Consider the following 90,174-nt stretch of genomic DNA (forward strand, 5'->3'; position numbering starts at 1 on the left):
GATAATGCGGCAATCGGTCCGCTTACGGCGTCGTATGACGGCAAAACGTGGAAATACACTGATGCCAACGGAAAAGTGGTTTTGAGCGCGCAGAACACCACGACCGGCGTATACCAGACCGAAAACGGGTTTATTTCTTATAGTATGAGTGGGGGTTATATCCTTGTTAGTAATGACAAGATCGGAGATCCTTCCCAGGTACGGTGGTCGAACCAGAATGGCGCAGTTCCTGGAACAATGCCGTTTCCATCTTTCGGCGGAGGCAGCACATCGCTTCGGCTGGAGAATCTTGCTGGGAATGAGAGCGCTTCCTACGAGCGTATTGCGGGTGGTGTGACGTCGCCTGGGCCATATGACCCGAACGCACACGCTAATATGCCCTGCTTCTTGGCTGGAGCAATGATACTGACGGAAAAGGGGTATCATGCTGTAGAGACGCTGTGCGTTGAGGACAGAATAGGCGTTCTTAATGGGAGCACGTTAGAGTGGCGTGCAATCAAAGCCCTTTCTGTCGGGTTTTGTCGGGTGTCCAGTAATGAATTTCCTGATATGGCGGGATATCCCGTAGTGATCAGAAAGGATGCGTTAGGTGACAACAAGCCTTTTGCGGATCTTTGGGTGACAGGTGATCATGCGATCCAACTTGACGGCAAAATAGTGATGGCCAGAAGTCTTGTGGACGGCAAGAAGATATTATTTGATATGTCGATCAAATCCTATGAGTATTATCATATAGATTTACACGATCATCACGTGATTGATGCCAATGGACTGCCGGTAGAAAGCTTGGTCAGTAAATCCGCTCACAGCGTTTTCAAGAATATGATCGACACGCATAACGAGTATTTTCCGGATATGGCTCCGGCGCGACAAATGACTCTCTGTACCGATCCGAAAGAGATCATGTGGATACGCAATAAATATGAGTTGGACACGAAATCGACTACGCACACCGAATTTGGGCCCCTCGCGTTCGAGGTTTTCACCTCAGATGGTCAGGAGCTTATGAAACGCAGTACAAATGGCCGCACGACATCTTTCAGGGTCCCATCTAATATCGACACTCTGAAGCTTGTTTCACGCGTAGCACGGCCATACGACATGATTGGTGTTCATATCGAAGATCGCCGTAAGCTCGGCTTATTGATTGGTAATATTACTATGTATGAGGCTTCTTCCTCATCGAGTCAGACAAGCCATCTTGAAAATAAATATGTACACGGGTGGTCACCGTATGAGACCGATATGTGTCGATGGACGGTGGGTGAAGCTTATCTCAAGCTCCACCGCACCGAGCCAATGAGAGAGGCAGTGATTGCAATCGAGGTGTTGGATGACTGCGAACGCCTCGTGGAACTCAGACGCGAACACTCTCTACATTGAATTGCGCGCGTCTTATCTGACCCAGGCGCGCTCATCTAATCCGACGTGACAACCAGGCGGCGTAGATCTCGGTGGTTTTGACCGAGCTGTGACCGAGTTGCTGGGACACATCATAGATCGAGGCGCCTTGTTGCAGGGCGCGGATGGCGTAGGTGTGTCTCAGGTCGTGGCAGCGGAAGTGGCGGGCTTTGTCCGGTATGGCGCTGGCTAGTAGCACGCGGAAGCGGCCTGGGACGTTGGTGTAGCGCTGTCCTGACGGGTTGCGGAAGACGTAGCCGCTCGCGTTTTCCGGGCGGCTGCGTTGCAGCTCTCTGGCCTGCCTGGTCGAGAGCCTGACCACGCGGGGCGATCTTGTCTTCGTTCTGGCAAAGGTCACGGTGGGGCAGGGGGCTTTAAGGTCCAGTTGCTCCCAGGAGAGCGAGGCGGCCTCTTCCTGCCGGCAGCCGGTTCGCGCCAGAAAGCGGATCATGTCGCGCATGCCGGGTGGGGCGCGGCGGGTCAGGTGTGCGAGGTCGCGCAAAGCCACGGGCCGAATGGGTTCGCGGCGCTCCTTGATCTCCTCCATCTCGTCCGGCACCGGATTGGCGGTAATCCAGCCAGCGCGACGTGCCACACGCATGATGCGGCCCATCACCATCAGGTCGCGGCGTATGGTGGCACCGGAGGTCTTGGTGCGTCGTCTGGCCGCCACAAACTCATGCACATCGCGGGAGGTAATCAGGCTGATATTCCGCCCCGCGAAATAGGGGTGGAGCTGCCGCAGGCTCGTGCGGTATCGCGTCTGGGTGCTGGGGCGCAGATCGGCAAATTGCAGCTCCTCCCACCGCACCACGGCGTCTTCCCAGTTCCTGACCTCAGGAGGTTTTATGCCGGCGCGCTGGTCTTCCGCCTTTTCGAGCAGCTCTTTGAGGCGCTGCCGGGCTGTACGCCGATCAGTCGTGCGTAGCGATCGGCGGATGTCGCGCCCCCTGATCTGGATCCGAGCGTAATAGGTGCCGTTTGCGGCCTGGTAGAGATTGCTGGACACGACGGCCTGCTGGCCTCCTGATCGAGATAATCGTCAATCGCTGACGTCGTTATGCGCCAGACAGAACCGATCTTGGCGGCGCGCAGGGCGCCCGTGGCGCAAAGCTTCTGGATGAGGCGCGGCGATACGCGCAGCTCGGTCGCTACCTCTGCCGCCGTCTTGCGTATGTGGGTCATGAGTCCTCCTCAAAGTCGGGAGTCTTCAGGGCATCGAGCGTCCTAAGTTGCGTCTCCAGATCGCGGCAGCGCAGCCAGATGCCGGCAGAACTTACGATTTGGTGCAGAAGATACAGGATCAGGCATGCCGCGATCGGATTTCGCGCGATCGCGCTCCAGAGCATTTTGATCATGACCGTCCCAGACGCCCGTGACGGGCCAGTAGGGCTAGAACAGGATTGGCATTAGGGGCGTCAGGAATGATGCTGCGCCCTTGGGCGGCTCGTTCCATCTGCTCGGCCTCGTGGCGCTTATTGGCTGCTGCGTTCTGCCACAGGTGCTCTGCCTCGGTGCGCCCGGCAAAGCCTGCCTGTTCGGCCAGGCTATCCATATAGGATGCCATGGCCTGCTTGGCCTTGATGGTATCACGCCCGGTGAGCGGTGGTGTGGTTGGTCTGTCGGGGAGAAAAACGGTCTGAACCGGCGATGCTGACATCGACTTGCGCTCCATCGTGGACGAACGATGGTCTCTTAGCATCACTAAGAATAATACTGCTAGATGAAAATTAGCATTGCTAAGATTTTTATTAAATCATTCTGACTTCGGCGAGATTTTTTGGCCGAGAGCTCTTATTAAGTTGATCGCCATCTCCTGACGCTCGTAAGACAGCTCACGAATTGCAGCGAGAGTCTCCAATTCAAGCCGCGTCTGCGCACGAGCCAACTCATCAGGCTCATGTCCTGTGAGTAACCAAGTGGTTGATGTGCCTAGAGCCAAAGCAATCGCCTCAAATCGTTGAGGTTTTGGGGCGGCTCTTCCAGTCTCGTACTGCGTCACCGCATTCCCGGTTACGCCAATCATCGCGCCTAATTCTTCGGTTGTGAAGCCCAAAAGTTCTCTTTTTGTTCTTATACGCGAGCCAATGGCGACCCGCTTGGGATCAATTAGTCGCTTGGTGGTTTGCTGTGGTCTGCTCATACCTGATCGTCGACCAGCTTCCTTAGGGGCGCACTCTTAATCTTATTGTGATGGTTAATTAGCAATGCTAACAGAACAATATGAAAGACGAGGTCCTTATCGAGATGATGCGATACCGCGGCATGAACGCCCGGATCGCGCGCGCATGTGGTCTGAGCACGGCTGCTGTCTCCCAATGGAAGCGTATCCCGCGAAAGCACCTTGAGAAGGTCTCAGATCTCTCGGGCGTTCCCCCCGAGACACTCCGGCCTGATCTCTTCAATTCTGTCGCACAAAGGAATGCAGCATGAGAATCCATCATGCTTTGCAGGCTATCGGCTGCATGTCGCGCCGTCATCCGAAGGGTGTCCGGGCAAGGTCGCCTTACTCCTCGCCGGGTTCCGTCGGATCGAGGGCCCTGCCATGACCACGCATGCTATCAAGACGGCCACGCAGGCTGTCATTCGCGCTGTGGGCGGTGTCGATGCAGCGGCGAGTTTCGTCCGCGTCGGGCGGTCGCAGCTTTCAGACTACCAAAACCGCCATTCGCAATCGGTCGTGCCGGTCGATGTCGCGCTCGAGATGGATCGCTGTGCGCAGGAGCCGATCGTTCTGGCCGCCATGGCGCTGGCTGAGGGGTATATCCTCACGCCGCTCAAGGTGGGCGAGGGCGATCTTGCTACCGATATCGAGAAGGTATCGCACAGCTTCAATGAGACGATTGCCACGACGCTTCGCGTGCTGGCGGATGGTGTTGTCGAGACGCATGAAGTCACGGCCATGCGGGCCACGCTTTCAAGCCTGCACCGTGCCGTAGGGCATGCCCTGCATAACCTGCGTGCTACGGAAAAGGCGATGGAAGAACCCGTTGCAGCACTGCGGGGTGTGTCATGAGCGCCGCTCTTGTCTCCGCCCGTAGCATCGGCTTGCGCGGCAAATCGGCCAGTTCGAGCGAGCAGGCTCACGCCAATGCCGTGTTCAACAGGCTTTGCCGAACCCGTATTGCACGGATTGCCCTCGCCGGGCTGATCGGTCGCCAGCCTGGTACGGTGGTCAAATGGCATCATGTGCCGTCGAACCATGTGCGTTCTTTCCTGCGAGCCTATGAAAGCGGCAGGCTGGAGCGTGCAATTCGGGCGATGTCACCTGTCGTGACACCCGCCGAATGCCGCCAGGCGCGCGATATCGTGCGCAAGATACGCGCCCGGCGTGGCGGCAAGAGAGTCTTGGGTGAGACGCTCAAGGTCGCGCCTGACAGCGTGAAGTCCTGGAATGAAATCCCGTTGCGTCATGTGCGTGCCGTACTCGCTTGTTTCGGGGCCGATCGTGGCTTGGCTGAGAGCGATGCGCCGCCTGTCCCGACTTCAGCCAGCACCGCGCATGTCACAGGCGTCTGGCATCGTAAGTGCCTTTATTGCGGCGCGGCCTTCTCGGTGAACTCGCCATTCATCCGCCGCTGTGAAACGCATAGGGGGCAAGGCTGATGGCTCGTCCTGCACTCGATCGCACCCGCCTCGCGCCTGCCGTGCAGGGCTATCACCGCAGGGGCTTCCCGGCGCGGTTGATTGCTACGCGCCTCGGCATTTCCGAACGCAGTACGCGCGGCCTGCTCAAGGCGCTGGGCCTGACCGCGCCACGCCCCCAAAGCCGACAGATCCTGGAGATACGTCATGGGTGACGTTCAACCGCTCGGGTATCTGACTTCGGTCAATGAGCCTGAAAACATGCAGGCGGAGGCAGCGCTACTGGGCGCCATCCTGACCAACGGTCGCCGCGCGCTGCCCATGGTCGAGGAATATCTGCGTCCCGAGCATTTCTACGAGCCGCTCAATGGCGTGATTTACGCTGCCGCGCTCCGCATGCACATGGCAGGTGTCGATCCGAACGTGATCCTGATCCGTAACCAGATCGGTGATTCCGAAGTGCTCATGGGGCGCGACGTAGCGGGATATCTCGGTCAGATCATGATGGCGACGGTCGGCATTCTCAATGCCGGCGATTACGGGCGCGCCATCTTCGACGCTTGGACGCGCCGCCAGCTGCGTAGCCATTGCATCGATGTCGCCCGGCTTTGCCTGACCCCTGGTGGCCAGACGGGCGAGGATCTCGTCGAGCAGATGGAAGCCGGGCTGCTCGAGATCGCCCAGAACATGCGCGAGAGCCTGCCGAACGTGACGATCTCCGAAGCGATCCGCGAGGCGATTGCCTGCGGGCAGGAGAACCTGCTGCGCGGCTCGGCACTGGCCGGGCTGTCATGGGGCTATCCTGCCATGGACCGGATGACGGGTGGCCTGCTGGGCGAAGGGCTGTATGTGATCGGCGCCCGCCCGGCCATGGGCAAGACCGCTTTCGCTCTGGGTGTGGCCATGCGTGTTGGCGCAAGCGGTGAGCGCGTGTTGTTCTGGTCGGGCGAGATGGCGGCGCGTCAGATCGGCGCGCGTGCCGGGGCCGCCTATGCCGGGCTTTCCACGCTCTCCGTCTTTGCAGGGCGTCGTTACGATATCCCCGAAGATATCGAGACGGGGCTGCGTGTCCCGCTCGAGGGGTGGCAGTGGCAGGATCTACAGGCGGGAGAAAAAGCCGCCGAGGCCGTGCCGCTCGAGCTGGATGTGCGCTCCGGCCTGACCGTGGCCGGGCTGCGTTCGCGTGCGCGCCGCATGAAGCGCAGCAAGCGCGGGCTTGGCCTTATCGTGCTCGATTATGTCGGGCTGATGCACGGCAGCGATGCCGCGCGGCGGCGCGGACGGTATGAGGAAATGACCGAAATCAGCGCCGGGCTCAAATCCCTCGCCAAGGAACTCGGCATTCCCATCATCGCGCTCGCCCAGCTCAACCGCGAGGTTGAGAAGCGCGAGGACAAGCGCCCGACCGAGGCCGATCTGCGCGATAGCGGCGGGCTGGAGCAGGACGCCGATCTCGTCGCGTTCCTGTATCGCGATCACTATTATCTCAGGAAAGAAGCCAGCGGCGACGGGCTACAGAAGCGCGATAAGGAAACCAACGAGCAGTTCGCTAATCGCTGCTCGGAATTCCAGTTCCGCCTGCAAGAGTCGGTCGGTAAGGCGCAGATCCTGATCCGCAAGAACCGCCATGGCGGGACCGGGTCGGTGCGTATGCGCTTCGATGATGACAGCACATGGTTTCGCGATGAGTGCGAAGATCCGCGCAGCCCCGCCTGGGTTTGTCGGGACGGTGCAGCATGACGCGCCCCGCTTCGCCTCGCCCTGCCTCGCGCCGACGCTACGGCATCCACGCCCGCGCCATCATGGCCGACCCGCGCTGGTCCGTGCTGCCGCTCGCCGCACGCGGCATGTGGCTGCATCTGGCCGATATCGCCGATGTCGTCACCGAATTGCGTGCGCCTGTACGCGGCCAGGCGCTGACCGTGCCTGACCTTGCCCGCCTGCTGGCGGCCGACCCGGATGAAGTGATCGGCGCTGTGTCGCATCTGGTCAATCGAGACATTATCGAGCCCGTCGCGGACGGGTATCGTCTGAAAGCCTATTGAGATGTCGAAATCTTCGATCGAGAGACGGGCGCTCGCCATGGTCGCCAGTGACCTGCGCCTGTTCACGCTGGCCGCCGAGGCGGTGGTGGTGTGGGTGCGCCTGATCGCGGCCATTCTGGAATACGGCACGGATGGCATTCTGCATGCGGGCAAGGACGGCGCGCCCGATCTCGCGACACTCGCGCGCTTCCGGTTTCATGTGACGGAAACCCAGCTCGAAACCTACATGGAAACCTACGCGAAAACCCGGCTGATAACCTATGACGAGGCAAGCGGGCTGGTCGGATTGCCTGAAACGCTGCAGCCGACGCGACGCGCCATTGCCTCGCGACTGAACGGCAAAAAGGGCGGAAGACCGGCGAAAAACGTCAATCCATCGCCGCAGCACGATCCGCGCCAACGTACCGCCATGATGCCGATCTCAGGAGGAAAAACCGTGTCTTGCGAAACCCAGCACAAAACCCAAGGCTCCTACGTGCGCGATAAGCTTAGCTTAGCTTGTAATATAAGCTCTGAAGATAAAGCTAAGCTTGGGGCGCAGGTGAGTGACGCGCAGATTGACACGGCCTATCAGCGCATCGGCCCCATGGCGTTCGAAGCGGCCGGGTTCGACCCGGCGCGCGACATGGGTAATTACCGCATCGTGCGCCAATGGTTGGCCGATGCCCTGCATGACGGGTTGAGCATCGAGGAAACCGAACGGCTGATCCTTGGCGTGGTGAAAACCGTGGCGGAACGTCAGCGCAGCAAGGGCGCTTCGATCAGCCATCTGGGCTATTTCGGTAAAGCGATCGGCACCGCCATTGCAAATCGCGACGTGCCCGAAGCGCCACTGAGCGAAGCCGAGATCGAAGCCGATCGCGCCTGGAAACGGGACATGGATGCATGGCGCGAGCGTGTGGCGTCCGGCATTGCGGGTGCAGTCAATGAGCCGATTCCGAACCGTGCCGACTACCTCGAACGCGCGAGGCTGGCGGCATGAGCAAGATGTCCGTTGGTTTCGACCTTGAGCGCAGCCTGCCGGAGCAGGTAGGCGAATGGCTGGACGAGGCGGCCCTTACGTTGGCAGCTCTTCCCTCAACCGGGCTTCGCCCTGCCGGTGCCGGTAGCACATGGCCGGACTATCTGCGCGATCTGGAAGATCTCGGCTGGGATCGTGAGAGCGATGAATTCCTGCCGAGGCCGACTGCCGATCAGATCGAGCGACTGGATATCGTGCTGACGTGGATACCGCTGGTCGAGGATCGCAAGCTTCGAACAGTGGTCAATATGCGCCTGATCGTTCACCGGATCTCGGGGCGGCATAAGTGGGAATGGCGGAAGATCGGGCCTAAACTCGGCATTGACCACAAGACTGCACAAGCCTGGCACCAGCGCGCCTGTGTAGTCATCGCAAAAAAAATCAAGCCGTCTGCATTTTTTACTACCCACATTCCCCAATTTGCAGATATTTGAGACCCAAGATCGCGAGACGATTACCCATTCGGGCAGGCGTCTTTTTTTGTGCCTGATTTCTGGAGTGACGATCCATGGCGGTCCGCGGATTGCAGTGCGTCCTGCCAGCAGTTCGTAGCATCAAAACCGGTATTGCAACGGCGCTGCCGAAGCAGGCAAAAACCATCTATCTCTCGCCCGAATGGCGTGGCCTGATGTCCCGCCTTCTGGCCCAACGTGGCCGCCGCTGCGAGGCCTGCGGCCATACCGGCTGCCGGATCTTTGGCGATCATATCCATGAACTGAAAGACGGCGGCGCGCTGCTCGATCCGGGCAATGTCCGGCTGCTCTGCGGCTCCTGCCACAGCACCAAGACCGCCCGCGTTCGGGCCGCGCGCACCCGTGAGACGGTTTAAGAAACGGGTCGGGCAGCCTGTTTCGAGTTCTTCGGGCCCCGGCGCGATCCGTCGAGTTCGCACCACAGCATGTGAGCTGCAGCCACAATGGCTGGCCCAATGAAGAGGCCTACCAGGCCAAGCATGTGCAGGCCCCCCAGGATAGCGACCATCGTGTGCAGGAACGGCAGGCGGGTCTCATCGGAGATGAACTTCGGACGGGCAAAATGCTCACCGCAGAACAGAACGAAGAGCCCCCACCCAGCAACGGCAATGCCCATATTCATCGACCCTGATGCCGCGACGATACCGCCGATGAGGATAGCCGCCGGATAGCCGCAGAAGGGAATCGATGCGGCAATCGCCAGGAGGATCGTCAGGATGACGGCATGGCTGGCATCGGCAACGAAGATCAGAGGCGAGCAGACAAGAGCCTCACCGATACCGACGAGAACCAGCCCGTTGACGGCGCCGCGTACGCTTCGAACGATGTGCAGAAGGATGTCGTCACGCTGGGTGAGTTCCATGCTGACCCTGCGCAGAGATGATGTAATCCGCCCGTAGGAAAGAAGGCAGCATGCTGCGGTCAGCATGGCAATGAAGAAGGCTTCCAGGAGATGCGGGATGCTTTTGAGGATCTTGAAAGCCGCGAGCCCAGCGATCTTGGAGACCGACTTAGCCTGGGCCTTGGCCATCTTCATGATCTGCTGCGGATCGATCTTGTTCGCAATGCTCGCTGGAAGAACGCTTTTGACCTTGTCGATCCGGGTTGAGACGGCAGGCGGCAGGGCTGGCGTTGAACTGTCACCTGAGCTTGAGCCTGCTTCTTCCCCATTATGATCTGTTGGGTCAGGCTTTCCCGCACTTCCGTCGTTCTGCGGCGGTGCGGCATGATCTTGCGTGGCTGCGTCAGGACCGTTCGCCGGGGCCGATGTCTGGTGAGGAGCGATGAGATGTTGGGCTTTTTCCGACAGCGATCCGATTTCGGTCACTGCGCCATAACCCGCTATGCCAGCCATGATCGTGAAGAGCACGCAGGTCAGCCCGATAAGGCTGATGGCCGCCATCTTCGCACCGATAAACTGTCCGAGTTTGCGCTGTATCGGCCGCACAGCAATGGCGATGACTGCTCCCCATGCCAAAGCGACGATAAGTGGGAACGAAATCCAGATCGCCCCTGCGTAGATCGCTACCCCCATACCGATGAGAGCGACGTATCTGACCCAGGGATGGCGTTCGGAGATCAGTGGAGAGGCCATATGTTTGTTCGTTCCGTTCACTGTGAGATCGGTGGAAGTCGCTCGGAGCTGGTCATGCTGCGATTTGATTCCACCATGGTACCGACAGAACGGAACAGACGCGAAATCGATTGCAGTAAAGAAGCAGATTCGGGCCCAGGTATCTCGCTCAAAGGTCGATCTACCTTTCTCGCCCCCCCCAAACCCCGACCCATGACCCTCGAGGGGGCGGGTCGAAAGTCCGGCTGGATCCTACCCCCGCAACCGCACAGGGCCCAGCGGCAGATTTTCGGGTCTATCAAGGAAATCAAGTTATCAAGGAAAGGGAGCAGAAATGGCCCACGGTGGCGCACGTCCTGGCGCCGGACGCAAAAAGGGCAGCCGGAACAGGAAGCAGGTGGACTGGAACGGCCCGCTCGTGGTCGACCCTTCGGCGCTTGCGCCCGGCCTCGATGCCCTGAGCGGCATGAGCCCGCAGGATCTGGCATCCTGCTCGCCGCTGGCCTTCCTCACGCATATTTACCGCAATCGCGGTCTGGCTGCCGCCATACGCGCTGACGCCGCCAAGGCCGCGCTCCCCTACGCCCATGCCCGCCTCGCGGCCCCGCGCGAGGATCAGCCCGCCCTGCCCGGCCTCGATAGCGGCTGGGGCGACGATCTGCCCCCGATGAACAGAAGGAACTGACATGCTGGATCTGAGCCGGAAGGACTGGGAGGCGCGTTTGCGCGCCGGCCGGTCCCTCCTGCCGGATCTGAATCCCGTCAATCCCGAACTGGCTGCGCGGGCCGTGCGCTGCTTCGACCGGCTGCGCATTCCTGACGTGCCCGGCACGCCTGCCATGGCGCAAGCCTGCGGCGACTGGTTCCGCGAAATCGTCTCGGCCCTGTTCGGCGCGCTCGATCCCGAAACGGGCGTGCGCGCCATCCAGGAGCTTTTCCTCCTGGTGCCGAAGAAGAACAGCAAGACCACGAACGGCGCGGGCCTGATGCTGACGGCCGTGATCGTCAATGAACGCCCGAATGCCGAGTTCCTGATCGTCGCGCCCACCAAGGAAATCGCTGATCTCGCCTTCAGCCAGGCGCTGGGCATGGTGCAGAACGACCGCACGCTGATGCGCTGCTTTCAGGTGCAGCAGCATCTCAAGCGCCTCAGATTTCATGCGACAGGCGCAACCCTGCAGGTCAAGGCGTTCAGCCCGGACGTCATGACCGGCGTGAAGCCCGCAGGCGTGCTGGTGGACGAGCAGCACGTCATTGCCATGCGCAACGATGCGGGCAGCGTCATGCGCCAGATACGCGGTGGCATGATCTCCCAGCCCGAGGCGTTCCTGGCCATCATCACCACACAGAGCGACGGCCCGCCCCGGGGTGTGTTCGCGCAGGATCTGATCCGTGCCCGCGAGATCCGCGACGGCAAACGCTTCCAGCCGGTTCTGCCGGTCCTGTACGAATTGCCGCCCGATATCCAGCAGCCCTCGAAACTGCCCGGCGAAGCCGCGCCCTGGGAAGATCCCGCCTACTGGCCGATGGTCCTCCCCAATCTCGGCCGGTCGATCACGCTGGACCGCCTCAAGCGCGAATATGACGACGCCCGCGAGAAAGGCGTGGGCGAACTGGCCAGCTGGGCCTCGCAGCATCTCAATGTCGAGATCGGCCTCGCCCTGCGCTCCGATCGCTGGGTGGGAGCCGATTACTGGCAGGGCGCAGGCGACGACACGCTGACCCTCGATGCCCTGATCGAACGCTGCGAAGTGATCGTGGCGGGCATCGACGGCGGCGGCCTCGACGATCTGCTGTCGCTCGCAGTTCTCGGCCGAGACACCATCACGGGCCAGTGGCTGCACTGGCAGAAAAGCTGGGTGTTCGAGGGCGTGCTGGCGCTTCGTAAGCGCGAGGCCAGCCAGCTGCGTGACTTCGAGACACAGGGCGATCTGGTCATCACGGCCGAGCCCGGCACCGATATCGACCAGCTGGTGGCCGTACTCGGCACGATCGACCAGAGCAACAAGCTCGCGATCGTGGGGCTCGACCCAATGGGCGTCGGGGCCATTGTCGATGCACTGGCCCAGATCGGAATCGCCCATGAGCGCGTGGTGGGTATCTCGCAGGGCTGGACGCTCTCGGGTGCCATCAAGACCGCCGAACGCAAGCTGGCAGATGGCACGCTCTGCCACGGGGCACGGCCGATCATGGGCTGGGCCGTCTCGAACGCGAAGGTGGAGCCCAGAGGCAATGCCATCATCATCACCAAACAGGCGGCGGGTTATCTCAAGATCGACCCGCTGATGGCGCTGCTCAATGCGGTGACGCTGATGAGCCGTAACCCCGAGCCGCCCGGTGGCGGCCGGATGGATGATTTTCTCTCGACCGGGATCATTGCCGTATGAGTATCGCCACAAGACTGCGCGGCATGGCCTGGAAGGCCGCAAGTGCGGTTTTCCAGTCCGTCACGGGCGTGTCGCTGACCGATCTGCGCCTTGGCGCTTTCATGGCAGGCGGGCCGAGCATTGCGGGCCAGAGCGTCTCGGTCGATACCGCGCTTCAGCTCGATACCGTCTGGGCCTGTATCCGGCTCCTGTCAGAAACCATAGGCTCCATGCCGCTCAAGCTGCATGAGCGCCAGGGCGACGGGCAATCCTCCCTGGCACGCGATCACCCGCTTTATCGCGTGCTCGCCCGCGCGCCGAATGCCGATATGACGCCCATCGAGTTCTGGTCCTGCATGGCGGCGTGCTGCCTCGCCTGGGGCAATGGCTTCGCGCAGATCATGCGGCGCGGTGACGGGCAGATCCTGGCGCTCAATCCGCTGCGCCCCGACCGCATGACCGTGCAGCGCGATCCCAATTCCGGGGCGTTGGTCTATCGCTACAGCTACCAGGGCAAGACGCTGGCGCTCGATGAAGGCGATATCTTCCACATCAAGGGTTTCTGTTTCGACGGGCTCATGGGCATTTCGCCCATCACGGCGGGGCGGCAATCCATCGGGGCCGCGCTGGCCGCCGAGGAAACGGCGGGGCGCATGTTCCGCAACGGTTTGCTCTCACAGACCTATATCTCGGCCCCGACCTATCTGAGCGCACCGCAGAAGGAACAGGCCAAGGCGATCCTCGGCGAGTATTCGGGGGCGATCAACGCGGGCAAGACGCCCCTGCTCGAGGGCGGGTGGAAGGTCGAGAGCATCGGGCTCAGGGCCGAGGATCTGCAGCTGCTGCAAACCCGTCAGCTGGGCGTCGCCACGCTTTGCCGGTGGTTCGGCGTACAGCCGGTCATGATCGGGGCCATGGAGAAATCCACGGCCTGGGGCACAGGGCTGGAACAGATGAATCTCTGGTTCCTGCAATACGGCCTCATGCCCTGGCTGCAGCGCATCGAGCAGGCCGTTGCGCGCTGCCTGCTCTCGCCTGTGGAGCGGGACCGGTATTTCGCCCGGTTCAATGTCGATGCGCTGTTGCGCGGCGATAGCACGGCGCGGGCGGGCTACATGCAAACCGCGTTGCGCTCGGGCTGGATGACCGTCAACGAGGCCCGAGCGAATGACAACCTCGCCCCCATGCCGGGCGGCGATGTGCTCATGGTGCAGGCCCAGATGATCCCGCTCACCGATATCGGCAAGCCCCGCACCCTGACCGGGCTTGGCTCGGGTGGCCAGGGGCCGCCCGGCAACGATCCAGCGCCAGGCACCCGCAAAGACCTGACAGGAGACGACAATGAGTGAGTATCTGGCCGCCGCTTTCGAGTGGAAGTTTGCGCCCGACGCGAAAGAGGGCAGCTTCGAGGGCTATGGCAGCGTGTTCGGCCATCAGGACGCGCACGGCGATATCGTCCTGCCCGGTGCCTTTGCCGAGACGCTGGCCGAGCGCAAGGCGCAGGGCCGCAACATTCCGATGCACGTCATGCACGGCATCCTTGGGGGTGACGGTCTGCCCGTAGGCGTCTGGGAGGATGCCAGCGAAGACGCGCACGGCCTGCATCTGCGCGGGCGTCTGTCCGGCATGGATACCGATTACGGGCGCAGGCTCTACGGCCTTGTGAAAGACGGGGCCCTTGGCGGCCTCTCGATCGGGTTTTCCGTGCGCAAGAACGGTGCAACCTTCGGCACCGATCCAGGCGGACCGCGCCGCCAGATCAAGGCCGTGAACCTGCACGAGGTCAGCCTTGTCGATGACCCGTCAAACGCCCTCGCCCGCGTGATCGAAATGCGCAAGCGGTCTTATCCGGTGGCTTCACTGCTTCCGGTTCAGGTGCCCGAATTGCGCGGGGCCGATCGGGAACTGGTCGAGGCCCTCCGCTCGGGCTTCAGCCTGCCCGACCCGCGCGGGGCTAGCCGATCGGGCTGATCGCCTCCCGCCCGTTTTCACCCATCCAGAACACAGAACAGGGCGCTTTGAGCGCCCTTTTTCATGAGGAAAATCCCATGTCAGATTACGAACAGGCCGCCCGCGATCTCAAGGCCGCGACCGATGAGGTCAAGCGTTTTGCTGAAGCCTCGACAACGGAACTGCGCAACCTCGGCAAGGTCACGGAAGAAACCAAGGCCAGCGCAGACAAGGCCCTGGCCGAGATGAACGGGCTTTCTACCCGCCTCGCCGATATCGAGCAGAAGGCCGCCCGTGCAGGCCAGGCAGGCGCACGCGAGACGCGCTCGCTCGGTCAGCGTTTCATCGAGACTGACGAGGTCAAAGCCGCGATCGGAGCAGGCGAGCGTTTCAAGGGGCATATCTCAGTCGAAATGCGTGCCATTACCTCATCCAGTTCGACCGGCAATTCCGGGACGACCGGGCTTGTCGTGGCCGACCGCCGGCCGGGCATCGTTCAGGTTACGCCGGATCGCCGCATGACCATCCGCAACCTGCTCATGCCCGGCACCACGCAATCGGGCGCAATCGACTATGTGCGCGAAACGCTGTTCATCAACAGCGCCGCCCCGGTGGCCGAGAACCCGAGCGCCAACAAGCCGCAATCCGAGATCAAATTCGATCTTCAGACCATGACCGTCAAAACCATTGCGCATTTCGTGATGGCCTCAAAGCAGATCCTGGCCGATGCGCCCATGCTGGCCAGTTATGTGGATGGCCGGCTGCGCTACGGTCTGGCCTTCAAGGAGGAAGATCAGCTTCTCAACGGTGACGGCAAAGATCAGAACCTCAATGGGCTGATGAATCAGGCCACGGCTTATACCCAGCCTGCAGGCGTGACCGTTAAGAGTGAGACCATGATCGACCGTCTGCGTCTCGCCATGCTGCAGGCGACGCTGGCCGAGTTCCCCACAACGGGCCATGTGCTGAACCCGACCGACTGGACATCCATTGAGATGACCAAGGACACCCAGGGCCGTTATGTGTTCGCCAACCCGACCGGGCTTGCCGGGCCGGTGCTCTGGGGGCTGCCGGTAGCGGAGAGCCTGAGCATGAAGGCGGGCAATTTCCTGACCGGCGCTTTTGCCTATGCGGCGCAGATTTTTGATCGTGAGGATGCGACGGTCACAATCTCGACCGAGGACCGCGACAACCTCGTCAAGAACATGGTCACGATCCTGGCTGAGGAACGCATGGCGCTCGCCGTCTATCGCCCGCAGGCACTGATCAAGGGCACGTTCGGCACGCCTGCCACCGGCAGCTGATCGGGGGGCACCATGACGCTCACCCTCCTCGAAAGCCCCGCCGAAGGGCTCGCCCTGGTCGCGCTCGATGCCCTGCGCGATCAGCTGGCGGGCGAGCTTGGCGGGCAGAACAATGACCCGGCCCTGAGCGAGTATCTGGCCCAGGCCACGGCGCTCGTTCAGGCCACGCTGGGCCGCCCAGTTCTGGCGGGTTTGTATCGCCAGACCCTGCGCGTCGGGGATGGCGAGCGCAGGCTTTCGCTCGCTCTCACCGCCTCGCCCGTGGTCGAGATCGTGACCGTCAGCCAGGACGGTTTCACCTTCGATCCCGGCCCCGAGGGCTGGGAGACAGGCGACTGGTCCGGTCTGCTCTACCCCTCCCGGCTGCAAGGCGCGTGGTGGTGGCCGGGGCGCTACCGCGTGACCTATCGGGGCGGCTGGATCCTGCCGGGCATGAAAGACGACCGAGGCGAGCCTCTGGCCCCGACCGTGCCCGCCGATATCCGCGCCGCCACGCTTTCGACCGCCCGGGCCCTGTTCTTTACCGCCCAGCGCGGCGACCCGCTCTTGCGGTCCGAAAGCGAGCAAGGCGTGGGGGCGAGCAGCTGGGCCACGCCCGATGCCAGCCTCGGCGGCCTGCCGCCCGATGCGGCGGCCATCCTTGCCCGCTATGCGCAGGCGGGTCTGTCATGAGTGTGGGTGTCAACCGGCGCAGGCGTCAGATCCAGCGCGCCGGCCGACTTATGGTGCTCTCGCGCCCGCGTCTTGAAGGTAGCCTGAGCGTGACCGGCTACGCCCCGCCCCCGCAGGCCTCGCAGCTGGCGGAGGGCGTCGGCAAGGCGGCCCTCATTGTGCAGATCACCGCCGATGAAACAAACCGGACAGGCTATGTGCCGCGCAAAGGCGACATCCTGCGCGACGGGCCGAAAGATTACACCCTGACTGACGCCATGCCGGTTTACGAACGAGCCGTTCTCTCCGGCTGGACCCTTATCGCCTCGGGAGGCTCCTGATGTTGTCCGATACCGTCTGGAATGACGCCTATCACCGTGCAAAAAAAGTGGCGGAAGAACAGGGCATTACCCTGGTCGATGTCCTTCTGCAGCCCGAAGCGGAACGCCCGGCGCTTCACTGGCGCATGGAAGCCCTTGCCAGCCACTCCGACCGGCTCGGCATGGGCGAAGACGCCAATGAGGAAGAAGGCGAGATCGCTTTCCGGTTATGCGCGCGGGTCGGCGAAGTCTCGACCCCTGAAGCTCTTGAGCTTTGCAAGGCGATGAGCATCGCCTTCCGCGCCAATCTTGAAGGTGCGCAGCCTTATCCCGAGGGGCTCTATTATGACGGGCAGAGCCTCTATCCGCCTGAGCCGGACACAACCGGCAACTGGATCAGCATGGCCCTGATCGTCCGTTATCGCTTCCAGGACAGGATCGAGCCCCCTTCATGAGCGACGCGCGCGTGACCTCCGGCTGGGCAGCCGGGCTGCTCTGGGATGAGTCGACCTTCGGCATCGCCCGTGAAAGCCGGTACGGCGAGCGCGCATCCGACGACTTCCAGCTGATCCGCCTCTCCGGTGGCAATTTCAAACTGACGCAGAGCCGGACCTATCTCGATGAGGCGCATCCGCTGCTCGAGCGGGCGGCAGGCGTTGCCTCGAGTTATGCCGGCAGCGGCAGCCTCGAGGCTCTGCTTTCATTTGGCAATCATGATGCCCTGATGGCTGCCGCCCTTTGCGGTGTCTGGCGCGATGGTGCGGTATCCAATGGGGCCGAGCGATCAAGCTGGACGCTGCGCCAGCGCCTGGGCGGTGGCTGGCTCTATCGTCAGGGCGTTTTCGTGCGCGCCATGGAATTGACGGTCGCCCAGGGGGATTTCATCCGCTGCGCGTTCGATACAATCCATGCGCGCGAGGCGATCGTGACTGGCGACGATGCTGCGCTCGACCATCCTTTTTCGTCCCGCGAGGCTTTGCATCCCTGCAAGGCGCAGCTGGCGGCCACTCTGCCGGGGCAGATCGATCCCGGCATCCTGCGACGCATTTCCCTGAAATGCGGCCGGGAAGACGCGGCGCTCGATTACGGCGCCCGATCGCCCTGCGCGCAGGATGTGCGGCTCGGCTCCTTTGCTGCGTCGGGAAGCCTCGATCTGGTGCTGCGCGGCCATGACGCTTTCGAGGCCCTGGTCGAGGCGCAGCCGGGTCCGCTGTCGTTCACGATCATCGGCTCGGATGGCTACGGCTATGCGTTCCGGATGCCCAGAACGCGACTTTATGACGCGAAAATCGACGCCTGCTCGCGCCGGCAACTCATCATGGCAACGGTCGAGTTCGAGGCCGCTCCGTCGAGCGGGGATCTCTCATCCCTGAACATCCACCGGCTCGCGCCTTCGGATGCTGATCTGATCACCGTCGATCACTGGCCCGTGCTGAACAATTCCAACACAATTTCTCCCTGAGGTAGCATGTCGCAGGAAATCAGCGCATCCCCGCGCGTCGGTCTGGCCCGCCAGGGAGACGCGATCGCGCTCTCCCGTAATATCGGGGGCAAGCCGACGCTCATCCATGTCGATGCCGCCGATTATGAGGCCCAGGTCGCCGGCAAGGCCGCCGCTCGAACGGAAGGCGCAGCCCTCTCCGCGCAGCTTGCGGTCGGCGGGGTCGCCTCGGATGTCGCGGCCGCCAAGGTTCTGATCACGGCGGGGCTGGCCGGATCGGCGCCGCTCAATTTCCGCGGCTATTGGGACGCCTCGACCAATACGCCCGACCTCACCGCTTCCGACCCGATCGACGGCGATCTCTGGGTGGCTTCCAAGGCCGGGACGATCGAAATCGGCGGGCAGAAGCTCTGGCAGATCGGCGACGCCGCATGGTTTCACGAAGGAGGTTGGGTTTATTACGCCCGCGCCGGCTGGGCGGCCGTGGCCAAGACGATCCACGCGATCGAGGCCATCAATGCCGGCAGCGTACAGATCCAGGAAGGCGGCGAGATCGGCGCGCTCGAGATCACCGATGCTGTGGGCAATGTGATCGCGCTGATCCGCCCCGATGGAACCTATGCCAGCGGCCTCGAGGACGATCCGCGCTATGGCCTCACCGAGCAAGGCGTTCGGGCGGGGTCGGTGCAACTGCTCGGCGAGCAGGGAGCGGACGGGCTGAGCATCACCGACGCGCTCGGCTTCGTACTCGCTCATCTTGGCCAGGATGGGCTGATCGCAGGCGGTGCAGAGGGCGGCGCAAAGTATTCGCTCTCTGCCGAGGGCATTCGCAGCGGCGCGATCGGCCTGACAGATAAGGGGCACGATGACGCTCTGATCATCCAGGACGCCGAGGGCTTCGTTTTCTGTTCGGTCGGGGCGGATGGCTCATTCCGCTCTGGCGGCCAGGCGCAACCGCGTTTCGGCATCACCGAAGACGGGGTGAACGCGGGCGATCTGAAGCTGCTCGGCACTAGCGGCGGAGAGGGGTTTACCCTGACCGATGCTTTCGGCTTTCTGATCGCGCAGATCGGGGCGGATGGCTCATTCCGCAGTGCCGCTGGCGCCGCGCCTTCCTTCGCGCTTGCCGAGGACGGGATGCGCGCCGGCGCGGTGCAGCTGACGGATGGCGCGCAGGATGACGGTCTGAGCATTCTCGATGCTCACGGCTTCATGATGTGCCATATCGCCACGGACGGCGCGGTGCGATCCGATCTGTCGAAAACCCCCCGCTTCGGGTTGCTCGATGGGGCCATCAGGGCGGGCAGCCTCTCGGTGGTCGATGACGGCGAGCCCGATCTCTGGGTGACGGATGGCTACGGCTTCCTGCTGCAGGCGCCGGGCAGTACCGGCGCCGTGCCGGACACGAATCAGCCAGCGCAGCGGCCTGACCCGACCCAGCGCGGGCCGGAGGCCAGCGACGACGCATCGCAGGGCTATGCGCCGGGCGCGCTCTGGCGATACGCGCAGACGGCATGGAGAATGCTCCATGCCGATCGCGATCGGGCCGTCTGGCAGCGTCTGACCGCATTGCCGGCGCTTGCGGCGGATCGTTATGCGTCGAGCCTTGTGGCGGCCTGGGGCACGCGGCGTCTTGTCTGCGACTATGCGGGGCCGCTGGTGGATGTGGCGGTCAATACCGGATCGGGCGTGCGTGTCGTGTCCGTGGGGCAGGATGAAGGCGGATGCCTCTCGCGCATCGATCTCCTGCGCGCCGCATCCGCTCGGGGCGAGCCGCTTTGTATCGTGCGCTTTTACGATCAGAGCGGCAAAGAGCAACATGCAACGGCGCCGGGCTATGACGCCGGTGCAGGGACGTTACAGGCCGATCGCTGCCCCCATATCGGGGTGCGGTGGCATGACGGGAATGCGCTCGCCTCTTGGGCGTGCGAACCGAATCCCCTGCAGCCGGTCGATCTGCCGGCGACGCTAAAACTGAGCGGGGGCAACGCAACAGCCCTTTTCTACGGTGCATTTTCCGGCTCGAATTGCCCGCTTTACAGCACATATCAGGCGTTCACCCTTGGTAGGGCCGAGGCCGATTGCCTCGGGCTGACAACAGGCACGGGCAATGAAAGCGGCCGTCTCACCCTGACCGGGGGTGATCCTTTCGCGGTGATCAATCGCTCTACTCTCACGCCAGGCATCAGGCATGGCGCCCTGTGCCTGCGCCTCCAGCCGGGCGACCAGGCAACCCTCGACATACAGGGGGCAGAGCGTATGCGCTCGACGGTCGCGCTCGCGGGCGGCTTCTCAGGGCGAACGCTGAGCGGCGGGGCGATTGGCGCATCGCCCAGGCGTGTAGGCAACAGCGCCGCAATCCAGATGAGCGGCCTCGTCTTGCTCGACCGATCGCTGACCGATGCCGAGATCGATCGGACGCTCGATGACGCAACCGTGCTCGAGGCCGTGACCCCGCAACTGCGCGAGCGTCTCGACTGTATCGGCTCGAGCACGACGCAGGGGTTCGGCATCAAGGATGGCTGGTGCTGGCCGCAACTGCTGGGGGATCACCTGTCGAGGCCGCTCGCCCTGCGCAGCTGGGCGGTGCCGGGCTCAACGGCGAAAGACTTCATCACCTACACGATCGAGAACGTGCTGGCGGATCTCGGCCAGATGCGCGCGGCTTATGCCGTCACATGGCTCGGCAATAACGATATCGGCCAGGGCTTCGCGCTCGATGAGATCGTGAGGCTCAACGCCCTTATCCACGCCCGGTTAAGGGCTGCCGGGTATCGGCGCCTGTTTATCCTCGGCCAGTTCAATGCGGCGCTGAATGCGAAAATCTACAGCGCCGTTTCATCCGGGGTGATCGATGCCGATGCGTTCATCGATCCATGGTCTGCCGGTCCAATGGCCAATCATGGCGATCGCTCGCTCTATGGCGACGGGGTGCATCCGACTGAATCGGGCGCGCGCTATGCCGCCTCATTCATCGCCGACCACATCAACAAATATCTATAGGGAGCAAAGGCCATGGCCAGGCTTGTTTTAGGCAATACCGACGCAAGCGGAACCGGGCGCGGCTGGATCGCACCGACCGCCATCCAGCCCCGTTTCGCCTCATTCTTTCTCGGCGGTACGCTGGGCGCAAATATGGCTCTCGGCGGCGCTGATGCGGCATCGATCGGGGCGCCTACCCTCGAGGCGGGTGTGATCGGCAAGGAATTGCCGCACCTTGTGACCAAGGGAGGCGCGAATTTCCTGCGCACGGCAATCGCCGAGCCGCGCGAAGGCACATTCTTTTCGATCGCGCGTATGCCGGCCCCTCCTGGGGCAGCGCCGCTTGGTACGACTGATGGCCCTTTGATGGGGCTCTACAATAGCGGCAACTTGATGATGCTGCTGACAAATGCCGGAATAGGCGGGGCTTTCAGGACGCGAATGCCCGAGCAACAGCCCGAGGGATGGAACACGGTCCCGCCCGTGCTGGCCGACATGACGCGGTGGGGGCTCTACGCCCTGCGTTATCAGAATAACGGGGCCTCTGTGACGGGTGTGGCGAAGGCTTACACGGCCAATCGTACTGCCTCGCGGACGGGCTCGGTGGCAGGTGCCGTGAGCCCCGCCGGCATCGAGATCGGCTCGCAGCCTTTCTCAGATAGCTCGGACATGCAGAAAGGCATCGCGCATCAAGCCGCGGTCATGATCTGGGATGTCGCCTTGTCCGATGCCGAGATGGAAAACGTCGCATCCCTCCTGCGCCGCTGGTCGGCTCGTTATGGCGTGACCGTCTGAGCAAGGCTTGATCGTTTCTGCAGCAATACTGGCCGCCACAGGGCGGCTTTTTTTTATGGGAGATCGTTCTCATGTCGTTTGCCGGCGCTACCAAAAACTACGCGGCCGCCTATCAAACCAATGATACGCGGATCGCTTTCGCGCTCGAGGATCAATTCGGGGTGTCGCCGGGCGGCGCCTATCAGAGCACGCGATTCACTGGGGAGAGTTTCCGCCAGCAATTCCAGCGCAACCGCCCGGAGGAAATCAACGATATCCCCGAGGCGTCGCAGGCCGTCACTACTCAGATGAGCGTCGCAGGCAGCCTCTCCGCCGCGCTGTCTTTCGGCACCTATGACGATCTGCTGGCGGGCGTGCTGGGCGCTGACTGGACGGATGACGCGATCGTCAATGGCGGCATGGTCAAATGCTGGACGGTCATCGAGCGCCTCGGCGATTCCTGGTTCGTCCGCAATGGCGGCTTTATCCGCCAGGCGCAGTTGAGTTTCAGCCAGGGCGGTTTTGCCCAGGCGTCATTCGATATGGCGTTCAAGGGCGAAAAGCGTCAGGGCGCGTCGCCTGCGGCCAGCCTGATCGCGGCCCCGACCGGCGATGTCATCGACACGGTCAAGGGCTTTGGCGGTTTGCTGATCGGCGGCGTCAAGCCGGATGGCTGCGTGAACGACTTCAAGGTGTCGCTGCAGCGCAACGGCGCAGATATCGATTACGGCATGGGGCACGCAGATGGGTGCGGCATCAGGCCGGGCGAATTGCTTGCGACTGGCAGCCTCGAGATTTTCTTCCGCAATTACGAATTATACGACCGTTTCGTGAACGGTCAGCAAGGGCCCATCACGGCGAGCGTCCGGGATGGGCTTGGTGAGGGATATGACCTGACCTTCCTCAATGCCTCGCTGCAAAATCCGCAGATCAGTGTCGGAGGCAAGAACCGCTCCGTCATGGCGGCATTCGACATCGAGGGTAATCCGCAGCCCGGCGGTGGCACCTTCAGCATCAAGCGTTTCAGGCGCGGCAGCTAAGCGGCTTACGCCTCGCGCCACTCATCCAGATTTCAGGGAAAAACAACCATGGCAAAACTCTCCAGTTTCTCGCGCAATGCCGACCGTATGCGCGAAGGCGAAACCATTGAGGTCGGGCCGATCGGCAACACGTTTCACATCACGACGCGCGGTTTCACGCCGCGTTATCGCGATGCGCTCTATGATCTGAAGATGGCGGCCGCCCGCACGCTCAACCGCTCGCAAAAGCCCGGCGCGTCCAGCTACGGATCGGAAAGCCTGCCGCCGACCGATGATGACCGATGCCAGGGGCAGGCTATCGCCGATCATTGCGTCATCGGGGTGAGCGGGCTCGAGCACGATGACGGGCGTGAGGTCACACTCGATGAGTTCCGGGCCATGCTCGCAAGCGGTGAGCAGCCGATGCTGATTGCGCTCGCCATCTCGGCCGCCGCTCGGGTGGGTGATGACCGCGCGCGCGAGCATGAGGAAGCCGTGGGAAACTGATCGAGGCATTGATCTGGGAACTGGAGTTCTTGCGATTCATCGGGCCGGATCAGGGGGCGGAGATCAGGGAGGCGATCCTTGCCGAGAAACCGCTGCTCCCGCCCGCTCTCGAACGCCCCTGGCGGTGCTGGCACGATCTGGAAAACGATCGTGCCTGGACGAGCGATCTGATCGGGGGCGCCATGGGCAAGATCCGTGGCGTTTCACGTCCTTGCGGGATCGCCTGGAGCGCGCTCGCGCTCTGGTGCCAGGTCAATGCCGTGACGCAGGAAGATGCGCCCTGGCTCATCGCCCAGGTTCGCGCCCTTGATGCCGTTTTTCTTCAGCACAAAAACGAGCGGATTACCGCGAGCATCGCGCAATTCATGAAGGGATAAGTCATGGCACAAGCCGCAACCTTCAGCCGGTCCCTGCGCCTTTTTGTCGATCGCAACCTTTCCCGCGATGCCTTGCGGGCTGAAATGGCAAGACGGGCGATCGCAGCGCGAGATGATCTCATCGCACGCGGCCAGGCGCCGCCGAGCTGGCGGCGCTATGTGGACGGTAAAGCCGATGCGCCAGAAACAAGCGTGCGGCTGGATGGGGCCATTCTCTATCGCTTCAATCTCACGGGCGAGGCGGCAGAGGCGGCGCTCGCTCTGTGCCGGTCAACATCGCCCGTGCGCAGCGGACGCTTTCGCGATGCCTGGGTGCTGATCTGTGACGGCAAGCCCTGGAAACAGCCGCTCAAGGATCTGGCAGCTGACAGCACGATCCTGATCGTCAATCCGCTGCCTTATGCTCGCAAGATCGAGACCGGGGCGCTTGAGCCCCGCATACGGCGCAATCAGATCGAGCGCGTGCGCCAAACGCTCATGCGGCGTTTTCCGAGGCTTACTTTCGGCAAGATTTTCGTCCGCCTGGGTAGCGGCATCGCACCCTCTGCCCCCTACATCCTGCGCGGCGCCTCGGGCGAGCGCAGGACACGGGCTGGCACGGTCATGACCTATCCGGCGCTGCAGATCACCCTGCGGTCATGAAAACTGGACCGGCAACAATCAGCCCTTGATTTCGTGGCAGGTGAGCATGGCACTGGCATCCATTTCGCTTGAGAACATGGCATCGTCGCCCTTGCTCCACCAGACGTATTCAGCCGCCGCGTATTTGGCGCCGCTCGCGGCAATCACGTCGGTAAATATCTGCGTTTTTCCGTCGACCGGAAGCACAGCGAGGCTGATATCGCCCGCGTTGATATAGCTTACCTTGACGATTTTCTCGGGCAGGACAGCACGCAGCTTAGCTGAACTCGCGCCCTTTTTTGCCTTACAGTTGTAGGACACAGTCTGACGCTGGATATCGGTCGACGACGACAGTGGAATCGAGAGTGAATCGCCAGTCTCTGCGTGCGCGGATGCAACGGCAGTTATGGCTGTCAAAGCAATCGCGGCTCCCGTCAATCTACGAATCATAGTCCTGCTCCACTTCCTGTTGCGCTTGCCTGCCCGTTTCGCGGCATGCGCGCACCTTCCTATCAGATGACGGCAATATTTCGGCTCATTCGCATCTCACAAATGCGCGGTCCGATGCTGCGCGCATGGAGCGTAACGATGCCCACCACGATTTCCGAGCTTTACATCGCTTTTGCGAGCAATCTGGCCAAGGCGCAGGAAGATGCGCAGTCCCTGACCAGGCTTGGTGATGCGGCAGAGGTGGCCGACACGAAAGTGACCAGGCTGGGACGCTCCGGGGTATCGGTCGCGCGGCAATTCGATGAAACGACGCGGGCCGAGGCCAAGCTGAGCAGCGAGATCCGCCAGCGCACGGCCAATATCGAGGCTCTGCAGAAGTCGCTCGCTGCCGGTGAAATCACCCAGGAGCAATATGCGGGGTCGCTGGCTGGCATCGCCAAATCAGCCGCAACGCAGAAAGAGAAATTCGACGCGGCGACGGGCGCCAGCAAGCAACACGCTGTCGCCCTGGCCGAGGGCGCAGAAGCCGCCAAACTGTCGAGCTACCAGATCGGCATCCTGGCGGGCGAAGCGCATAAATTCGCCGACCAGGTGCTGGCCGGTGGCGGGGCCATGAAAGCGGCCTTCTATCAGGTGCCGAACATGGTGACGGTCATGGGCGGCTTTGGAAAGGCCACGCAGATCGTGACCAGCCTGCTGATGGGGCCAGCTGGGCTTGTGCTGGCAACCGTGGCGGCGGGTGCGGCCATCTACAAGCTGGGCAGCGCCGCCAATACCGAGGAAGGCCGTCTCGCGGCCCTGGGCCAGACCCTGCGCGCTACGCGCGGCGATTATGCGGCCATGGCGGGGGCTGCCGAAGATGCCGCGCGCCGCATCGCAGGCAAGAGCAGCCTCTCGCTCACCGATAGCCGCGCCGTCACGACCACCTTTGCTGCCATGCCCTCGATCAGCGGAAGCAGCCTCGATGCGCTGGCCACAACGGCGCGCAATCTCGCAACCGTGCTCGGCAAGGACGTGCCGGAGGCTGCAAGGGACATGGCCGCCGCGTTCGATGATCCGGCCAAGGCGGCCGAGGATTTCGCGCAGAAGGGCCTGCTCGGCGTCCATGAGGGGCTGGTGCAGCACATGCGCGACCTTCAGGCGAGCGGCGATCGTATCGGGGCCTGGACCCTGCTCATGGGGCAGGTCAGCAAGGCCACGGCCAACGCGGCCGATCTGGGCGTGACCCCGTTGCATCGCGCCCTGCACGACATGAACACGTCCATCCATGAGGGGCTCGCCCCGCTCGGGCAGTTCGTGGACGGCATCGGCAATGGAATCTCGGCCGGTGCGCTCAAGGGCGTGCAGGGCATCCAGTATCTGCTCGACAGGGCCAAGGAGATCCGCGCGTGGCAGTGGGAACAGCTGGACAAGATCCCGGCCGTTCATGACTATTTCCAGCGGCGCGAGGTCGCGGCGTCCGATGTCGCAGGGGTGGGCAAGACGATCGACCGCGTGGGGGCGAGCATGGGCGCAGGCTCGGACGTGCTCGCGCTTGCCCATCGTATCCAGCCCATGGAAAGCGCAACGGGCCAGTATGACGCGCAGGGGCGCGTCGTGCAGTCATCGGCCGGAGCGCTGGGCGCGATGCAGATCATGCCGAACAGCGCCAACGGCAACGATCTGCGCACGACCGAAGGCAATGTGACGGCGGGCGTGCAACTGCTCATGCGGCTTTACGCCAAGTATGACGGCAATCAGGCGCTGGTCGCCATGGCCTATAACTGGGGTGAAGGAAACGTCGACAAATACCTCTCGGGCAAGATCGCAAGCCCGCCTGCCAGCGTTGCAGACTACGCCCAGAAGGCCACGGGCGGCGAGGTCTATGGCGCGCAGGCGGTGGCCGCGCGTCAGGGCCGGGTCGATGACCAGCTGCGCGGCAGTGATGGCAGCACGGCGGCGCAGATCCGCGAGCATGAGCAGGCCATCACAGCCCTGACCACGGCACAGAAGGCACTGAATGACCTGCACACCGCAGGCAAGGTGTCGGATGCCGATTACACCGCGCAAACCGGCGTGCTGACGGACAAGATCAACGTACAGCGCGGCGCGCTCAATGAATTGCGCGACCCGATCGAGACGATCGCGCATCAACAAAAGCTGGCAGCGCAGAGCGCCGAAACCTACTCGGCCGCCGAGACTGCCATGGTGCAGGTGCATCAACAGGTCGAGGAAGCGGCGCGCCGTATGGGCCAGGCGCACGCTACGGCCGCCCAGCTGGCGGAAGCCGAAGCCAGGCAACAGGCCATCCTGACAGGGCAGTTCAATCAGTCCGTGGCGACCATCAACGAGCGGACCCAGGCCGAGCAGGATCTGCTCGCGGGGTATGACGCCTCGAAAGGCTCGCTGACCCAGTATCAGCAAGCCATGGAAGCCGCCGAGAAGGTGCGCGCGACATCAACCGCGGGCTCGGTCGAGCAGGCAAGACAGCTGGATATCCTGACCGGCGCGATGAAATCGGCCACAGCCTCTCAGGTCGATATGGCCAATGCGGGCAAGCTGTACGGGCAATCTCTGGATCTGGAAGTCATCAAGGCCCAGACGGCGGCGATCGGCCAGAACAGCGACGCCGTATCGGTGCAGATAGCGGTCATGAAAGAGCGCAACCGCATTCTCGAGGCGGGCGGCGATATCAACTCCAAAACAAGCCAGGCCTATCTCGACAATGTGGCGGCCATACAGATGGCGACCAACGCCTATCAGCATCAGAAATCGGCGCTCGATGATCTGACAGGGAGCCTGAGCAGCATGTTCGACACGCTGACGAACAGCGTCACGCAGGCATTCGTGCAGAGCGGCAAGGGGGCAGTCGATTTCGGCTCGATCCTGGCCGGGCTGCAAACGCAGATCGTGGGGCTGGTGGCCAAGATGGCTTTGGTCAATCCGGCCCTGAACGCGCTCGACGGCGGCTCACGCAAAACCATCATGAGCCTGTCCGACTCGCTCGCCTCGGGGGGCGCGGTCGGCAACAAGGCGGCGAGTGTGTCTATCGCCGGGGCCGGTTCGACGGCCTCCGGCGTGACCAGTTCGACCGGTTGGCTTTCCAAGGCATCGAACACGAAACTCTTCGGCTCTGCCACGGTGGGCAATCTGATCGGCGGAATCGGGGGTGGTTTCGGGCTTGGCTCTGCGCTGGGCAATATCGGCGGCGGCACCTATGGCACGATCGGGGCCGGTGCCGGTGCGGCAATCGGTGCTGGGATCGGCTCATTCTTCCCCGGTGGAACCGCAATAGGCGGTCTGATCGGCGGCGGGCTGGGCGGCCTCCTGGGCGGCCTCTTCGGGCACAAGAAAAACCCCTACACCATCGACCAGGTTGTGATGGAGGGCGACCAGTTCAGCATGGGGCAAAGCTGGAACCAGAAGCAGGACGACACCATCACCGCGCAACTCAAGGCGGATATGGCAAGCCTCAATGCCACCATGGCCAGCCTTGGGCTCAAGGCCGAGAATCTCTATCTCGGCACGGTGCGCGACGATCCGAACAACAAGGATCCCTCGCAACGTTCCGTCAGCCTGGCCGATCTGCTCGGCAAGGTGAAGCTGCGCAGCGATGACAGCGCCACATTCAGCCAGGCGCTTTCGCAGGGGATGCCCGAGACGTTCGACAGCGTGGCCGCATTCCAGAGCGCGGTGACGCAGCTGAAAGCCATGGCCGAGATGGTGGATGCGCTGGGTGTGGCGGTATCGAAATTCAACAGCGACGGCACCGTGACCGTCTCGGGCTTCACCGAGGCCACGGGCGATCTGCGCACAGCGCTCGATACCATGCTCAACGGCAAGACCGTGGCCACAAGCGATCTGCAATCGCAGGTGGCCACCATCACCGAGTTCGTCACCAACACCATGCCGAACCTCATGAAGGCCACGGTGAACGGGCAGCAAAGCTGGGTCGAGCAGATGGAGGCGCTGAAGAAAACCTATGAGGCCGCCGCAACACAAGCGAGCGGCTACGGGCTCGACGGCAACGCGCTGAATGACAAATTCAGCACGCTCTATGAACAGGGCTATGCGCAGAACATGCAAAGCTTGGCCGAGAGTGCCCAAGCCTTCCGGGTGCGGTATCTGACCGCAACCGGCGACGACCAGGGCGCGGCGCTCATGAGTTTCGATCTGTCTGCCAGGCAACAGAAACGCCAACTTGCGGAGAGTTGGCGCGATTTCCTGGGCGAGGCCTATGCAGGGAACGCCACATACCTGCAACAGGCTTCGGATCTCGAAAAGACGCTGGGGGCCGAACGTCTGGCCATCCAGAAGCAATATGCGGACAAGGCAGCGGAGGCAGCCAAACAGGCCGCAGACGCTGCCAGGCAGGAAGCAGAGCGGGCGGCAGAACAGGCCAAGCAACAGCGCGACCAGGCGGAAGGGTCGGCGGCATCCGTCATCAGCGGGCTGCTCGATTTCGCCAAGGGACTTGATCTGTCGAGTTACTCGCCACTCTCGGCCGAGGCGCAATATCGGGCTGCAAACGACAATTTTACTGCGCTCGCTGCCCAGGCGCAGAGCGGGGATTACGAGGCGCTGCAATCCATGCGCGGGGCGGCCGAAAGCCTGCTGGCCCAGAGTCATAGTTACAACGGGTCGGGCCGCGATTTCGTGAGCGATTACACGCGCATTCAGGAAATGCTGCGGTCGATCGGCAGCATCAAGCCGGATACGATCACGGAATCGGCGCTCAAGGCGATGCTGGCCAGCAATAATCAGACCCTCGCTGAGCTGCTGCAGCGTCTGCTCGATACGGCGAACAAGCAACTGACTGAGCAGCGCCATCAGGCGCAAAGCAGGGCGGCATGAGCGGCGCCCTGTTTCATGTGGTCGAGATCGAGACGGAGCGGCCGCTCGATGTCGTCTTTTCGCGGGGGTGGGGCACGAAGCCTGCGGGCTGCATGACCCTGCTCCCCTTCAGGCGTAGCGAGATAGACACGCTGCGCCTGTCGGATCTCGGTTACGCGAGCGAGGCGGGTCATGTCTTCCCGCCTTTGCTGAGTGAGGCATTCGCGATCGATCGCCGGATCGACCTCTCGCCGGCCTCGCCCTCATCCCCTGAAAGCTGGGGGGCAATCACGATCGCCAATCCTGGCGGGCGTTTCGATGCGCTTATCCGCGATCGCGTTGTGGATAGAATGCCAATCCGCATTCGCGCAGGGCGCAAGCGGCACGATCTGGCGCGCCAGATTGATATCGATCCGCCAGATGCCGCCCTGAAACCCATGTTTAGCGGTCTGGGCAGTCCTTGGCAGCCTGATCGCCTGAGCGTGCAGATTGCCCTGCGCGAGGTGTCCGGATGGCTGGACGCCACGCTTATGCCGGTCGGTTCTTATGCCGGCTCGGGGCGTTTCGGGGGTGACAGCAATGTCCGGGGGCGATCGCTTCCTCGCCTGCGAGGGAGCGCGCTCAACCTGACCCCGGTGCTGATCGATGCCGTCAATCTGGTGTATCAGATCAGTGACGGCCCCGGTCATGTTTCCGCGCTTTATGAAGGCGGCTTCGCCGGCGGAATCGTTGCAGGTGGCGCCGTCGCGGATCTCTATGCCGACCCGCCAGCGCCTGGAAGCTGGAAGCTGCAGAGCAGCTCGGCCGGGCTTTTCATCCGGCTCGGGACCAAACCCGTCTATGCGATCACGGTGGATGCCTCGGGCGATTTCCCCTCCGGGGCAGCGCCCCGCACGCCCCTAACGCTGCTGCGCCAGATGCTGATCGAGGATCTGACCATGCCCGCCGAGTGGCTTTCGGGGGCCTGGGACGATGATCGCGAGGCGGGCTGGTATTGGGATGGAAGCGACGCCGTAACAGGGCGTCAGATCGTCAATACCTGGTTGGCCGGGCTTGGCGTGCGTCTCGTGCCCAGCCATGAGGGCACGCTTGCGCCGGTGCTCCTGCAGATGCCCGATGCCATACCGGACAGGGTTCTTACCGCCGATCATGTGATCGAATTGTCAGGGCTTGCGCTGGATGACGGGCTTTCGCCGCCGCCTTACCGCTGGCGGGTAGGATATGCCCGCAATCATACCCTGCAACAGGGCGGGAGCGCCCTGCACCCGCGCATTACGGCGGAGCGGCAGAGTTTCGCGCAACAGCAGGACCGCGTTGCAACCTGGTATCTGCCATCGATCAAGCTGCGTTACCGGCAGCCCGGCGATCTGCCAGTGATTCCGACTGCGCTCCTGAACGAGCGGGACGCGCAGAACACGGCCAACGCCCATGGCACGCTATGGGGGCCGGAACGCCATCTGTGGAGCGTGACCCTTCCGCGCAGCATCGCTGCCGGCATCGATCTGGGGCACGCCCTGCGGCTGGATCTCCCCGCGCCTGGTTTGCGCGGCGGCGCGACCGGGATTGTGATCGGCGAGCAGATCCGCTCGACCGAGGCGAGCGTGACGCTGACGGTCCTGGTCTAAGGCACGCCCCGGCCGGTCTCGCACGACACATCAGAGTTAAAGACTGAAAGGAGCGGCCATGGCCGAGGCTTGGACCTGCGCATTCGGCGCAGAGAACGCGCTGATGAGCGCGGCCCTGCAGGGAAATGACGAGGCAGCGGGCCTGCCTGTCACGAATCTGCAGAACGACCAGGGGGCAGCCTCGACGGCGTGGCGCGTGCCGGGAAAGGACGCCTATCTCATCGCAAGGCTGCCGCGCCCCACGCGCTGCAGGGGCTTCTCGTTCCACCGCTCGAATCTGACGGTGGGCGCCCGTTATTCCCTGGTCGCCCGCATCGGCGAGACGCCCGTGGTCATTACGGGCGGTCAGACCTCGAACACGGTCGCAGGGCAATTTCTGGTTGTATTCCCAGCCGAGTTCACGATCGACCGGCTCGATATCTCGATCAGCGATCCGGGCAACCCTGACAGCTATCTCTCTTTCCCTCTGGCCTATCTCGGCCCGCTCTGGCAGCCCGAACGCAATATGAGCTGGCAGGGGAACGAAAGCCGCCAGACGGTCATCGATGAGGCGACAAGCCTCTCGGGGGTCGAATATCCCTCCCTGCGCTACCGCCAGCGCGCGCTCTCGATCGAGCATCAATCTCTGGGAGTCGATGAACTGGCGACGATCCGCTCGATCGAGAGCACGGCCGCGATCGGGCGGAACGTCCTTTTCATTCCTAGCCTTTCAGCGCCCGACCGCGACGCGGCCATGATTTTCGGCCGGCTGACGCTGGGAGAAATTTCCTGTTCTGCCGGGGCGGCCGACCGGCGCGGAACGTCTATGACCATCAAGGAACGCCTCTGATGTCCCGCTTTGCTTCATTCATTCTCGAGACTGCGAACAACCCCGGAACCGGCCCTTTCGCCCTAAGCGGCGCCCCTCCGGGGCGGCGCGGATGGAGTGACGTTTTCACTGACGGGGAGGTGTATTACTTCGCCGATGACGGCACGAAGGCGGAATGGGGCGTCGGGCGCCTCTCGCTCGGCCGTCCTGCGACCATTTCGCGCGATCGGGTGATCGCCACGACGCAGAACCGGACCGATCACCTGAACTTCATGGGGCTTGTCTATGTCTATTCCGATCGGCCGGCCGAAGTCGTGCCGCCGCCCGCCTCGCAGGGAATCTCTGTCGTTCCCGACAAGGTCTTTATCAATCAGACCGGGGCTCTTTTCACAAAAGACGTGACGGCAAGCGGCGCAACCCTGAGAGCCGATTTTGCAGCGACGCTGCAGGTTCATCCGGGCTATAACCCGGCTGCAGCCTGGCAGGCGGTCCGCCTGGTGATCAATATCTGGACGGTCGACGCCCAGGGTAACAGCCCCGCGCAACCTATCGCGGCAGCCGGCGCGAATGCACGCATTCTGCAGCCGAACGGTCAAACGGTAATGGCCCGTACCGTGGCGCTCGACGTGACGCCCGGATCTCGCCTGCGCCTGGGCGCGACCCTCGAATTTCTCGCGAGTAGCAGCGGCACGACGCCTCTGAGCATGACGATGCGTGATGCTGCCACATCCTGGATCTCGATCTGACTTCCTGAAGGAAACACCCCGTGAGAATGCAGGAATTATGCCTCGGGATCGGGCTCGCGCTTTGGGCGTGCCTGCTCCTGGCGCTGCCGGTTGCGGATCAGTCATGGCCGGGGCTTGGCCAGCTATTGTCTATCCTTCCCCGCGTCGATGACCCGGCGCTGGTCTATGCGGCTCTCGCCTGGCTGACAGGCGGGGCGCAGATCGTCGGGGCTTTGTTCGGCCGCTCGGCAGTAAGGCGGGCTGCCGCCATCGCTGCCTTTACGGCCTGGGCGTTTATCGCCTGCGGCTTGATTGGCCATACCGCGCTCGTGCCGGCGATCGCCGCTTACGCGGCTCTTGCGCTGCTGAACATCCGGGCCGCATTGGGAAAGACGGACGATGCCTGAGAACCTTACTCCGCAGCCCTGGTGGGTGGCCGCCATTGGCGGGCTGCTCTTCACTATCCGATGGCTGATTGGCTTTGGGGCATCGAGCGCGAAAGCCACCATCGAATCACAGAAAGAAGACCTGAACCGGCTGAATGCCCGTGTGGACAAGCTGGAGGAACGCGAGGAAGAATACCTGGCATTGATCGAGGAGTTACGGGCGCAGAATGCGATGCTGCGAGCAGCGCTCTCTGATAATCGAAAATTTACGAACCAAGAGAGCCCCAACTCATCGAGCCAGTAAGGCCTGAAGCGCAGAGAGGCAGCAATCGAGGTCTAAGGAATTATTACCAACATTGATTAACATCTATCTGAGGAAGTCTAATAGTAGATACACCCAGAACAGTATCCATTATAGTTATCTGATCTGCCTGTTTACGGCTTCGCTTTCCAAACCACTTGTCAGCAACACTGAAGAAATCGATAGCAAGCGGCGTATCTGAGAGTTTTGATACGATATCATTGGTAAGACGGTGGTTCTCAAACACGGCGAAGTCGCCGCGGCTCACACAGTCACTCACGTTTTGCTTCTCCTCCATCAACGGCTTTTGAAGCATTCTACGCGCAATTGAGGAGTAACGGGTGGTATTTGCAAATGACTCTTGCAATAAGGGTGACATGAAATCGATCAAATGTGTCTCGGTTTCAACCCACATATGAAAGTTTTGATTATCACTAACGAGATTTCCATTATCTAGTTTTCCGTACATCAGCAAATCGTTTGAATCGACACACAGGACGAAAGCGCCAGCGACAGGTCGAGCCTTAATTTTGTAATGTCTTTGGAGTAGGAAAGCTCCCACAGACGCGAACAATGTACAGCCCGTTTCGGGCTTTTTATTCCCTTCTTTAAGTAGAAGTGCATGTATTATTTTATGGATTTTCATGTAGTCTGACAATCCAATAACAAATTTTGCCATTTTCTCTCCAAAGACAGGAATATGATTTTGCCGATGCGGAGGTCTAATATGTTGACCTAGCTTGTCCCAACTAGGTTTGAGCCAATGTCTCTCTGCCCACGCCAAGATCTATAGGATCATCCATCGACACCCCCGGAGCAACGGCAAGGCTTTTGATAGCCTCGACGCTGCTCGGCTTTTCTCCCTTCTCGATTTCGCTGAGGTAAGGCTTGCTCATGCGCGCCGCCTCCGCAAGCGCGGCCTGTGTCATGCCCTGACGCTCGCGCAGGATACGCACCGGCGACACGTCATCGAGCACCATGCGCCGGTTTTCCTCGGCGGTGTAGGTGACGCCGGTTTTCGGTCGCGCCTCAGACTGGGCGATGCGCGCCCGATCGCGCTGGTCATCCAGCCGGTCGAGAATGGCCTCCCAATCCGACCGGCTGACTGTCACCGTGTCCGCCGTCTCGCTGATGATCCTGACTTCGCCCATCGGTAAATCTCCCCGCTCAATCGCTATTAGCGAATAATTGCGAGAATCCCATGACTGATTCCATCAAGATTGCCCTGGCGTTCCTGCGCCGGGACGATATCGAGGGGCTGCGCCTTGCGCCCTATCTCTGCCCTGCCGGGTACTGGACCATCGGTATCGGCAATCGTGCGTTGCCTGACGGCTCGCCCGTCACCGCCCGCACGAAACCTATCACCGAGGCCGAGGCGGTGGCGCTGGCAAGCCAGACCCTTGCGGGGCTGCGCGTGTCGCTTCGCGCAGCGGTGCATGTGCCGCTTACGACCTGGCAAGAAGGCGCGCTCCTGTCCTGGCAGTTCAACATCGGCAGCGCCGCCATGCGCAATTCCACGCTGATCAGCCTGTTGAACCGCAAGCTCTACACGGCGGCGGGGCAGCAGCTTCTACGCTGGGACAAGGCGACGGTGAATGGCCGCCTTGTCGTGCTGCCGGGGCTGCAAAAGCGCAGGCGGCTGGAACTGGCGATCTATTCCGGGCGGCCCGTCGAGGGCGTCACCCTCGGGGCCTGAGCGGCCCTCACATTTCAGCATCGAGGCAGATCCACCATGCAAAACGACTGGCAACAGCTTTACGAATCAATCCTGCCCCTCATTCCCGCCGAAATCGCCAGTGACCTGACCTTGTTCGGGACGTTCCTTGTGGCGGCCTGCGCTATCGCGGCGCGTTTCTGGCCGCGGCCCGCCAGCGGGTCGAAATGGCTCGCGCTTTATGCGCTGGTCAATCGTATCGCCATGAACAGCAAGCACGCGGCCAATGCCGATGATGCGCCCAAATCAAACGGGTGAGGGCGCTCCTCGAGACCGGACTATTCCTCCGAGATCGGCTCGTCCATTAGGTATTCACGCTCTCTTTTCCTGACCAAAGGTAAGTGCCACATTACCACATAGGGGCCTGATCGCCCGTCATCTGACAACGTGACCTCTTCAAACGGCTTGGTGCATTTTTTGCACCGCAAACGGGCAGCGATGTCCTTGACCCTACAATGTGCGATATCGGGGCGCATTTCGAGCAAGAGTTTCACACCCGATACCGAAGAGGATCCGCAGGTACAGCGGGAATGCACCCATAGACCCCAGTCTGCTGCCAGTCGCGCGGGCATCATGGCTAGTTTTTCGTCAAGTGCAGGGTGGCGAGGGATCATGGATGACATAATTCGAACGAAACAGGAACATTCGAGCAGAGTCAATGAAACTCGTCCAAAGTCTGCAAGTGTCAGATCGTTGGACGCTGAAGTCTGATTGAAGGGGTGATCACATCGTCACAGATAGCTTGCGGACTCCCATGGTAGCGCCGTGTTGCGCTCCATACTGATGAGCAAAAACTGAGATGTGCTGATGTCAGTTTGGGAAGATATGGGAAGGAAACATGCCACCAAAGTCTGGCGGCGTTTATTTCCAGATGAGACCCCGGATCAAAAGCCGGACAGTATTTGGAGAAAGGTCTGAAAAATCATTATAAAACAATATGTTAATCAGACACTTCACAGGTTTTGTAAACCGAAGGTCGGGGGTTCAAATCCCTCACCCGGCACCATCGTAGCTCAGTGAAGCATGGGCAGTTTAGCCATCGCGGGCTTGGCATAGATATATCCCTGCTGCAGAGAGATCCCCATATCGGCCAAGATGCCTGCTTCTCCTGCGGTTTCGACACCTTCGCAGATTGGCTTGACGCCTAGTCCCTCAAGCATGGCGACTGTGTGGCGCATCATCACCTGTTTGACCGGTGTGGTGTCGATCGCGCGTGAGAGCTCCATGTCCAGTTTCACGAAGTCCGGCTGGAACCGCGCAAGAACATTGAGCCCCGCATAGCCAGCGCCGAAATCATCGATCGCGGTCTTGAAGCCGAGGCGGTCATAGGTCTGCAGGATATGCAGCAGATGCTCGGTATCCAGGGCCTCATTCTCGCAGAACTCGAACAGGATGTTCTCCGCCGGAAAGTTGGCGTTCGCCGCGGCCTCAAGCGTGGTGCCAATGCAGGCATTGGGTTCATAGACCGCATTCGGCAGGAAATTGATCGACAGCAGGGCCCCTTGTTCCGCAATGCCCAACTCGGCGGCAAGGTTGATCGCAGTCACGCGGCATTTCTGGTCGAAGGCGTAGCGGTTTTCGGGGTTCACGCGCGAAAGAACCTGCTGCGCACCTGCACCATCCACCCCGCGCACCAGAGCCTCATAGGCGAAGATGCGCTTCGTTGAGAGGTCGACAATCGGCTGAAAAGCCATAGTGATCGGAATGTCGAATCCGGCGCCATCGCGACAGCCCGAGCAGAGCTTGCGTTTTCCACGGGACCAGAACGGAGCAATCATCGAGCCAACCCCCCATGCATCGAATTTGCGCCTTGCGGAACGCTGCCGAAGCTCACGAGTTGGTGAAAATTCGCGAAAAGAAACGAAAAAAATTTTCGTTCGGACAGGAAACGTGAATCTCTCCCTCGTAATCTGCCGGAAGAAAGGATCAAATGCCCATCGGAAATCTCAATTCGAAGCCTGTCTATTGCTTTGCCGCTTGGAAACGGAAGAAAGTGATAATATCGCAAGATCTGTATTCATGACCGAAAATCAGCCTATAATCTATTATGTTTATCGATTCTCGTTGTCCCGATTCCGGATTGAAAATATTCGATAGCGGTCCTGAAACAAGAATTCTGCATCAATGTCTCTATATTCCGCGCAGGGCGGAACATTATGACGAGAAATACGGCATCTATGATCGGTATGGGCGTCTTGTTCAGGAGGCAGGCCCCCGACGTGGATGGCCTACCCGACCTCTGGGTCAATCCCAGCATTGTTGTGTGACGCCCTCCAGCGCCTATCCGCTGGCTCCCGAGAAGAGCTATTTCTATGGCGGCAATATCACGAGCCATTTCGGTCATTTTTTGACCGAGACGCTACCGCGCTACTGGTGTTACCGTGAACGCTATGACGGCATGAAAATCCTCGTTCATGCCGAAAAGACTCTCGAAATGCTTTTCGGTCTGGGGTGGTTGTCCGGATTTTTCGCCCTTCTGGACCTCACACGCGATGATTTCGTGGTGTTCGAACGACCTACCCTTCTGCATCAGTTGATCATCGCAGGCACGTCGTTCGAGGAAAACCATTTCGCCCATCATGCTTTTGCACGGTTCTGCAATGAGCTGGGTGAGAAGAGGGGAATCCGGATCGCCGGGGGCAGGCCTGTCTTTCTTTCCCGCGCGGCATATCCCAGCCAGATGCGCTCGATACGCGGTGAAAGAGCGATGATTCCTCTGCTCGAGCAGGAAGGTATTGCCATTGTTGAACCTGAAACCCTGAGCATTCCCGAGCAGATCGGTCTTTTCTCCGGTCAGCGTCCAACGCTCGGGTTTGTCGGCTCAGCATTTCATAACAGCATCTTCTGCGCCCGCCCGATCGGCGTTGCCCTGACCTGCGACGGTCTGGTCTCATCGAATTTCGTCCTCATGGACAGAGCCAACCATGCTCGGATCCGGTACCTGACCACGCCAGGTATTGTCAGTGAGCCCTCCGCTCCGGGGCAGCCTGCGCGCTACAGGATCGAAAACCCGCATCATGTGGTGCGTCATCTGCTTGAGGCTGTCCAGTCCCGGATCTGGACGCAGCAAGCACCCCCGGCTCCGCCTGCGTCGGTCGATGGGGCGAGCTTCCTGCTCAGGACCTTTCATGGAACCTGGATGATGATTGATCGGCAATGGGGGGTCGTTGCGCATGGTGCCGGAGAGGGAGATCGTGCCATGAGACTGATCCTGCGTCTGGATCAGGAGGGCTGGGCGATCCTCACAACCCCAACCGGAGATTGCCTGACAATGGAGCCCCAGCAGCAGCAGGGCCCCATCCTGTCATATCGATATCGCCGCTTTCCGGACGGGACGATTGCACTTCACAGCCACGATACGGAACGTTTTGTCTGTGCCACGCCCGATGGCGGGGTTCTGTGCGACCGGTCGACACCGTCGGACTGGGAGAAGCTGACCCTCATCCCCCTCCCATGATGTCAGCCGCCTCTGGATGGCTCAGTTCAGGACGTAAAACGCGCAGGCCGCCACAGTGATCGTGACAGGCAGGGTCAGAAGCCAGGCAAGCGCGATTTTGGCCAGCATGCGCATATTGATGCCTGACCCAGCCGCCACCATCGTACCGGCCACGCCCGAGGTGATGATATGCGTGGTCGAAACCGGCAGGCCCGTATAGCCAGCCGAGGCAATCAGTCCTGCGCCGACGAGTTCGGATGCCGCGCCCTGCGCCGGCGTGAGATGCTGCTTGCCAATGCCCTCACCCAGCGTTTTCACGATCCGCCGATACCCGACCATGGTTCCGATACCAAGGCACAATGCACTCAGGACACGCACCCAATAGGGAGCATATTCCACAGTCGGCCGAAGCGCCTTTGCCAGAGTGCCGCTCGTCTTCTTGTCCTGCCCCGAGGAAGCCGGATTGGCGCTGACATCGCGCAGCCCGGAGAGGATCTCATACACATCGCCGCGTATCTGCGCCGGTGTTGCCGGATTGGCGGGGGTGGCAAGCCTGTCTATGGAGGCGAGCGCATCGGGCTTGAAGCTGTAGCGGTCATATTGTGCGATGAGCGGTTTCGCCTGCTGGGCGATCTGTGCCAGTGCCGCCCGGTCGGTCGGGTGATCCGGGTTCATCGCATAGCTTGCAGGCATCAGCCCGATAATCGTGAGCATGATCAGCCCGATGCTTTTCTGACCGTCATTGCTGCCATGAGAAAAGCTGACCGACGTGCAGGTCAGGATCAACAAGGCTCGTACAATCGGGTTCGGTGCTTCATCCGGCTTGGGAGGCGTGAACAAGGCAGGCATGCGCACCGCGAAGCGGATGATCAGATAGAGCAGACCCGCCAGGAAAAAGCCCAGAAGTGGCGAGAATGCCAGCGCGCGCAGGACTTTCCAGATCTGTCCCCAATCCACGCTGTGGCCCAGATCGCGTGCATGGAGGAAGGAATCCCCGATCGCGATTCCGATCAGCGCCCCGATCGTGCAATGCGACGAGGAGTTGGGAATGCCGAACCACCATGTGCACAGGTTCCACGCCAGCGCCGTGCCAAATAATGCGACCAGCATCGGTACAGCGGGGTTGCCGTTGGGTGGGGTCAGCACATCGGGCGGAAGCAGTTCTACCAGGGCATAGGCCACAGCAATACCCCCAAGCAGCACACCAAGCAGGTTCATCAGCCCTGACCAGATGACCGCCACGCGGGGTTTGAGGGAGTTCGTGTAGATCACCGTGGCAACCGCGTTCGCCGTGTCGTGAAAGCCATTGGCGAATTCGAACACGCAGACGAGCAGAAAACAGATCGCCAGCATGATCAGCGACCCGGTGGATGAGGGAGCGAAATGGAGCATCGGTCTGGCAGCCTTCGCAGCAGGGAGCCCCTAATCTCTGTCAGCCTTCATGTTTCGGAAAGAGTTTGACGCAGAGTTTCTCTGAAACTTCACGATTGCGGAAAGAAGCCTGCGCGGGTCGTCGCCCCGCATTGGCTGGCGTTGCGAGGATCCGGCGAGGGCCTCGCCAACCCCCAATCGCAGAAGAGTCGCCCCCGGAGACCCATGAGTCGGGATGAAAGGGGCGCGCCCCTTTCCGGGGGGCGGGGGAGCGCCCCGCATTGGCTGGCGTTGCGAGGATCTGGCGAGGACCTCGCCAGATCCCCATCGGAGGGGAGTCGCTTATCCGGGCCCATGAACGGGGATGAAAGGGGCGCCCCTTGCCTTGGGGCAGCGCCCTGCGTGAGGCCTAGCGCCCGAGTTTACGCAGCTTTTCACCCTTCATCAGGCGCTTTTCGATCACTTCGAGGGACATGCCCTTGGTTTCTGGCACGAAAGCGAAGGTGAGAACGATGAAGGAAGCGTTCAGCCCGGCGAAAAGCCAGAACGTGCCCGAGGTGCCGAAGGTATTCATGAGCGTCAGGAAGCTCGCACCCACCACCATGTTGGTAATCCAGTTGGTCAGGGTCGAGAGCGAGATTCCGAGATTACGGCCCTGCATGGGCTGGATTTCGGAGCAAAGAACCCACATGAGCGGCCCTGCGGACATAGCGAAGCCTGTGCAGAACAGCAGCAGAAGGAAGATGGCGATGAATTTCGACGTCTCGTTCGACATGTCGGTGTTCAGCAGGATGGCGAGAGCGCCCATGCCGAGTGCCATGACCGAAAAGCCGATATACAGGATGGGCTTGCGGCCCCATTTATCGACGAGCCCGACCGCGATGAAGGTGGCGAGCATGTTCACGAGGCCGATAATGGCGGTGCACCACATCTGCGAGGTGGAGTCGAACCCGGCGCGCGAGAGAATCTTCGGCGCGTAATACATGATGATGTTGATACCCGCGAGTTGCTGCATGGCCTGAAGCATGATGCCAAGCGCAATAGAGCGGCGGAAATTCGAGTTCGTCTTGAACAGTTCGAAACCGTGCTGCTTGATCTCGAGCTGCTCGCGAATGGCCTTGATTTCCTTCGCAGCTTCGAGCGGGTCCTCACGCAGCGAAAGCAGCACTTCGCGGGCTTCCTTGTGGCGACCCTGCATGATCAGCCAACGCGGGCTGTAGGGCAGGAAGAGCACGCCGATCAGGAACAGACCGGCTGGAATGGCGGCGACACCGAACATCCAGCGCCAGTTGCCGCTATAAGAGAAATAGGTGTTGGACAAAAAGGCGAGGAAAATGCCGACCGTCACCATGAGCTGATAGGTCGAGACCATGGCGCCGCGCGTGGCTTCGCTGGCGATTTCGGACAGATAGAGCGGTGCGGTAAAGGCCGAAATTCCCACGGCCAGTCCCATGACCACGCGAAATCCGATCATGGAGGGAATGGACCAGCTCAGCGCACAGCCGATAGAGCCGATGACGAAGATCGACGCGCCTGCAATGAGCGAGCGCTTGCGGCCGAGCGCATGAGACATCCAGCCCGCGGCAAGGGCGCCGACAGCGGCCCCTGCCATCATGGAGCTGACCACCCATTCCTGGGCGAAGGTCGAGGCATGGAATTGCTTGGCGAAGAAATCGAGCGCACCTGCAACGACGCCGATATCCAGACCGGACATCAGCCCCGCGAGGGCTGCCAGAACGCCGATGACCAGAATCTTGAATTTTGTTGCATCGAAAACGGATGCCAGGCCGCTTTCTGAATTTCCGGCATCTGTGTCTATCGCCATGGGTTCTTGTTATCCTTTTCCGGCGGCACGAAGGGTGCCGACTTCACGTCCATTCCAGTTTTTCATCACCTGATGCGCCAATCCGGCCAGAACCTCTCGGTCCGTGTCATTCCAGAGCAACGCACCCAAATCGAGCAGAAGCGCGGCCAGGGCCACCTCTGCTGCACGGTTTGCGCCGTCATCGGTCTTGATCGCCACGCCCAGCCCGAGATCGGGCAAGGACGCGACCATCACGCCTTCTGCACCCATCTTGCAGAAGATCCGGTTACCGAAATGCGCCATCAATGTCGTATCGAAACGTCCGCTCCCAGCCACCATGAAGGGGTCGGACGCGACTGCTGAACGCAGCCGGGCGGCTGCCGACGCATGGCCGGAAGAAAAATTTCTGCCGGTCCCGAAACGGGCAAATCCTGTTGCCAGAGCCGCGAGCGGGATGGCGTAGGTGGGCATCGAACAGCCATCGAGGCCGCGATTGGTCTCATTATGTGGGACGGAGGTTGCCATGACAAGCGCTTCGGTCACCTGACGCTGCGCCTCGTGGCCGGGGTCGATATAGCCTGCGGGGTCGAGAGACTGGTCGATGGAGAGGCAGATCAGGCCAGCATGCTTACCCGAGCAGTTATTATGCAGGGCGGTGGGCTGCGCGCCTGTTGCAGCCAATGCATGAGCCGCCGCGTCATAGGTCGGCCAGTGCGCGCCGCATTCCAGACAGGTCAGTCCCTGCCCCGCCTTGGCCAGCATGGAGGCAGCCGTTTCGGCATGGCGTATCTCCCCACCGTGCGACGCGCAGGCGAGGGCGAGCTCGGCATCGGCGAGGCCGAGGCGATCGGCGGCGCCCGTCTCCACCAGAGGCAGAGCCAGAAGCGCCTTGACCGTGGAGCGGGGGAAGATGGGCTTGTCTATCGCGCCAAGCGCGCGCACCACGCGCCCCGTATCGTCCATGACAGCAATGCGTCCATGATGCAGGGACTCGACACGTCCGCCGCGTGTGACTTCGGCGAGGGCGATATCATCCATGACTGGGTCCTTCGTTGGTGAGGGGGATTATTGAGTGCGCAGGAAGAAGCGCACGCGCGAAAAAGCGGAGCTCGATGAGAGTACGGGCCTGAAAGCCCCTGTCTCAACCGGATGGCGTCTGGCGGGAGAGGAGATAGCAGGCCACGCCGAGCCGCGCACTCATATCGGGATCGGCCTCGATCCAGGGGGCGAGATCCGATTTGCGCGCCCGGAGTAACAGCGCGGGCGTTTCATGCGTGTCATCCGCCATGTCCTGCGACTGTGCTTCGAGAAGGGCGAAAACGCCCGAGCGCTCGGTCAGAAGGAGCGGCGCACGGGCATCCAGTCTCAATCCCTCCCGCATGAGTTCTTCTCCTTCATCATGGCCCACCAACAGATAGAGCCATGCATCGGTCGTGTCGGCTTCCGTGAAGGCGCGGTTCGACACGAGCAGAAGCGGTGCCTCCTCCGGATTCAGATGGGTGCGACGCTCGGGCGGGACATAGGTGAAGAGATCGGCCTCCGGGCGATCTGGGCCGGAAGGCCCGGAGCGGGACACGGGCCGAGGGTTTTCCGACGCCCCCTGTCGCGCGCGCGGCTGGCGTGGCGGCTTGCCGGGTGGGGTGTGTACCGCACCGCCTTCAAGGGGGAGTTTATCCATCGGAGCCTTGGCGCGAGACACCCACCACCCGGCTCAGCCCTGCTGGCAGGCGGCGCAGAGCCCTTCGATCTCGACCGTGGATTGATGCGGCTTGAAGCCGATCTTGCGGGCGGCATCGGCAATGGCGTGGGTGATCTCGCTGTCCTCCACCTCACTCACCGCTCCGCAGCCGCTACAGATCAGGAACTGCGCGCGATGGCCACAGCCATGCCCATGATGGCACTCCAGGCGATGCGCGCAGCCGATGAAGGCGCTCATGCGCTCGATGCGGTGAATAAGCCCCTGTGAAAGCAGGAAATCAATGGCACGATACACAGTGGGCGGCGCTGCATTGCGCTGATACTGGCGCAGATGGTCGAGAATGTCGTAGGCACCAACCGGCTTGCTGCTCTGGAGGATCAGACCGAGAACCAGACGGCGCGTTTCGGTCAGGCGGCTCGTGCGTGCTGTACAGAAAGCGGCAGCACGATCCAGAAGCGCCAGCGTATCGGGTGAGAACGGGTCCTGAACTGCCGTCGCCGTCGAAGTGAGCATGGAGAAATTCCTTTTCCGGCTTGTCCTGACCAGAGTTCCACCTCTATATCGCGTATCTCAGTCGTTATAATATAACTAAAGGCGACTTTTTTGCGCCAGTTCCTGCCGATCCTGATCTGCTTCCTGACCCTGCTTGGCTCTGCAAAGGCCGCGCCGGTGAGGGTTTTCTGTGCCGAGGCGCTGTGGTGCGATCTGGCCTCGGGGTTGGGTGGTCAATCGGTTCATACCGCGAGTGTGCTGACCTCGCCGCGTATCGACCCGCATGACTTCCAGGTCTCTCCCGATATGGCGCGTGAACTCGCGGAGTCCAGTATCGTCGTGCTGACAGGCGGGCATTATGATGACTGGATCGACCCGCTGCTTTCGGCGCAGCCGAGCCCGTCCCGTCGCGTGATTTCTGCTGCCGCGCTGTCCGGGCTGCCACAGGGCGCAAACCCCCACCTCTTCGACGATCCGGCGGCTATCGATCGTGTGATTGCGGCATTGGGAGACGCGCTCGCGCATTCCCTGCCGGATCAGGCAGCTGCGATCAGGGAGCAGCAAGCCCATTACCGAGCCATGACAGCCCGGTTTTCAGCCCGGATGGCGGCGCTCCGCCCCGTCACCAAAGGCATGAAGATTGCCGTGCTCGAGCCGGTGGGCGGACCCGTTTTCGACGCGCTCGGCCTCGATGTCGTCGATCCCGATTTCGCGCTTGCCATGATGAACCATGTCGATCCTGCGCCCAGGGATGTCGCCTTCCTCGAGGAGGCGATCCAGCACAGGACGATCAAGGCTCTGGTGATCAACCCGGCCATGAGTGGCCCCATGCCTGAGCGGCTTCAGACGCTGGCCAGACATGCGGGCATTGCTGTGGTGGCTTTCGACGAGTTTCCTGCGCCTTCCGTACTCTGGCAGGACTGGATGACGTCGAGACTCGACCGGCTCGTTGCGGCTCTGGGTGTCCGTGGCTGACATGGCACCGGTTCTGGCTCTGAAAGCCGTTACCCTGGCGCATGGGCGTCGTGTTCTGATCGACCGGGCCGATCTCACGCTTGGGCGAGGTACGCTGACCCTGCTCGCGGGGGGCAATGGTCAGGGCAAGACCACACTCCTGCGCGCCCTGATGGGACTGCACCCTCTACAGGGCGGAGAGATCCAGATATCCGGCAAGACGCCCCGCCGGGCGCGGTGCCTCACGGGATATATGCCCCAGGATCGTCGTCTTCCGGCCCCGCAAATGACAGGGCGCGCCTTTCTCGCCGCTTCATGGCATGGCACACGTTTCGGGCTTCCCGGCTGGGGGCAGAATCTGAAGTCGGCCCTGCAGGCGTGCCTTGCCTTGACCGGAAGCGAAAAACTGGTCGATCAGCCCCTGAGCCAGCTCTCCGGCGGTGAAAGACAACGCGTGTTTCTGTCAGGCGCGCTGCTCGATTCTCCGTGCTTTCTGGTTCTGGATGAGCCGCTGAGCGGCATGGATACGCAATGGCAGAGTGAGATCCTGGCAATGCTGCAGGCGCGCTGCCGTGAGACGGGCATGGCTGTGCTCATGTCATGTCATGGCATCGAGGCGGCTCTTTCCTATGCCGATCATGTGCTCTCTATCGACAGCCAGAAGCTGGAGCTGCGCGATGCTGCATTATGAATTCATGCAGAACGCCTTCATGGCGACAGGCGTGGTCTCGATCCTGAGCGGATTGGTGGGCTGGTTTCTCGTGCTGCGCGGCCAGAGTTTTGCCGGGCATGCCCTGTCTCATATCGGCTATGCAGGGGCGACCGGCGCTGTGCTGATCGGATTGACGCCATTCTGGGGTATGGTGCTTTCGGCTCTGGTGGCCGCTCTGGTGCTTGGGTGGGAGCCGCAGGGCGATCAGCGCAGCAACGCTGTCGCGGCCAGTCAGCGCGACAGCGTGATTGGTGTCGTGCTTGCTGCCAGCCTCGGTCTTGGGCTGCTTTTTCTCAAGATCCAGAATGTGCCGGTCAGCAGTACCACGGCCCTGCTTTTCGGTAATGTCCTCGGCGTTGATCGGGGCACCCTGCGCTTGCTGTTTCTTCTGGGCGGTGTCTGTCTGGTTGGGCTGTGTGTGCTGGGCCGACCGCTCCTCTTTGCCAGCCTCGACCCGGATCTGGCCGCAGCGAAAGGTGTCGGGCTCAAGCTGATCGCGTGCGGCTTCATGGCGCTTGTGGCGCTCGCGACAGCCATCTGCTCGCAAACCATCGGAATCCTGCTGGTGTTCAGCCTGCTTGTTGGGCCGGCTGCCTGTGCACTGAGACTTGGCCTTTCGCCCTGGCCGGGGCTGCTCTGCTCGGCTGGGCTCGCCCTTGTGCTGTCATGGGGCGGCTTGACCCTTGCATGGTACACCGGCGCACCGGCTTCTTTCTGCATCAGCGCCGGAGCCGCTCTCAGCTATATTCTCGTCCGTTTTGTCGCCCCTCGGGCGTCCTGAAGATAGAGGGTCGCGCTATCACGGTAATCCGGATTGCGTGGCTCCCTGGGGGCTGGAAATCGCCCCGTGTCACTCAGTTCAGATGCCAGTCGAGCAACATGATACCGATGATGAAAATGGCAAGGACGATATGCATGATGATCAACTCACGCAGATTGATCGTCGGAACGTCCTGCTTGATCTTCTTGGGCTTGGCCATAGGGTGATCCTTTCCGGTTTTTGCGGGGCAGCTTAAACCAATTCGTGGGTCTCCAGTTATATCGTCATGATAAATAATGCAGAGCCACAGGGCCATGGTGCGACCCCTCATGAGGATCATCCCATCGAGGTGTCCCCCTATGCGAAATATATCCTGATACTCGCTGCCGTTGTAGCTGCCATATGCGGCGGCCTTTACGGCTATGATACGGGCATCATTTCCGGTGCGCTGCTATTGATCTCGGATGACTTTCATCTGAGCAGCACCATGCAGGAGATGGTGGCTTCTGCCATTCTGGCTGGCGCTATTCTGGGCGCTCTGGCGGCTGGATCTTTTTCGGAAAAATACGGTCGGCGCGCCTGTGTGACTCTGGTCAGCGGGGTGTTTGTCCTCGGTGCCCTCGCCTGTGCCTTTTCTCCCGATGTCTGGCTGCTGATCGTCTCACGCGTGTTTCTCGGCTTTGCGGTCGGTGGGTCCACGCAGGTCGTGCCGATGTACATTTCCGAGCTGGCCCCGGCGGAGAAGCGCGGTACGCTGGTCACGATGTTCAATGTGGCCATCGGACTGGGCATTCTGCTCGCCAACATCATTGGTTACACCGAGCGTGAGGCATGGGGCTGGCGGCCGATGGTAGGTCTGGCGGCTGTTCCTGCGGCCATTGTCTTCGTCTCGATGTTCTTCATGCCCAAAAGCCCGCGCTGGACGGCTGAGAATGAGGGCATGAAGCGGGCCATCATCGAGCTTGGCCGTATCCGGACCTCCAAGAAGGTGATCCGCAAGGAAGTGCGCGAAATGCGCGAGAATGCGGAATCGGCTGATCCGCGCAATCGTGGCTGGAAGGGGCTGTTCCGTCCCTGGGTGCGTCCGGCTCTGGTCGCAGCACTCGGTGTGGCGTTCTTCACCCAGTGCGGCGGGCTGGAGATGATGATCTATTACGCCCCGACCTTCCTGCGCGATGCCGGGTTCGGTGCGTCCTCGGCGCTCATGGCCTCTCTGGGTGTCGCCATAACCTACTGCATCATGACCTTCATCGGCTGTCTGATTGTCGATCGGGTCGGGCGTCGTCGTCTGATGCTGATCATGGGACCGGGCTCCATTGTGAGCCTGATCGGTCTGGGCGTCGTGTTTGCCCTGCATCCTGCGGCAGGCAGTTTCGGCTCCTATCTGGTGATCGTGTTCCTGCTGCTTTTCATGGCCTTCAACTCGGGCGGTATCCAGGTCTGTGGATGGCTGCTTGGCGCCGAGATGTTCCCGCTCTCGATGCGCGGTCAGGCTACCAGCCTTCATGCTGCAACGCTCTGGGGCTCCGATCTCCTGGTCACGGGTACGGCGCTGACACTGGTGCAGCTCATTACCCTGGGTGGAACCATGTGGTTCTACGCAGCCGTCAATCTGGCCTCCGTCGCATTCATCTTCTTCTTCGTACCCGAGACCGCCGGCGCCACACTGGAGGATATCGAGCTGGCGCTCCATGAGAAGCGCTTCCGCCCGAGCAAGGGGCAGACGCGTATCGTCTCGGAGGACGCACAGGAAGAGGCCGCAGCCTGAACCCTGCCTTCGTCCATACGGGTCCATGTCGATCGACGCGGGGCGGCCTTCCGGGGGAGGGCCGCCTCTTTTTGTGAAACTGGCGTTACGCGTGAGAAATCGCTAAAAGCGGCCTCGGAATGACTGTTGCCCATCCGACCGCAGCGCCTTCGTGCTAGGGGAAACCATGCGGAACAGGCGAGAAGTAGGATCAATATGAGCTGGCTGACCGAATACGTTCGACCGAAAATCCGTGGCCTTCTGCAGCGCGAAGTGCCGGAAAATCTCTGGACCAGCTGTGAGTCGTGCTCGCAGATGATCCTGATCAAGGATCTCGAGAAGGCCCAGCGCGTCTGCCCCCATTGCGGTCACCACGGCAAGGCGAAGGCGACCGAACGCCTCGAATGGACCTTTGACGGCGGCAAATATACCAAGATCGAACTGCCCAAGGTCCCCAGCGATCCGCTCGGATTCCGCGACCAGAAGAAATATGCCGACCGTCTGAAGGACGCCAAGACCAAGACCCATCTCGATGAGTCCCTGGCCGTCGCCCATGGCAAGATCGGCGGTCACGACGCCGTTGTTGCAGTCATGGCCTATGAGTTCATGGCGGGCACCATGGGCACCGCACTGGGTGAGGCATTCATTGCCGCATGCCGCCTGGCCGTGCTGCAGAAGGCTGCGCTGGTGATCTACACCGCCTCGGGCGGCGCGCGTATGCAGGAAGGCGTTCTTTCGCTCATGCAGATGCCGCGCACCACGATTGGCGTCGAGATGCTCAAGGATGCGGGCCTGCCCTACATCGTTGTGCTGACCAACCCGACCACGGGCGGTGTCTCGGCTTCCTTCGCGATGCTGGGCGATGTGCAGATTGCCGAGCCCGAGGCGTTGATCGCCTTTACCGGTCCGCGCGTGATTCAGGACACGGTACGCGAGAAGCTGCCCGAGGGCTTCCAGCGCTCCGAATATCTGCGTGACCACGGGATGGTGGACATGGTGGTGGCACGCCCTGAACTGCAGACCATGCTGGGCCGTCTCATCGGCATGATGATGAACAAGCCGGTTGCGGTCGAAACCGAAGCCGCCTGAAACCAGGTCTGCCCGGAAGGACCGGGCAGCTTCCTCATCCAGTACTCCCGGACAGATCATGACGACGCAGGCAGCCCCGGCCAAACTCAGCGATGAATATGAGGGCCGGACCGGCGCCATTCTGGCCCGGGTGCAGGCGCTTTATCCCAAGCTGATCGATCTTTCGCTCGCGCGTCTCGAGGCCCTTCTGGGCAAGCTCGGTCATCCAGAGCGCCATCTGCCTCCCGTGATTCATGTGGCCGGAACGAATGGCAAGGGCAGCACCTGCGCCACGCTGCGGGCGATTGCCGAAGAGGCCGGACTGGCAGTTCATGTCATGACCAGCCCTCATCTGGTCGATGTGACAGAGCGATTCCGCTTGGCTGGCAAACTGGTCAGTGAGGAAACCCTGATCGCAACCCTCGAGGAAATCGAGCGGATCAATGACGGCGCGCCAATCACGGTCTTCGAAGTCCTGACGGCTGCCGGCCTTCTGCTTTTCGCCCGCGTCCCGGCCGATCTGGCCATTCTGGAGGTGGGGCTTGGCGGGCGTCTGGATGCGACCAATGTGGTGGCGCGCCCTGCCTGCTGCGTGATCACCCCGGTCGATCTCGATCATCAGGCCTTTCTGGGTGAAACGCTTGCTCTGATTGCCGCCGAGAAGGCGGGGATCATCAAGCAGGGTGTGCCGGTTGTCACAGCCAGACAGCAGCCCGAAGCACGCGATGTCATTGCGGAGAGAGCGGCAGCGCTGGACGCACCGCTTTGGCAGGTAGGGGGCGAAATCGGCTTCACCCGGCATCCGGAGGGGACCATCGCCTATCATGACCCGCTCGGAGCGCTAGCCCTTCCAGCCCCCGGTCTCGAGGGGATGCACCAGGCAGATAACGCGGTTCTGGCCGTAGCTGCCCTGCGCGCCTCCGGGCTGGAAATTCCCGAGCGCGCCTGGGCAGGCATCGCGCACACGCAATGGCCCGCCCGCATGCAGCGTCTCGAGGGTCGGCTTGCCGCCCAGTTGCCGGAGGGCTGGGAGTTGTGGCTCGATGGTGGGCATAACCCCAATGCAGGCGAGGCCCTCTCGGCAACGCTCGCTTCCTGGCACGACAAGCCGCTCCATGTGATCGTGGGCATGAAACAGAGCAAGGATGCGTCAGGCTTCCTGCGCCCGGTGCAGGGTCATGCCACGACCCTTCATGCCGTCAGCGAAGAAGGACAGCATCTGGCCTTGCCGGTCGAGGAAATCATTCGGGCTTCGGGCGGTGTGGCGTTGTCGGGTCCTACCATCGCCTCGATCCTGCCCCGGCTGGAAGGCCCTCCTGCCCGCGTGTTGATCTGTGGAAGCCTGTATCTTGCTGGCGTGGTCCTCAGGCAGGATGGCACCCTGCCGCAATAGAGCTCCTCGATTGGGTGACGCGGCCTCCATGCATGATGAAAGCGATCGGCGGGGGTCGGCAGAGGTCTTCGAGATGTGCCCCGCGCGGTATCGGCCGCGATCTCCGCACCTTGGCCTTCGATGATAACTTCGTCAGCTAGCCGAAATTGCCTTGATCGGGCACGAATTCTCTGTATCCCGGGCTCATGGAGGACCGGGTCGAGCCTATCACGCTCCCCGTGCCGCGTAGAGTCAGGGCGCCGGGGAACAGAGCGGAACAGGGAATGCGTTATCTCGTCACCGGTGGGGCCGGATTTGTAGGCAGTCATGCCGTGCTTGGCCTGCTCGATGACGGCCATGAAGTCGTCGTGCTCGATAATTTCAGTACTGGCCATCGCGGGGCCATTCCGGCCGGAATTGACGTTCACCACGTCGATCTCATGGACGCTGCGGCAACGAATGCGGTGCTTGGCGAAGGCAGATTCGACGCTGTTCTTCACTTTGCGGCGATTTCCCTTGTCGGCGAAAGCATGGCCGATCCTCTTCGATACTTCGAACAGAACTACATTTCCTCGCTCAATCTGATACGCGCCTGCATCACGCATGACGTGCGCAAGCTTGTGTTTTCCTCCACGGCCGCCTTGTTTGGCGGCCCGGAGCGCGACGACCCCATCCCGCATGATGCGCCGATCGATCCTGGCTCGCCTTACGGCGAAAGCAAATTCATGATCGAGCGTGTGTTGCACTGGGCGGATCGCATTCACGGTCTTCGCAGCGCGTGCCTGCGTTATTTCAATGCAGCAGGGGCCGATGTGGCCGGGCGCGCCGGTGAGGACCATCGACCCGAGACGCATCTGATTCCTATCGTCATCGACGCTGCTCTGGGCCGGCGCCCGGCACTGCAGGTCTTCGGCACGGATTATCCGACCCATGATGGCTCATGTGTGCGCGATTATCTGCATGTCGGCGATCTGGCGACGGCCTATCTCAGTGCTCTGACGCAGATCGACGAGCGGAGCGTTGTCTATAATATTGGAAGTGGCCGGGGATACTCGAATATCGACGTGATCCGCTCCGTCGAGCGTGTCAGCGGCCGGAAGATCCCGTGGGAGGCCGCTCCCCGCCGCGGTGGCGATCCCGCCACGCTGATCGCCGATTCCGATGCCTTCCGGCGAGATACCGGCTGGACCCCCCGCCTGTCCGAACTCGACCATATCGTCGAAACAGCGTTTCGCTGGCGTGAAGCGCATCCAGAGGGCTACGGACTCTAAGGGCCCTCAGACGGATGAGGCGCCTCCGGGAGCGAAAGCCGGGCGTCTGATATAACGTCCCTTGCCGCGCTCGGCGCGCAGGAGCCCGTCATCCCAGGTCACGACACCCTGGCTGATCGTCTTGCGCGCAAGGCCGGTCAGGGTCATGCCCTCGTAAAGGGTATAATCGACATTCTGATGCAGGGCGTCGACCGTGACGGTACGGGTGGCCTGTGCATCCCACAGAACGAGATCGGCATCGGACCCGACAGCAATGCATCCCTTGCGGGGATAGAGGTTGAAGATGCGAGCCGTGTTGGTGGAGGTGAGGGCCACGAACTGCTCGGGTGTGAGGCGTCCGGTCGCTACTCCATGATGCCAGAGCACGCTCATGCGCTCTTCGATACCGGGAACCCCATTGGGAATTCTGGTGAAATCGTCGCGTCCGCGTTCCTTTTGCTCACGGCAGAAACAGCAATGATCGGTGGCGGTCGTCTGTAACTGGCCTGACATCAGTCCGCCCCACAGTGCCTGCTGATGGGACTTCTCCCTGAAGGGCGGGCTCATGACATGACGCGCCGCAATCAGCCAGTCCGGGTCATGATACACGGTCTCGTCGAAGACCAGATGCTGGGGCAGCACCTCCCCATAGACTTTCAGGCCTTTGAGCCGGGCCGCAGCAATGGCCTCGGTCGCTTCGCGGGTCGACACATGAACGACATAGAGTGGCGTATCCCTGAGCGCTGCCAGGGTGATCGCCCTCTGGGCGGCTTCTCCCTCGACACCGGGCGGTCGGGAAAGCGCATGAGCGTGAGGACCGGTTTCGCCCTGGGCCAGAAGCTGGGCCTGCAGAAAGGATACGGCATCGCCATTCTCGGCATGAACCGTACAGAGTGCACCGAGCTCGGCGGCGCGCTGCATGGAGCGCAGGAAGATCGCATCGTCGATCATCAACGCGTTCTTGTAAGCCATGAAATGCTTGAAGGAATTGACCCCGGCTTCGGTCACGAGCCGCCCCATATCGGCATGAACCCGATCGTCCCAATGGGTCACAGCCACATGAAATCCGTAATCTGAAGCGGCCTTTTCGGCCTTCATGCGCCATTCCTGCCAGGCTTCGTACAGAGACTGGCCCTGGCCCGGAATGACGAAATCGATCAGGCTCGTCGTACCGCCCGCCAGACCCGCCGCCGTGCCGGTATAGAAGTCATCACTCGCTGTGGTGCCCATGAAAGGCATTTCCATATGAGTGTGCGGGTCGATCCCGCCGGGCATGACCAGAAGACCGGCGGCATCCACGATTTCGCACCCTGTCGGGCATTCCAGATCGGGCCCGATCTGGGCGATCAGCCCTGCGTCATTGCACAGGATATCGGATCGATACTGGCGTTCGGCGGTGACGATGATGCCGCCCTTGATCAGGATCATGACGGTGGTCCTCTCGGGCATGGGGCCCTTGCATAGGCGTGATCGAGAATGTCGTTGTATAATCGAAATCATAGGACTAACCTGACCATATGGTCAATCTATTGCATGATGTGATGCGTGTTCTACCGGTCCTGAAAGAGTGTCGATGAACCAGGGGCAAGTAACCGGCCTGACAGGCCCCCTTACCAATGTCGATCTTGCTCCCGTCCGCGAGCGTCACTGGGCCTGGAAGGATTTCCTGTTTCTGTGGATGTCCAATGTTCACAGTGTGGCAGGCTACATGACGCTGGGCAGCTTTTTCATGATGGGCCTGCCTGTGGGGGCGGTTCTGGCCGGGTTGCTTATCGCCATTCTGTGCGTGCATCTGTTGTGCAATCTTGTGGCGGTTCCGAGCCTGAAGGCGGGCGTGCCTTTTCCGGTCGTGATACGCGGCGCGTTCGGTGTTTATGGCGCGATCATTCCGGCACTTGTGCGCGGTGTGATTGCAGTGGGCTGGTATGGCATCCAGACCTGGCTGGCTTCCAATGCCATCGTGCTCTTCATCCTGCATCTCGACCCTGCAATCATGGACTATGCCGATCTGCACCGGCATGGAGCGCTGGGACTCTCCATGCTGGGATGGGGGGCGTTCCTCTTTGTCTGGGCATTACAGATGGTGGTGTTCTGGCGCGGCATGGAGGCCATACGCCATTTTATCGACTGGGCAGGCCCTGCCATTTATGGCGTGATCCTGCTGCTCGATGGCGCATTGCTGATCAAGACGCAGGGTCAGGTCCATCTTTCAGTGCTGCCCAGGGCCGCTTTCTCCTGGAGAGAGACGCTTGCGGGGTTGCTGGCCGTGGCCTCTCTCACCCTGGCCTATTTCTCGCCAATTATTCTCAATTTCGGGGATTTTGCGCGCTACGGCCTAAGCCTGGCAGATGTGAAACGCGGGAATCTCTGGGGACTGCCGGTGAACTTCATGGCCTTCGTGGTGCTGGTGCTCACCACTCTGGTGCTCACGCAACCGGCTCTGGGCAGGTTGATCCTCGATCCTGCCGAGACGATCATACGCTTCGACAACCAGACCATCATGCTTGTGGGAACGATTACCCTCGTTGCTGCGACGATCGGAATCAACATATCGGCCAATTTCGTGTCAGCGGCGTTCGATTTCTCCAATATTGCCCCCTCAGCCATTTCATGGCGTCAGGGAGGTGTGATCGCCTCTTTCGGCGCCGTGCTGCTGACACCGTGGAACCTCTATGCCCATCCAGAACTCATTCATCTGACGCTGGATATTCTCGGCCTGTTCATTGCACCCGTAACCGGCATTCTGCTGGTCGATTATTACGGTGTTCAGAAGCAGACTCTCGATCTGCCGAGTCTATATAATCCCCGGGCGGACGGGCGCTACTGGTATCGCAGCGGGGTCAATCCTCGCGCGGTTCTTGCCCTGGCCCTTGCAGTCGCGCTGGGCCTTCTGGTGGTGTTTCTGCCCGCGCTCCATGGAGTACAGAATTTTTCCTGGGTCATCGGTTTTGTGACAGGGGGCGTATTCCACGCCCTGCTGAGCGCTCTCAGACCTGCCGCGGAAAAAGCGGCCTGAGGAGGGTCATGAAGGTTTCGAGGCCTGTCTCGAAATCGGTATCGGTCAGAGGCGCATGACCCAGGAGCGCCTCGAACTGGACCTGCATATCGGCATAGGCCTGCGTGCCCGACCAGAGCAGGGACAGGAAATGCGTCGTGTCGATGGGCGTCATCAGACCACGTGCCTGCCAGTCGCGAAAAATCAGATCATGGCGGTCAACATGGGCGCGCAGCGTCTCCTTCAGGAAGTCCTGCACCATCAACCCGCCCGAAAGCAGTTCCTGCGCGAACAGTCTCGACCCTTCTGGGCGGTTGCGTGAGAAAGCGATCTTGGCCCGCAGATAGCCCTCCACCCCTTCCAGCGGGTCACGCTCGGGCGAGAGCCAGTGATCGGCATCCTGCAGCCAGATATCGAGCAGACGGGTGAGCGTTGCGTTATAAAGCTCCTCCTTGGAGCTGTAATAATACAGGATATTCGCTTTCGGGATGGCGCACAGGGCGGCAATTTCCTCCAGCCTGGTGCCTTTCAGGCCTCTCGTCCCGAAGGTCCATTCCGCAGCATTCAGGATCTGCGGCACCATGGCCTGGCGGGGCGCACTCTGTTTCCGAGGGCGCCCGGGTTTCCCGGGGCGCCCGGCCCTGCGTCCTTCGCTGCGGCCCTCGCTGCGGTCGGCAGAAACGGTGGGGCCAGCGTCATTCTCACGAGGGTTCGACATTTCAGGGGGCGAGTCGGAGGAAGGGTCATGAGGGATCAGCTCGATCGACGTTGCGAGGCTCTGCGTCATGTCGCCCGTTCCCCTCCGATAGGCTATCGTTTTCGCAACGTAACAGACATTTCCCGCTTCAGAAAACCCTGTCAGCGCGCAGAATCGCGCCAAGCAGGACATTCGCACCGGCTTCCGCTTCGGCCTCGGTGATGCTCTCCGCCTCGTTGTGGCTCAACCCGTCGCGGCAGGGCACAAAGATCATGGCTGTCGGCGTGATGCGTGCCATATAGGCGGCATCATGACCGGGACCTGAGACGATTTCTCTCGGGGTGTATCCCGCCTCTTTTGCCGAATCGGTCACGATATCGATGCAGCGTCGGTCGAACGGGACGGCTGGGGCATCCCAGATCTGGCGGATCGAGAGCGTGACCTTGCCGGACTCGGCCACGGAGTCGAGCGCGGTGAGCAGGCTTTTTTCCATTTCGGCCAGAGCGGCGTCATCCGGGTGGCGCAGATCGATGGTGAAGAAGGTCTCACCTGGCACGACATTATGGCTGTTGGGCCGGTTTTCGATCAGCCCGACGGTGCCCAGTCCCAGGGGAGCGTGATCCTGCGCCACACGCGAGACGGCTGCGATCATGGAGGCAGCAGCCGAGAGGGTATCGGCGCGCATGGTCATGGGCGTCGAGCCCGCATGGGCGTCGCGCCCGGTCACGGTGGCTTCGTACCAGCGCATGCCCTGTACACCGGTTACCGAGCCGATCACGTAATCTTCGGCCTCAAGGATAGGTCCCTGCTCGATATGCAACTCGAAATACGCCGCGACTGGGTGATCGCCGCATTGCTGCTCGCCACGATAGGCGATGGCGTCCAGCGCATCGCCAAACCGTTCTCCGGCGCGATCACGCTTGTCGAGCACCTCTTCTTCCGTGAAAGCGCCTGCAAAGGCGCCTGAGCACATCATGGGGGGCGAAAACCGCGACCCTTCCTCATTGGTCCAGTTGATCAGTTCGATGGGGTGGCGGGTGACATGACCCGATTCACGCAGGGCGCGCAGCACGGCCAGCCCGCCCAGAACCCCCAGAATGCCGTCGAACTTGCCGCCCGTCGGCTGCGTGTCGAGATGGCTTCCCATGGTGATGGGGGGCAGGGTCGGGTCCTGCCCCTCCAGACGGGCGAACATGTTCCCCAGGCGATCGACGGTCATGGTGCAGCCCAGAGCCGTACAGGCCGAGGCAAACCAGTCACGTACCTGCCGGTCTTCCTCCGTCAGGGTCAGGCGCTTGATCCCGCCTTTTTCCGTACCGCCAAAACGGGCTGTCTCCATCAGATCGGCCCAGAGGGCGCGGCCATCGATACGGATATTGCTCATGAGGCGGGGAGTCCTTTCAGGCGGAGAGACGATGCGGATTGAGAGGATGCTCCAACCAAGTCATCTCGCCGTCAACTGGCTGCGGCGTCATGGTGATGCACTCATCCACCGGGCAGACATGGGCGCAGAGATTGCAGCCCACGCATTCCTCGTCGATCACGCTGTATTCGCGGCGGTTCGGTCCGGTGCTCTTGGCGATGGCCTGATGCGACGTATCCTCGCAGGCAATATGGCACAGGCCGCACCCGACGCAGCTTTCCTGGTCGATCTGCGCGATGGTGCGGAACTTCATGTTGAGCTGGTTCCAGGGCACAAAGCGCGACACGGCCCGCCCGCTCAGATCGGGCAGGGTCGCGTATTCCTTGCTGTCCATCCAGTTCGAAAGCCCGTCGATCATGTCTTCGACGATGCGGAACCCGTAATGCATGGCCGCCGTGCAGACCTGAAGCGCGCTCGACCCCATGGCGAGGAATTCGGCGGAGTCTCGCCAGTTGCTGATGCCCCCCATCCCGGAAATGGGAATACCCGCCATTTCGGGGTCGCGGGCAATCTCGCCGATCATGCGCAGCGCGATAGGCTTGACCGCCGGGCCGCAATAGCCGCCATGCGTGCCCTTGCCGCCCACAACCGGCATGGGAGCCATGGCGTCCAGATCGACCCCGATGACCGACTGGATGGTGTTGATGAGTGACACCGCATCGGCACCGCCGCGGCGTGCGGCACGGGCAGGCATGAGGATATTGGTAACATTGGGGGTGAGCTTGACGATGACCGGCATGCGCGTGTTCTGCTTGCACCAGCGCGTGACCATCTCGACATATTCGGGCACCTGCCCCACGGCAGAGCCCATATTGCGCTCGGACATGCCATGCGGGCAGCCGAAATTCAGCTCGATCCCGTCCGCCCCTGTCTCCTCGATGAGCGGTAATATGGCTTTCCAGCGATGTTCCTCGCACGGCACCATGAGGCTTACGATGAGCGCCCGATCCGGGAAATCGCGCTTCACGCGCTTGATCTCGGCAATATTGGTCGCGAGCGGGCGGTCGGAAATCAGCTCGATGTTATTGAGCCCCATCAGGCGCTTGCCTTCAAACTGGAGCGCGCCATAGCGCGAGCTGAGATTGACCACAGGCGGGTCTTCTCCCAGGGTTTTCCAGACCACACCGCCCCATCCCGCCTCATAGGCGCGGCGGACATTATATTCCTTGTCGGTTGGCGGGGCAGAGGCCAGCCAGAAAGGATTGGGAGAGGTAATCCCGGCGAAATTGGTGCGCAGATCGGCCATGATCAGGGGGCTCCCGTGCGGGAAGAAGAGAGATCGGTAAGGGTAAGATCGTCATGAATGGCTTTGGCGGCCTCGCGCCCGTCGCGTACGGCCGCCACGGTCAGGTCTTCGCCAGCGGTGCAATCGCCACCGGCATAGACACCGCCCAGAGTGGTGCGGCCCTTCTCATCGACCACCAGACGCCCGTTCTCGACGAGGATCTGGTCCTGGGCAATCGGATCGGGGATGAAGACCTGACCGATCGCCTTGAGCACCATATCGGCGCCAAGCGTGAACTCGGCAGGGGGCGCCTGAGGAGGCATTCCGGGGAGAGTTCCGGAGACGGACGGGGGATCGGTGCGCCTGAAGGTCACGCCAGTCAGCGCCCCCGCCTCTGTTTCAAGGCGTATGGGGGCGGCCCACAGGCGCAGCGTCACCCCATTTGTCTGTGCCCAGTCGCGTTCGACCTCGGTCGCGGACATGGTGGCTTCGCCACGACGATAGACAAGTGTGACCTCTTCCGCACCGAGTCTCCTGGCCTGCACTGCGGCATCAATGGCCGTATTGCCCCCGCCGATCACGACAACGCGTCGTCCCACCGGGGTTGTAGCCAGCGGTTGGGAGCGCAGATCTTCGATGAAGGCCACCGCATCCTGTACGCCGTGGATCGACTCATCCGGCAGGCCAAGGGCGCGCACGCCCGAAAGGCCGATCGCCAGAAACACCGCATCATGTTCCTGACGCAGCGTGGCGAGACTGAGAGTCTCACCCAGAACCGTCCCGCCGCGATAGGTGATGCCGCCTATGGCGAAGAGGAAATCGATCTCTTTCTGGGCGAAATCATCGGCCAGCTTATAAGCGGCGACGCCATATTCATTGAGCCCGCCGGGGCGCGTATGGCGGTCATAAAGCGTGACGTCATGTCCGAGCATGGCCAGCCGGTGCGCGCAGGCAAGCCCGGCAGGGCCGGCGCCCATGACGGCCACATGACGGCCGGTAGGGGCAGCCCGTCCGAAGGGATGGGCAGGTTGCGCCATTTGCCAGTCGGTCGCGAAACGCTGCAACGCGCCGATACGCACGGGCTTGTGCGTTTCGATAGCGGTATGAACGCATTTCTGCTCGCATAATATCTCGGTCGGGCAGACACGTGCGCATGACCCGCCGAGGATATTCGATTGCAAGATGGTCCGGGCAGCGCCCGCCGTGTTTTTTGAGGCGATCGCCTTGATGAAACGCGGGATGTCGATATCGGTGGGGCAGGCCTCGATACAGGGGGCATCGTAACAATAGAAGCAGCGATCGGCCTCCAGCGCTGCCTGCTCGGCGGTCAGGCCCGGATGCGCATCGGCAAAATTCCGGGCCAGCATGTCATCACTCAGGCGTCCACAGGCAATATCGGGCGGCATGGAATAATCCGATTCTGTTTGTTCCGTAAAACGAACGTTACGATCAGATCTGCTGGCGCTGCAAGTATATTTTGACCAGATGTTCAGGTTTTTGGCGGGCAGAAGATATCCCCCCGCCCGGGTGCTTCAGAACCCCGTCGAGAGCGACACCGAAATGGCGAAGGTCGGCTGGATGGTATAGAGCGGCGACGACCCGGCGATGTTCGTGCCGTAGATACCCCGTACGGTTCCGGTATTCGAGGTGAAGGCGTAGACGGCGTTACGATAGATCGAGCCGATCATGTTCTGCATGTTGATCTGCACCTGAGGGGAGTGCAGAAAGCCTGTCTGGTGCAGTCGATAGCCCAGCGTGACGTTATTATTGATGTAGCCGGGCATTTTCTCGTCATTGACGAGTGTCGCATACTGCGCCCCGATATATTTGAGCCCGAGATTGGCAAAGAAACTGCCGTCATCCCAGTCCAGCCCGAGCCCCGCCTGATATTTCGGCGCAGAAACGGCCCGCTTGCCCCGCGTCGGCAGAAGATCGCCATCGATCGGGATGTTGTTATCGATCCGCGCATCGAGATACTCAAAGCTCGCATAGGGCCGCAGATGGTGCAGGATGGGCCGTGTGCCGATTTGCAGATCGACACCGCGTGAGGTCTGACCGCCGGCATTCAGGGTCATGGGGGTGAGCGCGCCATTGACGTAGCTGTTGAGCGCCAATTGGCGATTGGTGAAATTGTAATTGAAGAACGAGATCTCGCCCACGATCAGGTCGTCATGATAGCGATAACCGAGTTCCTCTTCGATGGAATATTCTGGTTTGACGGTGGAGGGGGCAGTTTGCAGCGACCCTCCGGCGGGGCTGTAGAGCTCGAAAAGCGTGCTGTTATTGGTGGTGCGAAAATTGGTCACACCCAGCACGTAGAGCTCGGAATGCTTGTCCAGCACATAGCGTGCGCTCACCTGTGGCAAAGGCTCGAAAATATTCTGTCCCCGCCGGTCATTCGACACCGGGACATAGCTGTCTATCCCGCGTGAAACCATGGCGGCACGCAATCCTGCCTTGAGTTCCAGCCTGTCGCGCAGGAGCGAGAGCCTATCGCCCAGATAGAGCATGTTGATCTGGGTGAAGCTGTTATAGTCAGAGGCGTACCATTTCCTGCCCGATGACGTGCGATAGATCAGTGGGCCGTAATCGCCGTAGATATTCTCCGGTCCGCCATCGACGGGGTTGATGCGCGATACGGGTGTCGCCTGGTTCATGCGCGACCATTCATACCACCAGCCGAAGGTGAGGGTGTTCTTCCCGGCCGTCCAGTCGAGCGAGGCATTATTGCCCGCGCGATGATAGCTGTAATAATTGGGCGTGTAGATGAGTTGTGAGGTCGTGCTGCTGATGCGCCCGTCACCATTCAGATCGACACTGACCGGTGAAGACCCCGAATAGGTCGCGCCCTCGGTTGCCAGAGCCGCGCCACCGATGGAGCCCGATCCCCACCACAGATAGGGCGTGTCATGAAAATGCAGCCCATGTCCCAGATCGAGCTCGGTCGGTGCCGAAGTCACCAGATTCTGGAACGCATCCAGCGCATAGAGGTGATAGCCAAGCCCGTCCTTGTACGAGCGTGAGAGATCATTGCCCGCGCCATAACGGGCGAATTCCGATGCCGTGGGCCAGCGGCTGAATTGCAGCGTGTTATCATTATAGCTCATGACCAGCGAGGTGTGGCTGTGCTGGGCAATATCCTTGACCAGCTTGAAATCGACATGCTTGCGCATATTGGTGCCGGGCCCACGCCAGTTATTGGCGCGCGTGTAGGAAAACGAGGCAAAGGCGCGTACGCCGCTATGACCGATATCGCCGGTATCGGCACGTATCAGACCGCGCGCCAGATTATAGGTGCCATAGGTCATGTTCACATAGCCTTCGCGATGATGCGAAGGATCGCGGAGAGTGGCATAGGCACTGCCTGCAGCTGCCGCAACGGTCGGGGTCGAGAGATCCACAGAACCGGGCATGAGCGAGACCTGCTGCAGGTTGTCGCCGTCCGATGTCTGATTGGCGTAAAACCCGCCCGAGCCGATATCGCTGACCGGCACCCCCTCGTAAATCCAGCCGATCTGATCGCCCGGTAGCCCGCGCAGATACATATTGCCCCCCACGATGCCATAGGGGTCCATGAGGGCGATATAGGCTGAGGGCTCGAGTGCCAGAACCTGCACGGGATTGGCTGTGGGGGATTGCTTGGCAATGAAATCCCGCGTGACGGTCTGGATCGTGCCAGCGCGCGTCTCGCGGCGAATCAGCCCGCCGCCCACCTGCTGCCCGGTTACACCATTCGATGTTTTGTGGGAGGGGGCGGCCACCGTGATTTCTTCCGGTTTTCGGGGTCCGTGCAGATTGGTCCGCGGAGTTTTTGCGCTGTGGGAGGGCGTCAGGGGGGATGCCGATACATACGGTATCGAAACGAATAAGGGGGCAAGAAGCAAGCCAATGCGACGGGAAATCATATTATCTCCGCAATATTTCGATTCCGTTCGTAACTCAGCCTATCCATAAGCTGCCTAAATGGACAAGAAATTTCTGCCCTCGCTACGCGTCAGTTCCGGGCCATGGTTTTGCGCCAGAGCTTAAAATCGGCGAAGCTGCCATGGGACGCCAGAGGAGCAGGAGGGGGCATCATGGAAATGATCGGGCTGATTGGCGGGATGAGCTGGGAAAGCTCGGCCATGTATTATCGTCTGCTCAATGAGGGCGTACGCGCCCGGCTCGGGCCGTCCGCTTCAGCACGCTGTCTGCTCTGGTCGTTCGACTTTGCCGAGATCAAGGCGCTCCAGCATCGCGGCGCGTGGAGCGAGCTGACGCGGTTGATGATTGGCGCGGCGCGTCACCTTGAGAATGCGGGGGCAAATCATATCGTGATCTGCACAAACACCATGCATCGTATGGCAGACGAAATTCAGGCGGCTATCTCCATCCCGCTTTTGCACATTGCTGACCCGACAGCCCGGAATATCGGGGCAATGAGGCTGACACGCATCGGATTGCTCGGCACGGCTTTCACCATGGAACAGGATTTCTACAAGGGCCGCCTCCAGCGCCAATACGGGCTCGACGTCATTGTGCCGGATGACGACGATCGGAAAGACGTCCATCGGATCATCTATGATGAACTCGTCGCCGGACAGATCCGTACCGAATCCCGTGCACTATATCGGGATATCATCGCGCGCCTCGTCGCGCGCGGGGCCGAGGGTGTTATTCTCGGCTGCACCGAAATCATGCTTCTGGTCGGCCCTGAGGATTCGGAGGTGCCGCTTTTCGACACGACAGCCCTGCATGTCGAAGCCGCTATAGAAGCGGCAATCGGTGCACGCCCAGAAAGCCTGTAAAATCACCACCTCCCCCATTGCCGCATCGAGCACGACAATAGCAAGCTGCCAGAGCGGGCCACTCTTAAGCGGTGGGCGCTGGCGTCGTGGCGCGCAGCGAGGAGGCGCCTATCTTTCTCTCCGTGTCGCAGAACCGGTTCGGGGCCGACAGAACTTCTCCATGGGACCGGGGCCCGTTCGTTTGCACGGTGCTCAGCTTGCTCATCGTGGTGTCGTGATAGTCAGCCCCCTGCGAGACGCTCTTGATAATGGGCGAGCACCGGGGCAGCACCGTGACTGGAAAATACTTTTGCCAGACCCGAGGCGGCTCTCATGGCAGCGCGTTCCGCACGCGATATCAGGACTGCCTCATAGTCTTGCAGGGAGGTCATACCGTTTTCCTTCATCAGGGCGTTGGCAAGATCGAGAGCATCGGCCAGAGCCAGATTCACGCCTTCACCGCTGAATGGGGACATCAGATGCGCTGCATCACCCAGAAGCATGACCGCGGGATGCGCCCTCCATTTCGTGCCGATGGGCATTGCGTAAAGGGGACGAACGCCGAGAAAGTCACCCTCGGCGAGAAGCCGCCGCAGATCGGGTGACCATGAAGAAAAATTCTGTGCCATATGCGCGCGCGCACTTTTTGGCGATACCTCACGCAGGGCCAGAGCCGCCTCTTCTGCCATGCGCATACCCGCGTAGAAGCGGATATGCCCCCCGCCATTGCGCTGCAATATCAGCGCGCGGTTGTCGCCCACCGCAAACATCTTGCCACGCCCGACAAGGGTGGCTGGATGGGGGTCACGCTTCTCCTCGAAGCCGAGTTCGAGGAAGACGACACCTGCATAAGCAGGTCCGATCTCTGTGAGAAAAGGGCGGACACGCGACCATGCCCCGTCCGCGCCGATCACGACGTCATAGAGTTCGGGTCCATCGGGGCACAGCACCGAGACTTTCTTGCCCGAGACGGTAACTCCTCGAACACGTTGACTCCAGCGCACGGTGCCGGGCCTCAGCGATTCCAGCAGGATACGGCGCAGATCCCCCCGGTCGATCTCGGGACGGTTCATGCCATGGCCATCATGGTCGAAAATCAGACGCCCGGTCTCGTCATAGAGCCGGTCGCCCTGATCTTCGGGGCGTGCACAGGCCATGAAGGCATCTTCCAGACCGGCTGCCTGCATCGCTTTCTGGCCCGTCTCATCGTGCAGATCGAGCGAGCCGCCCTGCGGCCTCTCCGCCGCATGGGAATCGCGTTCGAGAACGGTCACCTTCACGCCCCGTCTTTGCAGTAGGCGGGCAAGCAACAGGCCGCCCGGCCCGCCGCCAACGATCCCGATATGCCTGTTCATTGTCTGCAATGCCCCTCTGATTTACATAGGAGACTATATAGAATAAACATAGGACGCTATGCAATGACCGATACTCCCTGGAACCCTCTCGATCATGCGGGGCATTACCTCAGTCGCATCGGGCGTGGTCTGACACGGATCGGCGATGCGCGACTTCGGCCGCTCGGCCTTGCGACTGCGCAATTACCGGTACTTTCGATGCTGCAGAACGGGGAGCGGCGGACGCAAAAGGAGCTTGCAACCCTGGCGAAGGTCGAGCAGCCGACCATGGCGCAATTACTGTCACGGATGGAGCGCGATGGTCTGGTCCGTCGCGAGGCCGACCCGGACGACCGGCGCAGCAGTCTTGTTTCACTGACCGATCTGGCACTCGAGCGCTTGCCTGCGGGGCGCGAGGTGCTGCGTCAGGGCAATGCCGATATGACGAGAGGCCTGACAGCGGAGGAGAAGAAAACGCTCATTGCCCTGCTGCAACGTGTCCTGGAGAATGTCGAGGCCCTTTGACCTCGATTGGGAAAATGCACGGGCTGGAAAAATACAGGAGGCCCATGCGTTTTGCAGCGCAGCGGTGACAGAGGACTGTTCAACGACAGGACTTCCGGAGCATAGTCTCTGAGCGTTCACGCGATCAGGTACCGGATGTATCCCGCCTGCACGCAGACCTTGCTTAGAAAAAAGCCACTGAAAATTGTCGATCAACCGGGAAATCTGTTTTCAGGGTTAATTTCCGGGTGACCTCTCTCTAACCTGGTCGTCATGGATATCAGCGGACTCGACCTGAACCTTCTCAAGGCCTTTGAGGCGCTTTACATTGAGCGTCATGTGACCCGTGCCGGCATGCGTATCGGTCTCAGCCAGTCCGCGATGAGCGGTGCACTGACGCGCCTGCGCGACCTGTTTTCCGATGAGCTTTTTATTCGTAGTCCTGCCGCCATGCAGCCTACGAGGCGTGCCCAGGAACTCGCCCTGCCTATAGGCCGCGCGCTGAACATGCTGCGTGACGGGCTGGGCATGGAAACGCAGGAACCTGCGCAATTCGATGCGACCCTGACCCTCGCCCTGACCGATTATGCCGCTTTCGTACTCCTGCCGGGGCTCATGGCACGGCTGGGAGTTCAGGCACCCCGGCTTGGCATACATGTGCGGGGCATGTTCGGTCGGGAGGAGGCTCTCAATCTGCTCGATCAGGGCGAGGCCGATCTGGCGATCGGTTTTCCGGTCGAGGCGTCTGCCCGCCTGGTATCTCACCCCCTGTTACAGGAAGGGTTTTCCTGTGTGGCGCGTCGCGGTCATCCGGCTTTCGATCAAGGAGCAGATCTCGCAGCGTTCATCCGCGCACCACATCTGCTCGTATCGCCTGAAGGAGACCGGAGCGGGCTGGTCGATCGCATGCTGGCGGAGCGTGGCCTGGCGCGCCACGTTGCACTGAGCCTGCCCCAGTTTCTCGTTGCACCTTTCGTGATCGACGAAACCGATCTCATTGCCACTCTTTCCACACGGGTTGCAGAGCGTTTTGCACGGGAAGGGGGCGGATTGGCTATCTTCGAACCACCCCTGCCATTGCCCCAATGGACGCTTTCCATGATGTGGCATCGGCGCACCGATAACCACGAGGCGCTGCGCTGGTTACGCGCTCAGCTGGTCGCGCTTGCGGGCACGCTCTGACGTTATCCACGGCACCGATGATGGCTTATCAGAACTCTCCATTTCCAATCGCCTTCGTGCCCCGCTTCACTCGCCCCAGGAAACAGCGAGGCGAGGCACAGCATGAACATCGTGATAACAGGCGCAACAGGACTGATTGGCGGGGCTGTTGCCCGTGCGCTCAAGGCACAGGGACATGGTATTCTTGCCCTGTCGCGCAGTGAGGGAGCGGCCGATAAGGCAAGGGCACAGGGTTTCGACATCCTGCCCGGAGATCTCGAGGATACAGCGTTGCTTCGCGCAGCGACGCTAGAGGCCGATGCGGTTATTCATGCTGCCTCCCCTCACGACCACAAGGCGGCGGAACTCGATCGTCGGGCGATTCATGTCCTGCTGGAGGCCCTGCGGGGCACCGGCAAGCGGCTGATCTATACCAGCGGCTGTCTGGTTTATGGCGAAACGGGAGACAGGGCCGCCACGGAAGAAACGCCGTGCAAGCCTCTGCCGATGGTGGCATGGCGCGAAATTCTCGAACGGGAAATCAGGGCAGCACAGGACGTCCATGCTGTGATCATCCGCCCCGGCTGGGTTTATGGTCATGGTGGCGGGACCGCCATGATGATGCTGGCTCAGGCGCAGAATGAAGGCGCCGCGCGCGTCATCGGCACCGGTGATAATCGCTGGAGTTGCGTTCATGCCGAAGATCTTGCCCGGCTTTATGCACTGGCCCTCACTCATGCGCCTGCCGGATCGGTTTATAACGGCGTCAATGATGGGCCTGTCAGCCTTATCGAGATTGCTCGGGCGGCAAGCCGGGCAGGGGGAGCTCAAGGGCGCGTCACGCTCTGGCCGCTTGAGGCGGCCCGTCAAACTCTGCATGGTTTTGCCGATGCGATAGCCTGCGATCAGGTTGTTTCGGGTGCGAAAGCGCAGGTAGAACTTGGCTGGCGGCCGGTCATGAGGACGATCCTGCAGGAATTCGAGATGACCGCTTGGAGCGATCGCGATGATGCATGAATGTGCGCGCGCTCTTCTCATGGTTGCCATGGCAGGTGCGGGTCTGGTCAATCTCCTGGGTCGCGACGCACTTCGCGTGCAATTTGTACAATGGGGTTATCCCGGATGGTGGTGCCGCGTGACTGGCGTGCTCGAATGGGCCTGTGTCGCACTCATGATTTTCCCGCAAACGCGGCCTGTGGGGCTGGGTCTGGCGTCCATGATCCTTCTGGCGGTTCTTGTCACGCTGCTGCGCTGGAGAGCATTTTCCCATCTGCCTGCTCCGGGCATGCTTGTGGTGCTTCTCGTCCTGGGATGGTCGTGACCTCCCGGAAGGGATAGAACCGGGCTCTTCGTCGGGCGTTTCGACACGACGTTCATTTTTCCGGAATATGAGTCCCTTGCGCCCAGTCGTTTTCGGTACGCTTTTTCTTATCGTCATCCTCAACTGGCTCTGGCCACTGCCTGTGCCGCTCGCGGCAAGGATTACGGGGGCGTTTCTGATCGTGGTGGCGGGGCTTTACCATTACTGGTGTCGCCTTTCCTCTGGCTCGGTATTTGCGCCTGAGATGCCGCGCCTCGTTGTCATTCTGTTCAATTGGGGTTTTGGGGCCCTGGGGTTCATCACGGTGATGCAGCTGGCGGTGGATATCGGTGCTGCGATCTGGGCGCTCGTGACCTGGCACCCCTTTCACATCGGCACCGAACCTCGCGTGGCTGTCGGCATAATCGCGGCACTTCTTTCTGCATGGGGAGTGGCCAATGCCTTGCGTGTGCCTCCCGTCAGGGATGTGACTCTCAGGATCGCAGCATTGCCACCCGGCTTCGAAGGCTATCGTCTGGTCCAGCTGACGGACCTGCATATCACACGCCTTTTCCCTAGACTCTGGGCCGAGAAAGTCGTGAAGAAGGCCAATGAGGCGATGGCCGATCTGGTGGTGGTGACGGGCGACTTTATCGATGGCTCGGTCGCGATGCGCCGTGACGATGTGGCACCGCTTTCGGCATTGCAGGCCCCGGATGGCGTCTGGGCTATTCCCGGCAACCACGAATATTTCTTCGATTATGGGGAATGGATCGCCCATCTCTCGAATATGGGATTCCGTTTCCTGCTCAACCGGCACGAGATCATCAGGCGTGGTGACGAGGCATTGGTGCTGGCGGGCGTGACGGATCGCTCGGCCGCCCATCATGGAGAAGAGGGACCGGACCTCGCATTGGCATTGGCAGGCCGACCTGACGATGCGCCGGTTATTCTGCTGGACCATCAACCCGCCGAGGCACGAGAGGCGGCGCGTCTGGGCGTTGCCCTTCAGCTTTCGGGCCATACCCACGGAGGCATGATTTACGGGCTCGATGCCCTGGTGGCACGTGGCAACAAGGGTTTCGTTTCGGGGCTCTACCATGTGGGCAACATGGCGCTTTATGTCAGCAACGGCACCGGCATCTGGCCCGGATTTGCTCTGCGTCTGGGACGCCCGTCAGAGATCACACGGTTCACTCTCACCGCTCGCTGAAAACATCTCCCTGTTCGCTTCTGGGGCGTGATCGGTGGGGCGGCACAGTCTGCCCGTGACACCGAGGTGGCCGCCGCTCCCTGTATCTGCGGATATTCAGGGATGGGGCGCATCGCGGGATCTCTGATATGGCTGACAATTCAGCAAGAAAAATCGACGGTATTCCATCCACGCGTGGCTTTTATCACGGTAGGGCGGTACGCGGACCGGTACTGATGCTCGCAGGAAGCTGCATGCATAGTGGTCCAAAGACCGCCTGACACGTTGATTGCTGACCGGAGATGATGTCTCGATACTCGCGATTATGGCAATCGCTCAGGCCGACAAGTCTGGCGGGGATACGCACTCGGCTGGTCTAAAGCATGTGCCCCCGTTCCACGCAGGAAACGAGGCAAGCGTCACGGCGATGATGCTGACAAATATAGACGCGTCCTCCATCGGCTGTGATGATGAGAGGATAAGTGGCGGCCTTTTTTCCATACGAGATCGGCCATAGTAACCACCGCAAAAGTATTTCGATATCGAAACAATGATTGGCACAGTTAGAGCGTTATCGGCCCTGATGATGTCCCCGGCATAGGTCGTAAGGGCCGTTCCTTTCTGAGGGCGCCTCTCGCGATCAGGCAGGATGATCGCGCCCGTATTGAGAAAGGTATCGGGTTAGTAAATCCCCGTATAGCGCACGAAACACGCTCTGACGTTTTGTCTCACGCCAGGATCGGCGAAATAAACCGGTGCCTCCCACGGCTTCGAGCCATGAGAAACCCGCAAGAGTACGCGTGTACCGGCGCAGTCCCGGCTCAGTTCCGGATTGCTACCGACATCATGAGGAAGGGCTGCCTGATGGCGGAATGTCCATGGTTGAACTGAGCAAGCCGGTCCAGCTGGGCCACAGGAAACCAGAGCCTGTCGTCAGTCGAGAGAAAGGGAGCATCGGCCCAGTGAAGGCGATGATCCGTCAACAGGGCCGTAATCTTCCCATTGCTTTCACGCCGATAGATCGTGTCATCCCCGAGCGCCAGAAAATAGAGAGTCCCCTGCTTGTCCATCAGGCTGCCGCCAATCGGGGGCAGATCGGCCCATGGCGTGACGGATGCGGCGAGAGCCTCCGGCGATAGCGTGGAGTCATCCAGCGCCCGGGTGGGTACCTGGGACCACGGCCCCTCGAGCGGTCCGAAATACAGGGTCCGGCCGTCCGGGCTGACCTCGAGCGGATCGACATTGACGCGCAAGGGAGTGCCATCAGCAATTCGCACTATTTGTCCATCCACGACGATCGGTCGATCCTTTCGTGCCATGGTGGCAGGATGGCCAGCAAGAACGCGGCGGAAGGTTCCGGACGGGATATCCAGAACGAGTATGGCACCGGTGCCCGCATCGGTCAGATAAGCATGATCTCCGTTGAAACGGATATCGTCGATATAGCTGCCATCGGGCGCCGCATCGGGGCCCATAGGATAGACATGCACGATTTTACCGTTTGCCGGGTCGATCCGCACCAGCTTGGCGCCTCCCCTGACGATCGCTCCGCCAAATTGCGGGCTTCCGGTATCTACAACCCACAAGGTGCCATCGGGTCCCAGATGAAGGGCATTCACGCTCACGAAGCGCGTTCTCGCGTCCTGCCCGGGTTTCCAGTCATTCCACTCCGGCGAGGGAAACGGCCTGAGCATCCCTTCCGGTGTGACCGTGGCGACAGAAGGGCCCGGAAAACCGGTCCAGCGCGGCCCAGCCACAAAGATATGGCCCTGCGCCAGAGCAACGGCATTCCAGTCGAGCGAAATGTTCTGGGCCTCTATATGCGCTGGTTCGGCAAAACAGGCCGGGGCGGCGACAAGAAGAAAAACGCCCATGATCGGGGCAAATTGCCGCAGCCGGGTTCGAAGAGAGAAAAGCGTCTCGACAAGGCGCATGAGGTCAGATCCCTGCAATGAAGGGGGGCCGTCTGGCGTCCGGCCCATCGACGAACGTAACGTCATCCTGCGCGCGGCGTGGCGTGTCGATGGCGAGGAAAATGACCGAGGGTCCGACAATCTGCGGCAGGGCGTGAATGGCTTTTCTTGGAAAAACCAGAAGATGACCCGGCGAAAATGCAGCCTCGGTTGCGGGATCGTCGATCCAGAACGTTCCCTCGCCGGAGAGCACATAAAGAATCTCGTCACACTGGGTGTGATAATGAGCGGGAACACCCTGATAAACGCGAAAAAGCCGGATGCTCCGTGACTCGCTATCTGTCAGATAGGTATCGAGCAGCATTGTAGCCGCTGTTTCGGGAAACTGACTGGCGATGGCGTGCAGGTCGAACCGCCCACCCTGGGGGAGATTGAAATCCTCGCTCATGCAGCTCGTCCTTCCGCCTCAAGAAGCGCGCGAAGGGCCGCCGTATCGGCCACCTGCCTGAAGGACAGAATTTTCCCCTGACCTGTTGTCCAGACATGGGCAAACGCGATGTCTCCCCTCACACCTCCCGGCGTCATGAGGTGGTAATGCCCTGTCGTCACGACCGTTTCACCCTCGGTGACACAGGTTTCGGGTACAGCGGCATAGGTGTCGAAAAGTGCCTTCACTGCTGGAAAGAAGGTTGTGGCGACGGTGTCGCGGCCGATGATGGTGCCACCCTCAGGGAAGGTATCGAGCACGGTCCAGACCACATTATCGGCCAGCAGGCTGGTATCGCCGGTTGCGTACCACTGCTGCACCAGTTTGGTTGATGCAGCGCTCATGCTGTTTCTCCGTCGGATTCGAAGCCTTCGAGGACAATCTTGCCGCGAGCACGCCCGCTTTCGATCAGGGCATGGGCGCGCCGCAGATTGGCCGCGTTGATCGGGCCGAAATGCTCGCCCAGGGTCGTGCGCAGTTGCCCGCTATCGATAAGGGCTGCGATGTCGTTCAGGATCTTTCCCTGATGGTCCATGTCGGGTGTCGTGAACATGGAGCGAGTGAACATCAGCTCCCAATGCAGTGAGAGACTCTTGCGCTTGAGTGGCATGGCGTTCAGTTCGGCCGGGTCATCGATCAGCCCGAAATGACCCTGTGGTGCCAGCAGCTCAACAATATCCTCGAGGTGCTGGGCGGTTGCCGTTGTGGAAAATACGAAACCCGGTGCACCTGTAGGCAATTCCGAAATCTGGGGCGCGAGCGGGTTGCGATGGTCGATGACATGATGCGCTCCAAGGTCGCGCACCCAACCCTGCGTTTCAGGGCGAGAGGCAGTAGCAATCACCGTTACATCGGTGAGGGCCCGTGCGAGCTGGATCGCCATTGAGCCGACACCGCCTGCTCCGCCGATAATAAGCACCGAGGGACGGGTTCCGGGTACGTCGCGTCGGATATCCAGTCGGTCAAACAGCATTTCCCAAGCGGTCAGCGCCGTCAGCGGCAGGGCCGCCGCCTGTGCCCAGTCGAGACTCTTTGGTTTGCGGCCCACGATGCGCTCATCCACCAGATGGAGTTCGGCATTGGTACCCGCACGCTGCAGGGCTCCGGCGTAAAAAACCTCATCGCCAATCGCAAAATCACGGACGTCGGGGCCTATGGCCCTGACGATGCCCGAGGCGTCCCAACCGAGCACACGGTATTCCCCGGGGGCCGGGTTCGCACTGGCGCGTATTTTGACATCGACCGGGTTCACCGAGACCGCCCGGATTTCGACAAGGATATCGCGCCCGCCCGGCACGGGGTCAGGAAGCTCGATATCCTGCAACGCCTCAACATGGTCGATCGGGTGGGGAGACTGGAAGCCAATAGCACGCATAGTTTTCGCTCCATGGTTGTATGGAGCAGAGATGAGGCTTTATACTGTATTCACGCAAGAACGCACATATACTGTTCATAGTATCGGAAATGATACCGTCATGCCCCGCATTCGCCACAAGCGCCTCGATTGCAGTCCCGGCTGCGCCGTGGAGGCAACGCTCGAACTGATTGATGGAAAATGGAAAGGTGTGATCCTGTTCCATCTCCTGCAGGGTACGCTGCGCTTCAATGCCCTGCGCAAGCTTTTGCCCAACGCCACCCAGCGCATGCTCACCATGCAGCTGCGCGAACTTGAGGAAGATGGCTTCATTCACCGGGAAATCTACCCGCAGGTGCCCCCCAAGGTGGAATACAGCCTGACGGAGCATGGCAGAACGCTTGAACCTGTCATTCTGGCCCTCAAGCGCTGGGGCGATGCGCATACCAGCTTCGGGGCATCAGGACGACAAGCGGAAGCCTCTGCAAAGCACGAGGCTGAGGCGGGAACACACTGATCTTTTTCCGGAAAGGGACAGGCTCATGGATGCGGATTTTTCCGCTCTCGTGATCGAGAGGGACGAGACGGGTCGACAGGAGATCGCCTTGAGGCAGATGGCCGAGAGCGCGCTGCCGGGGGGCGATGTCACGGTGCGAGTCGAATATTCCACCCTGAATTACAAGGATGCTCTGGCGATCACTGGGCAAGCACCCGTTATTCGCCAGTTTCCCATGATTCCCGGTATCGATTTTGCGGGGACTGTGACCCGTTGCGATGATCCCGCGCTGTCGCCCGGGGATCGCGTCATCCTCAATGGCTGGGGCCTGGGCGAGAAACACTGGGGCGGTCTGGCAGGTATGGCCCGGGTACCGGCTGCCTGGCTTGTGCCTCTGCCTGAGACCCTGTCATCCCGACAGGCCATGGCGATTGGCACGGCAGGGTATACAGCCATGCTGAGCGTGATGGCGCTCGAACGTAACGGGATTCAGCCCGAGACCGGGCCGGTCATCGTGTCGGGGGCATCGGGGGGCGTGGGCAGTCTTGCCGTGATGCTGCTCTCCCGTCTGGGCTACAGGGTCGAGGCCATGACCGGACGACCCGCGCATACCGCGTGGCTGCGGTCACTGGGGGCAACGGCGATACTGGATCGTGCCCTTTTCACTTCCCCCTGCAAACCGCTTGCGCGCGAGCAATGGGCCGGGGCTATCGATACGGCAGGGGGGCAGATCCTGGCCAATATCTGCGCAGGCATGGCAGCGCGCGGTGTGGTGACGGCTTGCGGATTGGCAGCCGGCATGGAGTTTCCTGCCACTGTCGCCCCGTTCATCCTCCGTGGTATCTCCCTTATCGGGATAGACAGTGTTTATTGTCCGCGCGCATTGCGGCTGGAGGCATGGAAGCGCCTGTCAGATCTGGTCGATCAGGGATTACTCGAGAGCCTCGTTCAGGAGATCGGGCTAAGCGATGCCCCTGCGGCAGCCCGTGACCTGCTCGAGGGGCGGTGCCGCGGGAGACTGGTTGTCGCAATCGGAGGATGAAACCGGGCGTGTGCAATCGCGAACGCTCCAGCGCTGTCTGGAGCGCGCGGTTCAGCCCGGGTTGAGCTGTGAGAATACGGCCTCATAGCGCCCGTCGCGTTCAGCATGTCGGCGGAAATCATCGCCGGGAAGCAGGATCTCGCCGGCTTCATGGTCATTCCGTTCCAGTTTCGCCATGACCTGCGCTGTGTACACAGCCAGACTCATCGCACGGGGATCGGTCAGTTGCGCTTGTCCTGTCAGTGCGGTCTGGACATAAGGGGGTGACAGTTCGAACACTTCCACAGGCCCGTCCTTGAGTTGATGACGCAGGGATTGCAGCCAGGAATGAAGAAACGCCTTCGTGGCGCAATAAGTTGGAAACGCGGCTCTCGGCACGAAAGCGAGCGCCGACCCTGTGGCCATGAACGTGGCGTTTTCCTGCTGCTGCAAGATCGGCAATAATGCGGCGGCAATGCGCAGCACCCCCATGATGTTCGTGTCGATCATGGAACATGCCTTCCCGACTTGCCATGACCCGTCTGCAAGGTTTTCAGCATGGGAGATCCCTGCATTGGCGATCACGATATTCAGCGTCGGAAAATGCGTCTTCACGATGCCGGGCAGGGCCGCGAGCGCGGCCTCGTCTGCGAGATCGAGAAGGAGAGGGACAATGCCGGGTCGTTTCCTTCCGATCTCGTCCAGCAGGGCCTGGCGACGCCCGGTGACGATCACGTTGTTGCCACGATCATGGAAAGCCTCCGCCAGGGCGCGCCCGATACCGCTCGTGCCTCCTGTGATCAGGATCGTGTTTCCGCTCATTTTCATGGTCAGGCTCCTTTCATCGGGATGCCGATCGGCCGGAAGAAGAGTATCGAGCTTGTTTCGCGGTCTGTCTGTGCATGCCGGGCACCAGACAAAGAGCTGCAATCGTCGCCAGAGCGCCGATCAGAAAAGCTGTGCCGGTGGTGAAATAGCTGATGGCTAGGCCCATGATCGGGCCGGTCACGCCTAGAGCGATATCGGCAAAGGCGATGAAATTGCCCAGGGCCCGCCCTCGTATCGATGGCGGCACAAGATTAAGAGCCAGAACACCCATGGACGGGAACACCAGCGAGAAACCGAGGCCGGTAATGGCTGCACCTGTGACAGCCATTTCAGGTCGGGACGCCGACCATAAAAGGACCTGGCCGATCGTTTCGAGAGCGAGCGACCCCAGGGCCACGCGCATTGCCCCGATTCGATCAGGCAGACCGGCAGCAAAGAGACGCACGGCGATATAGGCCACGGCAAAAGCAGCAAAACCGGCACCGGCATGCGACCAACCATGCTCGTAATAATCCAGCGTCAGAAAAGCAGAGAGCGCGGCATAGGGGATGGTGGCCAGGGCGAGTACGGCGCCGAAACGCCAGATCATGCCGAGGACCTTGTGAAAAGGTGTGCGTCCTCCCCCCGAAGGGGCGACCGGGCGCAGGGGGAGTATGCACCCTAGCACCAGGACTGGTGCAGCAGCCATGAGAAAGCCAACCAGCGTGAGGCCGCCTGATTCAAAGCCGGTGAGACCGCTCGCGGCTCCCAGACCGATAGCGGCATAGAGCGCCATACCTGTCCAGGACATGACAACTCCCGTGCGTGCTGCGCCGAGCCGGGCAATACCCCAGCTCATCAGCCCTGTCAGAAACAGGCTCTCTGCCAATCCCATCAGCAGGCGCCCAAAAATGAGCGTTTCGAGCACAACGAAGCGTCCTGGATCGAGGACACCGGCAAGCGCATAGGCCAGTCCCGATAGGGCTGCCAGCGGCAGGCCAATCAGGATGACATGACGAGGGCCACGTGAGTCGCATAATGTCCCGGCCCAATGCCGCGTGAGTAAAGTCGCGAGTGACTGAAGGCCGATAACACCGCCAATTGTTGCGGAACCGAAACCGAGTCGTTCCCTGATTTCGAGCGCCATCGGGCCCAGAGGGACGCTCACGGAAAAATAGCCAAGAAAAATGGACAGGATGAGAGGAGCAAGCCCGCGGAATGTCGAGACATTATCCGGGTTTGCGGATGCGTGTTTTGCAGATTGGGTCATATTCAACGCGCCTTGTGGGGCCGAGACATTCCCTGCTGGGATCCTCTCGACAAAGGACGCGTTGGATGACGGTAACGCCTACGGCAGTTCGTTTCAGGACGAACGCACCGAAGGATTTACGAAGCCATCCGGCGAACGTCAAGTCAGCTCATCCCGCAAGGGCCATCCGGTGCGCTTGTCCATGGCGCGGTGGGCCGGGCGATCCTGTGAGTTACCTGGCCGGGATCCATACAGGAGCAAGGGTGCCGGATTTCGGTGAACCGGGGTGATAGGGGGATGATACGTGATGTGCTTTGCCCGGCTCGCAGTATCCGGAGGGAACGCGATCATGCGAAACCGGGATGTCTCTTATCGGCTCAGGTGGATCATCAACCCGTCCTTGCCGCTTCCCAGCCCCTCGCGCAGCACTTGCTGTTCGTCGTAATCACCACCGTTTTGCGTGCGGAACGCGATGGGGATTTCGGTAAAGAAATCCTTCAAGCGAGCCTGAAATGACTCTCTGGCTTCGACCCATCGTGCGTCATCGAGCCTGTCGGCCTGGTAGAGCGCGAAAGGCGGCAGCACACTCATGCCGGGATAGAAGAGAATACCATGCTGGATCGGCCACAGGACATCGAATAGCCGCCCATTGACGCCGCGATCTGTATAGTGAGGTTCACGCCCGCCCAATGTTACTGCCAGCATTGCCCGCTTGCCCATGAGTGTGCCCTCTCCGTATCGGTCGCCCCAGCGTGCGCCGCCTTGTGCACCGACGCCGTAAGCGAAACCGCAGGCGTAAACCCTGTCGATCCATCCTTTCAGAATCGCAGGGAGCCCGAACCACCACAGCGGAAAATTGAGGATGACCCCGTCTGCCCAGAGAAGCTTCTGCTGCTCGGCCAGGATATCGGCTGCTTGTGTGCCTTCCTGATAGGCAGTTTTTGAGGCGGCAGCGTAGTGCAGCCGGTCACTATCGGAATGCGTGGTGAAATCCGCGCTGTCGGCCACCGCCTTCCAGTTCATGGCATAGAGGTCAGATACCTGAACTTCGTGTCCCTGAGCGGTGAGCGTTTCGACAGCAACATCTTTCAGGGCGCTGCTCAGCGAGCGGGGCTCGGGATGAGCATGGATGATCAAGAGACGACTCATCGTTTGGCTCTTTTCGTGTGTCAGTGAAAAACCCTGCGCAATAAGGCATTGCGCAGGGAAGAGCCTGCCACGCGATCATGCTATCGTTGAAATCGAAAGATTTTCATGCTGCTATCCATCAAATGGATATCGAACGTCTCGATCTCAATCTGCTCGCCACGCTCGACGTGTTGCTGGCAGAGCGCAACGTCACCCGCGCTGCGAGACGTCTGGCCATCAGTCAGCCCGCTCTCTCCACCAGACTGGCCCGTTTGAGGGCGGTGCTGGGTGACCCGCTTCTGCTGCCGGGGCCGCGCGGCATGATACCGACCGAGCGTGCTCTAGCCCTGCACAAGCCTCTGCGCGCCGCACTCGACGCTGTGCGCGACGTTGTGGCGGTTGCCAGTCGTTTCGACCCCATGACGGCTTCTGCGACAGTCACAATCGTCGCAAGCGACTACGTGCAATACGCCGTGCTCTTTGACTTGGTGCGCCACCTTCGCGACGTGGCACCGGGAATTCGTGTCGCCTGGCGCAGCGCCGCCCAGCGATCCGGGCTTGAGCTTTTTGAGCAAGGAGACGCAGATCTTTATCTCACTATACCGGACGATATTCCGGATGGACTCCGTCAAACACCCTTGTTCGACGAAACCTACGTGCTTATTGCGCGAGCCGGCCATCCCGAGGTGCAGGGATCACCGGGTCTCGATCTGTTCTGCCGTCTCGACCATATACTTGTCTCACCAGCGGGGGGAGGATTTGCGGGCGCAACAGATATCGCTCTTGCGGCAATGGGGCGTGAGCGACGCGTTGTCCTGTCGGTTCCCGGCTTCCTGATGGTGCCCGAGATCGTAGCTCGGTCCGATATGGTCGCGATCGTGCCGCGACGGATCGTAGCTGCAAGAAGGCTGCCGCTCGCTGTTCTTCAGCCTCCGCTTGCTGTGCCGGGTTTCACGATTGCCATGGCCTGGCACGATCGCACGGCCATGCATCCTCTTTATCGATGGATGCGTGAGACGATTGTCTCTGTTGTCCGCCGTGCCTCAGGGGATGACGGGAAACGGTTTCATGGCACGCTCTAGACCCGAAGTGCTCACGATACCACTATGGGCGGGCTCATCGTGCCGCTGATGCCAGGTCGCCCGGAGCCTGAGCTACGGGGAAATCCTCTGCTGAATTTGGCGGTGACTCTTTTCAAGGGAGTTGGCGGACGCGAGGCTGATGATAGCGTCTCAATTCCACAGGCGGGAAGCTTGCGGGATATGAACTGTGGGGGGCATTGGCCCCTGTCCCGCGGGTATGGATCATGGCAGGGAAAAGGAGGATGTCACGGACGAGTTTCGGGCATCGGTGACACGTGCTCTTTCCTGCGCGGAACGTCGGTCGGCAAGTATTAGCCAGTCGCCCAAGGCCGGGGCATTTGCGGGGATGTGACTGAGTAGGCCTGTGGTGCCGGGATGGGCGAGGCATAATCCATCGGTCGACAGGGCGATCTCGCCGCATTTGCCGATGCAAGGTTTCCTGCTCTTGACGAAGACTACTCTCCTGAATAGCTCAGGAGTGGCTCAAAATCAGTACTTCGGTAAATCAGGATTATGCTTCTAACCGGCCGCATTCCGCAGAAAACTGCGGTCAATGCCGTGGTGTCCCGTACGGGATTCGAACCCGTGTTACCGCCGTGAAAGGGCGGTGTCCTAGGCCTCTAGACGAACGGGACTGGAGGCGTGAGCGGCTGATTATCCCAGCGGGGGGTGGGGGTCAACCCCTAAATCGTGGCGGCGTCCAAAATAAAAAAGCTCAGCATATCCTGACCTTGCCACTGCTCGCAGCGCAATTGTCCGGCCACATGCAGCACCGGCATGGCACGATCTTCGAGCAGCTCCGCGTAGGGCTTGTCGGCGGCTCGGAACACGAGACCACGCAACCTGCCACCATCTTCGCCCTGCAGGATTACCCGCAATGTATTGCCGTCGCGGCCGATGCGTTCGCTTTTGACGGCGCGTACACGGCTGATCGCAATAACCGGCTCTTCGTGGCCTGCGCCGAAGGGGCCGAGCCTGCCCAGTTGCGCCGCGATCTCCGTGGTCGCGCCCCGCAACGCCAGAACGCCGTCGATGCTCAGTGCGTCATGACGGGGGCGGTGGCGCGCTTCGGCAAGCGCTTGGTCGAGATGGGCATGGAAGGCTTCGGCTTTGTCGGCAGAAAGGGAGAATCCGGCCGCCATGGCATGGCCCCCACCCGTCAGCAGCAGACCCGACTGACAGGCTGCAATCACGGCAGCTCCGATATCCAGACCTGGAACGGAGCGCGCCGATCCCTTGATCACGCCGTCCTGTAGGGCGCCAATCAGTGCGGGGCGATTGCAGCGTTCACGGACGCGACTGGCCACGATCCCCACAACACCGGGATGCCAGCTCTCGCCGTGCAGAAACAGGGCAGCATGGCCGGATTCAAGCTGAGCCTCGGCCTGATGATAGGCCTCGGTCAGAATGTCGGCTTCGACAGTCTGGCGTTGCCGGTTGATCTCATCGAGCTTCTCTGCCAGCGCGCGCGCTTCGAAAGCATCTTCGCTCAGCAGAAGTTTCACACCGAGATCGGCCTGAGCGATACGCCCGCCCGCATTGATGCGTGGGCCGATACCGAAACCGCAGGCCATGGCACTCGACGTTTCCTTCACTCCCGCCACCGAGGCGAGGGTGGAAAGTCCCAGACGCTCGCCGCGTCCCATGACACGCAGGCCCTGGGTGACGAAAGCGCGGTTCAGGTCGCGCAGGGGCATCACATCGCAGATAGTCGCGAGCGCGACCAGATCGAGCTTGCGCAGAAGGGCAGGTTCTTCATGGACTTCGAACCAGCCGGACAGGCGCAGGGCACGACATGTGGCAATCAGGGCAAGGAAGGCAACACTCGTGGCACAGAGATGACCCAGCCCGGATTCGCAATCCACCCTGTTCGGGTTGACCACCATGCAACCGGGCAGAATGGCCCCGTCCGGCTTGTGATGATCGAGAACGATGATATCGCCGGAGGTGCGCAGAGTGTCGAGCAACGAGACCGCTGCCGTGCCGCAATCCACACAGATCAGCAGTGTTGCTCCCCTGGCGCGTAGTCCCTCTAGGGCCGTTGCGTTCGGGCCATATCCTTCTTTCTGGCGGTCCGGGATATGGAAATGGACCGCGCAACCGAGTTCGCGCAGGGTTTCGGTCAGGAGCGTGGTGCCACAGGCGCCATCCACATCGTAATCGCCGAAAACACCGATCGTTTCACCCGAGCGGACCGCCTGGGCCAGACGGGCTGCGGCTTCGTCCATGCCGCGCAGGCAGGAGGGATCGGGCAGCCAGTCACGCAGTTTAGGGTCGAGGAAAGCTGCAACCTGGGAGGGATCTATTCCTCTGCCATGCAGAATGCGTGCGAGGAGCTCGGGAATGCCAGCACGTTGTGCCATGGCAAGGGCAACGCGGCCATCGCCGGCCGCCAGTTTCTCGTCGCGCCAGATCCAGGAGCGCCCGCTGCCGCTTGAATGGACGGACAGGACCGGCTCTGGCGGAACAAGGAACGAGGGAGCGTCAGACATACGCTCCCTTATAGGATGGGATCAGTGACCTGCCCATGTCTTGGTGGAGAAATCGTGACGTCCCTCAATGAAGCGCACTGTCGCTGATTTGGAGCGCATCACGATGGAATGGGTGCGCGCAATCGTCGGACCATAGAAGCGAACACCGCGAAGAAGTGTTCCTGTGGTCACGCCCGTGGCCGAGAACAGCACATCGCCGCGCGCCATGTCATGCAGGCCGAGCTTGCGGGTAGGGTCCTTGCCGGGATCCATGGAGCGGGCGCGCTCGACCTGACTTTCATCCTCGAACATCAGGCGGCCCTGCATCTGTCCTCCAACGCAGCGTACGGCTGCAGCGGCGAGAACGCCTTCAGGGGCGCCACCCGAGCCTGCGTAGATATCCACGCGGCTCTCATCCATGCAGGCCGCGATGGCGGCAGCAACGTCACCATCAGTCAGGAGCATGACGCGGGCACCAGCTTCACGGGCGCGAGCGATCATCTCCTCATGGCGTTCGCGATCGAGGGCACACATGGTGATGGAGGAGATATCCTTGCCCTTGGCCTTGGCGAGGTCACGCAGCGTGGTCTCGATGGGGGCGTCGATGTCGATCAGATCATCCGGCAGATTGGGGCCAACCACCAGCTTCTGCATGTAGATGTCGGGGGCATGAAGGAAATTGCCGCTCTCGGCCAGGGCCACCATGGTCATGGCATTGGGCATGTCCTTGGCGCAAAGATTGGTGCCTTCCAGCGGATCGACGGCGATATCCATCTTGGGGCCACCGGCACCCACCGTCTCGCCGATATAGAGCATCGGCGCTTCATCCATTTCGCCTTCGCCGATCACGACCGTTCCCTCGATCGCGACCGTGTCGAACGCGGCCCTCATGGCCTGAACGGCTGCACCGTCAGCCTCGTTCTTTTCCCCACGGCCTGTCCAGGCCGATGACGAGATGGCCGCAGCTTCTGTCACGCGAACGAGTTCGAGCGCGAGGTTGCGATCCGTCACTTTATACTTAGGAGAGAAAGGCATCCGGTATATCCTATCTGTACTCTATCCAGCTGAGCCGGAATTGCGACACGCCCTGTTATGCCGGGATGTGCCGCCTTTGCCACATCACACAGTCTCGATTTTCATGAGCAGCGGTGTGCCGACGACAGTTTCCAGGGGCCCGAGGGCCGTCAGGACGGAAAGCATGGCCGCCTCACTGGTTTCATGTGTGACAAGCGCGAGTGGAACAACCGTCTGTGAACCGGCGTGCTGCGCGGCTTCCTCGGCGGCATGCTGGGAGAGGGCGCGCAGCGAGACACCGTAATCACGCAGGGCGGCCGTGATGTCGGCCACAACGCCCGGACGATCCTGCACAAACAGGCGCAGATAATACTGTCCGCTCAGGCTCTTACGCGGCGCACAGGCAATTTCCGGCTTCGGGTCCATGCCCCAGACGGGCAGGGCCGTTCCACGGGCAAGGTCGATCACATCAGCCACCACGGCGCTGGCAGTCGGGCCTGCACCGGCGCCCCGTCCCTCGATCAGCATCGGGCCGCTGAAGGCGCCTTCGGTCAGAACGGCGTTGAATACACCATCTACATTCGCGATGGGCGCTGACTGCGGAACCATGCAGGGGCGCATCGAGGCCTCGATTGTGCCTTTGCCGTCACTGCGGGCACTGCCCAGAAGCTTGATGCGATAGCCCATCTCGCGCGCAAATGCCTGGTCGCAGGCGGCGATATTTCGGATTCCCTCGACATGCAGCGAATCGAAGCGCACAGGCTGACCGAAGGCGAGTCCGGCCAGGATGGCGAGCTTGTGGGCGGCATCCCAGCCATCCACATCGGTAGAAGGATCGGCTTCGGCATAGCCGAGGGCCTGGGCCTCGGCGAGAATATCGCCGAAGTCGCGACCCGTCTCGCGCATGGCGGTCAGGATGTAGTTGCAGGTGCCGTTCAGGATGCCGCCCACACGCAGGAGATGATCGGCAGCCAGACCCTCGCGCACCAGCTTGATGGCCGGGATACCGCCAGCCACCGAGGCCTCGAAAAGCAGCGAGGTGTCGTTTTCGCGTGCAAGGCGTGCCAGCGAGGCCCCGTGAATGGCCAGCAGGGCCTTGTTGGCCGTGACGACCGGCTTGCCCGCCTTCAGTGCGGCTTCTACAAGCGCGCGCGCCGAGCCCTCGGCGCCGCCAATCAGCTCGAGCACCACATCGACCCTGGGGTCGGCGGCAAGAGCGATGGCGTCGTCGTGCCAGGTCAGGCCGGTGAGATCGACACCGCGATCACGGGTGCGGTCGCGCGCCGAGACGGCGACCACCTCGATGGTGCGTCCGGCACGGGCAGTAATGGCCTGGGCGTTCTCACGCAGAAGGCGCACCACGCCAGCCCCGACCGTGCCAAGACCAGCAATACCAAGATGAAGTGTTTGACCGTTCACGAAACTGCCTCTGCCTGTTTGACGCCGTGTTTGTTAAGGAAGGTCTTGATGGCACGCGTCGCCTGACGCAGGCGCTGCGTGTTCTCGACAAGACCGATACGGACGAAGCCCTCGCCATATTCACCAAAGCCAAGCCCCGGTGCCACGGCCACCCCGGCTTCCTTGAGCAGGAGCTTGCTGAAATCGACGCTGCCCATCTCGGCAAAGCGCTCGGGAATGGGCGCCCAGGCAAACATCGAGCCCTGCGGCGAGGGGACATCCCAGCCAGCGGCATGAAGCCCACGGATCAACACGTCACGCCGCTCGCGATACATGTCGCGGATTTCCGTCACGCAATCCTGCGGGCCGCTCAGGGCCGCGACAGCCGCCACCTGAATGGGGGTGAAGGCGCCGTAATCGAGATAGGACTTGATGCGCGTGAGGGCCTGGATCAGATGCGGGTTGCCTGCGGCAAAGCCCATGCGCCAGCCTGCCATGGAATAGGTTTTCGAGAGCGAGGTGAACTCGACCGCGATGTCCTTGGCGCCGGGCACCTGCAGGATGGACGGCGGCGGTTCGTCGCCGAAATAGATTTCGCAATAGGCCAGGTCGGACAGGATCCAGATCTGCTCGCGACGGGCGAAAGCCACCAGGTCCTTGTAGAAATCGAGCGAGGCCGTGAATGCCGTCGGGTTGGAGGGGAAGTTCACGATCAGCGCGGTAGGCTTGGGCACGGAATGGCGCACAGCGCGCTCGAGCGCGCGTAGCATGTCTTCATCCGGTGTGGCCGGAATGGAACGCACCGAAGCACCAGCGATGATGAAGCCGAACTGATGAATGGGGTAGGACGGATTCGGCACCAGAATCGTGTCGCCGGGGCTGGTAATGGCCGAGGAGAGATTGGCCAGACCTTCCTTGGAGCCAAGGGTCGCGATGACTTCGGTCTCAGGGTTCAGGTCCACACCGAAGCGGCGTTCGTAATACCCGGCCAGTGCCCGACGCAGCCCGGGAATGCCGCGGCTGACCGAGTAGCGATGGCTGCGCGGATCGGCCACGGTCTCGACCAGCTTCCTGACGATATGGGGTGGCGTGGGGCTATCGGGATTGCCCATGCCCAGATCGATGATGTCTTCACCATGCGCTCGGGCCGCGGCCTTGGCCTTGTTCACTTCGGCGAAGACATAGGGCGGCAGGCGACGGATGCGGTGAAACTCTTCGGTCATTTTTTCGGCTCGGGGGCACAGGGTTGAAATAAAATTACCGGAGTCAGGGCGACTCCGACAATCTTCACTAACCTGATTTCCGGACCGGGTGAACCGCCCTCAATAGGGCGAGCGGTCAATTCTCGCGCCGCGACCCAGAGCGCCCGCGCTGATCCGGATGTCCGAGGCGGCCACGCCGTGAAGGATCAGGGTCTGCGCCAATGAACGTGCCCGCAGGAGGCCGAGCCTGATTCCGAGCACCTGTTCCGAGGGGCGGAAGGAGGTGATTTCCCCGAACCCCTTCACATAAACGATGTCATGAGGTCCCCGTCCGCTCAGCGCCTTGCCAATCGCTCCGTCCTGCCCACGCGCCATCTGGTCTGAGGCCTGATTGAACCGGATCAGTGTTCCATGTGGCTCGGTCAGATCATAGGCTGGTGGGATGATATCGGGCAGCGCGGCATCACGAGGGATGTCGAACCCCGGAAACCGCGGAGCAACAGGCGGCAGATCGCCGATCTGGGGCAGTTCGCCCGGCTTGATCGGCGGGGGCGCAAAGCGTGTCACCTCAGGCAAGGGAGCCTCGGGTGCCTCATCCGTGCGGGGTGTAGTCGCTTTCGGGGGGGCGGGCTGAGCCTGCTTGCCGGGCATGGGCGCTGGACCGGGCGCCGGGTTTGCTGGCGGCGTCTGGCCGGGGGCGACGACGCTCATTGATGAGCCGCTTTCCGTACTGGCCGGTCGCGGTTTGGGCGGCGGCGGGGGCGCTGCAATGGTGAGGGGACCATCGGCCACGGCCAGATGCTGGCTCAGATTGCGTTGCAGCGTGAGCTTGTCGGTCAGCGCCTGACGAGCGGAAGGGCTCGGTAGTTCGACCGTTGTGGTGGGTGTCAGGCCCACGCGCGGGTAATTGCCATGGGCACCCGGTGCAGGGGGGCGTTGCTTCGCAATTTCACCGCCCTGGTACTGATGATACCAGTTATCCACGGTGTCGACGGCATCCCGGTGCCCGCAGGCGCTCAGCGACACCATGAGTGATACCATGCCCGTCACCACAAGGCTCCTGCGCGGCCAGCCTGTTTTCGCCCCCCCAGTGTTCACCATATCTTCCGATTGACCCTTGCGTTTCTTGTCCGGTTTCATCCTGAAGATGTCACCCTAGCTGCTCAGGCCCATTGTGGCGAGATGCTTGATCTGGCGCAAAAATCGGGGTGCCCCTTGTGAGGGCCGCCCATCAAGCGCAACATAGATGGCATGAACAGGCTGCACGGACATAGGAACACCCGCATGCGTGGCACGACACCCCAGGATATCTCGCGTATCGCCCCACGTCTCGACGATGAAGAGCCCGATCCCCAGGCGCCCGACGCGCCCGAGCCCAAGGAAGCGGCCGAGAAGCCCCCGGGTGGCGAGATCGAAGGCAAGCTGTTCGAACAGCGCAAGGTGCTGATCTTCGGTGGCATCAATGACAAGGTGGCCCGCGATGTCACCGGTCGTCTGCTTGCTCTGGCAGGCGCTTCGGACAAGCCCATCGATGTGTATGTCAACTCGCCGGGCGGCCATGTCGAGAGCGGTGACACCATTCACGACATGATCCGCTTCGTGGACTCCATCGCCCCCGTGAACATGATCGGTACGGGCTGGGTCGCCTCAGCCGGGGCCCTCATCTTTGCCGCAGGCCGTCCCGAACGCCGCCTGTGCCTGCCGAACACGCGCTTCCTGCTGCATCAGCCGATGGGCGGTGTGCGCGGTCCGGCCACCGATATCGATATTGAAGCTCGCGAGATCATCAAGATGCGCGAGCGTCTCAATCGCCTCTTTGCCCGTGAAACCGGACAGTCCTACGAGAAGATCGCCAAGGATACGGACCGCAATCACTGGATGTCGGCAGAGGAAGCCATCGCCTATGGCCTCGTCTCGCGCGTCATCAGCAAAATGAGCGACATCAAGGAATAAGAAGAGGAATTCTCTCTCATGTCACGTCTTGAACAACTCTACAGCCATCTTCCGGATGCGCCGTCAGACAAGACTCTTGCCAAGGCCGATTTCGAAGCCCGTCACTGGAGCAGCGCCATTCCCGGCCCGCTCAAGCCGGGCACCGAAGAACACAAGCGCGCCGTGGCCGACATGTTCAGGGAGACCTTCAACCCCTATAAACCCTCGGTCATCAAGTGGCCCGAGCTCGATCCGCAGACCCTTCATCGCATCACATCGCTGCCGATCTGGGATATCGCGGTGCAGACCGAGGGCAAGGCGCGCCTGCGCATGGCCGCCTATGCGGACATGATCGACGACCCGGACATGAAAGACGCCCTGCGTCGCAATGCCTGGGAGGAGAACCGGCACAAGGAGGTGCTCTCCAAGCTTGTCGAGGCTTATAACATCCCGATGGCCCCCGAGTCGCCCTATATCGAGCCCAAGGATACCGAGTGGGCTTATCTTGTGACCGGGTTCTCGGAATGCGTGGACAGCTTCTTTGCTTTCGGTCTGTTCGCTCTTGCCGAACGCGCCGGGCTCTTCCCCATGGAGCTGATCGAGACGTTTGAGCCCGTGATGCAGGAAGAATGTCGTCATATCCTGCTTTTTGCGAACTGGCTGGCCTGGCATCGCGCCACCATGCCGTGGTGGAAGCGCCCCGTCTTCGAGGCGCGCGTTCTGGGTGTCTGGGCATTCCTCGCCTATGAGCGCATGGATCTGGCGCGCTCCATCGACTCCGAAGGCAATGAGCACACGCAGGACAACAACTTTACCGTGACCGGCGCCAAGGACATGACGGACATCGATATCAAGGTGCCCGAGCTGATGCAGCTCTGCCTCGATGAAAATGACCGTCGTTTCTCGGGCTATGATCATCGCCTGCTGCGCCCCACCACGACGCCGAACCTCGTCAAGACCGGGCTGTTTGCTTATCGTCTGTGGGAGAAGGCCTCGGGAGCGATGCGGGCAAGGCTTGGACAGACGAAGCAGCATGCCCCTGCATGAGTGTGATCGAGCCGGGGTCTGAAGCCCACAAGCATTATTTCTGTCAGCAGTTTATCGACACGCATCAGGTTTTCGATCCGGAAACCCTGCCATGGCCCGAACTGACAGATGAGGAACTCGCCCGGCTTCGCGCTGTCCCGTTCTGGCAGGAAGTGTATCATACCGAACGCCGGGCCGGGGCTATCGTCGATGCCTTCACCCCCCAGATCATCGATCCGGAGGTGAAGGAGGCGGTGCGCCTTCAGGGGTATGAAGAAGCACGTCATGCCGATCTGATCCGCGTCATGATCGAGCGTTACGGTCTGGATGCCCAAAAGCAGCCTCTCGAGAAGTTTCCGGTTGATCTGGAAAAGGCCTTCATCGATTTCGGTTTTGGTGAATGTCTCGACGCTTTCCTCGGCTTCGGCGCATTCAAGAGCGCGCGTCAGTCGCAATTCCTGCCCGAAAAGATGTTCGAGATTTTCGACATCCTCATGTTCGAAGAAACGCGCCATATCGTTTTCTTCATTAACTACATGGCATGGCGCGAGAAGCGTCGTGGCCTCGGGCGGGCACGGCGATCTGTCAAATCGCTGCGGTTTTATATTCGCGCGTTGAGCCGTCTGCTCGGCATGGTGAAGCGCGGCCAAGAGCCCAATGACGGGCGCGATTTTGCTGTCACGCAGACTAATCTGTTTCTCGATGGGTTCTCGTTTCGCGGGTTTGTCGAGGATTGTTATCGCGAGAACGCCCGCCGCATGTCAGCCTTCGATCCCGGTCTGATGCAGCCCCGTCTCCTGCCCGGTATCGCCGATCTGGCTCTCCGGGGCCTGCGTCTTTGGGACAAGGGACGGCGGGTGCGATAAGTTATTGCTGGTGGTCATTGCGTGATGGGAGATCAAAAGCTAACCCGTTCTAAATGAAATCCAGTAAAAACAAGGCGGCCTATCTTATTATACTTTATGAGAAACTCAACGTTCATTTCTGATTTGACTAATTTGATATCAAATACTACGTGGGTTATGGTGCGCCTGCGCCAGTTCCAGACAGTCTTACGAAATAAGCTGGTAGCGCCCGCATTACTGGTTACTGAAAAGTGGAGTCTACCTAAACCACGTATCTCGGAAAAAGAAAATCGGCATCTATAGCAACCGGGCTCGAGATCTATATACGGACCGTAGGCGAGTAATCCATTTCTGTTCGTGTTCTCGATCTTGCCGTTTAAAAGACGCGAATCTCGCAGAAGGAAATCGAGCGGTCTATAGGAGATCTCCTGGAAGGTCTGATTTTTCTTTTCGGGGGAGATTGATGAATTGATAATATGTTCGTAATCGGTTCCGCGATGAGTACAGAGCATTTTCCAGGCATAGCTACTAATGCATTTCGATATATTATTTTGGTCTGAAATATCACTCTGATATTTAGGAAAGTACAGATCAACTGTTTCTGCGTCGCAAACAATAAAATTATCGCAAAGCACGTCTAAACTACACGTAATACTTCTCAAATCATTGTGATATTCTAGCATTATATCATCAAATTTCTTAGAGAAGCAGGAAAAAGAGATGTATTGTTCAACTGCTAAGCGAGTTAGGAATCTGCGTTCATGGCTATTTGAATGAGGCGCATGGGCGTGTCGAATATAATGTACGGAATCAGCTAAGCTGTATTGCGGAATGTCCCATATTTGCGCCACATCCTCACGTAACCCGAAATGGAACCAATCGCTATAATGAAACGGCATTCTCTCCCTAGAATACGGATTAAGTGTATAAATTGAAGGTATCATAACCCGCTTCTCAAATGCGGCGCGCTCTAGGCGTGGAAATGCTGAATTCTGTTCGTATTCTTCGAGAAATGTCTTTGAAAGTAAAAGACAATCATTTCTAATTCTTAATACGTATTCTCTACTGGCTAGAGAGATACCGCGCTGTGCAGATGATATCTGATAATTTACATTGTTGGAGGCTTTTTTATCACTTTTGATTTGAGGCAGGTAACTTGAGATCTCGAGAAGTGCAAACTTGTTGCAGACACCGTTGAGTGTAGAGACAGCTCGAATGGTTGTAGAATTAGAAAATCCAGAGTCGAGATCGCAATACAGGTTATCTGAGTTGTTGTATAAATTTGAGATATCTGTGGACGAAATCGAAAGTATGATTTCGCACTCAGGAAATAACTGACGCCAGTGAACGCAATGCGAGGCAATCTGCTCCGCATTTCCGTGATTCAAAGGGCCTTGTACGATGATGCTTATATCTGAATGTAGCATGTTGTTTTCTAGAAAAGCTCCCGGCGTTCGTTACTTATGCAACGCTAAATGATGATTTTGATATGTAGATAACAAAAACATTAATACTATCGGTGAAAACATCTATTATTATGATATTTTTTTGCTCCTCATAAGAAATCAAACAGTCTATTGTATTTGCTTCGATATCGTATTCCGGAGCAATCGCAAACAAGCGGTATATATGGTCTGAGCCAACTTAGGATAAGGGTGAGGATAAGGAAATGCTAGGCTGCGTTGACAAAAGACCGGAGCCATAGCCTGACGGTGGCGAGATTGAGGAAGCTCTCGAAAGACAGAATGCTCTTGTCGTAGCGGATGGCGATCCGGCGTTGCTGCTTGAGCTTGCCAAACATACGTTCGATGCGGTTTCGGTCCTGATAGCGGCGATAGTCGGGATGCTCTGGAGCTTTACGGTTCGAGCGTGGCGGGATGATCGGTAGGATGCCCCGCATCAGCAGGTACTGGCGGAAACCGTCACCATCGTATCCTTTGTCTGCCAGCAATGCCCTCGGCGTAGCGGCTGGGATCGCGATGAGCGGCTCGGCGCTAGTATAGTCCGATGCCTCACCACCGGTCAGGATGAAACCAAGAGGGCGTCCCTGATTGTCTGCCCGGGCGTGGATCTTGCTTGTAAAACCGCCGCGTGATCGACCAGGAGCGTTCGTACGAGCCCCCCTTTTCCGCCCGCAGTCGAGACATGGCCGCGAATGCTGGTGCTATCGGTCATGTGCTGCCAGTCATCGGTGAGGCCCAGATCGACCAGCGTCTGCAGCATCGCGTCCCATACGCCCTGTTCAGCCCAGCGGCG

At 60.8% G+C, this 90,174-nt stretch carries 90 protein-coding genes, 1 tRNA gene and 1 pseudogene; 53 read left to right on the plus strand and 39 right to left on the minus strand.

What is annotated here, in order from left to right:
• Positions 1-1,383 (plus strand): Hint domain-containing protein (locus tag AA0535_RS08700; protein ID WP_264815591.1); only part of this gene is annotated, 1,383 nt, incomplete at its 5' end.
• Positions 1,384-1,414: 31 nt separating this feature from the next.
• Here AA0535_RS08700 and AA0535_RS08705 read toward each other — a convergent pair.
• The 5 genes and pseudogenes from AA0535_RS08705 to AA0535_RS08720 form a co-directional block, all read right to left on the minus strand.
• The gene (locus AA0535_RS08705; RefSeq protein WP_264815592.1) at positions 1,415-2,410 is read right to left on the minus strand and encodes a tyrosine-type recombinase/integrase; all 996 of its coding nucleotides are present in this window, start codon (positions 2,408-2,410) and stop codon (positions 1,415-1,417) included.
• A 29-nt stretch (positions 2,411-2,439) separates the two neighbouring features.
• A pseudogene (locus AA0535_RS15770) lies at positions 2,440-2,586 on the minus strand (helix-turn-helix domain-containing protein); the annotation flags it as partial.
• Positions 2,583-2,759 (minus strand): hypothetical protein, encoded by a 177-nt coding sequence (locus AA0535_RS08710; protein WP_264815593.1) that lies wholly within the window; start codon positions 2,757-2,759, stop codon positions 2,583-2,585. The pseudogene AA0535_RS15770 and the gene AA0535_RS08710, both read right to left, overlap by 4 nt.
• Positions 2,756-3,061 (minus strand): hypothetical protein, encoded by a 306-nt coding sequence (locus tag AA0535_RS08715; RefSeq protein WP_264815594.1) that lies wholly within the window; start codon positions 3,059-3,061, stop codon positions 2,756-2,758. Before AA0535_RS08715 ends, AA0535_RS08710 begins: the two co-directional genes overlap by 4 nt.
• Before the next feature lie 96 nt (positions 3,062-3,157).
• The gene (locus AA0535_RS08720) at positions 3,158-3,544 is read right to left on the minus strand and encodes a helix-turn-helix domain-containing protein (RefSeq protein ID WP_264815595.1); all 387 of its coding nucleotides are present in this window, start codon (positions 3,542-3,544) and stop codon (positions 3,158-3,160) included.
• 402 nt (positions 3,545-3,946) lie between these two features.
• Between AA0535_RS08720 and AA0535_RS08725 the strand changes: the two genes are divergently transcribed.
• The 8 genes from AA0535_RS08725 (at position 3,947) to AA0535_RS08760 (ending at position 8,881) form a co-directional block, all read left to right on the plus strand.
• Entirely contained in the window at positions 3,947-4,417 is a 471-nt protein-coding gene (locus AA0535_RS08725) for a hypothetical protein (RefSeq protein ID WP_264815596.1), read from the plus strand.
• Positions 4,414-5,007: a hypothetical protein gene (locus tag AA0535_RS08730; protein ID WP_264815597.1), complete on the plus strand. Its 594-nt coding sequence runs from the start codon at positions 4,414-4,416 to the stop codon at positions 5,005-5,007. The genes AA0535_RS08725 and AA0535_RS08730 overlap by 4 nt, the downstream gene beginning before the upstream one ends.
• Positions 5,007-5,201: a hypothetical protein gene (locus AA0535_RS08735; protein ID WP_264815598.1), complete on the plus strand. Its 195-nt coding sequence runs from the start codon at positions 5,007-5,009 to the stop codon at positions 5,199-5,201. Before AA0535_RS08730 ends, AA0535_RS08735 begins: the two co-directional genes overlap by 1 nt.
• On the plus strand, positions 5,194-6,726 hold the full coding sequence (locus AA0535_RS08740; RefSeq protein WP_264815599.1) for a replicative DNA helicase: 1,533 nt from the start codon (positions 5,194-5,196) through the stop codon (positions 6,724-6,726). The genes AA0535_RS08735 and AA0535_RS08740 overlap by 8 nt, the downstream gene beginning before the upstream one ends.
• Positions 6,723-7,031 carry a hypothetical protein gene (locus tag AA0535_RS08745; protein WP_264815600.1) on the plus strand — a complete coding sequence of 103 codons (309 nt, stop codon included), beginning with the start codon at positions 6,723-6,725 and terminating at the stop codon, positions 7,029-7,031. Before AA0535_RS08740 ends, AA0535_RS08745 begins: the two co-directional genes overlap by 4 nt.
• A gap of 37 nt (positions 7,032-7,068) precedes the next feature.
• Positions 7,069-8,013, plus strand: coding sequence for a hypothetical protein (locus tag AA0535_RS08750; protein ID WP_264815601.1), 945 nt, complete (start codon positions 7,069-7,071; stop codon positions 8,011-8,013).
• The gene (locus AA0535_RS08755) at positions 8,010-8,486 is read left to right on the plus strand and encodes a DUF6362 family protein (RefSeq protein ID WP_264815602.1); all 477 of its coding nucleotides are present in this window, start codon (positions 8,010-8,012) and stop codon (positions 8,484-8,486) included. Before AA0535_RS08750 ends, AA0535_RS08755 begins: the two co-directional genes overlap by 4 nt.
• A gap of 74 nt (positions 8,487-8,560) precedes the next feature.
• Positions 8,561-8,881, plus strand: coding sequence for an HNH endonuclease signature motif containing protein (locus AA0535_RS08760; RefSeq protein WP_264815603.1), 321 nt, complete (start codon positions 8,561-8,563; stop codon positions 8,879-8,881).
• Here the strand turns inward: AA0535_RS08760 and AA0535_RS08765 are convergent.
• Positions 8,878-10,119 carry an AI-2E family transporter gene (locus tag AA0535_RS08765; protein WP_264815605.1) on the minus strand — a complete coding sequence of 414 codons (1,242 nt, stop codon included), beginning with the start codon at positions 10,117-10,119 and terminating at the stop codon, positions 8,878-8,880. The two genes, AA0535_RS08760 and AA0535_RS08765, sit on opposite strands and share 4 nt — an antisense overlap.
• A 313-nt stretch (positions 10,120-10,432) precedes the next feature.
• On the opposite strand from AA0535_RS08765, the gene AA0535_RS08770 reads away from it, so the two are divergent.
• The 15 genes from AA0535_RS08770 (at position 10,433) to AA0535_RS08840 (ending at position 24,431) form a co-directional block, all read left to right on the plus strand.
• Positions 10,433-10,783 (plus strand): hypothetical protein, encoded by a 351-nt coding sequence (locus tag AA0535_RS08770; RefSeq protein ID WP_264815606.1) that lies wholly within the window; start codon positions 10,433-10,435, stop codon positions 10,781-10,783.
• Between the two features lies 1 nt (position 10,784).
• Positions 10,785-12,485: a terminase large subunit gene (locus tag AA0535_RS08775; protein ID WP_264815607.1), complete on the plus strand. Its 1,701-nt coding sequence runs from the start codon at positions 10,785-10,787 to the stop codon at positions 12,483-12,485.
• Complete coding sequence (locus AA0535_RS08780) at positions 12,482-13,813, plus strand: phage portal protein (protein WP_264815608.1); 1,332 nt, start codon at positions 12,482-12,484, stop codon at positions 13,811-13,813. Before AA0535_RS08775 ends, AA0535_RS08780 begins: the two co-directional genes overlap by 4 nt.
• Entirely contained in the window at positions 13,806-14,435 is a 630-nt protein-coding gene (locus AA0535_RS08785) for an HK97 family phage prohead protease (protein ID WP_264815609.1), read from the plus strand. Before AA0535_RS08780 ends, AA0535_RS08785 begins: the two co-directional genes overlap by 8 nt.
• Before the next feature lie 77 nt (positions 14,436-14,512).
• The gene (locus AA0535_RS08790; RefSeq protein ID WP_264815610.1) at positions 14,513-15,718 is read left to right on the plus strand and encodes a phage major capsid protein; all 1,206 of its coding nucleotides are present in this window, start codon (positions 14,513-14,515) and stop codon (positions 15,716-15,718) included.
• A gap of 12 nt (positions 15,719-15,730) precedes the next feature.
• On the plus strand, positions 15,731-16,390 hold the full coding sequence (locus AA0535_RS08795) for a hypothetical protein (protein ID WP_264815611.1): 660 nt from the start codon (positions 15,731-15,733) through the stop codon (positions 16,388-16,390).
• Positions 16,387-16,710: a hypothetical protein gene (locus AA0535_RS08800; protein WP_264815612.1), complete on the plus strand. Its 324-nt coding sequence runs from the start codon at positions 16,387-16,389 to the stop codon at positions 16,708-16,710. The genes AA0535_RS08795 and AA0535_RS08800 overlap by 4 nt, the downstream gene beginning before the upstream one ends.
• Positions 16,710-17,144 carry a hypothetical protein gene (locus AA0535_RS08805; protein WP_264815613.1) on the plus strand — a complete coding sequence of 145 codons (435 nt, stop codon included), beginning with the start codon at positions 16,710-16,712 and terminating at the stop codon, positions 17,142-17,144. Before AA0535_RS08800 ends, AA0535_RS08805 begins: the two co-directional genes overlap by 1 nt.
• The gene (locus tag AA0535_RS08810) at positions 17,141-18,151 is read left to right on the plus strand and encodes a phage tail tube protein (protein ID WP_264815614.1); all 1,011 of its coding nucleotides are present in this window, start codon (positions 17,141-17,143) and stop codon (positions 18,149-18,151) included. The genes AA0535_RS08805 and AA0535_RS08810 overlap by 4 nt, the downstream gene beginning before the upstream one ends.
• 6 nt (positions 18,152-18,157) lie before the next feature.
• On the plus strand, positions 18,158-21,133 hold the full coding sequence (locus AA0535_RS08815; protein WP_264815615.1) for an SGNH/GDSL hydrolase family protein: 2,976 nt from the start codon (positions 18,158-18,160) through the stop codon (positions 21,131-21,133).
• 12 nt (positions 21,134-21,145) lie between these two features.
• Positions 21,146-21,907, plus strand: a complete 762-nt coding sequence (locus AA0535_RS08820) for a hypothetical protein (protein WP_264815616.1) — start codon at positions 21,146-21,148, stop codon at positions 21,905-21,907.
• A gap of 71 nt (positions 21,908-21,978) precedes the next feature.
• Positions 21,979-22,926, plus strand: coding sequence for a phage tail tube protein (locus tag AA0535_RS08825; protein WP_264815617.1), 948 nt, complete (start codon positions 21,979-21,981; stop codon positions 22,924-22,926).
• Positions 22,927-22,974: 48 nt separating this feature from the next.
• On the plus strand, positions 22,975-23,412 hold the full coding sequence (locus tag AA0535_RS08830; protein ID WP_264815618.1) for a hypothetical protein: 438 nt from the start codon (positions 22,975-22,977) through the stop codon (positions 23,410-23,412).
• Between the two features lie 8 nt (positions 23,413-23,420).
• On the plus strand, positions 23,421-23,789 hold the full coding sequence (locus AA0535_RS08835) for a phage tail assembly chaperone (protein WP_264815619.1): 369 nt from the start codon (positions 23,421-23,423) through the stop codon (positions 23,787-23,789).
• Positions 23,790-23,792: 3 nt separating this feature from the next.
• A complete protein-coding gene (locus tag AA0535_RS08840) occupies positions 23,793-24,431 on the plus strand; it encodes a hypothetical protein (protein ID WP_264815620.1) in 639 nt (212 codons plus the stop codon).
• A gap of 18 nt (positions 24,432-24,449) precedes the next feature.
• Here the strand turns inward: AA0535_RS08840 and AA0535_RS08845 are convergent, their stop codons facing one another.
• Positions 24,450-24,848, minus strand: coding sequence for an MliC family protein (locus AA0535_RS08845; RefSeq protein ID WP_264815621.1), 399 nt, complete (start codon positions 24,846-24,848; stop codon positions 24,450-24,452).
• Positions 24,849-24,998: 150 nt separating this feature from the next.
• On the opposite strand from AA0535_RS08845, the gene AA0535_RS08850 reads away from it, so the two are divergent.
• The 6 genes from AA0535_RS08850 to AA0535_RS08875 are packed head-to-tail and all read left to right on the plus strand — an operon-like array spanning position 24,999 to position 33,520.
• A complete protein-coding gene (locus tag AA0535_RS08850; RefSeq protein WP_264815623.1) occupies positions 24,999-29,693 on the plus strand; it encodes a phage tail length tape measure family protein in 4,695 nt (1,564 codons plus the stop codon).
• On the plus strand, positions 29,690-31,297 hold the full coding sequence (locus AA0535_RS08855; RefSeq protein WP_264815624.1) for a hypothetical protein: 1,608 nt from the start codon (positions 29,690-29,692) through the stop codon (positions 31,295-31,297). The genes AA0535_RS08850 and AA0535_RS08855 overlap by 4 nt, the downstream gene beginning before the upstream one ends.
• Before the next feature lie 58 nt (positions 31,298-31,355).
• Positions 31,356-32,126: a hypothetical protein gene (locus AA0535_RS08860; protein ID WP_264815625.1), complete on the plus strand. Its 771-nt coding sequence runs from the start codon at positions 31,356-31,358 to the stop codon at positions 32,124-32,126.
• Positions 32,126-32,851, plus strand: coding sequence for a hypothetical protein (locus AA0535_RS08865; RefSeq protein WP_264815626.1), 726 nt, complete (start codon positions 32,126-32,128; stop codon positions 32,849-32,851). Before AA0535_RS08860 ends, AA0535_RS08865 begins: the two co-directional genes overlap by 1 nt.
• Before the next feature lie 20 nt (positions 32,852-32,871).
• Positions 32,872-33,237, plus strand: coding sequence for a hypothetical protein (locus AA0535_RS08870; RefSeq protein WP_264815627.1), 366 nt, complete (start codon positions 32,872-32,874; stop codon positions 33,235-33,237).
• Positions 33,230-33,520: a hypothetical protein gene (locus AA0535_RS08875; protein ID WP_264815628.1), complete on the plus strand. Its 291-nt coding sequence runs from the start codon at positions 33,230-33,232 to the stop codon at positions 33,518-33,520. Before AA0535_RS08870 ends, AA0535_RS08875 begins: the two co-directional genes overlap by 8 nt.
• 43 nt (positions 33,521-33,563) lie before the next feature.
• On the opposite strand, the gene AA0535_RS08880 is transcribed toward AA0535_RS08875, so the two are convergent.
• Both AA0535_RS08880 and AA0535_RS08885 read right to left on the minus strand, forming a co-directional pair.
• On the minus strand, positions 33,564-34,196 hold the full coding sequence (locus AA0535_RS08880) for a DUF2026 domain-containing protein (protein WP_264815629.1): 633 nt from the start codon (positions 34,194-34,196) through the stop codon (positions 33,564-33,566).
• A 70-nt stretch (positions 34,197-34,266) separates the two neighbouring features.
• Positions 34,267-34,668 (minus strand): helix-turn-helix domain-containing protein, encoded by a 402-nt coding sequence (locus AA0535_RS08885; RefSeq protein WP_264815630.1) that lies wholly within the window; start codon positions 34,666-34,668, stop codon positions 34,267-34,269.
• A 50-nt stretch (positions 34,669-34,718) separates the two neighbouring features.
• On the opposite strand from AA0535_RS08885, the gene AA0535_RS08890 reads away from it, so the two are divergent.
• Both AA0535_RS08890 and AA0535_RS08895 read left to right on the plus strand, forming a co-directional pair.
• Positions 34,719-35,213 carry a lysozyme gene (locus tag AA0535_RS08890; RefSeq protein WP_264815631.1) on the plus strand — a complete coding sequence of 165 codons (495 nt, stop codon included), beginning with the start codon at positions 34,719-34,721 and terminating at the stop codon, positions 35,211-35,213.
• 36 nt (positions 35,214-35,249) lie between these two features.
• The gene (locus tag AA0535_RS08895) at positions 35,250-35,489 is read left to right on the plus strand and encodes a hypothetical protein (protein ID WP_264815632.1); all 240 of its coding nucleotides are present in this window, start codon (positions 35,250-35,252) and stop codon (positions 35,487-35,489) included.
• A 755-nt stretch (positions 35,490-36,244) separates the two neighbouring features.
• Here the strand turns inward: AA0535_RS08895 and AA0535_RS08900 are convergent.
• Positions 36,245-37,009, minus strand: coding sequence for an EAL domain-containing protein (locus AA0535_RS08900; protein ID WP_264815633.1), 765 nt, complete (start codon positions 37,007-37,009; stop codon positions 36,245-36,247).
• A 485-nt stretch (positions 37,010-37,494) separates the two neighbouring features.
• Here AA0535_RS08900 and AA0535_RS08905 point away from each other — a divergent pair, with 485 nt between their 5' ends.
• Positions 37,495-38,688: a glycosyltransferase family 61 protein gene (locus tag AA0535_RS08905; RefSeq protein ID WP_264815635.1), complete on the plus strand. Its 1,194-nt coding sequence runs from the start codon at positions 37,495-37,497 to the stop codon at positions 38,686-38,688.
• A gap of 21 nt (positions 38,689-38,709) precedes the next feature.
• Here AA0535_RS08905 and AA0535_RS08910 read toward each other — a convergent pair whose 3' ends face one another.
• The 5 genes from AA0535_RS08910 to AA0535_RS08930 form a co-directional block, all read right to left on the minus strand.
• Positions 38,710-40,059 (minus strand): inorganic phosphate transporter, encoded by a 1,350-nt coding sequence (locus tag AA0535_RS08910; protein WP_264815636.1) that lies wholly within the window; start codon positions 40,057-40,059, stop codon positions 38,710-38,712.
• Between the two features lie 388 nt (positions 40,060-40,447).
• Complete coding sequence (locus AA0535_RS08915) at positions 40,448-41,863, minus strand: sugar porter family MFS transporter (RefSeq protein WP_264815637.1); 1,416 nt, start codon at positions 41,861-41,863, stop codon at positions 40,448-40,450.
• 9 nt (positions 41,864-41,872) lie between these two features.
• Positions 41,873-42,880, minus strand: a complete 1,008-nt coding sequence (locus AA0535_RS08920; protein ID WP_264815638.1) for an asparaginase — start codon at positions 42,878-42,880, stop codon at positions 41,873-41,875.
• A gap of 103 nt (positions 42,881-42,983) precedes the next feature.
• Complete coding sequence (locus AA0535_RS08925) at positions 42,984-43,520, minus strand: hypothetical protein (protein ID WP_264815640.1); 537 nt, start codon at positions 43,518-43,520, stop codon at positions 42,984-42,986.
• A 33-nt stretch (positions 43,521-43,553) separates the two neighbouring features.
• Positions 43,554-44,054 (minus strand): Fur family transcriptional regulator, encoded by a 501-nt coding sequence (locus AA0535_RS08930; RefSeq protein ID WP_264815641.1) that lies wholly within the window; start codon positions 44,052-44,054, stop codon positions 43,554-43,556.
• A gap of 90 nt (positions 44,055-44,144) precedes the next feature.
• Here AA0535_RS08930 and AA0535_RS08935 point away from each other — a divergent pair, with 90 nt between their 5' ends.
• From AA0535_RS08935 to AA0535_RS08945, 3 genes are read left to right on the plus strand one after another with little or no spacing between them, the layout of a single operon-like run.
• Positions 44,145-45,008 (plus strand): metal ABC transporter solute-binding protein, Zn/Mn family, encoded by an 864-nt coding sequence (locus AA0535_RS08935; protein ID WP_264815642.1) that lies wholly within the window; start codon positions 44,145-44,147, stop codon positions 45,006-45,008.
• Position 45,009: 1 nt separating this feature from the next.
• Positions 45,010-45,678: a metal ABC transporter ATP-binding protein gene (locus AA0535_RS08940; protein ID WP_264815686.1), complete on the plus strand. Its 669-nt coding sequence runs from the start codon at positions 45,010-45,012 to the stop codon at positions 45,676-45,678.
• Complete coding sequence (locus AA0535_RS08945) at positions 45,665-46,480, plus strand: metal ABC transporter permease (protein ID WP_264815643.1); 816 nt, start codon at positions 45,665-45,667, stop codon at positions 46,478-46,480. The genes AA0535_RS08940 and AA0535_RS08945 overlap by 14 nt, the downstream gene beginning before the upstream one ends.
• A 73-nt stretch (positions 46,481-46,553) precedes the next feature.
• Here AA0535_RS08945 and AA0535_RS08950 read toward each other — a convergent pair whose 3' ends face one another.
• On the minus strand, positions 46,554-46,679 hold the full coding sequence (locus AA0535_RS08950; RefSeq protein ID WP_264815644.1) for a hypothetical protein: 126 nt from the start codon (positions 46,677-46,679) through the stop codon (positions 46,554-46,556).
• Positions 46,680-46,745: 66 nt separating this feature from the next.
• Here AA0535_RS08950 and AA0535_RS08955 point away from each other — a divergent pair, with 66 nt between their 5' ends.
• The 4 genes from AA0535_RS08955 to galE all read left to right on the plus strand — a co-directional run bounded on the left by AA0535_RS08955 (position 46,746) and on the right by galE (position 51,917).
• Positions 46,746-48,227, plus strand: a complete 1,482-nt coding sequence (locus AA0535_RS08955) for a sugar porter family MFS transporter (RefSeq protein ID WP_264815645.1) — start codon at positions 46,746-46,748, stop codon at positions 48,225-48,227.
• A 195-nt stretch (positions 48,228-48,422) separates the two neighbouring features.
• Entirely contained in the window at positions 48,423-49,295 is an 873-nt protein-coding gene (gene accD, locus AA0535_RS08960; RefSeq protein ID WP_127103622.1) for an acetyl-CoA carboxylase, carboxyltransferase subunit beta, read from the plus strand.
• 58 nt (positions 49,296-49,353) lie between these two features.
• Positions 49,354-50,667 carry a bifunctional folylpolyglutamate synthase/dihydrofolate synthase gene (locus AA0535_RS08965; protein WP_264815646.1) on the plus strand — a complete coding sequence of 438 codons (1,314 nt, stop codon included), beginning with the start codon at positions 49,354-49,356 and terminating at the stop codon, positions 50,665-50,667.
• A gap of 263 nt (positions 50,668-50,930) precedes the next feature.
• Positions 50,931-51,917: a UDP-glucose 4-epimerase GalE gene (galE, locus tag AA0535_RS08970; RefSeq protein WP_264815648.1), complete on the plus strand. Its 987-nt coding sequence runs from the start codon at positions 50,931-50,933 to the stop codon at positions 51,915-51,917.
• Between the two features lie 6 nt (positions 51,918-51,923).
• Here the strand turns inward: galE and hydA are convergent, their stop codons facing one another.
• Entirely contained in the window at positions 51,924-53,324 is a 1,401-nt protein-coding gene (gene hydA / locus AA0535_RS08975; RefSeq protein WP_264815649.1) for a dihydropyrimidinase, read from the minus strand.
• Between the two features lie 145 nt (positions 53,325-53,469).
• Between hydA and AA0535_RS08980 the strand changes: the two genes are divergently transcribed.
• Positions 53,470-54,912: an NCS1 family nucleobase:cation symporter-1 gene (locus tag AA0535_RS08980; protein ID WP_264815650.1), complete on the plus strand. Its 1,443-nt coding sequence runs from the start codon at positions 53,470-53,472 to the stop codon at positions 54,910-54,912.
• On the opposite strand, the gene AA0535_RS08985 is transcribed toward AA0535_RS08980, so the two are convergent.
• The 5 genes from AA0535_RS08985 to AA0535_RS09005 form a co-directional block, all read right to left on the minus strand.
• Positions 54,884-55,678: a TetR family transcriptional regulator C-terminal domain-containing protein gene (locus tag AA0535_RS08985; RefSeq protein WP_264815651.1), complete on the minus strand. Its 795-nt coding sequence runs from the start codon at positions 55,676-55,678 to the stop codon at positions 54,884-54,886. The two genes, AA0535_RS08980 and AA0535_RS08985, sit on opposite strands and share 29 nt — an antisense overlap.
• A 58-nt stretch (positions 55,679-55,736) precedes the next feature.
• Entirely contained in the window at positions 55,737-56,972 is a 1,236-nt protein-coding gene (locus tag AA0535_RS08990) for a M20 family metallo-hydrolase (RefSeq protein WP_264815652.1), read from the minus strand.
• Positions 56,973-56,988: 16 nt separating this feature from the next.
• On the minus strand, positions 56,989-58,257 hold the full coding sequence (gene preA / locus AA0535_RS08995; protein WP_264815654.1) for an NAD-dependent dihydropyrimidine dehydrogenase subunit PreA: 1,269 nt from the start codon (positions 58,255-58,257) through the stop codon (positions 56,989-56,991).
• 2 nt (positions 58,258-58,259) lie between these two features.
• On the minus strand, positions 58,260-59,642 hold the full coding sequence (locus AA0535_RS09000) for an NAD(P)-dependent oxidoreductase (RefSeq protein ID WP_264815655.1): 1,383 nt from the start codon (positions 59,640-59,642) through the stop codon (positions 58,260-58,262).
• A 126-nt stretch (positions 59,643-59,768) separates the two neighbouring features.
• A complete protein-coding gene (locus AA0535_RS09005) occupies positions 59,769-61,997 on the minus strand; it encodes a TonB-dependent receptor (RefSeq protein ID WP_264815656.1) in 2,229 nt (742 codons plus the stop codon).
• A 315-nt stretch (positions 61,998-62,312) separates the two neighbouring features.
• Between AA0535_RS09005 and AA0535_RS09010 the strand changes: the two genes are divergently transcribed.
• Positions 62,313-63,023 (plus strand): aspartate/glutamate racemase family protein, encoded by a 711-nt coding sequence (locus AA0535_RS09010; RefSeq protein ID WP_264815658.1) that lies wholly within the window; start codon positions 62,313-62,315, stop codon positions 63,021-63,023.
• A gap of 221 nt (positions 63,024-63,244) precedes the next feature.
• On the opposite strand, the gene AA0535_RS09015 is transcribed toward AA0535_RS09010, so the two are convergent.
• Positions 63,245-64,357: an FAD-dependent oxidoreductase gene (locus AA0535_RS09015; protein WP_264815659.1), complete on the minus strand. Its 1,113-nt coding sequence runs from the start codon at positions 64,355-64,357 to the stop codon at positions 63,245-63,247.
• 63 nt (positions 64,358-64,420) lie between these two features.
• Here AA0535_RS09015 and AA0535_RS09020 point away from each other — a divergent pair, with 63 nt between their 5' ends.
• The 5 genes from AA0535_RS09020 to AA0535_RS09040 all read left to right on the plus strand — a co-directional run bounded on the left by AA0535_RS09020 (position 64,421) and on the right by AA0535_RS09040 (position 68,514).
• Positions 64,421-64,861: a MarR family winged helix-turn-helix transcriptional regulator gene (locus AA0535_RS09020; protein WP_264815660.1), complete on the plus strand. Its 441-nt coding sequence runs from the start codon at positions 64,421-64,423 to the stop codon at positions 64,859-64,861.
• Positions 64,862-65,113: 252 nt separating this feature from the next.
• Complete coding sequence (locus tag AA0535_RS09025) at positions 65,114-66,022, plus strand: LysR family transcriptional regulator (protein WP_264815661.1); 909 nt, start codon at positions 65,114-65,116, stop codon at positions 66,020-66,022.
• Positions 66,023-66,124: 102 nt separating this feature from the next.
• Positions 66,125-67,018, plus strand: coding sequence for an NAD-dependent epimerase/dehydratase family protein (locus AA0535_RS09030; RefSeq protein WP_264815662.1), 894 nt, complete (start codon positions 66,125-66,127; stop codon positions 67,016-67,018).
• Positions 67,008-67,322 carry a DoxX family protein gene (locus tag AA0535_RS09035; RefSeq protein WP_264815663.1) on the plus strand — a complete coding sequence of 105 codons (315 nt, stop codon included), beginning with the start codon at positions 67,008-67,010 and terminating at the stop codon, positions 67,320-67,322. Before AA0535_RS09030 ends, AA0535_RS09035 begins: the two co-directional genes overlap by 11 nt.
• 76 nt (positions 67,323-67,398) lie before the next feature.
• The gene (locus tag AA0535_RS09040) at positions 67,399-68,514 is read left to right on the plus strand and encodes a metallophosphoesterase (RefSeq protein ID WP_264815664.1); all 1,116 of its coding nucleotides are present in this window, start codon (positions 67,399-67,401) and stop codon (positions 68,512-68,514) included.
• Positions 68,515-69,314: 800 nt separating this feature from the next.
• Here AA0535_RS09040 and AA0535_RS09045 read toward each other — a convergent pair.
• Genes AA0535_RS09045 through AA0535_RS09060 form a run of 4 tightly spaced genes read right to left on the minus strand, consistent with a single transcriptional unit; the run spans position 69,315 to position 72,268 of the window.
• Entirely contained in the window at positions 69,315-70,427 is a 1,113-nt protein-coding gene (locus tag AA0535_RS09045) for a major royal jelly family protein (protein WP_264815665.1), read from the minus strand.
• A gap of 4 nt (positions 70,428-70,431) precedes the next feature.
• Positions 70,432-70,854 carry a cupin domain-containing protein gene (locus AA0535_RS09050; RefSeq protein WP_264815666.1) on the minus strand — a complete coding sequence of 141 codons (423 nt, stop codon included), beginning with the start codon at positions 70,852-70,854 and terminating at the stop codon, positions 70,432-70,434.
• Positions 70,851-71,237, minus strand: a complete 387-nt coding sequence (locus tag AA0535_RS09055; RefSeq protein WP_264815667.1) for a nuclear transport factor 2 family protein — start codon at positions 71,235-71,237, stop codon at positions 70,851-70,853. Before AA0535_RS09055 ends, AA0535_RS09050 begins: the two co-directional genes overlap by 4 nt.
• Complete coding sequence (locus AA0535_RS09060; RefSeq protein WP_264815669.1) at positions 71,234-72,268, minus strand: zinc-binding alcohol dehydrogenase family protein; 1,035 nt, start codon at positions 72,266-72,268, stop codon at positions 71,234-71,236. The genes AA0535_RS09055 and AA0535_RS09060 overlap by 4 nt, the downstream gene beginning before the upstream one ends.
• Positions 72,269-72,368: 100 nt before the next feature.
• On the opposite strand from AA0535_RS09060, the gene AA0535_RS09065 reads away from it, so the two are divergent.
• Both AA0535_RS09065 and acuI read left to right on the plus strand, forming a co-directional pair.
• Entirely contained in the window at positions 72,369-72,764 is a 396-nt protein-coding gene (locus AA0535_RS09065) for a winged helix-turn-helix transcriptional regulator (protein ID WP_264815670.1), read from the plus strand.
• Positions 72,765-72,789: 25 nt separating this feature from the next.
• Entirely contained in the window at positions 72,790-73,785 is a 996-nt protein-coding gene (gene acuI / locus AA0535_RS09070) for an acrylyl-CoA reductase (NADPH) (protein ID WP_264815671.1), read from the plus strand.
• Between the two features lie 51 nt (positions 73,786-73,836).
• Here acuI and AA0535_RS09075 read toward each other — a convergent pair whose 3' ends face one another.
• The 3 genes from AA0535_RS09075 to AA0535_RS09085 all read right to left on the minus strand — a co-directional run bounded on the left by AA0535_RS09075 (position 73,837) and on the right by AA0535_RS09085 (position 76,969).
• The gene (locus tag AA0535_RS09075) at positions 73,837-74,592 is read right to left on the minus strand and encodes an SDR family oxidoreductase (protein WP_264815672.1); all 756 of its coding nucleotides are present in this window, start codon (positions 74,590-74,592) and stop codon (positions 73,837-73,839) included.
• Positions 74,593-74,605: 13 nt separating this feature from the next.
• Positions 74,606-75,841, minus strand: coding sequence for an MFS transporter (locus AA0535_RS09080; protein WP_264815673.1), 1,236 nt, complete (start codon positions 75,839-75,841; stop codon positions 74,606-74,608).
• A 348-nt stretch (positions 75,842-76,189) separates the two neighbouring features.
• On the minus strand, positions 76,190-76,969 hold the full coding sequence (locus AA0535_RS09085; RefSeq protein ID WP_264815674.1) for an NAD(P)H-dependent oxidoreductase: 780 nt from the start codon (positions 76,967-76,969) through the stop codon (positions 76,190-76,192).
• 122 nt (positions 76,970-77,091) lie between these two features.
• Between AA0535_RS09085 and AA0535_RS09090 the strand changes: the two genes are divergently transcribed.
• Positions 77,092-78,030 (plus strand): LysR family transcriptional regulator, encoded by a 939-nt coding sequence (locus AA0535_RS09090; protein WP_264815675.1) that lies wholly within the window; start codon positions 77,092-77,094, stop codon positions 78,028-78,030.
• A 559-nt stretch (positions 78,031-78,589) separates the two neighbouring features.
• Here AA0535_RS09090 and AA0535_RS09095 read toward each other — a convergent pair.
• The 6 genes from AA0535_RS09095 to AA0535_RS09120 form a co-directional block, all read right to left on the minus strand.
• Positions 78,590-78,665, minus strand: a tRNA-Glu gene (locus AA0535_RS09095).
• 48 nt (positions 78,666-78,713) lie between these two features.
• Positions 78,714-80,522, minus strand: coding sequence for a single-stranded-DNA-specific exonuclease RecJ (gene recJ / locus AA0535_RS09100; RefSeq protein WP_264815676.1), 1,809 nt, complete (start codon positions 80,520-80,522; stop codon positions 78,714-78,716).
• 21 nt (positions 80,523-80,543) lie between these two features.
• Positions 80,544-81,536 (minus strand): class II fructose-bisphosphatase, encoded by a 993-nt coding sequence (gene glpX / locus AA0535_RS09105; protein WP_264815677.1) that lies wholly within the window; start codon positions 81,534-81,536, stop codon positions 80,544-80,546.
• An 84-nt stretch (positions 81,537-81,620) separates the two neighbouring features.
• The gene (locus AA0535_RS09110) at positions 81,621-82,934 is read right to left on the minus strand and encodes a homoserine dehydrogenase (protein WP_264815678.1); all 1,314 of its coding nucleotides are present in this window, start codon (positions 82,932-82,934) and stop codon (positions 81,621-81,623) included.
• Complete coding sequence (locus tag AA0535_RS09115) at positions 82,931-84,136, minus strand: LL-diaminopimelate aminotransferase (RefSeq protein WP_264815679.1); 1,206 nt, start codon at positions 84,134-84,136, stop codon at positions 82,931-82,933. Before AA0535_RS09115 ends, AA0535_RS09110 begins: the two co-directional genes overlap by 4 nt.
• A 99-nt stretch (positions 84,137-84,235) precedes the next feature.
• On the minus strand, positions 84,236-85,165 hold the full coding sequence (locus AA0535_RS09120; protein ID WP_264815680.1) for a hypothetical protein: 930 nt from the start codon (positions 85,163-85,165) through the stop codon (positions 84,236-84,238).
• Between the two features lie 234 nt (positions 85,166-85,399).
• Here AA0535_RS09120 and AA0535_RS09125 point away from each other — a divergent pair, with 234 nt between their 5' ends.
• The 3 genes from AA0535_RS09125 to AA0535_RS09135 are packed head-to-tail and all read left to right on the plus strand — an operon-like array spanning position 85,400 to position 87,939.
• A complete protein-coding gene (locus tag AA0535_RS09125; protein WP_127103501.1) occupies positions 85,400-86,068 on the plus strand; it encodes an ATP-dependent Clp protease proteolytic subunit in 669 nt (222 codons plus the stop codon).
• An 18-nt stretch (positions 86,069-86,086) separates the two neighbouring features.
• On the plus strand, positions 86,087-87,094 hold the full coding sequence (locus tag AA0535_RS09130; RefSeq protein WP_264815681.1) for a ferritin family protein: 1,008 nt from the start codon (positions 86,087-86,089) through the stop codon (positions 87,092-87,094).
• Complete coding sequence (locus tag AA0535_RS09135) at positions 87,091-87,939, plus strand: hypothetical protein (protein ID WP_264815683.1); 849 nt, start codon at positions 87,091-87,093, stop codon at positions 87,937-87,939. The genes AA0535_RS09130 and AA0535_RS09135 overlap by 4 nt, the downstream gene beginning before the upstream one ends.
• A gap of 32 nt (positions 87,940-87,971) precedes the next feature.
• On the opposite strand, the gene AA0535_RS09140 is transcribed toward AA0535_RS09135, so the two are convergent.
• The 3 genes from AA0535_RS09140 to AA0535_RS09150 form a co-directional block, all read right to left on the minus strand.
• Positions 87,972-89,345 carry a WavE lipopolysaccharide synthesis family protein gene (locus AA0535_RS09140; RefSeq protein WP_264815684.1) on the minus strand — a complete coding sequence of 458 codons (1,374 nt, stop codon included), beginning with the start codon at positions 89,343-89,345 and terminating at the stop codon, positions 87,972-87,974.
• A gap of 245 nt (positions 89,346-89,590) precedes the next feature.
• Positions 89,591-89,989 carry an IS5 family transposase gene (locus AA0535_RS09145; protein WP_264815687.1) on the minus strand — a complete coding sequence of 133 codons (399 nt, stop codon included), beginning with the start codon at positions 89,987-89,989 and terminating at the stop codon, positions 89,591-89,593.
• A partial coding sequence (locus AA0535_RS09150; protein ID WP_264815685.1) for a hypothetical protein occupies positions 89,941-90,174 on the minus strand: 234 nt, incomplete at its 5' end. The genes AA0535_RS09145 and AA0535_RS09150, both read right to left, overlap by 49 nt.

The organism is Asaia krungthepensis NRIC 0535 (assembly GCF_025995175.1).
In the GTDB taxonomy this organism is placed as follows: domain Bacteria; phylum Pseudomonadota; class Alphaproteobacteria; order Acetobacterales; family Acetobacteraceae; genus Asaia; species Asaia krungthepensis.

Excerpts from the sequence above, each read along its gene's own strand:
- AA0535_RS08945 (WP_264815643.1), top strand. The coding sequence starts at position 45,665 with ATGCTGCATTATGAATTCATGCAGAACGCCTTCATGGCGACAGGCGTG.
- AA0535_RS08755 (WP_264815602.1), top strand. The coding sequence starts at position 8,010 with ATGAGCAAGATGTCCGTTGGTTTCGACCTTGAGCGCAGCCTGCCGGAG.
- AA0535_RS09035 (WP_264815663.1), top strand. The coding sequence starts at position 67,008 with ATGATGCATGAATGTGCGCGCGCTCTTCTCATGGTTGCCATGGCAGGT.
- AA0535_RS08720 (WP_264815595.1), bottom strand. The coding sequence starts at position 3,544 with ATGAGCAGACCACAGCAAACCACCAAGCGACTAATTGATCCCAAGCGG.
- AA0535_RS08950 (WP_264815644.1), bottom strand. The coding sequence starts at position 46,679 with ATGGCCAAGCCCAAGAAGATCAAGCAGGACGTTCCGACGATCAATCTG.
- AA0535_RS08980 (WP_264815650.1), top strand. The coding sequence starts at position 53,470 with ATGAACCAGGGGCAAGTAACCGGCCTGACAGGCCCCCTTACCAATGTC.
- AA0535_RS09065 (WP_264815670.1), top strand. The coding sequence starts at position 72,369 with ATGCCCCGCATTCGCCACAAGCGCCTCGATTGCAGTCCCGGCTGCGCC.
- AA0535_RS08810 (WP_264815614.1), top strand. The coding sequence starts at position 17,141 with ATGAGCGACGCGCGCGTGACCTCCGGCTGGGCAGCCGGGCTGCTCTGG.
- hydA (WP_264815649.1), bottom strand. The coding sequence starts at position 53,324 with ATGATCCTGATCAAGGGCGGCATCATCGTCACCGCCGAACGCCAGTAT.
- AA0535_RS09055 (WP_264815667.1), bottom strand. The coding sequence starts at position 71,237 with ATGAGCGCTGCATCAACCAAACTGGTGCAGCAGTGGTACGCAACCGGC.
- galE (WP_264815648.1), top strand. The coding sequence starts at position 50,931 with ATGCGTTATCTCGTCACCGGTGGGGCCGGATTTGTAGGCAGTCATGCC.
- AA0535_RS08920 (WP_264815638.1), bottom strand. The coding sequence starts at position 42,880 with ATGGATGATATCGCCCTCGCCGAAGTCACACGCGGCGGACGTGTCGAG.
- AA0535_RS08740 (WP_264815599.1), top strand. The coding sequence starts at position 5,194 with ATGGGTGACGTTCAACCGCTCGGGTATCTGACTTCGGTCAATGAGCCT.
- AA0535_RS09085 (WP_264815674.1), bottom strand. The coding sequence starts at position 76,969 with ATGAGTCGTCTCTTGATCATCCATGCTCATCCCGAGCCCCGCTCGCTG.
- AA0535_RS09015 (WP_264815659.1), bottom strand. The coding sequence starts at position 64,357 with ATGAACAGGCATATCGGGATCGTTGGCGGCGGGCCGGGCGGCCTGTTG.
- AA0535_RS08940 (WP_264815686.1), top strand. The coding sequence starts at position 45,010 with ATGGCACCGGTTCTGGCTCTGAAAGCCGTTACCCTGGCGCATGGGCGT.
- AA0535_RS08820 (WP_264815616.1), top strand. The coding sequence starts at position 21,146 with ATGGCCAGGCTTGTTTTAGGCAATACCGACGCAAGCGGAACCGGGCGC.
- AA0535_RS08785 (WP_264815609.1), top strand. The coding sequence starts at position 13,806 with ATGAGTGAGTATCTGGCCGCCGCTTTCGAGTGGAAGTTTGCGCCCGAC.
- AA0535_RS08710 (WP_264815593.1), bottom strand. The coding sequence starts at position 2,759 with ATGATCAAAATGCTCTGGAGCGCGATCGCGCGAAATCCGATCGCGGCA.
- AA0535_RS08880 (WP_264815629.1), bottom strand. The coding sequence starts at position 34,196 with ATGGCAAAATTTGTTATTGGATTGTCAGACTACATGAAAATCCATAAA.
- AA0535_RS08985 (WP_264815651.1), bottom strand. The coding sequence starts at position 55,678 with ATGACGCAGAGCCTCGCAACGTCGATCGAGCTGATCCCTCATGACCCT.
- AA0535_RS08760 (WP_264815603.1), top strand. The coding sequence starts at position 8,561 with ATGGCGGTCCGCGGATTGCAGTGCGTCCTGCCAGCAGTTCGTAGCATC.
- AA0535_RS09060 (WP_264815669.1), bottom strand. The coding sequence starts at position 72,268 with ATGCGTGCTATTGGCTTCCAGTCTCCCCACCCGATCGACCATGTTGAG.
- AA0535_RS08735 (WP_264815598.1), top strand. The coding sequence starts at position 5,007 with ATGGCTCGTCCTGCACTCGATCGCACCCGCCTCGCGCCTGCCGTGCAG.
- AA0535_RS08765 (WP_264815605.1), bottom strand. The coding sequence starts at position 10,119 with ATGGCCTCTCCACTGATCTCCGAACGCCATCCCTGGGTCAGATACGTC.
- AA0535_RS08910 (WP_264815636.1), bottom strand. The coding sequence starts at position 40,059 with ATGCTCCATTTCGCTCCCTCATCCACCGGGTCGCTGATCATGCTGGCG.
- AA0535_RS09020 (WP_264815660.1), top strand. The coding sequence starts at position 64,421 with ATGACCGATACTCCCTGGAACCCTCTCGATCATGCGGGGCATTACCTC.
- AA0535_RS08815 (WP_264815615.1), top strand. The coding sequence starts at position 18,158 with ATGTCGCAGGAAATCAGCGCATCCCCGCGCGTCGGTCTGGCCCGCCAG.
- AA0535_RS08745 (WP_264815600.1), top strand. The coding sequence starts at position 6,723 with ATGACGCGCCCCGCTTCGCCTCGCCCTGCCTCGCGCCGACGCTACGGC.
- AA0535_RS08825 (WP_264815617.1), top strand. The coding sequence starts at position 21,979 with ATGTCGTTTGCCGGCGCTACCAAAAACTACGCGGCCGCCTATCAAACC.
- AA0535_RS09140 (WP_264815684.1), bottom strand. The coding sequence starts at position 89,345 with ATGCTACATTCAGATATAAGCATCATCGTACAAGGCCCTTTGAATCAC.
- AA0535_RS08830 (WP_264815618.1), top strand. The coding sequence starts at position 22,975 with ATGGCAAAACTCTCCAGTTTCTCGCGCAATGCCGACCGTATGCGCGAA.
- AA0535_RS08890 (WP_264815631.1), top strand. The coding sequence starts at position 34,719 with ATGACTGATTCCATCAAGATTGCCCTGGCGTTCCTGCGCCGGGACGAT.
- AA0535_RS08715 (WP_264815594.1), bottom strand. The coding sequence starts at position 3,061 with ATGTCAGCATCGCCGGTTCAGACCGTTTTTCTCCCCGACAGACCAACC.
- acuI (WP_264815671.1), top strand. The coding sequence starts at position 72,790 with ATGGATGCGGATTTTTCCGCTCTCGTGATCGAGAGGGACGAGACGGGT.
- AA0535_RS08860 (WP_264815625.1), top strand. The coding sequence starts at position 31,356 with ATGGCCGAGGCTTGGACCTGCGCATTCGGCGCAGAGAACGCGCTGATG.
- glpX (WP_264815677.1), bottom strand. The coding sequence starts at position 81,536 with ATGCCTTTCTCTCCTAAGTATAAAGTGACGGATCGCAACCTCGCGCTC.
- AA0535_RS08770 (WP_264815606.1), top strand. The coding sequence starts at position 10,433 with ATGGCCCACGGTGGCGCACGTCCTGGCGCCGGACGCAAAAAGGGCAGC.
- accD (WP_127103622.1), top strand. The coding sequence starts at position 48,423 with ATGAGCTGGCTGACCGAATACGTTCGACCGAAAATCCGTGGCCTTCTG.
- AA0535_RS08865 (WP_264815626.1), top strand. The coding sequence starts at position 32,126 with ATGTCCCGCTTTGCTTCATTCATTCTCGAGACTGCGAACAACCCCGGA.
- AA0535_RS08730 (WP_264815597.1), top strand. The coding sequence starts at position 4,414 with ATGAGCGCCGCTCTTGTCTCCGCCCGTAGCATCGGCTTGCGCGGCAAA.
- AA0535_RS09050 (WP_264815666.1), bottom strand. The coding sequence starts at position 70,854 with ATGAGCGAGGATTTCAATCTCCCCCAGGGTGGGCGGTTCGACCTGCAC.
- AA0535_RS08805 (WP_264815613.1), top strand. The coding sequence starts at position 16,710 with ATGTTGTCCGATACCGTCTGGAATGACGCCTATCACCGTGCAAAAAAA.
- AA0535_RS08930 (WP_264815641.1), bottom strand. The coding sequence starts at position 44,054 with ATGCTCACTTCGACGGCGACGGCAGTTCAGGACCCGTTCTCACCCGAT.
- AA0535_RS08795 (WP_264815611.1), top strand. The coding sequence starts at position 15,731 with ATGACGCTCACCCTCCTCGAAAGCCCCGCCGAAGGGCTCGCCCTGGTC.
- preA (WP_264815654.1), bottom strand. The coding sequence starts at position 58,257 with ATGGCCGATCTGCGCACCAATTTCGCCGGGATTACCTCTCCCAATCCT.
- AA0535_RS09025 (WP_264815661.1), top strand. The coding sequence starts at position 65,114 with ATGGATATCAGCGGACTCGACCTGAACCTTCTCAAGGCCTTTGAGGCG.
- AA0535_RS08790 (WP_264815610.1), top strand. The coding sequence starts at position 14,513 with ATGTCAGATTACGAACAGGCCGCCCGCGATCTCAAGGCCGCGACCGAT.
- AA0535_RS08725 (WP_264815596.1), top strand. The coding sequence starts at position 3,947 with ATGACCACGCATGCTATCAAGACGGCCACGCAGGCTGTCATTCGCGCT.
- AA0535_RS08885 (WP_264815630.1), bottom strand. The coding sequence starts at position 34,668 with ATGGGCGAAGTCAGGATCATCAGCGAGACGGCGGACACGGTGACAGTC.
- AA0535_RS09075 (WP_264815672.1), bottom strand. The coding sequence starts at position 74,592 with ATGAAAATGAGCGGAAACACGATCCTGATCACAGGAGGCACGAGCGGT.
- AA0535_RS08800 (WP_264815612.1), top strand. The coding sequence starts at position 16,387 with ATGAGTGTGGGTGTCAACCGGCGCAGGCGTCAGATCCAGCGCGCCGGC.
- AA0535_RS08855 (WP_264815624.1), top strand. The coding sequence starts at position 29,690 with ATGAGCGGCGCCCTGTTTCATGTGGTCGAGATCGAGACGGAGCGGCCG.
- AA0535_RS09090 (WP_264815675.1), top strand. The coding sequence starts at position 77,092 with ATGGATATCGAACGTCTCGATCTCAATCTGCTCGCCACGCTCGACGTG.
- AA0535_RS09010 (WP_264815658.1), top strand. The coding sequence starts at position 62,313 with ATGGAAATGATCGGGCTGATTGGCGGGATGAGCTGGGAAAGCTCGGCC.
- AA0535_RS09115 (WP_264815679.1), bottom strand. The coding sequence starts at position 84,136 with ATGACCGAAGAGTTTCACCGCATCCGTCGCCTGCCGCCCTATGTCTTC.
- AA0535_RS08955 (WP_264815645.1), top strand. The coding sequence starts at position 46,746 with ATGATAAATAATGCAGAGCCACAGGGCCATGGTGCGACCCCTCATGAG.
- AA0535_RS08965 (WP_264815646.1), top strand. The coding sequence starts at position 49,354 with ATGACGACGCAGGCAGCCCCGGCCAAACTCAGCGATGAATATGAGGGC.
- AA0535_RS09000 (WP_264815655.1), bottom strand. The coding sequence starts at position 59,642 with ATGCCGCCCGATATTGCCTGTGGACGCCTGAGTGATGACATGCTGGCC.
- AA0535_RS09045 (WP_264815665.1), bottom strand. The coding sequence starts at position 70,427 with ATGCGCCTTGTCGAGACGCTTTTCTCTCTTCGAACCCGGCTGCGGCAA.
- AA0535_RS08900 (WP_264815633.1), bottom strand. The coding sequence starts at position 37,009 with ATGATTGCTCCGTTCTGGTCCCGTGGAAAACGCAAGCTCTGCTCGGGC.
- AA0535_RS09080 (WP_264815673.1), bottom strand. The coding sequence starts at position 75,841 with ATGACCCAATCTGCAAAACACGCATCCGCAAACCCGGATAATGTCTCG.
- AA0535_RS08915 (WP_264815637.1), bottom strand. The coding sequence starts at position 41,863 with ATGGCGATAGACACAGATGCCGGAAATTCAGAAAGCGGCCTGGCATCC.
- AA0535_RS08850 (WP_264815623.1), top strand. The coding sequence starts at position 24,999 with ATGCCCACCACGATTTCCGAGCTTTACATCGCTTTTGCGAGCAATCTG.
- AA0535_RS08990 (WP_264815652.1), bottom strand. The coding sequence starts at position 56,972 with ATGAGCAATATCCGTATCGATGGCCGCGCCCTCTGGGCCGATCTGATG.
- AA0535_RS08775 (WP_264815607.1), top strand. The coding sequence starts at position 10,785 with ATGCTGGATCTGAGCCGGAAGGACTGGGAGGCGCGTTTGCGCGCCGGC.
- AA0535_RS09125 (WP_127103501.1), top strand. The coding sequence starts at position 85,400 with ATGCGTGGCACGACACCCCAGGATATCTCGCGTATCGCCCCACGTCTC.
- AA0535_RS08875 (WP_264815628.1), top strand. The coding sequence starts at position 33,230 with ATGCCTGAGAACCTTACTCCGCAGCCCTGGTGGGTGGCCGCCATTGGC.
- AA0535_RS09135 (WP_264815683.1), top strand. The coding sequence starts at position 87,091 with ATGAGTGTGATCGAGCCGGGGTCTGAAGCCCACAAGCATTATTTCTGT.
- AA0535_RS08750 (WP_264815601.1), top strand. The coding sequence starts at position 7,069 with ATGGTCGCCAGTGACCTGCGCCTGTTCACGCTGGCCGCCGAGGCGGTG.
- recJ (WP_264815676.1), bottom strand. The coding sequence starts at position 80,522 with ATGTCTGACGCTCCCTCGTTCCTTGTTCCGCCAGAGCCGGTCCTGTCC.
- AA0535_RS09030 (WP_264815662.1), top strand. The coding sequence starts at position 66,125 with ATGAACATCGTGATAACAGGCGCAACAGGACTGATTGGCGGGGCTGTT.
- AA0535_RS08895 (WP_264815632.1), top strand. The coding sequence starts at position 35,250 with ATGCAAAACGACTGGCAACAGCTTTACGAATCAATCCTGCCCCTCATT.
- AA0535_RS08780 (WP_264815608.1), top strand. The coding sequence starts at position 12,482 with ATGAGTATCGCCACAAGACTGCGCGGCATGGCCTGGAAGGCCGCAAGT.
- AA0535_RS08925 (WP_264815640.1), bottom strand. The coding sequence starts at position 43,520 with ATGGATAAACTCCCCCTTGAAGGCGGTGCGGTACACACCCCACCCGGC.
- AA0535_RS08840 (WP_264815620.1), top strand. The coding sequence starts at position 23,793 with ATGGCACAAGCCGCAACCTTCAGCCGGTCCCTGCGCCTTTTTGTCGAT.
- AA0535_RS09130 (WP_264815681.1), top strand. The coding sequence starts at position 86,087 with ATGTCACGTCTTGAACAACTCTACAGCCATCTTCCGGATGCGCCGTCA.